The sequence below is a fragment of the Blastococcus sp. DSM 46786 genome, assembly GCF_900109665.1.
Classification (GTDB): Bacteria; Actinomycetota; Actinomycetes; order Mycobacteriales; family Geodermatophilaceae; genus Blastococcus; species Blastococcus carthaginiensis.
The window spans coordinates 255,098-367,969 of record NZ_FOAO01000001.1 but is presented as its reverse complement, the minus strand read 5'-3'; the positions used below and the strand labels follow the sequence as shown (position 1 = coordinate 367,969).

General features: G+C 74.8%; 109 protein-coding genes (1 of these 109 running past the window's edge). 75 read left to right on the top strand and 34 right to left on the bottom strand.

What is annotated here, in order from left to right:
- Nucleotides 1-229 carry the start of an NAD(P)H-binding protein gene (locus BMW62_RS01765; protein ID WP_091929086.1) on the bottom strand. 437 nt of this gene lie to the left of the window's left edge, so the window shows 229 of its 666 coding nt (coding positions 1-229); it begins with the start codon at nucleotides 227-229; its stop codon lies off the left edge, out of view.
- A 9-nt stretch (nucleotides 230-238) separates the two neighbouring features.
- Nucleotides 239-829 (bottom strand): molybdenum cofactor guanylyltransferase, encoded by a 591-nt coding sequence (locus BMW62_RS01760; protein WP_244523775.1) that lies wholly within the window; start codon nucleotides 827-829, stop codon nucleotides 239-241.
- A gap of 40 nt (nucleotides 830-869) precedes the next feature.
- Here BMW62_RS01760 and fdhD point away from each other — a divergent pair, with 40 nt between their 5' ends.
- From fdhD to BMW62_RS01745, 3 genes are all read left to right on the top strand, one after another.
- Nucleotides 870-1,700, top strand: coding sequence for a formate dehydrogenase accessory sulfurtransferase FdhD (gene fdhD, locus BMW62_RS01755; RefSeq protein WP_091929183.1), 831 nt, complete (start codon nucleotides 870-872; stop codon nucleotides 1,698-1,700).
- Nucleotides 1,701-1,769: 69 nt separating this feature from the next.
- Nucleotides 1,770-2,096 carry a PadR family transcriptional regulator gene (locus BMW62_RS01750; protein ID WP_091929084.1) on the top strand — a complete coding sequence of 109 codons (327 nt, stop codon included), beginning with the start codon at nucleotides 1,770-1,772 and terminating at the stop codon, nucleotides 2,094-2,096.
- Complete coding sequence (locus BMW62_RS01745; RefSeq protein ID WP_091929083.1) at nucleotides 2,093-3,106, top strand: hypothetical protein; 1,014 nt, start codon at nucleotides 2,093-2,095, stop codon at nucleotides 3,104-3,106. Before BMW62_RS01750 ends, BMW62_RS01745 begins: the two co-directional genes overlap by 4 nt.
- Nucleotides 3,107-3,118: 12 nt before the next feature.
- Here BMW62_RS01745 and BMW62_RS01740 read toward each other — a convergent pair whose 3' ends face one another.
- The 3 genes from BMW62_RS01740 to glp are packed head-to-tail and all read right to left on the bottom strand — an operon-like array spanning nucleotide 3,119 to nucleotide 5,297.
- Nucleotides 3,119-3,619, bottom strand: coding sequence for a MogA/MoaB family molybdenum cofactor biosynthesis protein (locus tag BMW62_RS01740; protein ID WP_211434932.1), 501 nt, complete (start codon nucleotides 3,617-3,619; stop codon nucleotides 3,119-3,121).
- Nucleotides 3,616-4,089: a cyclic pyranopterin monophosphate synthase MoaC gene (gene moaC / locus BMW62_RS01735; RefSeq protein WP_091929082.1), complete on the bottom strand. Its 474-nt coding sequence runs from the start codon at nucleotides 4,087-4,089 to the stop codon at nucleotides 3,616-3,618. The genes BMW62_RS01740 and moaC overlap by 4 nt, the downstream gene beginning before the upstream one ends.
- A complete protein-coding gene (gene glp / locus BMW62_RS01730; RefSeq protein ID WP_244523774.1) occupies nucleotides 4,086-5,297 on the bottom strand; it encodes a molybdopterin molybdotransferase MoeA in 1,212 nt (403 codons plus the stop codon). The genes moaC and glp overlap by 4 nt, the downstream gene beginning before the upstream one ends.
- A gap of 51 nt (nucleotides 5,298-5,348) precedes the next feature.
- Here glp and BMW62_RS01725 point away from each other — a divergent pair, with 51 nt between their 5' ends.
- The 17 genes from BMW62_RS01725 (at nucleotide 5,349) to tsaD (ending at nucleotide 19,928) form a co-directional block, all read left to right on the top strand.
- Nucleotides 5,349-6,359, top strand: coding sequence for a PfkB family carbohydrate kinase (locus BMW62_RS01725; RefSeq protein WP_091929080.1), 1,011 nt, complete (start codon nucleotides 5,349-5,351; stop codon nucleotides 6,357-6,359).
- Nucleotides 6,352-6,840, top strand: coding sequence for a beta-class carbonic anhydrase (locus BMW62_RS01720; protein WP_091929079.1), 489 nt, complete (start codon nucleotides 6,352-6,354; stop codon nucleotides 6,838-6,840). Before BMW62_RS01725 ends, BMW62_RS01720 begins: the two co-directional genes overlap by 8 nt.
- Before the next feature lie 144 nt (nucleotides 6,841-6,984).
- Nucleotides 6,985-7,428, top strand: coding sequence for a 50S ribosomal protein L13 (gene rplM, locus BMW62_RS01715; RefSeq protein WP_091929078.1), 444 nt, complete (start codon nucleotides 6,985-6,987; stop codon nucleotides 7,426-7,428).
- Nucleotides 7,425-7,844 carry a 30S ribosomal protein S9 gene (rpsI, locus tag BMW62_RS01710; protein ID WP_091929077.1) on the top strand — a complete coding sequence of 140 codons (420 nt, stop codon included), beginning with the start codon at nucleotides 7,425-7,427 and terminating at the stop codon, nucleotides 7,842-7,844. The genes rplM and rpsI overlap by 4 nt, the downstream gene beginning before the upstream one ends.
- 20 nt (nucleotides 7,845-7,864) lie before the next feature.
- Nucleotides 7,865-9,211: a phosphoglucosamine mutase gene (gene glmM, locus BMW62_RS01705; RefSeq protein WP_091929076.1), complete on the top strand. Its 1,347-nt coding sequence runs from the start codon at nucleotides 7,865-7,867 to the stop codon at nucleotides 9,209-9,211.
- 80 nt (nucleotides 9,212-9,291) lie between these two features.
- Nucleotides 9,292-11,169 carry a glutamine--fructose-6-phosphate transaminase (isomerizing) gene (glmS, locus tag BMW62_RS01700; RefSeq protein WP_091929075.1) on the top strand — a complete coding sequence of 626 codons (1,878 nt, stop codon included), beginning with the start codon at nucleotides 9,292-9,294 and terminating at the stop codon, nucleotides 11,167-11,169.
- Nucleotides 11,170-11,323: 154 nt separating this feature from the next.
- Entirely contained in the window at nucleotides 11,324-11,710 is a 387-nt protein-coding gene (locus BMW62_RS01695) for a holo-ACP synthase (protein WP_091929074.1), read from the top strand.
- Entirely contained in the window at nucleotides 11,707-13,173 is a 1,467-nt protein-coding gene (locus BMW62_RS01690) for an NAD(P)H-hydrate dehydratase (RefSeq protein WP_091929073.1), read from the top strand. The genes BMW62_RS01695 and BMW62_RS01690 overlap by 4 nt, the downstream gene beginning before the upstream one ends.
- Entirely contained in the window at nucleotides 13,170-14,306 is a 1,137-nt protein-coding gene (alr, locus tag BMW62_RS01685; RefSeq protein WP_091929072.1) for an alanine racemase, read from the top strand. The genes BMW62_RS01690 and alr overlap by 4 nt, the downstream gene beginning before the upstream one ends.
- Nucleotides 14,306-15,511, top strand: a complete 1,206-nt coding sequence (locus BMW62_RS01680) for an alpha/beta fold hydrolase (RefSeq protein ID WP_091929071.1) — start codon at nucleotides 14,306-14,308, stop codon at nucleotides 15,509-15,511. Before alr ends, BMW62_RS01680 begins: the two co-directional genes overlap by 1 nt.
- Nucleotides 15,512-15,555: 44 nt before the next feature.
- On the top strand, nucleotides 15,556-16,194 hold the full coding sequence (locus BMW62_RS01675) for a uracil-DNA glycosylase (protein WP_091929070.1): 639 nt from the start codon (nucleotides 15,556-15,558) through the stop codon (nucleotides 16,192-16,194).
- Nucleotides 16,191-16,643 carry a tRNA (adenosine(37)-N6)-threonylcarbamoyltransferase complex ATPase subunit type 1 TsaE gene (gene tsaE, locus BMW62_RS01670; RefSeq protein ID WP_091929069.1) on the top strand — a complete coding sequence of 151 codons (453 nt, stop codon included), beginning with the start codon at nucleotides 16,191-16,193 and terminating at the stop codon, nucleotides 16,641-16,643. The genes BMW62_RS01675 and tsaE overlap by 4 nt, the downstream gene beginning before the upstream one ends.
- A gap of 43 nt (nucleotides 16,644-16,686) precedes the next feature.
- Nucleotides 16,687-17,133: a GNAT family N-acetyltransferase gene (locus tag BMW62_RS01665; RefSeq protein ID WP_211434931.1), complete on the top strand. Its 447-nt coding sequence runs from the start codon at nucleotides 16,687-16,689 to the stop codon at nucleotides 17,131-17,133.
- Nucleotides 17,130-17,663, top strand: a complete 534-nt coding sequence (locus BMW62_RS01660; protein WP_211434930.1) for a GNAT family N-acetyltransferase — start codon at nucleotides 17,130-17,132, stop codon at nucleotides 17,661-17,663. Before BMW62_RS01665 ends, BMW62_RS01660 begins: the two co-directional genes overlap by 4 nt.
- A 6-nt stretch (nucleotides 17,664-17,669) precedes the next feature.
- Nucleotides 17,670-18,302 carry a tRNA (adenosine(37)-N6)-threonylcarbamoyltransferase complex dimerization subunit type 1 TsaB gene (gene tsaB / locus BMW62_RS01655; RefSeq protein ID WP_091929068.1) on the top strand — a complete coding sequence of 211 codons (633 nt, stop codon included), beginning with the start codon at nucleotides 17,670-17,672 and terminating at the stop codon, nucleotides 18,300-18,302.
- Between the two features lie 14 nt (nucleotides 18,303-18,316).
- The gene (rimI, locus tag BMW62_RS01650; protein WP_091929179.1) at nucleotides 18,317-18,751 is read left to right on the top strand and encodes a ribosomal protein S18-alanine N-acetyltransferase; all 435 of its coding nucleotides are present in this window, start codon (nucleotides 18,317-18,319) and stop codon (nucleotides 18,749-18,751) included.
- Nucleotides 18,752-18,893: 142 nt separating this feature from the next.
- Nucleotides 18,894-19,928 carry a tRNA (adenosine(37)-N6)-threonylcarbamoyltransferase complex transferase subunit TsaD gene (tsaD, locus tag BMW62_RS01645; protein WP_244523773.1) on the top strand — a complete coding sequence of 345 codons (1,035 nt, stop codon included), beginning with the start codon at nucleotides 18,894-18,896 and terminating at the stop codon, nucleotides 19,926-19,928.
- Here tsaD and BMW62_RS01640 read toward each other — a convergent pair.
- From BMW62_RS01640 to BMW62_RS01630, 3 genes are read right to left on the bottom strand one after another with little or no spacing between them, the layout of a single operon-like run.
- Nucleotides 19,918-20,397 carry a Clp protease N-terminal domain-containing protein gene (locus BMW62_RS01640; protein ID WP_091929066.1) on the bottom strand — a complete coding sequence of 160 codons (480 nt, stop codon included), beginning with the start codon at nucleotides 20,395-20,397 and terminating at the stop codon, nucleotides 19,918-19,920. The genes tsaD and BMW62_RS01640 overlap by 11 nt on opposite strands.
- A gap of 16 nt (nucleotides 20,398-20,413) precedes the next feature.
- Nucleotides 20,414-20,632: a hypothetical protein gene (locus BMW62_RS01635; protein ID WP_091929065.1), complete on the bottom strand. Its 219-nt coding sequence runs from the start codon at nucleotides 20,630-20,632 to the stop codon at nucleotides 20,414-20,416.
- Between the two features lie 32 nt (nucleotides 20,633-20,664).
- Nucleotides 20,665-21,906 (bottom strand): class I SAM-dependent methyltransferase, encoded by a 1,242-nt coding sequence (locus BMW62_RS01630; RefSeq protein ID WP_211434929.1) that lies wholly within the window; start codon nucleotides 21,904-21,906, stop codon nucleotides 20,665-20,667.
- 195 nt (nucleotides 21,907-22,101) lie between these two features.
- On the opposite strand from BMW62_RS01630, the gene groES reads away from it, so the two are divergent.
- Nucleotides 22,102-22,410, top strand: a complete 309-nt coding sequence (gene groES / locus BMW62_RS01625; RefSeq protein ID WP_014377938.1) for a co-chaperone GroES — start codon at nucleotides 22,102-22,104, stop codon at nucleotides 22,408-22,410.
- A gap of 172 nt (nucleotides 22,411-22,582) precedes the next feature.
- Nucleotides 22,583-24,226: a chaperonin GroEL gene (gene groL, locus BMW62_RS01620; RefSeq protein WP_091929064.1), complete on the top strand. Its 1,644-nt coding sequence runs from the start codon at nucleotides 22,583-22,585 to the stop codon at nucleotides 24,224-24,226.
- A 165-nt stretch (nucleotides 24,227-24,391) separates the two neighbouring features.
- On the opposite strand, the gene BMW62_RS01615 is transcribed toward groL, so the two are convergent.
- Nucleotides 24,392-24,691, bottom strand: coding sequence for a WhiB family transcriptional regulator (locus tag BMW62_RS01615; protein ID WP_091929063.1), 300 nt, complete (start codon nucleotides 24,689-24,691; stop codon nucleotides 24,392-24,394).
- A 379-nt stretch (nucleotides 24,692-25,070) separates the two neighbouring features.
- On the opposite strand from BMW62_RS01615, the gene BMW62_RS01610 reads away from it, so the two are divergent.
- Nucleotides 25,071-25,766, top strand: a complete 696-nt coding sequence (locus BMW62_RS01610; protein WP_170852169.1) for a LuxR C-terminal-related transcriptional regulator — start codon at nucleotides 25,071-25,073, stop codon at nucleotides 25,764-25,766.
- Between the two features lie 415 nt (nucleotides 25,767-26,181).
- On the opposite strand, the gene BMW62_RS01605 is transcribed toward BMW62_RS01610, so the two are convergent.
- Entirely contained in the window at nucleotides 26,182-26,580 is a 399-nt protein-coding gene (locus BMW62_RS01605; protein WP_091929177.1) for a DUF5319 family protein, read from the bottom strand.
- Nucleotides 26,581-26,716: 136 nt separating this feature from the next.
- Between BMW62_RS01605 and guaB the strand changes: the two genes are divergently transcribed.
- Genes guaB through guaA form a run of 3 tightly spaced genes read left to right on the top strand, consistent with a single transcriptional unit; the run spans nucleotide 26,717 to nucleotide 30,973 of the window.
- Nucleotides 26,717-28,231 carry an IMP dehydrogenase gene (gene guaB / locus BMW62_RS01600; protein WP_091929176.1) on the top strand — a complete coding sequence of 505 codons (1,515 nt, stop codon included), beginning with the start codon at nucleotides 26,717-26,719 and terminating at the stop codon, nucleotides 28,229-28,231.
- Nucleotides 28,232-28,233: 2 nt separating this feature from the next.
- Nucleotides 28,234-29,406, top strand: coding sequence for a GuaB3 family IMP dehydrogenase-related protein (locus tag BMW62_RS01595; protein ID WP_091929061.1), 1,173 nt, complete (start codon nucleotides 28,234-28,236; stop codon nucleotides 29,404-29,406).
- A gap of 4 nt (nucleotides 29,407-29,410) precedes the next feature.
- Nucleotides 29,411-30,973: a glutamine-hydrolyzing GMP synthase gene (guaA, locus tag BMW62_RS01590; protein WP_091929060.1), complete on the top strand. Its 1,563-nt coding sequence runs from the start codon at nucleotides 29,411-29,413 to the stop codon at nucleotides 30,971-30,973.
- 184 nt (nucleotides 30,974-31,157) lie between these two features.
- Here the strand turns inward: guaA and BMW62_RS01585 are convergent, their stop codons facing one another.
- Entirely contained in the window at nucleotides 31,158-31,856 is a 699-nt protein-coding gene (locus BMW62_RS01585) for a helix-turn-helix transcriptional regulator (protein ID WP_091929059.1), read from the bottom strand.
- Between the two features lie 62 nt (nucleotides 31,857-31,918).
- Here BMW62_RS01585 and BMW62_RS01580 point away from each other — a divergent pair, with 62 nt between their 5' ends.
- A complete protein-coding gene (locus BMW62_RS01580; RefSeq protein WP_091929058.1) occupies nucleotides 31,919-32,503 on the top strand; it encodes a dienelactone hydrolase family protein in 585 nt (194 codons plus the stop codon).
- 106 nt (nucleotides 32,504-32,609) lie between these two features.
- A complete protein-coding gene (locus BMW62_RS01575; RefSeq protein WP_244523772.1) occupies nucleotides 32,610-33,656 on the top strand; it encodes a sodium:calcium antiporter in 1,047 nt (348 codons plus the stop codon).
- Nucleotides 33,657-33,723: 67 nt separating this feature from the next.
- Here the strand turns inward: BMW62_RS01575 and BMW62_RS01570 are convergent, their stop codons facing one another.
- Complete coding sequence (locus BMW62_RS01570) at nucleotides 33,724-34,017, bottom strand: hypothetical protein (RefSeq protein WP_091929057.1); 294 nt, start codon at nucleotides 34,015-34,017, stop codon at nucleotides 33,724-33,726.
- Nucleotides 34,010-34,945 (bottom strand): PspC domain-containing protein, encoded by a 936-nt coding sequence (locus tag BMW62_RS01565; protein ID WP_091929056.1) that lies wholly within the window; start codon nucleotides 34,943-34,945, stop codon nucleotides 34,010-34,012. Before BMW62_RS01565 ends, BMW62_RS01570 begins: the two co-directional genes overlap by 8 nt.
- Nucleotides 34,946-35,069: 124 nt before the next feature.
- On the opposite strand from BMW62_RS01565, the gene BMW62_RS01560 reads away from it, so the two are divergent.
- Nucleotides 35,070-36,248, top strand: coding sequence for an ATP-binding protein (locus BMW62_RS01560; protein WP_091929174.1), 1,179 nt, complete (start codon nucleotides 35,070-35,072; stop codon nucleotides 36,246-36,248).
- Entirely contained in the window at nucleotides 36,245-36,928 is a 684-nt protein-coding gene (locus BMW62_RS01555) for a response regulator transcription factor (RefSeq protein ID WP_280138593.1), read from the top strand. Before BMW62_RS01560 ends, BMW62_RS01555 begins: the two co-directional genes overlap by 4 nt.
- Here BMW62_RS01555 and BMW62_RS01550 read toward each other — a convergent pair.
- The gene (locus BMW62_RS01550) at nucleotides 36,925-38,436 is read right to left on the bottom strand and encodes an RNA-guided endonuclease InsQ/TnpB family protein (protein WP_139206160.1); all 1,512 of its coding nucleotides are present in this window, start codon (nucleotides 38,434-38,436) and stop codon (nucleotides 36,925-36,927) included. The genes BMW62_RS01555 and BMW62_RS01550 overlap by 4 nt on opposite strands.
- A gap of 148 nt (nucleotides 38,437-38,584) precedes the next feature.
- Between BMW62_RS01550 and BMW62_RS01545 the strand changes: the two genes are divergently transcribed.
- Nucleotides 38,585-39,928: a short-chain fatty acid transporter gene (locus BMW62_RS01545; RefSeq protein WP_091929054.1), complete on the top strand. Its 1,344-nt coding sequence runs from the start codon at nucleotides 38,585-38,587 to the stop codon at nucleotides 39,926-39,928.
- 41 nt (nucleotides 39,929-39,969) lie between these two features.
- Here the strand turns inward: BMW62_RS01545 and BMW62_RS01540 are convergent, their stop codons facing one another.
- Genes BMW62_RS01540 through BMW62_RS01525 form a run of 4 tightly spaced genes read right to left on the bottom strand, consistent with a single transcriptional unit; the run spans nucleotide 39,970 to nucleotide 43,444 of the window.
- On the bottom strand, nucleotides 39,970-41,187 hold the full coding sequence (locus BMW62_RS01540; RefSeq protein ID WP_170852162.1) for a serine hydrolase domain-containing protein: 1,218 nt from the start codon (nucleotides 41,185-41,187) through the stop codon (nucleotides 39,970-39,972).
- A gap of 58 nt (nucleotides 41,188-41,245) precedes the next feature.
- On the bottom strand, nucleotides 41,246-41,986 hold the full coding sequence (locus tag BMW62_RS01535; RefSeq protein ID WP_091929052.1) for a PIG-L deacetylase family protein: 741 nt from the start codon (nucleotides 41,984-41,986) through the stop codon (nucleotides 41,246-41,248).
- A gap of 10 nt (nucleotides 41,987-41,996) precedes the next feature.
- Nucleotides 41,997-42,899, bottom strand: coding sequence for an RNA polymerase sigma factor SigJ (gene sigJ / locus BMW62_RS01530; RefSeq protein WP_244523771.1), 903 nt, complete (start codon nucleotides 42,897-42,899; stop codon nucleotides 41,997-41,999).
- Nucleotides 42,896-43,444, bottom strand: a complete 549-nt coding sequence (locus tag BMW62_RS01525) for a carboxymuconolactone decarboxylase family protein (RefSeq protein ID WP_091929050.1) — start codon at nucleotides 43,442-43,444, stop codon at nucleotides 42,896-42,898. Before BMW62_RS01525 ends, sigJ begins: the two co-directional genes overlap by 4 nt.
- Before the next feature lie 110 nt (nucleotides 43,445-43,554).
- On the opposite strand from BMW62_RS01525, the gene BMW62_RS01520 reads away from it, so the two are divergent.
- Nucleotides 43,555-43,848 carry a hypothetical protein gene (locus BMW62_RS01520; RefSeq protein WP_091929049.1) on the top strand — a complete coding sequence of 98 codons (294 nt, stop codon included), beginning with the start codon at nucleotides 43,555-43,557 and terminating at the stop codon, nucleotides 43,846-43,848.
- Between the two features lie 57 nt (nucleotides 43,849-43,905).
- Here the strand turns inward: BMW62_RS01520 and BMW62_RS01515 are convergent, their stop codons facing one another.
- Complete coding sequence (locus BMW62_RS01515; protein ID WP_091929048.1) at nucleotides 43,906-44,199, bottom strand: chorismate mutase; 294 nt, start codon at nucleotides 44,197-44,199, stop codon at nucleotides 43,906-43,908.
- 286 nt (nucleotides 44,200-44,485) lie between these two features.
- Here BMW62_RS01515 and pcrA point away from each other — a divergent pair, with 286 nt between their 5' ends.
- On the top strand, nucleotides 44,486-46,786 hold the full coding sequence (gene pcrA / locus BMW62_RS01510; RefSeq protein WP_091929047.1) for a DNA helicase PcrA: 2,301 nt from the start codon (nucleotides 44,486-44,488) through the stop codon (nucleotides 46,784-46,786).
- 216 nt (nucleotides 46,787-47,002) lie between these two features.
- On the opposite strand, the gene BMW62_RS01505 is transcribed toward pcrA, so the two are convergent.
- Nucleotides 47,003-47,821, bottom strand: a complete 819-nt coding sequence (locus BMW62_RS01505) for a M23 family metallopeptidase (RefSeq protein ID WP_091929046.1) — start codon at nucleotides 47,819-47,821, stop codon at nucleotides 47,003-47,005.
- Between the two features lie 222 nt (nucleotides 47,822-48,043).
- Nucleotides 48,044-48,937, bottom strand: a complete 894-nt coding sequence (locus BMW62_RS01500; RefSeq protein ID WP_091929045.1) for an esterase/lipase family protein — start codon at nucleotides 48,935-48,937, stop codon at nucleotides 48,044-48,046.
- Nucleotides 48,938-49,121: 184 nt separating this feature from the next.
- On the opposite strand from BMW62_RS01500, the gene BMW62_RS01495 reads away from it, so the two are divergent.
- From BMW62_RS01495 to BMW62_RS01455, 9 genes are all read left to right on the top strand, one after another.
- A complete protein-coding gene (locus BMW62_RS01495) occupies nucleotides 49,122-50,141 on the top strand; it encodes a hypothetical protein (protein WP_244523770.1) in 1,020 nt (339 codons plus the stop codon).
- A 45-nt stretch (nucleotides 50,142-50,186) separates the two neighbouring features.
- The gene (locus tag BMW62_RS01490; RefSeq protein WP_091929171.1) at nucleotides 50,187-50,594 is read left to right on the top strand and encodes a cobalamin B12-binding domain-containing protein; all 408 of its coding nucleotides are present in this window, start codon (nucleotides 50,187-50,189) and stop codon (nucleotides 50,592-50,594) included.
- A gap of 144 nt (nucleotides 50,595-50,738) precedes the next feature.
- Nucleotides 50,739-51,902 (top strand): ADP-forming succinate--CoA ligase subunit beta, encoded by a 1,164-nt coding sequence (sucC, locus tag BMW62_RS01485; protein ID WP_091929044.1) that lies wholly within the window; start codon nucleotides 50,739-50,741, stop codon nucleotides 51,900-51,902.
- Nucleotides 51,903-51,927: 25 nt separating this feature from the next.
- The gene (gene sucD, locus BMW62_RS01480) at nucleotides 51,928-52,803 is read left to right on the top strand and encodes a succinate--CoA ligase subunit alpha (protein WP_091929043.1); all 876 of its coding nucleotides are present in this window, start codon (nucleotides 51,928-51,930) and stop codon (nucleotides 52,801-52,803) included.
- Between the two features lie 163 nt (nucleotides 52,804-52,966).
- Complete coding sequence (locus tag BMW62_RS23380) at nucleotides 52,967-54,163, top strand: hypothetical protein (RefSeq protein ID WP_139206159.1); 1,197 nt, start codon at nucleotides 52,967-52,969, stop codon at nucleotides 54,161-54,163.
- 86 nt (nucleotides 54,164-54,249) lie between these two features.
- On the top strand, nucleotides 54,250-55,446 hold the full coding sequence (locus tag BMW62_RS01470) for a cell division protein PerM (protein ID WP_091929041.1): 1,197 nt from the start codon (nucleotides 54,250-54,252) through the stop codon (nucleotides 55,444-55,446).
- A 90-nt stretch (nucleotides 55,447-55,536) separates the two neighbouring features.
- Nucleotides 55,537-56,160, top strand: coding sequence for a phosphoribosylglycinamide formyltransferase (purN, locus tag BMW62_RS01465; RefSeq protein WP_091929040.1), 624 nt, complete (start codon nucleotides 55,537-55,539; stop codon nucleotides 56,158-56,160).
- A complete protein-coding gene (gene purH, locus BMW62_RS01460) occupies nucleotides 56,160-57,710 on the top strand; it encodes a bifunctional phosphoribosylaminoimidazolecarboxamide formyltransferase/IMP cyclohydrolase (protein ID WP_091929039.1) in 1,551 nt (516 codons plus the stop codon). Before purN ends, purH begins: the two co-directional genes overlap by 1 nt.
- An 81-nt stretch (nucleotides 57,711-57,791) precedes the next feature.
- Nucleotides 57,792-58,403, top strand: a complete 612-nt coding sequence (locus BMW62_RS01455; RefSeq protein WP_244523769.1) for a pentapeptide repeat-containing protein — start codon at nucleotides 57,792-57,794, stop codon at nucleotides 58,401-58,403.
- Nucleotides 58,404-58,598: 195 nt separating this feature from the next.
- Here BMW62_RS01455 and BMW62_RS01450 read toward each other — a convergent pair whose 3' ends face one another.
- The gene (locus BMW62_RS01450) at nucleotides 58,599-59,114 is read right to left on the bottom strand and encodes a hypothetical protein (RefSeq protein ID WP_091929037.1); all 516 of its coding nucleotides are present in this window, start codon (nucleotides 59,112-59,114) and stop codon (nucleotides 58,599-58,601) included.
- Nucleotides 59,115-59,211: 97 nt separating this feature from the next.
- Here BMW62_RS01450 and BMW62_RS01445 point away from each other — a divergent pair, with 97 nt between their 5' ends.
- The 5 genes from BMW62_RS01445 (at nucleotide 59,212) to BMW62_RS01425 (ending at nucleotide 63,769) form a co-directional block, all read left to right on the top strand.
- Nucleotides 59,212-60,081 (top strand): bifunctional methylenetetrahydrofolate dehydrogenase/methenyltetrahydrofolate cyclohydrolase, encoded by an 870-nt coding sequence (locus tag BMW62_RS01445; RefSeq protein ID WP_091929036.1) that lies wholly within the window; start codon nucleotides 59,212-59,214, stop codon nucleotides 60,079-60,081.
- A gap of 2 nt (nucleotides 60,082-60,083) precedes the next feature.
- Complete coding sequence (locus BMW62_RS01440; RefSeq protein WP_091929035.1) at nucleotides 60,084-60,383, top strand: DUF3017 domain-containing protein; 300 nt, start codon at nucleotides 60,084-60,086, stop codon at nucleotides 60,381-60,383.
- 48 nt (nucleotides 60,384-60,431) lie between these two features.
- A complete protein-coding gene (mdh, locus tag BMW62_RS01435) occupies nucleotides 60,432-61,385 on the top strand; it encodes a malate dehydrogenase (RefSeq protein ID WP_091929034.1) in 954 nt (317 codons plus the stop codon).
- Between the two features lie 85 nt (nucleotides 61,386-61,470).
- Nucleotides 61,471-62,685, top strand: coding sequence for an NADP-dependent isocitrate dehydrogenase (locus BMW62_RS01430; RefSeq protein ID WP_091929033.1), 1,215 nt, complete (start codon nucleotides 61,471-61,473; stop codon nucleotides 62,683-62,685).
- Nucleotides 62,686-62,869: 184 nt separating this feature from the next.
- Complete coding sequence (locus BMW62_RS01425) at nucleotides 62,870-63,769, top strand: PDDEXK family nuclease (protein ID WP_139206158.1); 900 nt, start codon at nucleotides 62,870-62,872, stop codon at nucleotides 63,767-63,769.
- Nucleotides 63,770-63,837: 68 nt separating this feature from the next.
- On the opposite strand, the gene BMW62_RS23375 is transcribed toward BMW62_RS01425, so the two are convergent.
- Entirely contained in the window at nucleotides 63,838-64,749 is a 912-nt protein-coding gene (locus BMW62_RS23375; RefSeq protein ID WP_280138592.1) for a CAP domain-containing protein, read from the bottom strand.
- A gap of 178 nt (nucleotides 64,750-64,927) precedes the next feature.
- Here BMW62_RS23375 and BMW62_RS01415 point away from each other — a divergent pair, with 178 nt between their 5' ends.
- A complete protein-coding gene (locus BMW62_RS01415) occupies nucleotides 64,928-66,256 on the top strand; it encodes a hemolysin family protein (protein ID WP_091929031.1) in 1,329 nt (442 codons plus the stop codon).
- A 176-nt stretch (nucleotides 66,257-66,432) separates the two neighbouring features.
- Here BMW62_RS01415 and galE read toward each other — a convergent pair whose 3' ends face one another.
- Nucleotides 66,433-67,392: a UDP-glucose 4-epimerase GalE gene (galE, locus tag BMW62_RS01410; RefSeq protein WP_091929030.1), complete on the bottom strand. Its 960-nt coding sequence runs from the start codon at nucleotides 67,390-67,392 to the stop codon at nucleotides 66,433-66,435.
- 45 nt (nucleotides 67,393-67,437) lie between these two features.
- On the opposite strand from galE, the gene hisC reads away from it, so the two are divergent.
- From hisC to BMW62_RS01335, 15 genes are all read left to right on the top strand, one after another.
- Nucleotides 67,438-68,547: a histidinol-phosphate transaminase gene (hisC, locus tag BMW62_RS01405; RefSeq protein ID WP_091929029.1), complete on the top strand. Its 1,110-nt coding sequence runs from the start codon at nucleotides 67,438-67,440 to the stop codon at nucleotides 68,545-68,547.
- An 83-nt stretch (nucleotides 68,548-68,630) separates the two neighbouring features.
- A complete protein-coding gene (gene trpS, locus BMW62_RS01400; RefSeq protein ID WP_091929028.1) occupies nucleotides 68,631-69,656 on the top strand; it encodes a tryptophan--tRNA ligase in 1,026 nt (341 codons plus the stop codon).
- On the top strand, nucleotides 69,653-70,219 hold the full coding sequence (locus BMW62_RS01395) for a 2'-5' RNA ligase family protein (RefSeq protein WP_091929027.1): 567 nt from the start codon (nucleotides 69,653-69,655) through the stop codon (nucleotides 70,217-70,219). The genes trpS and BMW62_RS01395 overlap by 4 nt, the downstream gene beginning before the upstream one ends.
- A gap of 42 nt (nucleotides 70,220-70,261) precedes the next feature.
- A complete protein-coding gene (locus tag BMW62_RS01390) occupies nucleotides 70,262-71,251 on the top strand; it encodes a YihY/virulence factor BrkB family protein (protein ID WP_091929026.1) in 990 nt (329 codons plus the stop codon).
- A 244-nt stretch (nucleotides 71,252-71,495) separates the two neighbouring features.
- Entirely contained in the window at nucleotides 71,496-72,554 is a 1,059-nt protein-coding gene (locus BMW62_RS01385; protein WP_091929025.1) for a BMP family lipoprotein, read from the top strand.
- A gap of 298 nt (nucleotides 72,555-72,852) precedes the next feature.
- The gene (locus BMW62_RS01380) at nucleotides 72,853-74,430 is read left to right on the top strand and encodes an ABC transporter ATP-binding protein (protein WP_091929024.1); all 1,578 of its coding nucleotides are present in this window, start codon (nucleotides 72,853-72,855) and stop codon (nucleotides 74,428-74,430) included.
- 73 nt (nucleotides 74,431-74,503) lie between these two features.
- The gene (locus tag BMW62_RS01375) at nucleotides 74,504-75,724 is read left to right on the top strand and encodes an ABC transporter permease (protein ID WP_091929023.1); all 1,221 of its coding nucleotides are present in this window, start codon (nucleotides 74,504-74,506) and stop codon (nucleotides 75,722-75,724) included.
- Between the two features lie 73 nt (nucleotides 75,725-75,797).
- A complete protein-coding gene (locus tag BMW62_RS01370; RefSeq protein ID WP_091929022.1) occupies nucleotides 75,798-77,084 on the top strand; it encodes an ABC transporter permease in 1,287 nt (428 codons plus the stop codon).
- On the top strand, nucleotides 77,084-77,497 hold the full coding sequence (locus BMW62_RS01365) for a cytidine deaminase (protein WP_091929021.1): 414 nt from the start codon (nucleotides 77,084-77,086) through the stop codon (nucleotides 77,495-77,497). The genes BMW62_RS01370 and BMW62_RS01365 overlap by 1 nt, the downstream gene beginning before the upstream one ends.
- Nucleotides 77,497-78,777 (top strand): thymidine phosphorylase, encoded by a 1,281-nt coding sequence (locus tag BMW62_RS01360; RefSeq protein ID WP_091929020.1) that lies wholly within the window; start codon nucleotides 77,497-77,499, stop codon nucleotides 78,775-78,777. The genes BMW62_RS01365 and BMW62_RS01360 overlap by 1 nt, the downstream gene beginning before the upstream one ends.
- Nucleotides 78,778-78,993: 216 nt before the next feature.
- Nucleotides 78,994-79,854, top strand: a complete 861-nt coding sequence (locus tag BMW62_RS01355) for an ABC transporter ATP-binding protein (RefSeq protein WP_211434927.1) — start codon at nucleotides 78,994-78,996, stop codon at nucleotides 79,852-79,854.
- Nucleotides 79,851-80,663 (top strand): ABC transporter permease, encoded by an 813-nt coding sequence (locus BMW62_RS01350; RefSeq protein WP_091929018.1) that lies wholly within the window; start codon nucleotides 79,851-79,853, stop codon nucleotides 80,661-80,663. Before BMW62_RS01355 ends, BMW62_RS01350 begins: the two co-directional genes overlap by 4 nt.
- Before the next feature lie 402 nt (nucleotides 80,664-81,065).
- Nucleotides 81,066-82,139 carry an adenosine deaminase gene (locus BMW62_RS01345; RefSeq protein ID WP_091929017.1) on the top strand — a complete coding sequence of 358 codons (1,074 nt, stop codon included), beginning with the start codon at nucleotides 81,066-81,068 and terminating at the stop codon, nucleotides 82,137-82,139.
- A 3-nt stretch (nucleotides 82,140-82,142) separates the two neighbouring features.
- The gene (locus tag BMW62_RS01340) at nucleotides 82,143-82,835 is read left to right on the top strand and encodes an MgtC/SapB family protein (protein ID WP_211434926.1); all 693 of its coding nucleotides are present in this window, start codon (nucleotides 82,143-82,145) and stop codon (nucleotides 82,833-82,835) included.
- Between the two features lie 243 nt (nucleotides 82,836-83,078).
- A complete protein-coding gene (locus tag BMW62_RS01335; RefSeq protein ID WP_091929016.1) occupies nucleotides 83,079-84,536 on the top strand; it encodes a DEAD/DEAH box helicase in 1,458 nt (485 codons plus the stop codon).
- 109 nt (nucleotides 84,537-84,645) lie between these two features.
- Here BMW62_RS01335 and BMW62_RS01330 read toward each other — a convergent pair whose 3' ends face one another.
- The 5 genes from BMW62_RS01330 to deoC all read right to left on the bottom strand — a co-directional run bounded on the left by BMW62_RS01330 (nucleotide 84,646) and on the right by deoC (nucleotide 90,908).
- Complete coding sequence (locus tag BMW62_RS01330; RefSeq protein ID WP_091929015.1) at nucleotides 84,646-85,995, bottom strand: hypothetical protein; 1,350 nt, start codon at nucleotides 85,993-85,995, stop codon at nucleotides 84,646-84,648.
- Between the two features lie 55 nt (nucleotides 85,996-86,050).
- Nucleotides 86,051-87,457: a dihydrolipoyl dehydrogenase gene (gene lpdA / locus BMW62_RS01325; protein ID WP_091929014.1), complete on the bottom strand. Its 1,407-nt coding sequence runs from the start codon at nucleotides 87,455-87,457 to the stop codon at nucleotides 86,051-86,053.
- Nucleotides 87,458-87,595: 138 nt separating this feature from the next.
- Nucleotides 87,596-88,468: an aldehyde dehydrogenase family protein gene (locus tag BMW62_RS01320; RefSeq protein ID WP_244523768.1), complete on the bottom strand. Its 873-nt coding sequence runs from the start codon at nucleotides 88,466-88,468 to the stop codon at nucleotides 87,596-87,598.
- Nucleotides 88,465-89,907 (bottom strand): aldehyde dehydrogenase family protein, encoded by a 1,443-nt coding sequence (locus BMW62_RS01315; RefSeq protein WP_211434925.1) that lies wholly within the window; start codon nucleotides 89,905-89,907, stop codon nucleotides 88,465-88,467. Before BMW62_RS01315 ends, BMW62_RS01320 begins: the two co-directional genes overlap by 4 nt.
- Nucleotides 89,908-89,912: 5 nt before the next feature.
- Nucleotides 89,913-90,908 carry a deoxyribose-phosphate aldolase gene (deoC, locus tag BMW62_RS01310; protein WP_091929013.1) on the bottom strand — a complete coding sequence of 332 codons (996 nt, stop codon included), beginning with the start codon at nucleotides 90,906-90,908 and terminating at the stop codon, nucleotides 89,913-89,915.
- 366 nt (nucleotides 90,909-91,274) lie between these two features.
- Between deoC and upp the strand changes: the two genes are divergently transcribed.
- Together upp and BMW62_RS01300 are read left to right on the top strand one after the other, a co-directional pair.
- Nucleotides 91,275-91,898 (top strand): uracil phosphoribosyltransferase, encoded by a 624-nt coding sequence (gene upp / locus BMW62_RS01305; protein WP_091929166.1) that lies wholly within the window; start codon nucleotides 91,275-91,277, stop codon nucleotides 91,896-91,898.
- 2 nt (nucleotides 91,899-91,900) lie between these two features.
- Nucleotides 91,901-92,791, top strand: coding sequence for a Gfo/Idh/MocA family protein (locus tag BMW62_RS01300; protein ID WP_091929012.1), 891 nt, complete (start codon nucleotides 91,901-91,903; stop codon nucleotides 92,789-92,791).
- A gap of 10 nt (nucleotides 92,792-92,801) precedes the next feature.
- On the opposite strand, the gene BMW62_RS01295 is transcribed toward BMW62_RS01300, so the two are convergent.
- The 4 genes from BMW62_RS01295 to BMW62_RS01280 form a co-directional block, all read right to left on the bottom strand.
- Complete coding sequence (locus BMW62_RS01295; protein WP_091929011.1) at nucleotides 92,802-93,368, bottom strand: dihydrofolate reductase family protein; 567 nt, start codon at nucleotides 93,366-93,368, stop codon at nucleotides 92,802-92,804.
- A 66-nt stretch (nucleotides 93,369-93,434) separates the two neighbouring features.
- A complete protein-coding gene (locus tag BMW62_RS01290; protein WP_091929010.1) occupies nucleotides 93,435-95,066 on the bottom strand; it encodes a phospho-sugar mutase in 1,632 nt (543 codons plus the stop codon).
- Nucleotides 95,063-95,881 (bottom strand): NAD-dependent epimerase/dehydratase family protein, encoded by an 819-nt coding sequence (locus tag BMW62_RS01285; RefSeq protein ID WP_091929009.1) that lies wholly within the window; start codon nucleotides 95,879-95,881, stop codon nucleotides 95,063-95,065. The genes BMW62_RS01290 and BMW62_RS01285 overlap by 4 nt, the downstream gene beginning before the upstream one ends.
- A gap of 77 nt (nucleotides 95,882-95,958) precedes the next feature.
- Nucleotides 95,959-96,768, bottom strand: coding sequence for a purine-nucleoside phosphorylase (locus BMW62_RS01280; RefSeq protein WP_091929008.1), 810 nt, complete (start codon nucleotides 96,766-96,768; stop codon nucleotides 95,959-95,961).
- A 123-nt stretch (nucleotides 96,769-96,891) separates the two neighbouring features.
- Here BMW62_RS01280 and BMW62_RS01275 point away from each other — a divergent pair, with 123 nt between their 5' ends.
- From BMW62_RS01275 to BMW62_RS01245, 7 genes are all read left to right on the top strand, one after another.
- Nucleotides 96,892-98,388: an insulinase family protein gene (locus BMW62_RS01275; RefSeq protein WP_139206157.1), complete on the top strand. Its 1,497-nt coding sequence runs from the start codon at nucleotides 96,892-96,894 to the stop codon at nucleotides 98,386-98,388.
- 47 nt (nucleotides 98,389-98,435) lie between these two features.
- Nucleotides 98,436-99,641, top strand: a complete 1,206-nt coding sequence (locus tag BMW62_RS01270; RefSeq protein ID WP_091929006.1) for a glutamate--cysteine ligase — start codon at nucleotides 98,436-98,438, stop codon at nucleotides 99,639-99,641.
- Complete coding sequence (locus BMW62_RS01265) at nucleotides 99,638-100,981, top strand: amidohydrolase (protein WP_091929165.1); 1,344 nt, start codon at nucleotides 99,638-99,640, stop codon at nucleotides 100,979-100,981. Before BMW62_RS01270 ends, BMW62_RS01265 begins: the two co-directional genes overlap by 4 nt.
- Nucleotides 100,929-102,866 carry a methylmalonyl-CoA mutase subunit beta gene (locus tag BMW62_RS01260; protein ID WP_091929005.1) on the top strand — a complete coding sequence of 646 codons (1,938 nt, stop codon included), beginning with the start codon at nucleotides 100,929-100,931 and terminating at the stop codon, nucleotides 102,864-102,866. Before BMW62_RS01265 ends, BMW62_RS01260 begins: the two co-directional genes overlap by 53 nt.
- Nucleotides 102,863-105,070: a methylmalonyl-CoA mutase gene (scpA, locus tag BMW62_RS01255; RefSeq protein ID WP_091929004.1), complete on the top strand. Its 2,208-nt coding sequence runs from the start codon at nucleotides 102,863-102,865 to the stop codon at nucleotides 105,068-105,070. The genes BMW62_RS01260 and scpA overlap by 4 nt, the downstream gene beginning before the upstream one ends.
- The gene (gene meaB / locus BMW62_RS01250; protein ID WP_091929003.1) at nucleotides 105,070-106,056 is read left to right on the top strand and encodes a methylmalonyl Co-A mutase-associated GTPase MeaB; all 987 of its coding nucleotides are present in this window, start codon (nucleotides 105,070-105,072) and stop codon (nucleotides 106,054-106,056) included. Before scpA ends, meaB begins: the two co-directional genes overlap by 1 nt.
- Before the next feature lie 168 nt (nucleotides 106,057-106,224).
- Nucleotides 106,225-107,151: an endonuclease domain-containing protein gene (locus BMW62_RS01245; protein WP_091929002.1), complete on the top strand. Its 927-nt coding sequence runs from the start codon at nucleotides 106,225-106,227 to the stop codon at nucleotides 107,149-107,151.
- Between the two features lie 57 nt (nucleotides 107,152-107,208).
- Here BMW62_RS01245 and BMW62_RS01240 read toward each other — a convergent pair whose 3' ends face one another.
- Nucleotides 107,209-107,703, bottom strand: a complete 495-nt coding sequence (locus BMW62_RS01240; RefSeq protein WP_091929001.1) for a gamma-glutamylcyclotransferase family protein — start codon at nucleotides 107,701-107,703, stop codon at nucleotides 107,209-107,211.
- A 114-nt stretch (nucleotides 107,704-107,817) separates the two neighbouring features.
- Between BMW62_RS01240 and BMW62_RS01235 the strand changes: the two genes are divergently transcribed.
- From BMW62_RS01235 to BMW62_RS22405, 3 genes are all read left to right on the top strand, one after another.
- Nucleotides 107,818-109,221, top strand: coding sequence for an NAD(P)H-quinone dehydrogenase (locus BMW62_RS01235; protein ID WP_091929000.1), 1,404 nt, complete (start codon nucleotides 107,818-107,820; stop codon nucleotides 109,219-109,221).
- Between the two features lie 109 nt (nucleotides 109,222-109,330).
- Nucleotides 109,331-111,049, top strand: a complete 1,719-nt coding sequence (locus tag BMW62_RS01230) for a reprolysin-like metallopeptidase (RefSeq protein ID WP_091928999.1) — start codon at nucleotides 109,331-109,333, stop codon at nucleotides 111,047-111,049.
- A 174-nt stretch (nucleotides 111,050-111,223) separates the two neighbouring features.
- Nucleotides 111,224-112,872 (top strand): M12 family metallo-peptidase (locus tag BMW62_RS22405; protein ID WP_244523767.1); only part of this gene is annotated, 1,649 nt, incomplete at its 3' end.

Below are 112,872 nucleotides of genomic sequence, written 5' to 3'. Positions count from 1 at the left end.
CGGCGCCCGCGGCGAAGACGACGGCGTCGGCGCCTCGCACCACCTCGGCGACGTCGTCGACCGAGGCGGATTCGAGGTCGATCACCGCCGGCGTGGTGCCGTCGGCCTCCAGGTCGGCCCGGTGGTCGGGGTTGCGGACGAGGCCGACGACGGTGTCGCCGCGGCTGGACAGCAGACGGCCGAGGCGGCGGGCGACCTGCCCGTGGGCCCCGGCGATGACGATGCGCATTCCCGGGCCCTACCCGGGAGGCATCCCCCCTACCGCCCGAGCCCGCGCCAGCTCTTCCGGGGTGTCGCAGTCCAGCCACGGAGCGGGCCGCCCTGGCTCGACGGGCGGGGACCAGCGGTCGACGTCGAGCCCGGACACCACCCGGTGCAGCGCCCGGGGGCCGGCCGGGTCCGCCACGGCCGCGCGTAGCGCCGCGGTGCGCCAGGCGCCGAGCAGGAACTGGTCGCGGCCGGTGTCGTCGACCACCAGCACCCCGTCGCGGCGCAGCCGCCGGCGCAGCGCTCCGACGAGGTCGGCGGTGAGGAACGGGAGGTCGGCGGCGAGGACGACGACGGTGGCGGTGTCCACGTGCTCCAGACCGGCGCGCAGCGCAGTCACCGGCCCCCCGCCGGGCGGCGTCTCGCGCATCAGGAGGACGCCGGCGGGGACCTCCTGCGCGGGTCCGACCACGACCCGCCGCCGGGCATCGGCCACCGCGTCGAGGACGGTGCCGAGCAGCGTCCGGCCGCCGACGCGCAGCTGGGGCTTGGCCTGCCCGCCGAGCCGTTCGGCCCGGCCACCGGCCAGGACCACGGCCGAGTAGAGGGTCAGCGGGTCCACACCGTCACCGTAGGCGCGCGGCATGGGTACCGTCGCCCGCGTGGGACGAGTCACCAGCCGCACCCCGGTGCTGCGAATCCGCGGTCCGCAGCACACCACCCGGCCCGACACGGTCGCCGCGGAAGAGCCGCTGGAGATCCGGCTGGGCGGCACCGCCCTCGCGATCACGATGCGCACGCCCGGCGACGACTTCGACCTGGTGCACGGGTTCCTGGCGACCGAGGGCGTGATCCGCGGGGCCGACGACGTCGCCGGTCTGCGCTACTGCGACTCCGTGGACGCCGACGGCCGCAACACCTACAACATCGTGGACGTCGACCTCGCGCCCGGCGTGCCGGTGCCCGACACCGGCCTGGAGCGGAACTTCTACACCTCCAGCTCCTGTGGCGTGTGCGGCAAGGCGAGCATCGACGCCATCCGCACCAAGACCTCCTTCGACGTCGCCGCCGACGCGGTGGAGCTGCCGCTGGAGGTGCTGCTGGCGCTGCCCGACCGGCTGCGCGCCGCGCAGCAGGTCTTCGACAAGACCGGCGGGCTGCACGCGGCCGGGCTGTTCACCGCCGACGGGGAGCTGCGCGCCCTGCGGGAGGACGTCGGCCGGCACAACGCCGTGGACAAGGTGATCGGCGACGGCGTCCGCGAGGGCCGGCTGCCGCTGGCCGGGCAGGTGCTGATGGTGAGCGGCCGGGCCAGCTTCGAGCTGACCCAGAAGGCGGCCATGGCGGGCATCCCGGTGCTGGCCGCGGTCTCGGCACCGTCGTCCCTGGCGGTGGAGCTGGCGCGCGAGGTGGGCATCACCCTGGTCGGCTTCCTGCGCGGCGACGGCTGCAACGTCTACACCCGCACCGAGCGGATCGAGCTGCCCGCATAGGCGTACCGCTCGACAGCACCCGCCTGCCGATGCATCGCCAGACGATGCATGAGGCGCTAGCCTGGGGCGGTGACCGCACGGCCGCTCACCGAGCCCGCCTTCCTCGTGCTGGCGGCGCTCGCCGACCGGCCCCGGCACGGCTACGGCGTGATCGGCGAGGTGGAGGAGCTCTCCGGCGGCCGGGTGAGGCTGCGGGTCGGCACCCTGTACGGGGTGCTCGACCGGCTGGTGGCAGAGGGGGCCATCGAGCCGGAGCGCGAGGAGGTGCACGCCGGGCGGGTGCGCCGGTACTACCGGCTCACCGGCGCGGGCCGGCAGGTGCTGGAGGCCGAGGTGGCGCGCCTGGAGGCCAACGCCCGCGCTGTCCGGGGGCGGCTGGCGGTGCGCCCGGCATGAGCCCCCTCGAGGAGCGGTACCGGCGGCTGCTGCGCCTCCTCCCGGAGCCCGCCCGCTCCCGGTGGGCCGACGACATGGTCGGGACGTACCTGGCGGCCACCACCCGGGACGATCCGGAGTACGCCGAGTTCGGCAGCCCCACGCCGGCCGACCGCCTCGACGTCCTGCGGCTGGCGCTTCGACTGCACCTGGGGGCGCCGGGAGCGACGATCCGCGCCGTCGCAGCCGGGCGGACGGTGCGCCTGGTCGCACTGACGGGCAGCGTCGCGCTGGCGACGCAGGGCCTGGTCGGCCTGGCCATGGCGGCGTGGGTCCACGGCCTCGTGCCGGGTGTGCCCGCCCCGCAGCTCCCCGGGCCGCTGCTCCTCCGTCCGGAGGCGGCCCTCGGGCATGTCGTGGACGTCCTCCTCGTGGCCCTGGCGGTGTGCCTGGTCCGCGGTGCGTCGACCGCCCGGCCGCTCGCCGTCGCAGCCCTCCTCGGCCTGGTGCTCGCCACGTCGCTGCGGCTCGGCGGGCCGACGACGCTGCCGGCGGTGCTGTCGCTGGTCACGTGGGCGGTGCCGCTGCTCGCGGCCGTGCTCGTGCCCGCCGAGCCGGCGCCCCGGAGGGCCCGGTGGCAGGTCGTCGTCCCGGCCCTCGTCACCCTCCTGGGGCCGGTCGTCGCGACGGCCGGGTGGGCCGCCTCGAGGCCGGAGCGCGAGCCGGGGGCGTGGTTGCTGGCGCTGGGCCAGCCGGTCGGCTGGTGGGTGGTGGCGCTCGTCGCTGCCGGGGCGGCCGTGCTGTCCCGCCCATCGGCGACGGCGGTGGGGCGGCTGGGCGTCGCCGCACTGGGCGTCGCGCTGCTCCCGTCGTTGGCGGGCCAGCTGACCTACGGCGGCGTGGCCGGCTACCGGGCCGTCGTCGTCACCGGGCTGGTCCTCCTCGCCGGAACGGTCCTGGTCACCGGGGCGTCCGGTGTCCGGCACGTGCGCGCGCTGCCGGCCGGGGCCACCGGCGACCGGAGCCGCTGATCCCCGCGGCGGTCAGCTGTGGTCGCCGCCGCGCAGCTGGCTGACCACGTGCGGGAGCAGCGGCGCCAGGACGGCGAGCCCGTCCTTCACCCCGCCGGTCGAGCCGGGCAGGTTGACGATCAGGGTGCGCCCCGCCGTCCCGGCCAGGCCGCGGGAGAGGACCGCCGTCGGCACCCCGCGCTCGGCCCCGTAGCGGCGGACCGCCTCGGCGATGCCCGGCGCCTCCCGCTCCAGCACCGCGCGGGTGGCCTCGGGGGTGACGTCGGTGGGGGAGAGCCCCGTGCCGCCGGTGGTGAGGACGACGTCGAACCCGGCGTCGACCGCGTTGCGGAGCACGGCCTCCAGTTCGGTCGCGTCGTCCGGTCGCACGTGCGGCCCCTCCACGTCGAACCCGAGCTCTCGCAGGCCCGCGGCGAGGGCCTTGCCGCTGCGGTCGTCGTAGACGCCGGCGTAGGCGCGGTTGGAGGCCGTGAGCACCATCGCGCGGGCGTCCGGCGGCAGCGGGGCGGTCACCGACTCCACTCGCCGCTCTTGCCGCCGGACTTGCGCAGCAACCGGACGTCGGTGATGGCCGCCCGCGGGTCGACCGCCTTCACCATGTCGATCATGGTCAGCCCGGCCACGGTGACCGCCGTGAGCGCCTCCATCTCCACCCCGGTGCGGTCGGCGGTGCGGGCGGTCGCGGTGATCTCGACGGCGTCGTCGGCGACCTCGAGGTCGACGGTGACCCCGTGCAGCGCGATCGGGTGGCACAGCGGCACGAGGTCCGGCGTCCGCTTGGCCCCGGCGATGCCGGCGATCCGCGCCACGGCCACGGCGTCGCCCTTGGGCACCCCCTCGCCGCGCAGCAGGCCCACGACCTCCGGGCTGACCAGCACCCGGCCGGCGGCGGTGGCCTCGCGGGCGGTCACGGTCTTCGCGGAGACGTCGACCATCCGGGCGGCGCCGGACTCGTCGACGTGGGTGAGACGCGGCTCGCTCACTGGAGTGCTCCCTCGATCAGCACGACGTCCACGGAGGCGCCGGCGGGTAGTTCGGTGACGTCCTCGGGCACGACGACCAGGCAGTTGGCCCGGGCCAGGTGCGCGACCAGGTGCGAGCCGGGCCCGCCGACCTGGGAGACCTCGCCGCCGTCGTAGCGGCCGCGCAGGAACTGGCGGCGGCCCGCGGGGGAGCGCAGCGGCCCGGACAGCCGCGCCGGCGCCCGCAGGCGGTCGGGTGCGGTGTGCCCGAGGGCGCGGCGCAGCGCCGGGCGGACGAACACCTCGAAGGAGACGAAGGCGCTGACCGGGTTGCCGGGCAGGGTGACCACGGGGACGCCGTCGACGGTGCCGGCACCCTGCGGGCCGCCGGGCTGCATCGCGACCTTGCCGAACTCCACCGTGCCGAGCGTGCGGAAGGCGTCCTTCACGACCTCGTAGGCGCCGGCGCTGACGCCGCCGCTGGTGATCAGCAGGTCCGCCGTGGCCAGCTCGGCGCGCACGGTCGCGAGGAACTGGTCGACGTCGTCGGGGACGAAGTGCAGCCGCCGCGGCACGCCCCCGGCCTCCTCCACCGCGGCGGCCAGCAGTGCGGAGTTCGACTCGTAGATCTGGCCGCGCGAGAGTGGCTGCCCCGGCGCGACCAGCTCGCTGCCGGTGGAGAGGACCAGCACCCGCGGCCGGCGCCGCACGACGAGCTCCGAGACGCCCACCGCCGCGGCCAGGCCCAGCTGGGCGGCGCCGAGCGGGGCGCCGGCGCAGAGCGCGACGGTGCCGGCGGCGATGTCCTCACCGGCGCCCCGCAGGTGGCTCCCTGCCGCGGGCCGGTCGCGGATCTCCACGACGTCCGTGCCGCCGTCGGTGAGCTCCACGGGGACGACGACGTCCGCGCCCGGGGGCAGCGGGGCCCCGGTCATGATGCGGTGGACGGTGCCCGGCGCCAGCGGGACGACGTCGGTGCGCCCGGCGGGGATGTCCTCGGCCACCGGCAGCCGCACCGGGCCACCGTCCGCGCCGGCGAGCTCGGCCCACCGGCCCGCGTAACCGTCCATCGCCGAGTTGTCGAAGCCGGGCAGCGGCACCTCGGCGACGACGTCGCGCGCAAGCACCCGGCCGTGCGCCTCGGCCAGGGGCACGGTCTCCTCGGGCAGGGCGCGCAGCAGGGCGTCCACCGCTGCCTGGTGTTCCTCGACCGTCCGCACGGGGCACATCCTCGCCCATCGCCGCGCACCCGACAGCGGCGGTGGGCGGGAGGTGCGTGCATGGCAGCGGTCGTCGTGCTGGGGCAGGTCGGCCGCGACCTGGTGCTGCGGCTCCCGGCGGTGCCGGAGGCCGGCGGCTCGGCCCCCGCCACGGGCCGTGCGGAGCTGCTCGGCGGGAAGGGGGCCAACCAGGCGGTCGCTCTCGTGCAGCTCGGTGTCCCGGTGGCGCTGGTCGGCGTCGTCGGGGACGACGCCGCGGGGCGGGACGTGCTGGCGCAGGCGGCAGCCGACGGCATCGACGTCTCCTGCGTCGTTCCCCGGCCGGGCACGCCGACCGCGCTCCTGCTGGACCTGGTCGAGGACGGCGGCCGGCGGCGGCTGGTCGAGGACGTCCCGCCCGGTGCGCTGCTCACCCCCGCCGACGTGGCCACCGCCGGCGGGACGGTCGCGGGCTGCCAGGTGCTGAGCCTCCAGCTGCAGCAACCGGGTGCGGCCGTGCGCGCGGCGCTGGAGCGGGTGCCCCGGACGGCGCTCGTCGTGGCCGACGGGGCACCGGAGGACGCGGCGACCCGGGACGCGGTGCTCGGGCGCGCGGACGTCGTCCGGGCCGACGCCGCCGAGGCCGAGCTCCTGGTGGGCCGGCGGCTGTCCGGGCTGGACGACGCGCGGGACGCCGCCGCGCGGCTGCTCGCGGCGGGCCCCCGGCTGGTGGCGCTGGCGGTCGGCGAGCAGGGCGACCTGGTGGCGTGGCGCGCAGGCCCCGCGCCCGGTGCGGCAGCGGGGATCGGGGAGGTCGACCCGGCGTGGACCGACGGCGAGCTGCTCGTGCCGCGGCTGGGCGGCCCACCGGTCGACCCCACCGGTGCCGGGGACGTCTGGGTGGCCGCCCTCGTCGCGGCGCTGCACGGCCGGGGCGGTCCGGAGGAGGCAGCGTGGCTCGGCGCCGCGGCGGCGGCCTCCACGGTGGCGCACGCGGGAGGCCGGCCGGCGCTGGACCCGGCGGCGCTGGCCGAGGTGATCGACCGGGAGCGCGACCGGCACGGCGCCCGGTTATCGTCCGGTCGTGGCTGAGATCGACCGGATGCTCGAGACGAACGCGGCCTGGGCGGAGCAGGCCCCCGGGCTCGGTGGGCCGGCACGCCCCTCCCGGGGCACGGCCGTGGTGGCGTGCATGGACGCCCGGATGGACGTCTACCGGCTGCTGGGGCTGGTGCCGGGTGAGGCGCACGTCATCCGCAACGCCGGCGGTGTGGTGACCGACGACGTGCTGCGCTCGCTCGCCATCTCCCAGCACGTGCTCGGCACCCGCGAGGTGGTGCTGGTGCACCACACCCGTTGCGGCCTGGCCGGGGCCGACGAGGCCGCCTTCGCCGACCAGGTCGAGCAGGCGGCCGGGCAGCGCCCGCCGTGGCCGATGCGCGCCTTCGCCGACGTCGACGACGACGTCCGGGAGTCGGTGCGGCTGGTGCGCGAGTCCCCGTACCTGCTCGCCGCCGAGGTGCGGGGAACGGTCTACGACGTCGACAGCGGTCGGCTGCGCACCGTCGTGTGAGCGCGGGCGGAAGACCGCTCCGACCCTGCTGGTATCGTGCCCGGTTGGCGCGCGTGCCGGCTGGTGCCGCGCGTGCAGATCCGTCTCCCGTGCTCGGCGAGGCGATCCCACCAGCCATCCCGACGACGACGGAGGACGCGCGCCGTGCGCACGTACACCCCCAAGCCCGGCGAGGTCGCCCGGGCCTGGCACGTCATCGACGCCACCGATGTGGTGCTCGGTCGACTGGCCAGCCAGACCGCGCAGCTCCTGCGCGGCAAGCACAAGCCCCAGTACGCCCCGCACGTGGACGTCGGCGACTTCGTCGTCATCGTCAACGCCGGCAAGGTCGCCCTGACCGGGTCCAAGCGGGACGACAAGCTCGCCTACCGGCACTCCGGTCACCCGGGTGGTCTCAAGACCATCAACGTGGGTGACCAGCTGCGCACGCACCCCGACCGCGTCATCGAGCGCGCCATCAAGGGCATGCTCCCGCACAACACGCTGGGTCGGCAGATGCTGAAGAAGCTCAAGGTCTACGCCGGCCCGGAGCACCCGCACGCCGCGCAGCAGCCCCAGACCTACGAGATCAAGCAGGTGGCCCAGTGACCAGCGCACTGACCGTGACCGACGCCGAGGGGCGTCCGGTGCAGACCGTCGGCCGTCGCAAGGAGGCCGTCGTCCGCGTGCGGCTGCTCCCCGGCACCGGCCAGTTCACGCTCAACGGCCGCTCCCTCGAGGAGTACTTCCCGAACAAGGTGCACCAGCAGCTCATCCGTGAGCCGTTCGTGACCCTCGAGAAGGCCGAGCAGTACGACGTCGTCGGCATCCTCAAGGGTGGCGGCGTCACCGGGCAGGCCGGCGCGCTGCGCCTGGCCATCGCCCGCGCCCTCATCGAGGTCGAGGCCGAGGACCGCCCGGCCCTCAAGAAGGCCGGCTTCCTCACCCGTGACCCGCGGGTCAAGGAGCGCAAGAAGTACGGGCTCAAGAAGGCCCGCAAGGCGCCTCAGTACTCCAAGCGCTGACCGGTACGGCGGCGTCGTCCATGGGGGGGAGACTCTTCGGGACCGACGGCGTCCGGGGTCGGGCCAACTCCGACCTCACGCCGGAGCTGGCCCTCTCGGTGGCACGTGCCGCCGCAGGCGTGCTCGCCGACCGCGACGGGACCTCGCGTCCCGTCGCGGTCGTCGGCCGCGACCCCCGTGCCAGCGGGGAGATGCTCGAGGCCGCGGTCGTCGCGGGTCTCGCGAGCGCGGGAGCCGAGGTGCTCCTCGCCGGGGTCGTGCCGACCCCGGCGCTGGCCTGGCTGACCGGCCGCAGCGGCGCCGACCTCGGCGTCATGATCTCGGCCAGCCACAACCCGATGCCCGACAACGGCATCAAGTTGTTCAGCCGCGGTGGGCACAAGCTGCCCGACGCTCTCGAGGCCGCCATCGAGCGGACCGTCACCTCCGGCTCCTCCGACGGGCACCGCCCCACCGGGAGCTCCATCGGCCGCGTCAGCGCGCTCGCCGACGGCACCGACGCCTACGTCGAGCACCTGCTCTCGACCGTCGACCGCCCGCTGAGCGGAGTCTCGGTCGTCGTGGACGCCGCGCACGGCGCGGCTGCGGCCGCCGCCCCCGAGGTCTACCGGCGCGCGGGGGCCACGGTGCACGCCATCGGCTGCGAGCCCGACGGCTGGAACATCAACGACGGCGTGGGGTCCACGCACCTCGGGCCGCTGGTCGAGGCCGTCCGGGCGCGCGGCGCCGACATCGGGCTGGCCCACGACGGGGACGCCGACCGGTGCCTGGCCGTGACCGCCGACGGCGAGGTCGTCGACGGCGACGCCATCCTCGCGATCTGCGCGCTCGACCTGCACGAGCGCGGGGCGCTGAAGTCGGACACCGTCGTCGCCACGGTGATGAGCAACCTCGGCTTCCACCACACGATGCGCGACGCCGGCATCTCGGTGAGCACGACGGCGGTCGGTGACCGCTACGTGCTGGAGGCCCTGCGCGCGCACGACCTGAGCCTCGGCGGTGAGCAGAGCGGGCACCTGGTCTTCCTGGAGCACGCCACCACCGGCGACGGCCTGCTCACCGGGCTGGCCCTGCTCTCCCGGATGGCCGGCACCGGCGCCTCGCTGGCGGAGCTCGCCTCCGTGGTGCAGCGGCTGCCGCAGGTCCTGGTGAACGTGCCCGTCTCCGACCGCCTCGCGGTGTCCGCGAGCGACGAGGTCGCCGCCGCGGTCAACGCGGTGGAGGCCGAGCTCGGCGGCACCGGGCGGGTCCTGCTCCGGCCGTCGGGCACGGAGCAGCTGGTCCGCGTCATGGTGGAGGCGCCCACGCAGGAGCAGGCCGACGCCGTCGCGCAGCGGCTCGCGGCCGTCGTCGCCGCGGTCGGCTGACCCCCACCGCCCTCACCCTTCGGGGCCGTGCCTCCGCGCGCGGGGACGGACGGGGCGCGGTCCCCGGTACCCTCGGACCAATGTGCGGCATCGTGGGATACGTCGGCCCGCAGGACGCCCGGGACGTCGTCCTGGAAGGACTGCGGCGATTGGAGTACCGGGGGTACGACTCGGCCGGCATCGCCGTCGTGGCCGACGGTGAGCTGAGGTGGGCCAAGAAGGCGGGCAAGCTCGCCAACCTGGAGAAGCTGCTCGCCGACCAGCCGCTCCCGGCGGCGACGATCGGCATCGGGCACACGCGCTGGGCCACCCACGGCGGCCCAACCGACCGGAACGCCCACCCGCACGTCTCCGCCGACGCCACGGTCGCGGTGATCCACAACGGGATCATCGAGAACTTCGCCGCGCTGCGGGCCGAGTGCGAGGCCACCGGCGTGGAGTTCAGCTCGGAGACCGACACCGAGGTCGTCGCCCACCTGCTGGCCGCCGTCTACGGGTCGACGCCGGAGGGGCCCGGCCGGCTGGCCGAGGCGATGCGCGCGGTCTGCCGGCGGCTGGAGGGAGCGTTCACCCTCGTCGCCACGCACGTCGCCGAGCCCGACACGCTCGTCGCCGCCCGGCGCAGCAGCCCGCTGGTGGTCGGCATCGGGGAGACGGCCGAGGGCACCGCCGAGTACTTCCTGGGGTCCGACGTCGCCGCGTTCATCGGGCACACCAAGCAGGCGCGCGAGCTCGGCCAGGACCAGGTGGTCGAGATCCACCGCACCCGGGGGCTCGCGGTGACCGGCTTCGACGGCACACCGGCCGAGCCCACCGCCTACACCGTCGACTGGGACGCCGCCGCCGCCGAGAAGGGCGGCTACGACTGGTTCATGCTCAAGGAGATCGCCGAGCAGCCGCAGGCGATCGCCGACACGCTGCTCGGCCGGCTGAGCGAGGACGGCGAGCTCGTCCTCGACGAGGTCCGGCTGTCGGACCAGGAGCTCCGCGACATCGACAAGATCTTCGTCGTCTCCTGCGGCACCAGCTACCACGCCGGCCTGATCGCCAAGTACGCCATCGAGCACTGGACCCGGATCCCGGTCGAGGTGGAGGTCGCCAGCGAGTTCCGCTACCGCGACCCGGTGCTGGACCGGTCCACGCTCGTCGTCGTCATCAGCCAGTCGGGCGAGACGATGGACACTTTGATGGCGCTGCGCCACGCCAAGGACCAGAAGGCCCGCGTGCTGGCGATCTGCAACGCCAACGGCTCGACCATCCCGCGCGAGTCCGACGCCGTCCTCTACACCCACGCCGGCCCCGAGATCGCGGTCGCCTCGACCAAGGCGTTCCTCGCCCAGATCGTGGCCTGCTACCTCGTCGGGCTGTTCCTGGCCCAGGTGCGCGGCGTGAAGTACGAGGACGAGATCGCCGCGATCGTCGAGGACCTGCGGCAGCTGCCCGACGCCGTGGAGCGGGTGCTCGAGCAGATGGAGCCGGTGCGCGCGCTGGGCCGGTCGCTGGCCGACGCGAACACGATTCTCTTCCTGGGCCGGCATGTCGGCTTCCCGGTGGCGCTCGAGGGGGCGCTGAAGCTGAAAGAACTCGCCTACATCCACGCGGAGGGCTTCGCGGCCGGCGAGCTGAAGCACGGCCCGATCGCCGTCATCGACCAGGGGACCCCGGTCGTCGTGATCGTGCCCTCGCCGCGCAGCCGCAACTCGGTGCACGGCAAGGTCGTCTCCAACATCCAGGAGGTGCGGGCCCGCGGGGCGCGCACGATCGTGATCGCCGAGGAGGGGGACGAGGACGTCGTCCCCTTCGCCGACGAGCTGATCCGGGTGCCCCGCACGCCGACGCTCATGGCCCCGGTGGTGACGACGGTGCCGCTGCAGGTGCTGTCCTGCGAGATCGCCGACACCCGCGGCTACGACGTCGACCAGCCGCGCAACCTCGCCAAGAGCGTCACCGTCGAGTAGCGGCCGCCCGCCGCGATGATCAGGTGAGCTGATCCTGGCGTGTCCTCCCGCACGGCAGACGGTGGGGGAGGACGCGTTGCGGTGGGGGAGGACGGCGCCGGGCGGGCTGGACGGCGCCGGGCGCCCCGGACGTCGGCGCGGCAGACTGGGCGGCGTGATCATCGGGGTGGGGATCGATGTCGTGCCGGTCGACCGCTTCGCGCGGTCGCTGACCCGGACGCCGGGGCTGCGCGATCGGCTGTTCACCCCCGACGAGCAGCGCACGCCGTCGGGCGCCCCGCGGACCGGGGAGTCGCTGGCCGCGCGGTTCGCCGCCAAGGAGGCCCTCGCAAAGGCACTCGGCGCCCCGGGTGACCTGCACTGGCACGACGCCGAGGTGACCGTCGGCGCCCACGGGCGGCCGCACCTGGCCGTGCGCGGATCGGTGGCCGGGCGGGCCGCCCAGCTCGGCGTCACCTCGTGGCACGTCTCGCTGAGCCACGACGGCGGCATCGCCTCCGCGGTGGTCGTCGCCGAGGGTCTGACCCGGGAGGCGACATGATCGAGCTGCACACGGCCGCCGACGTCCGCGCGGCCGAGGCCCCGCTGCTGGCCGCCCTGCCCGACGGCGCGCTCATGCAGCGCGCGGCCGCCGGCCTGGCCACCGTGTGCCTGCGGCTGCTGGGCCGCCCCTACGGCGCCCGGGTCACCGTCCTGGCGGGTGCGGGGGACAACGGGGGCGACGCGCTCTTCGCCGGCGCGCGGCTCGCCGCCCGGGGGGCGCGCGCGACCGCCGTCCTGCTCGCCCCCGACCGCGCCCACCCGGCGGCGCTCGCCGCCTTCCGCCGCGCCGGTGGCCGCACCGTCGAGGCGGCGGCGGCCGGACCGGTGCTCGACCGGTCGGACCTCGTGCTCGACGGGATCGTCGGCCTCGGGGGCTCCGGCGGGCTCCGCGAACCGGCCGCCGCGCTGGTCGATCGGGCCGCGGCAGGCCCCGCACTGATGGTCGCCGTCGACCTGCCCAGCGGGGTGGACGCCGACACCGGCGCCGTGCCCGGCGCCGCCTTCCCGGCGATGCACACGGTCACCTTCGGAGCGGTCAAGCCGGGTCTGGTCGTCGGGGCCGGGCGCGGTCACGCCGGGCAGGTGCACCTGGTCGACATCGGGCTGGGGCCGCACCTGCCGGCGCCGTCGGCCCGGCAGCTGACCGACGCCGACGCCGCCGCCCGCCTGCCGCTCCCGGATGCCGACGACGACAAGTACTCGCAGGGGGTCGTCGGCGTCGTCGCCGGCTCGGCCACCTACCCGGGGGCCGGCGTCCTCTGCACCGGGGCGGCGCTGCGCACCCGGCCCGGGCTGGTGCGCTACGCCGGGACGGCCGCCGACGGGGTCCGGGCCGCGTGGCCGGAGGCGATCGTCACCGACGGCCGGCCGGGGGACGCCGGCCGTGTGCAGGCGTGGGTGATCGGACCGGGTCTGGGCACCGGGGACGACGCCCGCAGCGTGCTGGCCGAGGTGCTCGCCACCGACCTGCCCGTGCTCGTCGACGCAGACGGGCTGACCCTGCTGGCCGCCGAGCCGGAGCTGGTGCGCCGCCGGTCGGCACCGACCGTGCTCACCCCGCACGACCGGGAGTTCGCCCGCTTCGGCACCGAGCCCGGCGACGACCGGATCGGGGCCACCCGCCGGCTGGCCGCGGACCTGGGGGCCGTCGTCCTGCTGAAGGGCGACGCGACCGTGGTCGCCGACCCGGACGGGACCGCCTTCGTCAACGGCACCGGCACCCCGTGGCTGGCCACCGCCGGCACGGGGGACGTGCTCTCGGGGATCGCCGGTGCGCTGCTCGCCGCGGACCTGCCCGCGGTCGAGGCGGCGGCGGTGGCCGCGCACGTGCACGGCCGGGCCGGGCAGGTCGCCGCGGCGCACGGACCGTTCATCGCCGGCGACGTCGTCCGACACCTGCCGGAGGCGGTCGCGCGGGTGCGCGGTACCCCGTCGGCCGGCCTGCCAGACTCGGGGGCGTGACGAACGGGACCGGTGCCGAGGTGGTCGTCGACCTCGACGCGATCGCGGCGAACACCGCGGTGCTGCGCGAGCGGGTCGGCCGGCCGCTGATGGCGGTCGTCAAGGCCGACGGGTACGGGCACGGCCTGGTGCCCGCGGCGCGGGCCGCGCTCGTCGGCGGCGCCGACCAGCTCGGCGTCGCCGTCGTGAGCGAGGCGCTGGCCCTGCGGGCCGCCGGCGTCACGGCACCGGTGCTGGCCTGGCTGAACGGCCCGGGTGCGGACGTCGCCGCTGCGCTCGCCGCCGACGTCGAGGTGTCGGTCAACGCCACCTGGGGCCTGGCCGAGGTGGTGGCCGCGGCCCGGGCGACCGGCCGGACCGCCCGGCTGCACCTGTTCGTCGACACCGGGCTCTCCCGGGAAGGTGCCCCCGTCGCCGAGTGGCCCGCGCTCGTCGCCGCGGCGGCCCGGGCGGAGGCCGACGGGGATGTCGTGGTCACCGGGCTGTGGAGCCACCTCGCCTACGCCGACGCCCCGGACCACCCGACCATCGGCGCGCAGGTGCGGGTGTTCGAGGAGGCGGTCGCGGTCGCCCGGGCGGCCGGGCTCACCGACTTCCGCCGGCACCTGGCCAACTCGGCGGCGACGGTCGCGCTGCCCGGCACCTGGTACGACATGGTGCGCCCCGGCGTCGCCGTCTACGGGCTGGACCCGCTCGGCGGCGACGCCGCCGACCACGGGCTGCGGCCGGCGATGACGGTGCGCGCCCGCGTCGCGCTGACCAAGCGGGTCCCCGCCCGCGCGGGGGTCTCCTATGGCCACACCTACGCGACCGCGGCCGAGACCACGCTGGCCCTGGTGCCCGCCGGCTACGCCGACGGGGTGCCGCGGGCCGGGGGCAACACCGCGCCCGTCCTCGCGGCGGGGAAGCAGCGGACCATCGCCGGGCGGGTGTGCATGGACCAGTTCGTCCTCGACGTCGGGGACGACCCGATCGCCGCCGGCGACGAGGTGGTCCTCTGGGGGCCGGGGGACGCGGGGGAGCCCACCGCCCAGCAGTGGGCGGACGCCGTCGGCACCATCCACTACGAGCTGGTCACCCGGATCGGCGGCCGGTTCGCCCGCCGCTACGTCGGGTCGGCGGGGGCGGTCTGATGGCCCGCAGGCGCCCGCAGCCGCCCCGGCGCGCGGCCGAGCACCCGAAGGGGCGCGCCGCCGGTGTGGTCGGTGCCGCCGTCGGGCTGGCCGCCGCGGGCACCGCCGCCGGCGTCGCCCTCAGCCGCGTCGCGGCCCGCCGGGTGCGCGCCGCCGAGCTGGGCCCGGCGGCGGAGGTGACGTCGGCGCTGGCCGAGAGCCGGCTCCGGCAGGTCGACCCCCTCGGCGCCGAGGCGCGGCCGGCCGACCGCACCGCGCTGGTGCAGGCCGACGACGGCGTGCTCCTCTCGGTCGAGGAGATCGGCCCCCGCGACGCGCCGCTGACCGTCGTCTTCGTGCACGGCTACACGCTGTCGATGGCGTCGTGGGCGTTCCAGCGCCGCACGCTCGGCGCGGAGCTCGCGACCGGGAACGGGCACCGCCCGCAGGCCCGCCTGGTCTTCTTCGACCAGCGGGGTCACGGCTCGTCCGGCCGCGGTGCACCGGAGCACTCCACCATCGACCAGCTGGCTCGCGACCTGCTCGCGGTCCTGGACGCCCGCGCACCCCGGGGCCCGGTGCTCCTGGTGGGGCACTCGATGGGCGGCATGACGATCATGGGGCTCGCCGCGCTGCGGCCCGAGCTGTTCGGCACGCGGGTGCGGGGTGCCGCGCTGCTCTCCACCTCCAGCGGGAATCTCGCCGACCTGAGCTTCGGGCTGCCCGAGATGCTCACCCGCGTGCGTGCCGCGGTGCTGCCGGTCGCCGCGTGGACCATGCGGCACCGGCCCTCGTTCGCCGAGCGCACCCGCCGGGTGGCGGCCGACCTGGTGTCGGCGGCGACCAAGGCGCTCTCGTTCGGCTCGTCCGACGTGGACCCGGCCCTGGTGCGCTACGTCGACGCGATGATCGCGGGCACGCCGGTCGACGTCATCGCCGAGTTCTACCCGGCGCTGGCCGGCCTCGACGAGACCGGGCGCCTGGAGCCGCTGCGCCGGGTCCCCACCCTCGTGCTGACAGGTGACCGGGACACGATGATCCCGCAGGAGCACAGCGAGCTCATCGTCGAGCGGCTCACGCAGACCGGGGAGAACGCCGTCGAGTACGTGGTCGTGCCCGGCGCCGGGCACATGGTGCTCCTGGAGCAGCCCGGCGAGGTGAGCCGGGCGATCGCGGGACTGCTCCGCCGGGTGGCGGCCGGGGCGGACGTCGGCGCGACGAGCTGACCCGGCCGCCCGGGCGGGTCAGCCGCCGCGGCTAGGGTGCGGGGGTGGCCGCTCCCCGCCCGCCCCGGCTCGACGCCGCCGCCGACGAGGTGGCCCGCATCGCGGCGGCCGCGCCCGGCTGGGCGGCCCTCGCGGAGACCGCCCGCTCCTGCGTGGCCTGCCCCGAGCTGGCCGCGGCCCGGCAGCACGTGGTCGTCGGGGACGTGCCGCGCACCGGCCGCCCGCGCTTCGTGCTGGTGGGCGAGGCGCCGGGTGCGACCGAGGACGAGACCGGCCGGCCGTTCGTCGGGAAGTCGGGTGCGCTGCTGGACCAGCTCCTCGCCGAGGCCGGCCTCGACCGCGGGCAGGCGGCGGTGCTCAACGTGGTCAAGTGCCGGCCCCCCGGCAACCGCACCCCGAAGGCGCCGGAGGTGGCGCGGTGCAGCGGCTGGCTGCGCCGCCAGCTGGAGCTGCTCGGCAGCCCCGTCGTCGTCGCGCTGGGGCTCTCCTCGGCCAAGTGGTTCCTCGGCCCGCGCACCGTCCTGGCCGCCGTCCGCGGCCGCCCGCACGAGGTCGACGGCCGCGCCGTCTGGGCGACCTACCACCCGTCGGCCGCCATCCGGTTCGGCCCGAAGGGCGCCCCGCGCGCCGGGCTGCTGGCCGACCTGACCGCCGTCGCCGGCTCGCTGGAGGAGCACGCGTGAAACGCGAGCACGTGCTGCCCGATCCGGCCGACACCCACGCCCTGGGCGAGGCGCTGGCGGCCCTCTCCCGCCCCGGTGACCTGCTGGTGCTGGTCGGCCCGCTCGGTGCGGGCAAGACCGCCCTCGCCCAGGGCATCGGCGCGGGTCTCGGCGTCCGGGAGCCGGTCACCTCGCCCACGTTCGTCATCGCCCGGGTGCACCGCGGCGGTCGCCTCCCGCTGGTGCACGTCGACGCCTACCGGCTCGGCGGGCACGCCGACGTCGACGACCTCGACCTCGATGCCTCGACCGACGAGTCGGTGACCGTCGTCGAATGGGGGCAGGGGCTGGTCGAGCAGCTGGCCGACGAGCACCTGGAGGTGCGGCTGGACCGGCGGGACGACGACGTCCGCACGGCCCTGCTGGTGCCGCACGGTCCGGGGTGGGCCGACCGGCTCGACGGGGGCTGACACGGGCGGCGCCGCACCGGGGCGGGTGGCAGGATCCGCGACCGTGACCCCTCCTGGCGCGCTGCCGGCGCCGTACCGCACGGTCGTGGCCGGCGGGCTGCCGGAGCTGGACCAGCGGCTCTCCCGCGAGCTCGACGCGTTCAACGCCGCCGCGACCGACGGCGTGGCGCCGGCGCGGGAGCTGACCGTGCAGGTCCTCGACGCCTCGGGGGAGCTCGCCGCCGGCCTGAGCGGCTGGACGTGGGGTGTGGCCGCGGGCATCGGCATGACGTGGGTGCGCGAGGACTCCCGCGGCGACGGCCTGGGCGCCGGCCTGCTGGCGGGCTTCGAGGACGAGGCGCGGGCACGCGGGTGCACCCACGTGTTCGTCACCTCGTTCACCTTCCAGGCGCCGGGCTTCTACGAGCGGCGCGGCTACCGCGAGATCTTCCGGTGGGAGGGCGTGCCCACACCGGGCGCCGCCGACGTGCACCTCCGGAAGGAGCTGTGAGCCCGGGCCTGCCCGTCGTGGAGCTGGTCGTGCTGGGCCCGGCGGCGTTACGCGCGCTCGCCGACGGCGACCTCGTCGCGGCCGAGGCGGCGGCGCCGGTGCCGCTGAGCCCGTACCTCGCCGGGCCGGAGTGCCGCTGGGTGTGGGGAGTCCGCGCCGAGCAGGTGGTCGCCGACCCGGCCAGCGCGCGGTGGATCACCCGGGTGGTGCGCGACCGCGAACGGGGCCTGACGGTGGGCCGGGCGGGCTTCCACGGGCCGCCCGATGCCGCCGGCATGGTCGAGGTCGGCTACTCCACCGACCCTCTGCACCGGCGGCAGGGGTACGCCCGGGCGGCGCTGCGCGCCCTGCTGGCGTGGGCGGCCGAGGAGCCGGCGGTCACCACCGTGCGCGCGTCGGTGGCACCGTCGAACACCGCCTCCCGCGACCTCGTGCTCGCCGAGGGCTTCGTCGCCGTGGGGGAGCAGGTCGACGAGGAGGACGGTCTGGAGATCGTCTACGAGGTGGCCGTCGGCGTTCGCCTACGCTGATCGGTCGTGCTGGTCCTCGCGCTCGACACCGCCACCCCGACGCTCGTCGCGGGGCTCGCGCGGTGGACCCCCGACGGCGGCGCGGAGGTGCTCGCCGAGCGCGCCGTCCCCTCGGGCACGAAGCACGCCGAGCTGCTCACCCCGGCGATCCAGGGTGCGGTCGCCGACGCGGGGCTAGCGCTGGGCGACGTCGAGGCCGTCGTCACCGGGCTGGGCCCCGGACCGTTCACCGGGCTGCGGGTGGGTGTGGTCACCGCCGCCGCGATCGCCGACGCCCGGGGGCTGCCGGTGGTCGGCGTCTGCTCCCTCGACGCGATCGGGAGCGGGGCGCGCACGGTGGTGACCGACGCCCGCCGCAAGGAGGTCTACTGGGCTGCGTACGACGACGCCGGCCGGCGGGTCGAGGGCCCGGGGGTGGTGCGGCCCGAGGAGTTCGGCCGGGGCGGCCCGTTCGTCGGCGACCCGGCGTTCGCCGAGCGGCTCGGGAGCGCGGTGGCGCCGGCGGAGGTGACCACCGCGGGCCTGCTCCGCGCGGCGGGCGCGCAGCTCGCCGACCCGGTAGGGGCGCCGCTGGTGCCGCTGTACCTGCGCCGGCCCGACGCGGTGCCGCCGACGTCGATCAAGGCCGTGACGCGGTGACCCGGCTGCGGCCGATGACGCTCGCCGACCTGCCCGCCGTCATGGGCTTGGAGGAGGAGCTTTTCGCCCCCGACACGTGGACGGCGGCGATGTACCGCGACGAGCTGGCCCGCCCCGACACCCGCCACTACCTGGTGGCCGAGGGCGAGGCCGGGGTCGTCGGGTACGCCGGGCTGATCGCCTACGACGACGAGGCGCACGTGGCCACCATCGGGGTGACCGGCGCGCGGCAGGGCGAGGGCATCGGCGCCCGGCTGCTCGACGCGCTGCTCGCCGAGGCCGACCGGCGCGCCGTTCCGGTGGTGCTGCTGGAGGTGCGGGCGGACAACGAGACGGCGCAGGAGCTCTACCGCCGGCGCGGATTCGCCGAGATCGGCCGGCGGCGCGGCTACTACCAACCGAGCGGCACGGACGCCGTGGTCATGAGGCGGGAGCGGACAGGGGCGTGAGCATCGCAGCGAGGCGGTCGTCGACAGTGAGTGAGCATCGCAGCGAGGAACGAGCGAGGAGCGGAGCGACCGCGGAGACGGCCTGGGCATGGGAGCGAGGAGCGGAGCGCCCGGCGGGAGCGACTTGTGGCGGAGGGACGCCGTGAGCGAGCCGCTGGTCATCGGGTTCGAGACCTCCTGCGACGAGACCGGCGTGGGCATCGTCCGCGGGCACACGCTGCTGGCGGACGCCCTGGCCACCTCGATGGCGGAGCACGAGCGGTTCGGCGGCGTCGTCCCCGAGATCGCTTCCCGCGCGCACCTGGAGGCGATGGTGCCCACGGTGCACCGGGCACTGGCCGAGGCCGGTGTCCGCGCCGCCGACGTCGACGCGGTGGCGGTGACCAGCGGCCCCGGCCTGACCGGCGCGCTGCTGGTCGGCGTCGCGGCCGCCAAGGCCTACGCCCTGGCGCTGGGCAAGCCGCTCTACGGCGTCAACCACCTCGCCGCTCACGTCGCCGTCGACGAGCTGCAGCACGGGCCGCTGGCCGAGCCGTCGATCGCGATGCTGGTCTCCGGCGGGCACAGCTCGCTGCTGCTGGTGCCCGACCTCGCGCAGGAGGTGCAGTCGCTGGGCCGCACCATCGACGACGCGGCGGGCGAGGCGTTCGACAAGGTCGCGCGCGTGCTCGGGTTGCCGTTTCCCGGGGGCCCGCCGATCGACCGGGCGGCCCGCGCGGGCGATCCGCACGCCATCGCCTTCCCGCGCGGGCTCACCGGCCCTCGCGACCCCGCCTACGACTTCTCCTTCTCCGGCCTGAAGACCGCCGTCGCCCGGTGGATCGAGGCCCGGGAGCGGGCGGGTGAGCCGGTGCCGGTGGCCGACGTCGCGGCCTCGTTCCAGGAGGCGGTCGCCGACGTCCTCACCGCCAAGGCCGTGCGCGCCTGCCGTGACCACGGCGTCGACCACCTGGTGCTCGGCGGAGGAGTGGCGGCCAACTCTCGGCTGCGCGCGCTGGCCGAGGAGCGCTGCGCGAAGGCCGGCATCGTGCTGCGGGTGCCCAGCCCCAAGCTCTGCACCGACAACGGGGCGATGGTGGCGGCGCTGGGATCGCGGCTGGTCGCCGCGGGCGTCGCGCCGTCGGCCCCGGACCTCGGCGCGGACAGCTCCCTGCCGATCGACGTCGTCAGCCGCTGAGGGCGGCCGCGCGCAGCTCCTCGCGGTCGACGCCGAGCGCCGCCAGGGCGCGGGCGGTCGCGCCGTGCTCCAGGTCGCAGACCGCCACGACGACGTGGGTGCCCCGCAGCGGGGACCGGGCCGCCCTGGCCGCCGCCACCGCCTGCCGGAAGACCCGCTGGGCCTGCGGCGTCGACCGCATCGGCCCGGTCGCCGGTCCCTGGAGCCCCCCGCCGTCGGCGTCGGCGGCCACGCCCACCGAGGCGAGCGCGGCGGCGTGCGCGGCCTCGATCGCGGTGCGCAGCTGCGCGGCGTCCACGCCGACGCGGGCGAGGGCCGCAGCCGCCGTGCCGTCCGGCAGTGCGGTGGCGGCGAGCAGCAGGTGCTCCGGTCCCGGCACCGGCTCCCCGGCGCTGCGCGACTCGGCCTCGGCGCCGGTCAGCAGCGCCCGTACCGTCCGCAGGTCCCGCAGCGCGGTCACGATCCCCATCCCGTCTCCTCCTCGATCAGCGGCCGCGACGAGCGCGGACCTCGGCGGCGAACTTCTTGTGGGCGGCCTGGGCGCTGATCCCGAGGGCCTCGCCGACCTGGGCCCACGTCCAGCCCTGGCCGACGGCCTCGACCACGGCATCCACCTCCAGACGGCCGGCCAGCCGGCGCAGGGCGACCACGGCCGCCAACGCCGCTTCCGGGTCCTCCGGTGCCGGGAGGGGTTCGACGACCACGCCATCAACTTAGGTTGATGTCGCGGTAGTCGTCAACCCTGGTTGATGAGGTCGCAGACGAGGGCGGTCGGGGCGCCGGCGACCCGGGTGACGACGACCGTCGCCGCCCCGCTGCCGGGGCCGCGGAGCTGCCGGGCCAGGGTCTCCGGCTCGATCGCCGAGCCGCGCTTCTTGACCACGACCCGGCCGACGCCGCGCTCGCGCAGCAGCGCCTTGAGCTTCTTGAGGTTGAACGGCAGCACCTCGTCGACCCGGTAGGAGCTCACCCACGGGCCCCCGGCCGCGCCATCGGAGGTGAGGTAGGCGATCGTCGGGTCGACGAGGGTCGCGCCGAGGTCGGCGGCGACGAGGGAGACCAGGCCCGAGCGGATGACCGCGGGGTCGGGCTCGTGCAGCCACGCCCGCACCGGCCCGGCCGGCGCCGGCCCCGGATCGGCGTCGGCGGTGAGCTCGTGGGCGGTGCCGTCGCGGACGACGGTCGCCCGGCGCCAGGTCGCCGACACCGCGCCGCCCCACAGCAGCGCCTCGACGATCGAGCCGCCGACCGAGACCCACTCCGCCTCGACGCCGTCGGGCACCCGGTCGTGGTCCAGCCCGGGGGCCACCTTCACCACCGACGTCGGCACCTTGGTGAGGAGCTCCGCGACGGTCGACCACGGCGGCGACCAGCGGTCGGGATCGAGCAGCCGCCGCCCGCCGGCCCGCCGGGCGGGGTCCAGGACGGCGGCGCCGCACCCGGCCACCTCGCCGCCGCGCGCGGCGGCCACCAGCTCCACGGCGTCGCCGGCCGCCACCCAGACGTCGTCGGCGACGCCCAGCGCCTCGGCGTTGGCGGCGGTCAGCTCCCGGGCCACCGGGTCGACGTCGACGGCGAGCACCCGGGCGCCCGCGCGGGCCAGCGCGATCGTGTCGGTGCCCGCGGCGCAGCCGAGGTCGGCGACGGAGTCGGCGCCCCCGGCGAGCAGCCGGGCCGCGCGCCGGGCGGCCAGTTCGGGGCGCCCGGCCTGCTCGAGGGTGTCGCCGGTGAACAGCATCCGGTCGGCGTCGGCCCCGAACGTCGCCCGTGCCTTCAGCCGCTGCCGGGCGATGCCCCACGCCGGCCCGGCGAGGTCGGTGCCCACCTCGGCGCGCAGCCGCGTGAGCGCGGTGACCGCATCGACCCCCTCGGCCAGCAGCGCCGCCGCGCGCGCCAGCGCCGCCGCACCCTCCGGGGTCGTCAGCGCGCGCACCTGGCGCACCGTCTCGGCGGTCTGCTCCTCGGATGGCCGGTCCACCGGCACAGCGTGGCGCACGGGCTGGACCGGCCCGACGTCACCCACCCCGGCGACCGGGTTGAGCGGCTGGCACTCTCCTGGGTAGAGTGCCAAGCGACACGGGCTGGCGCCCGACCCCCGCGACGGCGGGTGCCCGACCTCGTGCCACAGCATCGAACATCCCTGCCGTCCGACACCGAAGGGGGCGTCACCGACGTGACGACCGCTACCAAGGTCAGCATCAAGCCGCTGGAGGACCGGGTCGTGGTCCAGGCCAACGAGGCCGAGACCACCACCGCCTCCGGTCTGGTCATCCCGGACACCGCCAAGGAGAAGCCCCAGGAGGGCACCGTCGTCGCCGTCGGCCCCGGCCGCATCGACGACAACGGCAACCGCGTGCCGCTCGACGTGAACGTCGGCGACGTGGTCATCTACTCCAAGTACGGCGGCACCGAGGTCAAGTACGCCGGCGAGGAGTACCTGGTGCTCTCCGCCCGCGACCTGCTCGCCGTCGTGGAGAAGTAAGAGGACCCCGCTCCTCCCCACCCCTCGCGGGCTCGGGGCGGGCCCCTGGACCGGGGCCGTTTCCAGCGCCTGCGAGGGGGCCGTTCCAGCACGTCACGACCGCCCCGGGCGACCCGAACTCGGGTCCCGGGGCGGTCGTCTTTCGCCCTGCACTGACTGATCGGAAGGGCCCATGGCCAAGATCATCAAGTTCAACGAGGACGCCCGCCGAGCCCTGGAGCGCGGCGTCGACAAGCTCGCCGACGCGGTCAAGGTGACGATCGGCCCGCGCGGCCGCAACGTCGTCATCGACAAGAAGTTCGGCGCCCCCACCATCACCAACGACGGCGTCACCATCGCCCGCGAGGTCGAGCTCGAGGACCCGTACGAGAACCTCGGCGCCCAGCTGGCCAAGAACGTCGCCACCAAGACCAACGACGTCGCCGGTGACGGCACCACGACGGCGACCGTGCTCGCCCAGGCGCTGGTGCACGAGGGCATGCGCAACGTCGCCGCCGGTGCCAACCCCATGGCGCTGGGTCGCGGCATGCGCGCCGCCGTCGACGCGGTGCACGCCGCGCTCGACGCCGCCGCCATCCCGGTGGAGAAGCGCGAGGCCATCGCCGAGGTCGCCACCATCTCCGCGCAGGACGCCGAGGTCGGCGAGCTGATCGGCGAGGCGATGGAGCGCGTCGGCAAGGACGGCGTCATCACCGTCGAGGAGAGCAACACTCTCTCCACCGAGCTCGACGTCACCGAGGGCGTCCAGTTCGACAAGGGCTACCTCTCGCCGTACTTCGTCACCGACCCCGAGGCCATGGAGGCCGTCCTCGAGGACGCCCTCGTGCTGCTGGTCAGCGGCAAGATCAGCGCGCTGGCCGACCTGCTGCCGCTGCTGGAGAAGGTGCTCTCGACCGGTGGCCGCCCCCTGCTGATCGTCGCCGAGGACGTCGAGGGCGAGGCGCTGTCCACCCTGGTCGTCAACTCCATCCGCAAGACCGTCAAGGTCGTCGCGGTGAAGTCGCCCTTCTTCGGGGACCGGCGCAAGGCGTTCATGACCGACCTCGCCGTCGTCACCGGCGGCCAGGTGGTCAGCGAGGACGTCGGCCTCAAGCTCGACCAGGTCGGCCTCGAGGTGCTCGGCACCGCGCGGCGGGTCACCGTCACCAAGGACGAGACCACCATCGTCGATGGCGGCGGCACCACGCAGGCCATCGGCGACCGCGTGGCGCAGATCCGCCGCGAGATCGACGCGACCGACTCCGACTGGGACCGCGAGAAGCTGCAGGAGCGGCTGGCCAAGCTGGCCGGCGGCATCGGCGTCATCCGGGTCGGCGCGGCCACCGAGGTCGAGCTCAAGGAGCGCAAGCACCGCATCGAGGACGCCATCGCCGCCACCCGCGCGGCGGTGGAGGAGGGCGTGATCCCCGGCGGTGGGTCGGCCCTGGTGCACGCCGCGAGCGCGCTGGAGTCGCTGTCGCTGGAGGGCGACGAGCTCACCGGCGCCCGTGCGGTGCGCACGGCGCTGGACGCCCCGCTGGTGCAGATCGCCGAGAACGCGGGCTTCGAGGGTCGCGTCGTCGTCGCCAAGGTGCGCGAGGCCGATGCCGGTCAGGGCTTCAACGCCGCGACCGGCGAGTACGGCGACCTCGCCGCGCAGGGCGTCATCGACCCGGTGAAGGTCACCAAGGCCGCGCTGGGCAACGCCGTCTCGATCGCGGCGATGGTCCTGACCACCGACTCCGCCGTCGTCGAGGCGCCGGAGGAGGAGCACGACCACGGCGCCGGTGGGCACCACACCCACGGTCACTCGCACGGGCACGGGCACTCTCACTGAGCCGAGCCGCCGCTGATGATCAGGTGACCTGATCGCCGGGGGTCCTGGCTCACGATCGACGGTGAGCCAGGACCCCGCACGGTGAGCCAGGACGGCGCACCACGCACCCGAGAGGGCCCGGTCCAGGAATTCCTGGACCGGGCCCTCTCGCGTGCTCGTGGGGAGTTACACCCCGGCGGCGACGGCGGCCGGTTCGGCGGCGATCAGCCGGGCCCGCTCCTCCTCGCTCATGCCGCCCCAGACGCCGTAGGGCTCGCGGACGGCGAGCGCGTGCTTCAGGCATGCGTCGACGACCGGGCAACGCGAGCAGACGGCCTTGGCCGCGGACTGCCGCCGCGCCCGGGCCGGCCCGCGCTCTCCGTCGGGGTGGAAGAAGAGGGACGTGTTCTCGCCACGGCAGGCGCCGTGGAGCTGCCAGTCCCAGACCTCGGCCACGGGCGTCGGGAGTCTGCGGATGTCGGCCATGTCTCCTCCAGGACTCGGTAGAGCCGGAGGGGGCTGTCCGGCTGCAAGGGGCCCGGTGCCCTCGCCGTCCCACGTCCAAACACAGCCGATTCGCAACTTTTGCCCTGTGTGCGGTGCGTCACCTGATCCCCGGGCCGCTCACCCCCCGGGGTGAGGGCGTCTGTTCCGCCGCCGGGGAGTCGATCACTGTGGCTCCAGGTCGGGCTGACGTCCGGGATGGGGGAGCTACCCGGACCGGCTGCGCGACCCGCGCGGAGGTGGAGGGCCCACGAGGGCCCTCCACCCGAGCGACACCCGGCCGGGTGCCTTCCCGGCCGGTGGGGGGACCCGTCCGCCGAGCGGCCGGGAGGAGCGAGGAGCTGGCGTGATCGACGACAGGATGCGCGCACCCGTGCACGGCGCGACCGTGTGGGTGTACGACGAGCGACGGCGGGTCCGGGACGACGTCGCCTCACGGCTGGTCGCCCTGCCCTTCGTCGGCCGGGTCGAGGTGGTCGGTGACGCGCAGTCGCTGATGGCCCGTCTGGCCACCCGCACGCCCGACGTCCTGGTCGTCGGCACGCAGCGGGCCGTCGACACCGGGCTGTCCGCCGCCACGCAGGCGCTCCGGTCGCACCCGGGGCTGCCGGTGCTGGTTCTCGGCGCACCCGACGACGCCGACAGCGTCCGGGCCGCCGTGGCCTTCGGCGCCCGCGGCTACCTGCGGTGGGACGCGACCGCCATCGAGATGGGCCTCGGCCTCTCCCGGGCCGGGCTGCGGGCCGACGGCCGGATCCCGCAGCAGGCGATCGCGCCGGCGCCCGCGTGGAGCGGTGCGGCCCCGCTGGCGGGCTCCGCGCCCACCACGGTGCGCTCGACCGTGCGCGACGCCGCCCCGGTCGTGGCGCTGTCCATGCGCGAGATGCAGGTGCTCACCGGGATGAGCCAGGGCAAGAGCAACGCCCAGATCGGCCGGGAGCTCTACCTGTCCGAGGACACCATCAAGACCCACGCCCGCCGGCTGTTCCGCAAGCTGGGCGCCAAGGACCGCGCCGAGGCCGTCGCGACGGGCTTCCGCCGCGGCATCATGAGCTGAGCGGTCACCCGACCGACCGACGCTCCCCGAGGGCCGTCTCCCGCACCGGGAGGCGGCCCTCGGTGCGTCCTCGTCCGCCTGCGGGCCGTGCCGGATGACCGACTTCCGGGAAATCGGGCCCCGAACACTGCCCCGGAGCCCTGTCTCCCGGATCTCGGCGTCAGGTGCGGCGCAAGGCGGCAGGGGAACGGCACCTGGCGGCGTCGTGCAGGGTCGGTCCGAGTGGGGCCCGGAGGGGTCCGCGTAGGCGCGACGGAAGGGCTCAGCGAGACCGGGGAACGGCACGTGGCGGCGTCGTGCAGGGTCGGCCCGAGTGGGGCCCGGAGGGTTCCGCGCAGGGACGACGAAGGGGCTCAGCGAGACCGGGGAACGGCACGTGGCCGCGGTGCGCTCCGGAGGAGCGCAGTGTCACAGCTCAGTCGTCGCGGGCGTGCCGGCCGGTGCGCCCGCCGCTGGGCTCGTCCCGCTCGGCCAGCGCCGCGATGCCGTCGGCGTACCCGCTGGCGTAGTCCCAGCTGACGTAGTCGTCCGGGTTCGGGTCGAAGGGCGGCTCGTGCCGGCCGGTCTGCCCCTCGTCGAGCAGCTGGCGCAGGTTGGCCTGCATCAGCGCCCAGTCGACGTGGTGCTCCTCCTCGCAGTCGGGGCAGTCGACCACGATGCCCTTGATGCCGGTCGGCTCGAGCAGGGTGCGGAAGACCTCGAGCTCGGCCAGGTCGTCGAGCACCCCGGCGCGCTCCTCCATCGTGAGCGGCGGAGGGGCGGGGCCGTCGGCCGGGCCGAAGTCGGGCCCGGAGGCGTCGTCGAACGGAGACACGGTCACACGGTAGCCGTCGAGCGGGCGGAGCACCGCCCCCTCCGTGCCGCCGCCTACGATCAGGCCAGGTCCCGCGCGCCCGCGAGGTGTGTCGACCGGTGTCCGACCCGAACCGCGCCGAAGGGTGGCCGCGCACATGCAGCCCGACTCCGTGCCCGAGCTGCCGGCGAAGTTCGCCCGGCTCGGGCTCACCTACGACGACGTCCTGCTCGTGCCCGGGGCGTCCGACGTCGTCCCGGCCGAGGTGGACACCAGCAGCCGGGTGACCCGGCGGATCACCCTGGCGGTGCCGCTGCTGTCCAGCGCGATGGACACCGTGACCGAGGCGCGCATGGCGATCGCCATGGCCCGCGTCGGCGGCATGGGCGTGCTGCACCGCAACCTCTCCGCGGAGGAGCAGGCCGGCCAGGTCGACCTGGTCAAGCGGTCGGAGGCCGGCATGGTCACCAACCCGGTCACCTGCTCGCCGGAGAACACGCTCGCCGAGGTCGACGCGCTCTCGGCCCGCTACCGCATCTCGGGGGCGCCGGTCGTCGACGCCGACGGGGTCCTGCTCGGCATCGTCACCAACCGCGACATGCGGTTCGAGACCGACATGAACCGGCTCGTGCGCGACGTCATGACGCCGATGCCGCTGGTCACCGCCCCGGTGGGCGTCGACCCGGAGACCGCCCTCGGCCTGCTCTCCCAGCACAAGATCGAGAAGCTGCCGCTGGTCGACGAGTCCGGCCGGCTGCGCGGGCTGATCACGGTCAAGGACTTCGTGAAGCGCGACCAGTTCCCGCTCTCCACGAAGGACGCCGACGGGCGCCTGGTCGTCGGCGCCGCCCTGGGCGTCGGCGAGGACGCCTACAAGCGCGCCGGGCTGCTGGTCGAAGCCGGTGTCGACGTGCTCGTGGTCGACACCGCGCACGGCCACCAGCGGGCGGTGCTGGAGATGGTCGCGCGGGTGAAGAAGGACTTCGGTGGCGACGGCGGGCTGGAGGTCGTCGGCGGCAACGTCGCGACCCGCGCCGGCGCGCAGGCCCTGATCGACGCCGGGGTGGACGCGGTGAAGGTCGGCGTGGGCCCCGGGTCCATCTGCACGACCCGCGTGGTCGCCGGTGTGGGCGTGCCGCAGATCAGCGCCATCTACGAGGCCTGGCTCGCGGCCGGCCCGGCCGGGGTCCCGGTCATCGCCGACGGCGGGCTGCAGTACTCCGGTGACATCGCCAAGGCGCTCGTCGCCGGGGCCGACACCGTGATGATCGGTGGGCTCTTCGCGGGGGTCGAGGAGGCCCCGGGCGAGCTGGTCTTCATGAACGGGAAGCAGTACAAGACCTACCGCGGCATGGGCTCCCTGGGCGCCATGCAGAAGCGCGGCAACCAGTCGTTCAGCCGCGACCGCTACTTCGCCGACGACGTCCTCTCCGACGACAAGCTCGTCCCCGAGGGCATCGAGGGCCAGGTGCCCTACCGGGGCCTCCTGTCCGGCGTGGCGCACCAGTTGGTCGGAGGGCTGCGCGCCTCCATGGGCTACGCCGGTGCCGGCACCGTCGCCGAGCTCAAGGAGCGCGGGCAGCTGACCCGGATCACCTCGGCGGGCCTGGTGGAGAGCCACCCCCACGACATCCAGATGACCGTCGAGGCACCGAACTACCGGGGGCGTTGAGCATGAACGCGCGTGACACGGTCGACATCGGCCTCAACCGCTTCGCCCGCCGGGGCTACGACCTCGACGAGGTCTCCATCGTGCCCTCGCGGCGGACCCGGGACGTCGACGACGTCTCGACCGCCTGGCAGATCGACGCCTTCCGGTTCGACATCCCGCTGGTGACCAGCCCCAGCGACGCCGTCGTCAGCCCGGCGACGGCGATCGCCGTCGGGCGGGCCGGTGGCCTCGGCGTCCTCAACGGCGAGGGTCTGTGGACCCGCTACGACGACCCGTCGGACGTGTACCGCCGGATCGCCGCGGCGGCCGCGGCCGGCGCCCCGCCCGTGGCGTTGCTGCAGGAGGTCTACGCCGAGCCGGTGAAGACCGACCTCATCACCGCCCGCATCAAGGAGATGGGCGAGGCCGGCGTCACCACGGCGATCCGCATCTCTCCGCAGCACACCGAGCAGCTGGCGCCCGCGGCGCTCTCGGCCGGGGTGGACCTGCTGGTCATCCAGGGCACGATCGTCTCCGCCGAGCACGTGACCAGCCAGGGTGACGCGCTCAACCTCAAGGAGTTCATCGCCGACCTCGACGTCCCGGTCATCGTGGGCGGTGCGGCGAACTACACCACCGCCCTGCACCTCATGCGCACCGGCGCGGCCGGCGTGATCGTCGGCGTCGGCGCCGACACCTACTCGACGACCGACGCCGTCATGGGCATCCGCGTCCCGCTGGCGAGCGCGATCGCCGACGCCGCCGCCGCCCGCCGCGACTACCTGGACGAGACCGGCGGCCGGTACGTGCACGTGATCGCCAACGGCCGGATCGAGACCAGCGGCGCGATCGCCCGCGCGCTGGCCTGCGGTGCCGACGCCGTCCAGCTGGGGGAGCCGCTACGCGCCGCGGCGGAGGCACCCGGTGGCGGGGTGTGGTGGGACTCGGTGGCCGCGCACCCGCGGCTGCCGCGCGGCGGCACGTCCGCGCGGATCGAGCCGGCCGGTTCGCTGGCCGACGTGCTGCTCGGCGAGGCCCGCGAGGCGGACGGGCGCACCAACCTGTTCGGTGCGCTGGCCCGAACGATGGCCAAGACCGGGTACTCCGACCTCAAGGAGTTCCAGCGCGTCGACCTGGTCATCGGGGGAGGGACCCCCCGGGAGGGGGCCCCCGGGCAGCAGAGCATCGGGGGCTGACCGCGTGGACTTCCCGACCGTCCTCGTCGTCGACTTCGGTGCCCAGTACGCCCAGCTGATCGCCCGGCGCATCCGCGAGGCCGGCGTCTACTCGGAGATCGTCTCCTCGGAGGTGCCGGCCGAGGAGATCGTCGCCCGCAAGCCCGCCGCGATCGTGCTCTCCGGCGGCCCCTCCAGCGTCTACGCGCCCGAGGCCCCGCAGGTCGACCCGACGTTGTTCGAGTCCGGGGTCCCCGCGTTCGGCATCTGCTACGGCTTCCAGGCGATGGCCGCCTCCCTCGGCGGCACCGTCGCCCGCACCGGCGACCGGGAGTACGGCGGCACCCCGCTGACCGTCACCACGCAGGCGCGGCTGTTCGGCGACCTGCCGGTCGAGCAGAACGTGTGGATGAGCCACGGCGACGCCGTCTCCGCCGCGCCGCCCGGGTTCACCGTCACCGCCACCTCCACCGGCGCCCCGGTCGCCGCGTTCGAGGACGTCGACCGCCGGCTCGCCGGTGTCCAGTTCCACCCCGAGGTGCGGCACACCGCCCACGGGCAGACGGTGCTCGAGCACTTCCTGTTCGACATCGCCGGGCTGGAGCCGACCTGGACGATGAGCAACGTCGTCGACGACCAGGTCGCGGCGATCCGCGAGCGGATCGGCGACCGGCGGGCGCTGTGCGCGCTGTCCGGCGGGGTCGACTCCGCCGTCGCCGCGGCGCTCGTGCAGCAGGCGATCGGCGACAAGCTCACCTGCGTCTACGTCGACCACGGGCTGATGCGGGCCGGCGAGACCGAGCAGATCGAGCGCGACTTCGCCGCCACCACCGGCGCCGACCTGCGCGTGGTGGACGCCGGCGAGCAGTTCCTCGCCGCGCTCGCCGGGGTCAGCGACCCGGAGGAGAAGCGGAAGATCATCGGCCGCGAGTTCATCCGGGTGTTCGAGCAGGCGGCCACCGACGTCGTCGCCGACGCCCAGGCGCACGGCGAGACGGTCGACTTCCTGGTGCAGGGCACGCTCTACCCCGACGTCGTCGAGTCCGGCGGCGGTGCCGGAACGGCCAACATCAAGAGCCACCACAACGTGGGCGGGCTGCCCGAGGACCTCACCTTCGACCTGGTCGAGCCGCTGCGAACCCTGTTCAAGGACGAGGTGCGCGAGGTCGGCCGGCAGCTCGGCCTCCCCGACCGGCTGGTGCAGCGCCAGCCGTTCCCCGGCCCGGGGCTCGGCATCCGTATCGTCGGCGAGGTCACCCGCGAGCGGCTCGACGTGCTGCGCAAGGCCGACGCCATCGCCCGGGAGGAACTCTCCGCGGCGAAGCTGGACGACGAGATCTGGCAGTGCCCGGTGGTGCTGCTGGCCGACGTCCGCTCGGTCGGGGTCCAGGGTGACGGGCGCACCTACGGCCACCCGGTCGTGCTGCGCCCGGTGTCCAGCGAGGACGCGATGACCGCCGACTGGACCCGGCTGCCCTACGACGTGCTGGCGAGGATCTCCACCCGGATCACCAACGAGGTGGAGGAGATCAACCGGGTCACCCTCGACGTGACCAGCAAGCCGCCCGGCACCATCGAGTGGGAGTGAGGACCCCGTCCTCCTCACCACTCGTTCCGCTCGCGGCGAGGCTCTGGACGGGGCCGTTCCAGCACGTCACCTGACGCTTGGGTCGGGTTCCTGCAAGAGGGCCGTTCCAGTACGTCACCCGGGACTGTTCCAGCACGTCACCTGACGCTCGGTGCGGGCTTCCGCGACGGCGACGTTGCAGACGTCACGGGCAGGTGGGGACGCGTACGGCGTGCGCGTCGGGCGGTGGCGTCCCGAACGCCGCGGGATCGCGTGCGGGCGCCGCCTCGGCCGTGAGGTCCGCAGCCTCGATGCGGTCCCAGCGGAACCACCGCGGGGCGTCGCGCAGCCGGCACCAGCCGACCAGGTACCAGCGGTCGCCGGTGCGGGCCAGCAGATGCGGCTCCACGCGCCGGCGGGACACGGTCCCGGCGTCGTCCCGGTAGCGGATGGCGACCACGCGCCGCCGGAGGAGCGCTTCCTCGACGACGGAAGCCGGACCTGGCCGCCGCGCGCCGCCGCGCACCCAGACCCGGCCACCGAGGTCCCGGGCGGTCTCCCGGGCACCGGGCCCCATGACGTCGAGGAGCTTTTCCAGAGCGGCCCGGCCATCCGCGGCGAAGGGAGCCTCCGATGCCCCGGCCAGCGCGACGGCCAGCGCCACCGCCTGCGCAGGCGTCAGGTTGACCGGCGGCAGCGTCGCCGCGGCGTCGAGCACGTAGCCGCCCCCGGGCCCGGCGGTCGCCCAGATCGGCAGCCCTGCCTGCTGCAGCGCGGCCACGTCCCGCTTGATCGTGCGGGGGGAGACCTCCAGCCAGTCGGCCAGCCGCTGGGCCGTCCGCCCACGCGTTCCGGCGCGGCGCAGCTCCTCGGAGACGGCGTGCATGCGGTCGGTCCGGTTCATGCCGGGATCGTCGCAGGATCGGTGACAGGACGGTGTCACCAGGCGCACGGCACGGTGGCCCCATGGCTCCCATCGCGATCTTCCACTCCGTGCTCGGCGTGCGGCCGGGCATCACCGACGCCGCGGACCGTCTGCGCGCGGCCGGGCACGAGGTGCTCGTCGTCGACCAGTACGACGGGCGGGTCTTCGACGACTACGGCGAAGCGGGTGCGCACGTGGAGCGCATCGGCTTCCCCGCGCTCATGGCCCGGGCGGTCGAGGCGGTCCGGGACCTGCCCGACGGCTTCCTCGCCGCAGGCTTCTCCAACGGCGCCGGGATGGCCGAGCACGTGGCCACGCTGCGGCGTTGCGGCGGGCTGCTGCTGTTCTCCGGTGCGCTGCCGCTGGCGGTGCTGGGAGCGGAACGCTGGCCTGACCGTGTCCCCGCCCAGATCCACTACACCGAGGGCGATCCGTTCCGTCAGCAGGAGTGGGTGGACTCGGTGGTCGCCGACGCCCGCCGCGCGGGCGCCGAGATCGAGGTTCACGACTACCCGGGCAAGGGGCACCTGTTCACCGACCCGGGTCTGCCCGCGGAGCACGATGCGGCGGCCACCGAGCTGCTCTGGGAGCGGGCGCTCGGCTTCTGCGCCCGCGTGTCTGGCTGATCCGCTCGCGGCGCCAGCGCGGCCCGTCCCCGCACTCGAGGGGCGGGATCCGCCTGGTCGTGATCAAGTGGACGACGGCCGTTGACGTCGAGGACCCGGAGGACGAGTGATCTCGTCGGCGTGGCCGCTCCTGCCGAGCCTGGGCGTGCTGGCCGCGATGGCCGTCGTCATCGTGGTGGTGGGCGTCCGCCTCACCCGGGTCGCGGACACGCTCGCCGAACGCACCGGCCTCGGTGACGCGATCGGCGGGGCGCTGCTCCTCGGTGCCGTCACCTCGCTGCCGGGCAACGTCACCGTCCTGACCGGCGCGCTGGAGGGGGACCCGGGGTTCGCGCTGGCCAACCCGGTCGGCGGCATCGCGCTGCAGACGGTGTGGCTGGCGATCGCCGACCTGCTCTACCGGCGGGTCAACCTGGAGCACGCGGCGGCGTCGCTGCAGAACGTCCTCCAGTCGGTCCTGCTCATCGCGATGCTGGCGATCCCGGTCATCGCCTACGCCACCCCGGACCTGCGGCTGGGGTGGATCCACCCCCTGACCCTGCTGATCCCCGCCCTCTACGGCTACGGGCTGGTGCTGCTGCGGCGGATGCAGCACGAGCCCATGTGGCAGCCCAAGCGCACCGACCAGACCGCGGACGGCGACGGCGACGCGGCGGAGGACGACGGCGACGGCGACGGCGACGGCGACGAACGCTCCACCGCGCGGCTGTGGGGTCTGCTCGCGGCGCTCGGGCTGGTCACCGGTGTGGCCGGCTGGCTGGTCGGCCGGGCGGGCCTGAGCGTCATCGCCCGGACAGGCTTCGACAGCGGCGTCCTCGGCTTCACCCTGACCACGGCGATCAGCTCGCTGCCCGAACTCGTCGTCCTGCTCACCGCGGTGCGCATGGGCCAGCTGACCCTCGGCGTCGGCAACATCGTCGGCGGCAACGTCTACGACATCCTGATGATCGCCGTGGCCGACGTCGGCTACCTGGAGGGGTCGATCTACCGGGACGCCGGCCCCACCAGCCTGATCCTCGTCGGCGGCACCCTGCTCATGACGGCCGTGCTCGCCGCCGGGCTGCTCATGCGCGACCGGAAGTGGATCGGCTTCGAGGGCATCTCGATCCCGCTGATCTACGTGGGGACGGTCGTCCTCGCCGTCGCGGGCTGACCGCTGCACGCAGCGAGGGCCCGGGAGCGGTCGCTCCCGAGCCCTCGTCGTCCGCCCCTCCCGCCGGTCAGCCCCGGCTGCGCGGCTTCCGCAGCTCCCGGGCCAGCAGGGCCACCCCGGCCCCGACCAGGAGGATCCAGAGGAGGGTGCCGTCCTCGAAGAGGGTGAAGGGCAGGTCGACCCCCACCATCGCCGACAGCGCCAGCACGATGAACAGCACTCCCGGGACGAGGGCGACCAGGTCGACCTTGCGGCGGGGCTCCGGCGCGGGCCGGTCCTCGGTCTCCAGGGGCTGGACCATCTGCCACTGCTGCTCCTGCCACGCCGTCGGCGTGGTCGGGAACTCGCTGTAGTCAGCCACGGGACACCTCCACCTGTCCGATACCGCTGTGGATCTCGAGCTCGATGTCGGCCTCGCCGTCGTCGGTCCACCGGGCCGAGCCGCTGCCGGCGTGGTATCCGCTGCCGGTGCTGCTGGTGCCGAAGACGTCGAGCTCACCGATGCCCTGGTCCGCGGAGACCCGCACGTCGGCGGAGCGGGGCACGACCACCTCGACGTCGCCGACACCGTGATCGACCCGGACCTCGAGGGTCTCGTCGAGGTCGTCGAGGGGCACCTCGGAGAGGTCGACGACCAGGTCGCCGATGCCCCCGCTGTAGACCTCCCGGACGTCGTCGACGGTCTGCGGGGCGTACGTGCGGTCGCCGATGCCGTTGCCGCCGGACGGCGTGGCCGTGGCGGTCACCAGCCCGAGGGACAGGAGCACCCCGAGGGTGATCAGCCCACCGCGCGCGGTGCGGCCACCGGTGACGGCGCCGACGACCAGGCCGGCGCCGACGACGAGCAGCGCCGTGCCGAGAAAGGCCGGCGGGCCGGGGTCCCAGCCGGTGAACCGGGACAGCAGCGCCAGCAGGCCCATGAGGATGAGCAGCCCGGCGATGGTGACGCCCGGGACCGGCGACCGCGGGCCGACGGGGCCACGGACGCGGGTCCGCGTCGCGGGCCGGACGGACGCGGAGGGCTCGGCGCCGTCGGCGGCGACCGGCATGAGCAGCCAGAGCAGCAGGTACACCAGCACACCGGTGCCGCCGGCGAGGGCGAGGGCGACGAAGCCGACCCGCCACAGGAGCGCGTCGATGCCGCTGTACTCGGCGAGGCCGCCGCTGACGCCGCCGATCACCTTGTCGCCGCGGCTGCGGCGCAACTGGGCGCGGTCGGGCGGACCGGGCGGCGGCGACCACGGGGGTGGCTCGACCGCGGGGGGAGCGGGAGGGGGGACGGAGGTCATGGCGGCAAGCCTGCCGACCGGCGGGGCCGGTGACCATCAGGGAACCCCCCGAACCGACCCTGGTTCCTCTCCCCGGGTGATCACCGGTGTCGGCGGGCCGGTCGCCGGTGCGACGATCGGTGGCGTGACCTCCACCGTCGGCGTACCGCCGCGTCCGCCGCTCGCGCGCCCGCGCGAGGGCCGGCTCGTCGCCGGTGTCGCGGCCGGCACCGCCGCGCACCTGCGCCAGGACCCGCTCGTGGTGCGGGTGGCGTTCGTGCTGCTGGCGACGACGGGGCTGGGCATCATCGCCTACGCGCTGCTGTGGCTGACCATGCCGGTCGCGGCGCCGGGAGAGTCCGCCGCGGTGGTCGAAGGCTGGCGCCCGGCCGGTGCCCGGCAGTGGATCGCGCTCGTCGTGCTCGGGCTGATCGCCGTCAGCCTGCTGGGACAGCTGAGCCAGTGGACCAGCACCGACGTCGTGCTGCCGCTGATCCTGCTGGCCGGCGGCCTCACCGTGATCTGGCGGCAGCTGGACACCGACCGGACGCTGGCCGTCGCCGGCGTCCGGTGGGCCCTGGCCGGCGGGGTCGCCGTCCTGGGCGTCGGGCTGTTCCTGCTGCTGGCGACCACCGGTCAGCTGGCCAACGCGCGCAACGGGTTCGCCGCCACCCTGCTCATCCTCACCGGTGTCGTCCTGGCGACCGCTCCGCTGTGGCGGCGGCTGCTGGACTCCCGGGCCGAGGAGCGTGCCGCCCGCATCCGGTCGGAGGAGCGTGCCGCCGTCGCCGCGCACCTGCACGACTCGGTGCTGCAGACGCTGGCCCTCATCCAGCGCAATGCCGAGGAGCCGCAGGCGGTGAGCCGGCTGGCGCGCAGCCAGGAGCGGGAGCTCCGGGCCTGGCTGTACGACCCGGTGGCGGTGCGGGAGGGCGGCACCTGGGCCGGGCTGGTGGCGGGCATGGTCGCGGACGTGGAGGCCGACCACGCGCTGACGGTCGACCCCGTCGTGGTCGGGGACGCCCCCGTCGACGAGGAGCTGGCCGCCCTCGGCGCCGCGACCCGCGAGGCGCTGGTCAACGCGGCCAAGCACTCCGGCGAGCCCTCCGCCGACCTCTACACCGAGGTGACCGCCGACCAGGTGTCGGTGTTCGTCCGGGACCGCGGCAAGGGGTTCGACCCCGGCACGGTGCCGGACGACCGGCGCGGCCTGCGCGACTCCGTGCACGGCCGGCTCGCCCGGCTGGGAGGCTCGGCGCTGGTCCGGTCGACCCCGGGGGAGGGGACCGAGGTGGAGCTGGTCCTGCCGAGGAAGAACACGTGACGTCGATCGAGGAGCGCAGCATGGGCCCGCGGGTGTTCGTGGTCGACGACCACGCGATGGTGCGCACCGGCGTGCGCGCCGAGCTCGGCGCGGACGTGACCGTCGTCGGGGAGGCGGCCGACGTCGGCACCGCGATCGAGGGCATCCGCGGCGCGCGGCCCGACGTCGTGCTGCTGGACGTGCACATGCCCGGCGGTGGCGGGCGGGCGGTGCTGGAGGCGCTCCGCGGTGAGCTGCCGGAGGTGAAGTGGCTCGCCCTGTCGGTGTCCGACGCCGCGGAGGACGTGATCGCCGTGATCCGGGCCGGCGCACGGGGCTACGTCACCAAGACCATCTCCGGGCCCGACCTGGTCGACGCCGTCCGCCGGGTGGCCGACGGCGACGTCGTCTTCAGCCCCCGGCTGGCCGGCTTCGTGCTGGACGCCTTCGCCGCCGGGGGAGCGGTGGCCCAGGAGCCCGCGGCCGAGGAGGTCAGCGATCCGGGGCTGGACCTGCTGAGCGCCCGGGAGCGGGAGGTGATGCAGCTGCTGGCCCGCGGCTACACCTACCGGGAGATCGGGTCCCGGCTGTTCATCTCGGTGAAGACCGTGGAGTCGCACGCCTCCAACGTGCTGCGCAAGCTGCAGCTCTCCAACCGCAACGAGCTCACCCGCTGGGCGGCGACCAACCGGTTGCTCTAGTGCCGTGTCAGGCAAGGTTCGCCCCGGTGGGGCGGTGCCTGATCCTCGCGGCGGGTGCCGGCGAGCGACTCCCCGGAACCGGGACCGGTTCCGGGGCGGGCCACGGCGGGCCAGATGGACCCGCCACCGCGGACCACCGGATCGGTGGGGATCGGCCGGCCCGGGGGCCGGCTGATCAATCCGCGGCGGGGATCACGCCGGGACCGGCCGGCACCGGGCAGGTGCCGACCGGCTCGACGGTGCGTGGTCACCGGCGGTGACCCGGTGACGACGGAGCCACCGCTCGCGGCCCCGGCCGAAGCCGAGGCGCGGGCGGCGATGTTGGCAGCACCGACAAGATCGCGGTGCCCGGTGAACCGGCAACGCCGGCAGTGAAAGACCCGCCCCCGCGGCTTGGCCACGCGGGCTGCGCACGCCGGGCAGGTGGAGGAGGTGCCCCGTTCGTCGACCATCTCGACGACGATGCCGGACTGTTCGGCCTTGTCGGCCAGCGCCCGCAGCAGATCGCCGACCGCCCAGTCGCGGACGGCCTTGTTCTGCCGCCGGCCGGCATCACGGCCCAGCACCCCGCGCGGGTCGCCGACGGCCAGGGTGCCGATCCGCTGGGCCACGGCCCAGGACACGACCGCTTTCGCGGCTTCGTGCCGGGCCTGTGCCAGCCGCCGGCGGTGCCGGCCTTCGAGGGCTCGGGTGCGCCGGCGGAACTGCTTCCACCGCCGGGACCCGCGCCGCCCAGGTGCCGGGGCGCGGCGGGCGGCGGCGCGGGTGCGGGCCTTGGCCTCGGCCAGGTGCAGCCGGTGCTCGGCGCGCAACGCCCGCCCCGACACCAGCAGCGCCGCATCCCGGCCGCCCTCACCACCGCGGGGTGCCAGCGCGGCGTAGGGATGGATGATGCCCAGATCCACGCCGGCGACCCGGGCCGGATCCGGGCCCGCCCCGGCCGGGTGGACGGTGACCGGAACCTCGGCGGTGACTTCCAGGAACAGCCGCCGCCCCGCACACGTCAGCCGTACCGAGCGCACCTGCCCGTCCGGATAGGGCAGCGGGCGGGCCAGCCGCACCCACAACGGCGGGCGGCCGCGGGCCACCGGCAGCCGCACCCGCCCACCGTCCACGGTGAAGGTTCCGGCGTAGAAGCGGACCGGCACCAGCCCCCGCCGCCGCCGCGGAAAGCGCGCCGTCTCGTCGCCGGCCCGGCGGCGTCGGGCCGCGCTCATCCACGCATCGGAGTAAGCCCGCAGCACCGACCGGGCACCCACCGTGGAGAGCTCACCGAAGGTGCCCTCCCCAGCGGCGGCCAGCTCCCGGCACAGCTCCTGATAGCCGACCAGCGGCCGGTCACCGCGTTGCCGGCGCCAGCGGTTGAGCAGCAGCACCGCCGCCCACACATCCCCACCCGACCGCAGCAACCCGAACAGCCGCCGCCGCTGCCCGCCTGTAGCCCGCAGCCCCACCCGCGCCGTCCGGTACACCACCGGCGGTGCGGACGACTCCCGACGACGAGGCACACCCGCACCCTGCCCCACACCACCGACACAACGACGAGGCGAACGTTGCCGGCTGCGGTACCAGCTGCGACTGGCCGCCCCCGCTCACCTCCGCTAAGCATGGGCGAGGTCGGCCTGCCCAGCGGGCCCGGGGGAGAGGAAGGCCGCCATGCTACGAACCCTGTCGCGCCCGCTGGTCGCCGGCGTGGAGCGCTACCTGCCGGGGGCATTCGTCTTCGCGGTGGTGCTCACCGTGATCGTCGCGGTGCTCGCCCTGGTCTTCGGCGACATCGGGCCCGCCGAGCTGACACGGGCCTGGGGTGACGGCCTGGCCGGGCTGCTGGCGTTCATGACGCAGGTGGCCCTCGTGCTGCTGCTCGGCTACACGCTGGCGCTCACCCGGCCGGTCAAGGCCGGGCTGACCCGCATCGCCGAGGTGCCCAAGAGCCCTCGCGCGGCCTACGCGTTCGTCGCCCTCGTCTCGGCGATCGCCTCGCTCATCAGTTTCGGGCTGGGGCTGGTGGTGGGCGGCGTGATCGCCCTCGAGGTGGGCCGGGCCGCGCGCCGCCGCGGGACGAAGCTGCACTACCCGCTGCTGGTCGCCAGCGCCTACTCGGGCTTCGCCGTCTGGCACATGGGCTACAGCGCCACCGGCCCGCTGGCCGCCGCGACGCCCGGCAGCTTCGTCGAGGAGGCGATCGGCCGGACCATCCCGATCAGCGAGACCGTGTACTCGCCCTGGAACCTCATCGCGATCGTCGTGGCGGTCGCGGCGATCATCGGCACCGTCGTCCTGCTCGCCCCCAAGGGGAAGGACCGGATCGTCGAGCTCCCCGAGCGGATGGGGAGCGAGGAGCCCGACGTCGCGTTGAAGACGCCGGGGACCCCCGCCGAGCGCATGGAGGCCTCGCGGCTGGTCACGCTGATCCCCGGCCTCGCGCTGCTGGGCTACCTGGGCGTGTACTTCGCGCAGGAGGGCTTCGACCTCACCCTCGACATCGTCAACTGGTCGTTCCTCGCCGCGATCCTGCTCATCGTGCGCAGCCCGGCCGAGCTGGCCGAGCTCGTCGGCGGGGCGGTGCGCACCGTCGGGGAGGTGCTGCTCCAGTACCCGCTCTACGCCGGCATCATCGGGATGATGACCGCCTCGGGGCTGGCGGCGCAGCTGAGCGGGTGGTTCTCCGACATCGCCAGCCCCGGCAGCCTGGGGTTGCTGGCGTTCCTCTCGGCCGGCCTGCTCAACCTGTTCGTGCCCAGCGGCGGCGGGCAGTTCGCCGTCCAGGCGCCGATCTTCCTCGACGCCGCCGACTCCCTGGGTGTCGATCCCGCCGTCATCACCATGGCGATCGCCTACGGCGACCAGTGGACGAACATGATCCAGCCGTTCTGGGCCCTGCCGCTGCTCGCGGTCGCCGGGCTGGGAGTCCGCGACATCTTCGGGTTCACCGCGATCACCTGCCTGATCACCGGCATCGTCTTCGCCGGGACCCTGCTGGTGCTCGGCGCCGGCTGAGCGGAGGCCCGCGGGCCGTGTCGGTCCGCGGGTGGGCGTCGTCAGCGGACGTGGCTGCGTGGCGCCGGCGGCCTCCCGTCCCAGGAGCTGGTCCCGCCCGCCGGCGCGCCCCCGAAGGCGGCGCGCCGGAACGCGGCGAACAACGGCGGTGGTTCCGGGGAGGCCCACATCTGGTTGGTCAGCAGGACGGCCGTCGTGCCCGTGACCGGATCGGTCCACCAGGTGCTGCCCAGGCCGCCGTCCCAGCCGTAGGAGCCGGCGTGCCGGCCGCCCGGCTCGTCGGTGCGGCGGACGCCGATGCCCAGCCCCCACCCACCGCCCTCGTCGTCCACCGGGCCGACCTGCTCGGTGGTCATGGCCCGGACCGCGGCCTCGCTCAGCACCCGGGTGCCGTCGGCGGCGCACCCCTGCGACTCGAGCACCCGGGCGAAGGCGGCCAGGTCGCCGACCGTGGAGACCAGGCCGTCGCCGCCGTCGGGGAACGCGGGCGCCGACGACCACTGGCCGTCCGCCGCGTCGTAGAGCTCGCGTGCGCCGTCGGGCCCCGGCGGCGTCCAGTGCGGTCCCAGCCGGTCCCGGGCCGCCGGCGGCACCCCGAAGCCGGTGCTGCGCATCCCCGCCGGCCGGAGGACCCGCTCGTCCAGCACCGCCGGGAGGGGGCGCCCCGCGGCGCGCGACACCAGGACGCCGAGCACGCTGGCGCCCACGTGGTAGAGCCAGCGGCTGCCCGGCTGGTAGGCCAGCGGCACCGCGCCGAGCCGGCGCATCCACTCGTCCGGCTCCGGTGCCGCCTGCGGGGCCGGCGGGCCGACGGGCAGCCCGGCCGCGGCGAGCGCGGCCAGCACCGGGGACGGCCAGGGGGCGGTGAAGTCCAGGCCGAGCCCCAGCCGGAGGGTGAGGACGTCGCGGACGGTGATCGGTCGCTCCGCCGGCACCGTCCCCGCCTCCGGGTCGGCGGGGTCGGCGAGGACCCGCCGGTCGGCGAGCTCCGGGAGGAACCTGTCGGCGGGGTCGTCGAGGGCGAGGAGTCCCTCGTCGACGAGGGACATCGCCGCGGCGGCGACGACCGGCTTGGTCGTCGAGGCGATGCGGAACACGGTGTCCGGCCGCACGGCGTCGCCGGTGCCGGGTGCGTGCACACCGGTCGCGCCGGTGGAGACGGGCCGGCCGCGCCGGCCGACCCACCAGGCGGCGCCCGGGACCTCTCCGGCGGCGACCGCTCCTGCCACCGCCGCCTCGACCCGCTCCGCCCGCGCCACGTCACCTCTGCGACCGTCCACGGGGGGATGACCCGGAGGCCGGCCGGAACTCATCGCCTCATGCGGTGTGGACGACGTGGAAGGCCTCGGCGAGGCGGCCCGCGGGGAGGCCGAGCCGCTGCGCGGTCTGCCGCATCCAGCCGGTCACGAAGGCCTCGAGGTCTGGCACGTGGCTCACCTGGGTGACGTGGGACTTCAGCGCGGCGAACTTGCGGTCGGCGACGTCGGTGATGTCGACGGCGTGGTCGGCGCGCGGGCTGGCGCCGAGCCAGACCTCGTCGACGGTCCACGCGTCCAGCCCCTCGTCGGCGAGCAGTTCGGGGAAGGCGAAGGGGTTGCGGGCGTCGGGGTAGACCGCCCGCAGCGTCGATTCACCGACGGTCATGTGATCGGGGTGGCTGGCCCCGATCCGCTCCCAGAAACGCTCCGGGGAACTGGTCAGCACCCGCTGCGGGCGCACCTGCCGGATGACCCGGCTGATGTCCCGGCGCAGATCGAGGGTCAGCTCCAGCCGGCCGTCGGGGTAGCCGAGGAAGCGCACGTCGGTGACGCCGACCTCCGCGGCCGCCGCGATCTGCTCGGCCCGGCGCAGCGGCCCCATCTGCTCGCGGGGGGTGTCGTCGAAGCCGCCCGCGTCGCCGTCGGTGACGATCAGGTACGTCACCTCGGTGCCGGCCGCCGTCCAGGTCGCGACGGTGCCGGCGCTGCCGAAGTCGACGTCGTCGGGGTGGGCCAGGACGCACAGCGCGCGCTCGACGTGCTCGGCGGGACCGGACGGGCGCTGGAACGGGGAGCTCACCCGGCGGAGCCTAGGAGGTGCCCCGGAGACCGGCGAGCTTGTCCGGGTTGCGCACGAGGAGGACCTGCTCGATGCGCCCGTCGGCGACGACGAGCGACATGGCCAGCAGCGGGTCACCCCCGGCCCAGGCCACGATCCCCGGCCCGCCGTTGACCTCGGCCACCTCGATGCGCACGTCCGCGAGCTCCAGGCCCTGGGCGGCGACCCCGAGCGCGAAGCGGGCGACCTTGTCGGCCCCCGTGATCGGCCGCAGGGCCGCCGTCACCTTGCCCCCGCCGTCGCTGACGAGGACGACGTCGGGAGCGAGCACGGCCAGCAACTCCCCGACGTCGCCACCGGCGCACGCGGCGAAGAAGCGCTCGGTGACCTCGAACTGGGCCCGGCGATCGGTGTCGAACCGGGGCCGGCGGGCCTGGACGTGCTCGCGCGCCCGGTGGGCCATCTGCCGCACGGCGGACTCGCTGCGCCCCAGCGTCGTGGCCACCTCCGCCGTCGCGAGCCCGAACACCTCGCGGAGCACGAACACGGCCCGCTCGGCGGGGGAGAGGGTCTCCAGCACCACGAGCAGGGCCAGCGACACCTGCTCGCCCACCTCGGCGGCGGCGACCGGGTCCGCCGGTGCGGGCGCCGTGGCGACCGGGTCGGTGCCGGTCAGCAGCGGCTCGGGGAGCCACGGCCCGACGTAGCTCTCCCGGCGAGCACGTGCCGAGCCGAGCCGGTCCAGGGCGAGGTGGGTGGCGATGCGCACCAGGTAGGCGCGCGCGTCGGCGACCTCCCCCCGGTCGGCCGCCGACCAGCGCAGCCAGGTGTCCTGCACGACGTCCTCGGCGTCGGCGACGCTGCCCAGCATCTGGTAGGCCACGGAGAACAGCAGCCCGCGGTGGCGGTCGAACGGGGCGAGGGCCTCGGTCACGCCGGGAGCTCGCAGCGGTCCCGGAATCCCTGGCTGGTCAGGCCGAGCGCGCTGTTGAAGCGCGACCGCGAGTTCTCCACGGCGATCATCATCGTGAGCTCGACGAGGGCGTCGTCGTCCAGGTGGTCGCGGAGCCCGGCCACCATCTCGTCGGTGACCTGCGGGGGCGTCGTCGTCATCGCCTCGGCGTAGGCCATGACCTGCCGCTCGAGGTCGGAGTACACCCCGCTACCACGCCACCGGGGCACGTCGCGGAGCTTGGCCGGGTCGACGCCGTCCTGGCTGCTGACCCAGTGGCCGAAGTCGAGGCACCAGGAGCAGCCGATCGTGGCGGCCGAGGACATCACGGCGAGCGCCTTGAGGGTGGGGTCCAGGCGGTTCCAGCGGGCCACGGACTGCTCGTGCCGGACGTAGGTGCGCAGCACCGGGGCGTGGTGCGCCATCGCCGCGCCCGGGTCCAGGACGGCGCCGAAGCGCCGGCGGGAGTACCACTCGGTGAGCCGGACGAACGCGGTGCGGGGTGGGTCGAGCGGGATGCGGGCCATGGCGGGAGTCCTCTCGGTGGTCGGTGTTCGACCACTGGGACGACGCAGCCCGGCCAGGTGTGACACGGGCCGGCGGTGGAGCCGGGATCGCGGTCGCGCAGACTCCTGAGGTGCCCTCGTTCACCCTCTCCGTCGCGCTCCGGTCCTCCGCCCCGCTGGACGACGACGCCGTCGACGCCCTCCGCGCGGTGCTGCGGCCCGGTGACCCCGAGCTGCGGCTGTGGCGGGAGCCCGACCGCGCGGTGCTGCGCGTGAGCACCGAGTGCGAGGCCGAGGACCTCGATGCCGCCCTGGTGCTCGGCATGCAGCTGGCCGACGAGGTGGGCGAGGCCCGCCCCGGCCGGGTGTTCGAGGTGGCCGCGATGGGTGACGACGACTCGCAGGTCTGGCGCAGCGGCCCTTAGGCCCCGTCCGGAGGCTCGCCCTGAGCGTGCGAAGGGTGAGGAGGACGGGGTCCTTCTTCAGAGGCGGCCGCGGCCCTGGCGGAGCAGCATCATCCCGAGGGCGGCGCCGTCCGGGCCCAGCGCGGTGCGGAAGCGCGAGAGCACCTGCTGCTCGCGGGACAGCGAGAGCCGCGTCCCGCCGGACGCGGCGCGCAGCGCGCCGATCTGCTGGCTGATCTCCAGCCGGCGGCGCACCAGCTCGATGATCTCGGCGTCGCAGGCGTCGATCGCGCCGCGGAGCGCGCCGATCCGGTCGGCGGGGTCCTCGGGGGCGGTCGGGCCGGCCACGGTGGCGGCGGTGGAGGTGCTCATCGGGTTCCTCGGTGGTGTGGGGGCCGAGAGGTCCGAGAACGAGAAACGCCCCGGGCTCCTCGGGCCCGGGGCGTCTGTTGCGGCGTGTGCTCAGCCAGCGGTGACGGACACCGGATCCCGGTGGCCGTAGGCAAACTCGATCCTGACGAGGCTGACGGTGGCGAGCACGGTCCGGAGTCTGCCACAGCCCGGCCGCGGGGCACCACGGCCCGGACGTGGGACGGGTGGGGCGAGCGGTTCCGGGGCCGCGGGGACCGTCACCCGTCCGGCTTACAGTGGCACGGTCATGAGCAGCAGCCTCCAGCAGTCCCTCCCCGGCACCGCCGCCCTGCAGCGCTCCGCACCCGGATCGGTGGGGCGGGAGCTGGACCGGATGCTCGCCGGCCTCAACGGCCCGCAGCGCGACGCCGTCGTCCACGAGGGCAGCCCGCTGCTCATCGTCGCGGGCGCCGGGTCGGGCAAGACCCGCGTGCTCACCCACCGGATCGCCTACCTGCTGGGCGCCCGCGGGGTGCAGCCGGGGGAGATCCTGGCGATCACCTTCACCAACAAGGCCGCCGGCGAGATGAAGGAGCGGGTGGCCGCGCTCGTCGGCCCCCGGGCGCGGTCGATGTGGGTCTCGACCTTCCACTCGATGTGCGTGCGCATCCTGCGGGCCGAGGCCGCCAAGCTGGGCATGAAGTCGTCGTTCACGATCTACGACCAGGGCGACTCGATCCGGCTGATGACGATGGTCGCCCGCGACCTGGACCTCGACGCGAAGCGCTATCCCGGGCGCAGCCTGTCCAACCAGGTGTCCAACCTCAAGAACGAGCTCGTCGACGAGGAGTCGTTCAGCCCCCAGACGGCGCCGGAGAAGGTGCTCAAGGAGGCGTACACGCTCTACCAGCGGCGGCTGCGCGAGGCGCACGCCATGGACTTCGACGACCTGATCATGACGACGGTCCACCTGCTGCAGGCCTTTCCCGACGTCGCCGAGCACTACCGCCGCCGGTTCCGGCACGTGCTGGTCGACGAGTACCAGGACACCAACCACGCCCAGTACATGCTGGTGCGCGAGCTCGTCGGCGACGGCTCGGGGCCGGTGCCGATGGCCGAGCTGTGCGTCGTCGGCGACGCCGACCAGTCGATCTACGCGTTCCGGGGCGCGACCATCCGCAACATCGACGAGTTCGAGCGCGACTACCCGCAGGCCACCACGATCCTGCTGGAGCAGAACTACCGCTCCACCCAGCGCATCCTCAAGGCCGCGAACACGGTCATCGCCAAGAACACCGGCCGGCGGCCGAAGAACCTCTGGACCGACTCGGGCGACGGCGAGCTGATCGAGGGCTACGTCGCCGACAACGAGCACGACGAGGCCGCCTGGGTCGCCGAGCAGATCGACGCGCTGGTCGACGAGGGGAAGGCGCGACCGGCCGACATCGCGGTCTTCTACCGCACCAACAACGCCTCGCGCGTCTTCGAAGAGGTCTTCATCCGCGTCGGCATGCCGTACAAGGTCGTCGGCGGGGTGCGGTTCTACGAGCGCAAGGAGGTCCGCGATGCGCTGGCCTACCTGAAGCTGGTGGCGAACCCGGCCGACGTCGTGAGCCTGCGCCGGATCATCAACGTGCCCAAGCGCGGGATCGGCGACAAGGCCGAGTCGTGCATCGAGTCCTTCGCCGACCGGGAGCGCATCGCGTTCGGCTCCGCGCTGCGGCGGTGCTCGGAGATCGGTGAGCTGGCGACCCGCTCGCTCAAGGCGGTGCAGGAGTTCGTCGCGCTGCTCGAGGAGTTCGAGCAACTGGTCGAGACCGGCTCCGGTCCGGCGGCGCTGCTGGAGAGCATCCTCGACCGCACCGGCTACCTCGCCGAGCTGCAGGCCAGCACCGACCCCCAGGACGAGGGCCGGGTCGACAACCTCAACGAGCTCATCTCGGTGGCCGCCGAGTTCGAGGCGGCCAACCCCGGCGGCTCGGTCACCGACTTCCTGGAGCAGGTCTCGCTGGTCGCCGACGCCGACCAGATCCCGGTGTCGGGCGACGACGCCGGCGTGGTCACGCTGATGACCCTGCACACCGCCAAGGGGCTGGAGTTCCCGGTCGTCTTCCTCACCGGCATGGAGGACGGCGTCTTCCCGCACCTGCGGGCGCTGGGCGACCCGCGCGAGCTGGAGGAGGAGCGGCGGCTGGCCTACGTGGGCATCACGCGGGCGCGCCAGCGGCTGTTCATCTCGCGGGCGACGGTGCGCACCAGCTGGGGCCAGCCTGCCTACAACCCGCCGTCGCGGTTCCTCGACGAGATCCCCGCCGAGACGATCCACTGGGAGCGCACCGACCCGGTGCCCGCCCCCTCGACCGGGTACCGGTCGGCCCAGACGCGGGTGGCGGCGACCGGGCTGTCCACCGGCGGCCTGCGCGGCGGTGCCGGCAACCGGCAGATCATCTCCGTGGAGGTCGGCGACCGGGTCAGCCACGACGCCTTCGGGCTCGGCACCGTCGTCGAGGTCACCGGCGTGGCCGACAAGGCCCAGGCGACGGTCGACTTCGGCTCCGGTGGCACCAAGCGCCTCGTCCTCCGCTACGCCCCCCTCGTGAAGCTGTAGGGGGTCAGCCCTGTCCTGAGGAGTGGGGGCCGGAGGCCTCCGCGACCGAAGGACGAAGCGGCTCCGTCAGTCAGGGGACGGCACCTGGTCGCGGTGTCGTCCGGAGGACGACGGTGTCACGGATCCGGAGGATCCCCCGACGACCGGCAGGAAAGGGCTCAGCGCCCCAGGGGGACGGCACCTGGCCGCGGTGCGGCCCGGAGGGCCGCAGAGCAACTACACACCCACCCCGCGCTCGGCCAGCCAGGCCCGCGGGTCGATCGGGCGGCCGTCCATCCCGCCGCGGTGGATCTCGTAGTGCAGGTGGGGGCCGGTGGACTGGCCCTCGTTGCCGATCTTGGCGATCTGGTCGCCCGCGGTGACGAGGTCCCCGGCGGAGACGCTGTAGTAGCGCATGTGCCCGTAGATGTGCACGTTGCCGTCGGCGTCCTGGATGTAGACGGCGTTGCCGTAGCCCGAAGCGCGCCCGGCCCGGACGACGACGCCGTCGGTCGCGGCGAGGATGGGGGTGCCCAGCGGCGCGGCCAGGTCCAGGCCGTAGTGCATGGTGCCCCAGCGCCGGCAGAAGCAGGTGGTGAGCGTGCCCTGCGTCGGGGCCACGATCTTGGGCTGCCGGGCTGCGCGCGAGGCGGCGAGCTCGCTCAGCCGTGCCTGGGCCTCGGCCTCGGTGATGCCGCGGCGCGCGTCGGCGCCCTCGAGCCCGCCGGCGAAGCTGATCTCGGTGCTGACGCCGAGCCCGTAGTCGGAGGCTGAGCCGGAGACGTCCGCACGGTCGCCGGTGACGGCCGGGATGCCGGCGAGCACGGCACCGGCGACGAGCGCAGCGAGCCAGAGGTGGGCGCGGCGGCCCGGCGGGTGCGGCAGCCGGCGCCGCGCGCGGGGCTCGTCGGCGGTCGCAGGCTCGTCGGGGACGACGGTGGGGGCGGGTGCCGGGAGGGGGGCGCGGACCGGGCCCTCGACGGCGGCGCGGGGCCGGGGCACCACGACGACGTCGGACGGTGGTCCCTCCAGCACCTGGGCGCTGCTGCGAGTCACGGCGGACCTTCCCGGACGACTGGCCGGCGAGCGCCCGGAGGCGTCCGTCGGGGGGAGCGACGACGGCGAGGACGCCGGGAGTGGCGTCCGCCGGTCGTCCCGGCGCCGTGATCGGACCGTAACGATCCGTCATGGGTCGGCCAAGCACCCGACGCTGCGTGTCGTGACGTGTACGAGTCGTCACGTCGATGTGTCGACCCGGCGTGCGGGCGGCGCGGGTGATCAGGCGACGGCGGCGACCGGAGTGGTCATCGTGCCGGGTTCGCAGACGCCGGCGAGGGTGGCCGCCACCTCGTCGAGCACCCCGCGGTGCATCGGCAGCGACATGTGCCCGACGCCGCGGTAGAGCACGTTGCGCGCACGGAGGTCGGGGTGGTCGCACCGGCCCGAGCGGGTGGGGAGCACCATCTGGTCGAGATCGCTGTACAGGGCGGTGATGCGGGTCCGGCAGCCCGGCGCGGGCTCCTCCAGCTCCGCCAGCACCGGCGACCCGGGGCGCAGCTGACGGATGAGCGGCGTGGGCCCGATGTGGGCGAGGAGCGAACCCCGGTGCGGGGTGCCGAGGGTCACCAGCGTGTCGATCCGGCGGTCACCGCCCTGCCGCTGCACGTGGTAGCGCGCGATCAGCCCGCCGAGGCTGTGCCCGACGACGTGCACACGGTCGTGGCCGGTCTGCTCGCAGATCCGCTCGATGTGCTTCCCCAGGTCGGCGGCGCCGCGGGCGACGTCGGCGAGCAGCGGGCTGTAGTTCCAGGAGCAGACGGCGGCGAACCCGCGCCGGCGCAGGCTCCGCCGCATGACCGCGAAGACCGAGCGGTTGTCGACGAGCCCGTGCACCAGCAGCACGGGGGTGCGCGCCGCCAGCGGGTCGACGGCGAAGAGCGCCCGGGCCACCGGTGGCTGCTCGCCGGCGCGCTTGCCGGGGTAGGGGCGCAGCTGCTCCATGCGTGCACCCAGCGGGTACATGAGGACGTGCGCCCCGAGCCAGGCGAGCTCGGTCAGGCCACCGGTGAGCGCGGTCGGCGAACAGAGCGCGCGCAGGCCGCCTGGCGCGACCTCGGCATCGGCGGTCGTGTGCCACCCTGGAGCAGAGTCGAGCTCGCTCGATCGGCGCATGGCCGTTCTCCCCGTCTGGAGCCGTCCAGCGGGACCACGGGTTCGGGTCGTTCCGCCGGTGCATTGCTCCCGTGTGTGCTCCGTTCACCCGACGGTAAAGCCCCGATGTGTCGGGCGTCACACGATCGTCATCGTCGGCCGTCGATCGAGTCCTGTTCGTGACCACGCTGCCCAAGGGGGAACCGTGTCCACCCGCGACGACCGCGCCCGTACCGTCCGCACCGGGTCGACCGCCCGCAGAGGGACCGGCGCGTCGGCGCCCGACGCCTCGGCGGCGGGTGCGGAGGACCGGGTCGTCATCGGCACCGTGCCCCCCGCGGTGCGGCTCTGCGGCCTGCTGCTCGTGCTCGCCGGGCTGGCCGGCGTGCTCGCGGCCGTCCCCACCTACCTGGTGGTCGGCGGGGAGGAGCTGCGCCAGGTGCGCGGCGTCGGCGGGGCGCTCGCGACCCTGCTCGGACCCGCGGTCCATCTCGCGGTCGGTGCGACACTGCTGCGCCGGGCCGTGCCGAAGTTCGGCCTGGCCTACGCCGCCGTGGCCGGGGCGCTGGCCGTCGGCGAGCTGCTCATCGAGCTCTACCGGGGCAGCAGCTCGACCGCGCGGCCGGGGGTGGAGGTGCTCGCCGGTGAGCGGGTGCTGACCAGCAGCGTGCAGCTCGGGGCAGGCTGGGTGCTCGGGGTCGTCGCCCTGGTGCTCACCGTGCTGGCCGGCGTCGTCGGCGCGGCGGCGTGGGGGCGGACGGTGATGGAGGACCGCGGCCCCCTGGACCCGATCCGCTCGGTGCTGGCCGGCGCCGCGGTGCTGCTCGGGGTGGTCGCCGTCCTCAGCCTCGCGCTGCCGGCCGCCGACGTCCCTGAGCAGCTGCGCATCGACCCCGCCACCGGCATGCGCGTCGTCGTCATGCAGGAGGGGCCGCAGGCGCTGCTCGAGCGGCCGGGGCTCGCCCTGCTCGGCGGGCTGCTGCTGGCCGGCACCCTGCTGCTCTGCGCGGTCCTCGCGCCGTCGCTGCGCCCACGGCTGGCAGCGGTCGGCGGGCTGCTCGCCGTCGCCGTCACCGTGCTCCGCGCGGGGCTGGCGGGGGTGCGGGACGCCGCCTCGTCCGACGAGCTGGTCTGGACCGTCCCGGGTGCCGGCCTGGTCCTCGCAGGCCTCGGACTGCTGGGCCTGACGGCCGTCGCCTGGCGGGCGCGTCGCACCGCGGCGTGACCCGCGCCACTCCCGGGGGTCGTCGGCCCTAAGCTGCCAGCCGTGGTGGACGAACGCATCCGGGTGGTCATCGCCAAGCCGGGACTCGACGGGCACGACCGCGGCGCGAAGGTGGTCGCGCGTGCGCTGCGCGACGCCGGGATGGAGGTGGTCTACACCGGCCTGCACCAGACGCCGGAGCAGATCGTCGAGACGGTGGTGCAGGAGGACGCCGACGCCGTCGGGCTCTCGGTGCTCTCCGGCGCGCACATGACGCTGTTCGCGCGGCTCACCGAGCTGCTGCGGGAGCGCGGCGTCGACGACGTCGTCGTCTTCGGTGGCGGGATCATCCCGGAGGAGGACGTCCCCGAGCTCCGGCGCATCGGCGTCACCGGCATCTTCACCCCCGGTGCCACCACCACCGAGATCGTCGAGTGGGTGCGCGAGCACGTGGGCGAGCCCGCCGGTACCTGAGCCGGCAGGTCCCTTCCCGGCCCCCTGAGCGGGGCGTTCCCTGCTGCGGACGGGTGAGGTGCCGTGTGACGCACCCCACGCCCCGGCCCCGTCGGGAACGCCCGGGGCAGCGGTCCGGTTCCGGGCGGTCTACGGTGCCTGTTCGTGGATCTCTTCGAGTACCAGGCCCGTGACCTGTTGGCCTCGCACGGTGTCCCCGTGCTCCCCGGCGGCGTCGCCGAGACCCCCGAGCAGGCGGAGGCGATCGCCCGTGAGATCGGGCAGACCGTCGTCGTCAAGGCTCAGGTGAAGACCGGCGGCCGCGGCAAGGCCGGTGGCGTCAAGCTCGCCGACAACGCCGAGGACGCCAAGGCGCGCGCCCAGGACATCCTCGGGCTGGACATCAAGGGCCACATCACGCACCGCGTGATGGTCGCCCAGGCCAGCGACATCGCCGAGGAGTACTACTTCTCCTACCTGCTCGACCGGTCCAACCGCACCTTCCTGGCGATGGCCTCGAAGGAGGGCGGCGTGGAGATCGAGCAGCTCGCCGTCGAGCGCCCCGAGGCCCTCGCCCGCATCCCGATCGACGCGACCGTCGGCGTCGACAACCAGAAGGCCGCCGAGATCGTCGACGCCGCCGGGTTCCCCGCCGAGGTGCGGGACCAGGTCATCGCGATCGCCGTCCAGCTGTGGGACACCTTCGCCAAGGAGGACGCCACGCTGGTCGAGGTGAACCCGCTCGCCAAGGCCCCCGACGGCACGGTGCTCGCGCTGGACGCCAAGGTGACGCTCGACGAGAACGCCGGCTTCCGCCACGCCGAGCACGCCGCGCTCGAGGACGCCGCCTCCGCCGACCCGCTCGAGGCGCGGGCCAAGGAGAAGGACCTCAACTACGTCAAGCTCGAGGGCGAGGTCGGGATCATCGGCAACGGCGCCGGCCTGGTCATGAGCACCCTGGACGTCGTCGCCTACGCCGGTGAGGAGTTCGGCGGCGTCAAGCCGGCCAACTTCCTCGACATCGGCGGCGGCGCCTCGGCCGAGGTGATGGCCAACGGCCTGGAGATCATCCTTTCCGACCCCGCCGTCAAGAGCGTGTTCGTCAACGTCTTCGGGGGCATCACGGCCTGCGACGCAGTGGCGAACGGCATCGTCTCCGCGCTGAGCATCCTCGGTGACGAGGCCACCAAGCCGCTCGTCGTCCGCCTCGACGGCAACAACGTCGAGGAGGGCCGGCGGATCCTCGCCGAGGCCAACCACCCGCTGGTCACCCTGGTCGACACGATGGACGGCGCCGCGCGCCGGGCCGCCGAGCTCGCCGCCGCCTGAACGCCCCGCAGACAGGACTGAAGAGATGTCGATCTTCCTCAACGAGAACAGCAAGGTCATCGTCCAGGGCATGACCGGCTCCGAGGGCATGAAGCACACGCAGCGCATGCTCGCCTCGGGCACCGCGATCGTCGGTGGCGTCAACCCGCGCAAGGCCGGCCAGTCCGTCGACTTCGACGGCACGAGCGTGCCGGTGTTCGGCGGCGTCGCCGAGGCCATGAAGGAGACCGGCGCCGACGTCAGCGTCATCTTCGTGCCGCCGCCGTTCGCAAAGGCCGCCGTCATCGAGGCCGTGGATGCCCAGGTCGGGCTCGCCGTGGTCATCACCGAGGGCATCCCGGTGCACGACTCGACCTACTTCTGGGCGCACGCCCAGGGTGGCTCGACCCGGATCATCGGCCCCAACTGCCCCGGCCTGATCAGCCCCGGGCGCAGCAACGCCGGCATCATCCCGGCCAACATCACCAAGCAGGGCAAGATCGGCCTGGTGTCGAAGTCGGGCACGCTGACCTACCAGATGATGTACGAGCTGCGGGACATCGGCTTCTCCACGGCGATCGGCATCGGTGGCGACCCGGTCATCGGCACCACGCACATCGACGCGCTCCAGGCGTTCCAGGAGGACCCGGAGACCGAGGCGATCGTGATGATCGGCGAGATCGGTGGCGACGCCGAGGAGCGGGCCGCCGACTTCGTCAAGGCCAACGTCAGCAAGCCGGTCGTCGGCTACGTCGCCGGCTTCACCGCGCCCGAGGGCAAGACGATGGGCCACGCCGGCGCCATCGTCTCCGGCTCGGCCGGCACCGCCCAGGCGAAGAAGGAGGCCCTCGAGGCCGCCGGTGTGCGCGTGGGCAAGACGCCGTCGGAGACGGCGCAGCTCATGCGCGAGATCGTCGGCTAGCGGGTTCCGCACCCCTGACCGACCCGCTGCCCGGTGACCGTCCTGGTCGCCGGGCAGCGGTGCGTCCGGGGTGTGGGAGGTGTGGGCACCGGCGCGCCGTTGCGCGCATCTCGCCCCGACCGCCACGATCGATGCGCACCCGTTCCGTCCGGAGGAGATCACCGTGACCGCGAGCCAGCCCCCGCAGCCGCCCGAGGGTGGCCGACCTCCCGCGGGTGCCCAGCCGCCCGAGGGGCAGGCGCACGAGGCCCCGCGGGCGGCGGAGCCGGGGGAGCAGCAGCACGGCCGGTCACCGCAGGAGCAGCCCGGGTACGGCCAGGGGGAGCCCGCGTACGGCCAGGACCGGTTCGCGCAGCCGGGGTACGGGCAGCCGCCGTCCGGTCAGCCGCCCTACGGTCACCCCCCGTACGGGCAGCAGCCCTACGGCCAGCCCGGGTACGGCCAGCCCGGGTACGGCCAGCCCCAGTACGGGCAACCGCCGTACGGGCAGCAGCCCGGGTACGGCCAGCCCGCGTACGGGCAGCCGCCGTTCGGGCAGCCCCCGTACGGCCCGCCGGGCTACGGCGGCTACGGGCAGCCGCCCTCCGCGGGGCCCGCGCAGGGCTACGGGCAGCAGCCCTACGGTCCGCCGGCCCCCGTTCCACCCGGTTACGGGCCGCCGGCGTACGGCCCCGGGTACCCCGCCGGGCGGCCGCCGGGTGGCGCGGAGTTCTCCTTCGAGCCCAGGCGGCTCGCCTGGCCCGACCTCGCCGTCGCAGGGGGCACGCTGCTGTTCCTGCTCGTCGGGTTCCTGCCCTGGTGGCGGTTCGGCGACGCGACGTTCGGCGTGACGTTCAGCGGCTTCGAGGACGGCATGGTCGTGGCCGCCTTCACCCTCTTCCTGCTGGCGACGGCGTGGGCGGTCCTCCCGGCGTTCGTGCGGACGACGCCGAGCTTCCCGCGCTCCGGGCTGACCGCCGGCCTGGCCGGTCTCGGGCTGGTCCTCACGCTGTTCTCCTGGCTGGACACCCTGCGGTACGCCTTCTCCTTCTGGGCCCTGCTGGGCTTCCTCACCGCCGTCGGCATCACCGTGGTCGCGGTGCTCGCCCTGCGCCGGGAGCTACGGGAGCGCCCCGCGCGACCGGCCGGCCCGCAGCACGGCGGGCCGTGGCCGGGCCAGCCCTACCCCTGGCCCCCGGCCGGCCAGCCCTGGACGCCGGGGCAGCAGCCCTACCCGCAGCAGCAGGCTTGGCCGCAGCAGCCGGCTCGACCCGGGTCCGAGGAGCCACCGGGACCGGGCACCGGCGGAACCGGTGGCGCCACCGCCTCCGGCGAGGGCCCGGACACCACGCAGAGCGATCGTCCCGGCACGGACACCTGATCGGCGTCCCGGCGCGGCTGCTCCAGGACGGACCGCTCCGGCGCGTGCGCCGGACATCGGCCGCGCCGGCTTGGGACAGTGGGGAGGTGGTCCCGCTGCTCGCACGCCTGCCCTTCCGGCGGGACGACGGGCCGGCGGCCCGATCCGCACCGCCCGCCGTCCTGGCGGCCCTCGCCGCGGCCGCCGTCACCGTGGCCGGCCTCGCCGGCCTGTGGCTGGCGCTGGTGGTCGTGCAGACCCTCGACCCGGGCGGCGGCATGTCGGCCGGGAGCTCGGCGGCCCTGGGCACCCGGCTGTGGCTGCTCGCGCACGGGGCCGAGCTCCGGCCGGCCTCGGGCTCCCTGGCGCTGGCTCCGCTGCTGCTGACCCTGCTCGCGGCCCGCGGTCTGTCGTGGGCCGGGCGGGTCGCCGTCCGGGTCCTGGACGACGGGGCACCGGGCGGGGTCGTGCTGCGCGCGGGGGCCACCGTCGTGGTCGTGCACCTGGCGCTCACCTGGCTGCTGGCCCTCCTGGTCGACGACGTGACGGCGGGCACCGGCTGGCCGCGCACGCTGCTGGTCCCCGCCGGCCTGGTGCTGCTCGCCGTGGGGTGGGGCGCCGGCCGCGAGTCCGGGTTCGCCGACGCCGCGTTGGACCGGCTGCCCGGCGCCGCCCGCCCGGTGCTCCGCGGGGTCCTCGCCGGGCTGCTGACCGCGCTGGCCCTGGCCTTCGTCGTCGTCGCGGTGGCCCTGGCCGGCGACGCCTCGGGGTACGCGGCGCTGTCGGGCGCACTCGGCGGGGCGGGGGCGGGCGCCCTCGGGCTGCTCGGCCTCAGCGCGCTCTACCTGCCCAATGCGGCGGTCGCGGTGCTCGGGCTGGCCGCCGGCCCGGGCTTCTCCGTGGGCACCGGCACGCTGGTGTCGGTGCACGGCGTCACCCTCGGCAGCGTGCCGGCGCTGCCGCTGCTCGCGGCGCTGCCGGACACGCAGGCGGTGCCGCTGGTCGCCTTCGTCTCGCAGGTCGTCCCCGCCGTGGCCGGGCTGGTGGCCGGCGTGACCGTGGGCCGGTGGTTCACCGACCGGGACGGCGGCTCGGTCGTCGCCGGGCTCGCGGGGGTGCTGGCCGGGGCGCTGCTCGGCCTGCTCGCCGGGCTGCTCGCCTGGGCCGCGGGAGGTGCCCTCGGCGACGGAGCGCTGGCCCAGGTCGGCGCCCCACCGGTGGCCACCGGCATCGCGTTCGCGGCGCAGGCGGCGATCGCCGCGGCGCTGGCCGCCGCCACCACCCGGTGGCGGGCGCTGGGCTGAAAGAGGACCCCCTCGCCCCCCACCGCTCGCACGCTCGCGGCGGGCCCCTGCGCGGGGGCCGAGCGCGGGGGTCCTTATAGGGTCGGCACCGTGCCCGCCGCCGAGCCTGCCGCCCGGGCGAGGACCGTCGTCCTGCTGTCGGGAACCGGGTCGCTGTGCGCCGCCCTCCTCGAGGCTGCCGACGACCGCGGGTACCCGGCCGAGGTGGTCGCCGTCGGCGCCGACCGCCAGGCCCCGGGGCTCGAGCACGCCCGCCGGCGCGGGCTCCCCACGTTCGTCTGCGCGCTCGGCGACCACCCCGACCGGGCGGCCTGGGACCGCGCGCTGGCCGACCGGATCGCCGCGTTCGCCCCCGGCCTCGTCGTCTCGGCCGGCTTCATGAAGATCGTCGGGCCGGCGGTGCTGGACGCGTTCGAGGGCCGGCTGCTCAACACCCACCCGGCGCTGCTCCCGGCGTTCCCCGGCGCGCACGCGGTCCGCGACGCCCTGGCGGCCGGCGCGACGGTGACCGGCTCCACCGTGCACCTGGTCGACGCCGGCGTCGACACCGGCCCGGTGCTCGCGCAGCGCGAGGTGCCCGTGCTGCCCGGGGACGACGAGGCGACGCTGCACGAACGGATCAAGCACGTGGAGCGCCAGCTCCTGGTGGAGACGGTGGCGGCGTTCGCCGCCGCACCCCCGACCACCCCGCCCCGGACGAGGAAGAGCACCTGATGAGCGACCGCACCCCGATCCGCCGCGCCCTGCTGGGCGTCTACGACAAGTCCGGCGTCGAGGAGCTGGCCCGCGGGCTGGCCGCCGCCGGCGTGGAGCTGGTCAGCACCGGTGCCACCGCGCGCCGGATCGCCGACGCCGGCGTGCCGGTCACGCCCGTCGAGCAGGTCACCGGCTTCCCCGAGTGCCTGGACGGCCGGGTCAAGACGCTGCACCCGGCCGTGCACGCGGGCATCCTGGCCGACCGGCGCAAGGACGAGCACGTCGCACAGCTCGCGGAGCTCGGCATCGCCCCGTTCGACCTGGTGGTCGTCAACCTCTACCCCTTCACCGAGACCGTCGCCTCCGGCGCCGCCTCCGACGAGTGCGTGGAGCAGATCGACATCGGCGGCCCGGCGATGGTGCGCGCCGCGGCCAAGAACCACCCGTCGGTCGCCGTCGTCGTCGACCCGGCCCGGTACGACGACGTCCTCGCCGCGGTGACCGCCGGCGGGTTCACCCTGGCCGAGCGGCAGCGGCTGGCCGCCGCCGCGTTCCGGCACACCGCCTCCTACGACGTCGCCGTCGCCTCGTGGATGGGCAGCGTGCTCGCCCCCGACGACGAGAGCGGCTTCCCCGCCTGGGCCGGGGGGACCTGGGAGCGGGCCGACGTCCTCCGCTACGGGGAGAACCCGCACCAGGCGGCCGCGCTGTACCGCTCCGACCGGCCGGGCCTCGCGCACGCCGAGCAGCTGCACGGCAAGCAGATGTCCTACAACAACTACGTCGACACCGACGCCGCCTGGCGGGCCGCGCACGACCACGACGAGCCGTGCGTGGCGATCATCAAGCACGCCAACCCGTGCGGCATCGCCGTCGGCGCGGACGTCGCCGCGGCCCACCGCAAGGCGCACGCCTGCGACCCGGTGTCGGCGTTCGGCGGCGTCATCGCGACCAACCGCGAGGTCGACCTGACCATGGCCGAGCAGGTGGCCGAGGTGTTCACCGAGGTGGTGGTGGCCCCCGGCTTCACCGACGACGCGGTCGCCGTGCTGACGGGGAAGAAGAACATCCGGCTGCTGCGGCTGCCGCACCTGCCGGAGACCGGCGTGGAGCAGCGCCCGATCAGCGGCGGGCTGCTGCTGCAGACGCGGGACCGCATCGACGCCACCGGCGACGACCCCACCACCTGGACCCTCGCCACCGGTGAGCCGCTGGACGCCGCGGGCCTCGACGACCTCGTCTTCGCCTGGCGGGCGGTGCGCGCGGTGAAGAGCAACGCGATCCTGCTGGCCCACGACCGGGCCACCGTCGGCGTCGGCATGGGGCAGGTCAACCGGGTCGACTCGGCGCGGCTCGCGGTCGCGCGGGCGGGGGAGCGGGCCGCCGGGGCGGTCGCCGCCTCCGACGCGTTCTTCCCCTTCGCCGACGGGCTCCAGGTGCTGCTCGACGCCGGCGTGCGCGCCGTCGTCCAGCCCGGCGGGTCGGTGCGCGACGAGGAGGTCGTGGCCGCGGCGGCCGCCGCGGGTGTGCCGCTCTACCTGACCGGCACCCGGCACTTCGCCCACTGAAAGGACCCCGTGCCCCCCACACCTCGCAGGCTCGGCGCGGGTCCCCACACGGGGCCGCGGACGTTCTCGTCGCGCCCGCACGTGCGCCCACCGGAGCCGGGGGCGCACGTGGTCGGGGCCGATTTCGCCCGGGTGGACTGGTGGGGCGTGGAGCTCGACGGCGTCACCTTCACCCGGTGCCGCTTCGACGACGCCGGCCTCGAGGAGCTGGTCACCCGCCGGTGCGTGTTCGAGGAGTGCGTGCTCACCGGGGTGCGCATGGGCGGTTCGCGGCACCTCGGGACGGCGTTCCTCTCCTGCCGCTTCGACCGGGCGCGGCTGTTCGACACCACCCTCGACGGCTGCAAGCTCACCGGGTCGCAGTTCCTCGGCGCGCAGCTGCGGCCGCTCACGGCCGTCGACTGCGACTGGTCGTGGACGTCGCTGCGCGGGGTCGACCTCTCGGCGCTGCAGCTCGCCGGGCAGCGGTTCCGGGAGGCCGACCTCACCGACGCCGACCTGCGCGGCACCGACCTCAGCTCGGCCGACCTGGACCGTGCGCGGCTGCAGAACGCCAAGCTGCGGGGGGCCGATCTGCGCGGCGCCTCCACCGACGAGGTGAACTGGCGCTCCTTCGAGCTGACCGACGTCCGGATCGACGCCGCGCAGGCGGTGCAGTTCGCCCACGCCCACGGCGCCGTCGTGGCCGACTGAGGAGATCGCGAACACCGGCAGGTGTGGACCGGTCGCGGGGCCCGGAGGGTTCCCGACCGGGACACGGGCAACGGCTCCGCGCAGCAGGGGGACGGCTCGTGGCCGCGGTGCGGTCCGGAGGACCGCGGTGTCATCGCGGTGCGGTCCGGAGGACCGCGATGTCATGGCGGTGTCATCCGGAGGATGACGACGTGCTCAGTACCGCGGGCCGGTCAGCACGGCCTTGAGCGCGCCGAGCAGGCCGAGGACGGCGACGGCGATCCCGCACCAGAAACCGGGGCCGAAGAAGCCGAGGTCCCAGCCGGCGTCGACCAGCGGCACGAGCACCGCGGCCGTGACGACGCCGCTGACCACCAGCGCCAGCAGCCCCACGAACCGGTGGCTGCGGGCGGGCAGCCACAGCGCGATGCCGAGGAGGAGCAGCACGCCGCCGCCGAGCACGATGGCCAGCGGCTGCCACCCGCCGTCGTCGAGCACCTGCCCGAGGTCGTCGAACGCGTCGCGCACCAGCGCCCAGCCGCTGCCGTCGCGGTCGCGCAGCCAGTCCAGCGGCAGGCTGACGGCGGCGGCGATCCCCGCGAGGATGAGCAGCAGCCCGCCCAGGCTCTCCGGTCCGCGGAAGGCCACCGGGCGGTCGGAGTACGCGGGGTCGGTCGCCGCCGGGCCGGTGCCGGACGACGCGGATGCGCCGGCCGGGGTGTGGTCGCTCATCGCGCACCTCCGCGGATCGCCGGGGCCGGGCGCCCCGTGGTCTTCGACCCTAGGGCCGCGCCGACACCGGCGGGACCCGTTCGGGCAGACTGTCGGCGTGCCCGCGACGATCCTGGACGGCAAGGCCACCGCTGCGGCGATCCGCGCCGAGCTGACCGAACGCGTGGCAGCTCTCGCCGCGGCCGGTCACCGGCCCGGTCTCGGCACCCTGCTGGTGGGGGACGACCCCGGCAGCCGGTGGTACGTCAACGCCAAGCACTCGGACTGCGCCGAGGTGGGCATCGCCAGCATCCAGCGCGAGCTGCCGGCCACCGCCACCGAGGCCGACGTGCTGGCCATCGTGGCCGAGCTCAACGCCGACCCCGACTGCACCGGCTACATCGTGCAGCTGCCGCTGCCGGCGGGCATCGAGGAGAGCCGGGTCCTGGAGGCCATGGACCCGGCCAAGGACGCCGACGGCCTGCACCCGGTCAACCTCGGCCGCCTCGTCCTCAACGTGCCCGGGCCGCTGCCGTGCACGCCGGTGGGCATCGTGGAGCTGCTGCGCCGCTACGGGGTGCCGATCGCCGGCGCCGAGGTGGTCGTCATCGGCCGCGGCATCACGGTCGGCCGGCCGCTGGGCCTGCTGCTCACCCGGCGGACCGAGAACGCGACGGTGACCCTCTGCCACACCGGCACCCGCGACCTCGCGGCCCACGTGCGCTCGGCGGACGTCGTGGTCGCCGCCGCCGGGGTACCCGGGCTGATCACCGCCGGCATGGTCAAGCCCGGCGCCGCCGTCCTGGACGTGGGCGTGAGCCGGGTCGACGGGAAGATCGCCGGGGACGTCGCCAAGGACGTCGTCGACGTCGCCGGCCACGTGGCGCCCAACCCCGGCGGGGTGGGGCCGATGACGCGGGCGATGCTGCTGCAGAACGTGGTGCTCGCCGCCGAGCGGGCCGCCGCGCTCGAGGCCCTCTCGGCCTGACCGTGAGCCGCCCGCCGCTCTACGTCCGCCGGCCCTTCCTCGCCGGGCTCCTGCGGCAGCTGCCGCTGCTGGCGGTGCTGGTCGTGGTGGCGATCGGGCTGCTGCTCGTCACCTTCGAGCACTGGCGCTGGGGCCTGGTGGTTCTCGGGACGTCGCTGGTGGGCGCCGCGCTGCTGCGGCTGCTGCTGCCGGTGCGGCGGGTCGGCTTCCTCGCCGTCCGCAGCCGCGCGGTCGACGTCGTCCTGCTCGCCGGGGCGGGGATCACCCTCGCCGCCGTCGCGCTGGCCATCCCGGCGACGTGAGCGCACCCGGGGCGGCGCGGCACGCCGGGCAGGGCTAGGTTGGCGACCATGGCGAAGCAGCCCAGGAACGGCAAGGTCACCGTGGTCGGTGCCGGTTTCTACGGCTCCACCACCGCACTCCGCCTGGCCGAGTACGACGTCTTCGAGACCGTCGTCCTCACCGACATCGTGGAGGGCAAGCCCGAGGGGCTGGCGCTGGACATGAACCAGTCCCGGCCGATCGAGGGCTTCGAGACGGAGGTCGTCGGCATCGGCGGCGGCTCCTACGAGGGCACCGAGGGCTCCGACGTCGTCGTGGTCACCGCCGGCCTGCCGCGCAAGCCCGGCATGAGCCGCATGGACCTGATCGAGACCAACGCCGGCATCGTCCGGCAGGTGGCGGAGAACATCGCGCGCACCTCGCCCGACGCCGTCGTCATCGTCGTCTCCAACCCGCTCGACGAGATGACCGCGCTGGCGCAGCTGGCCAGCGGCTTCCCGAAGCAGCGGGTCATGGGACAGGCCGGGATGCTCGACACCGCGCGCTTCACCGACAACGTCGCCGAGGAGCTGGGTGTCCCGGTCTCCTCGGTGCGCACCCTGACGCTGGGCTCGCACGGCGACACCATGGTCCCGGTGCCGTCCCGGTGCACGGTCGACGGCAAGCCGCTGTCCGAGGTGATGGCCCCCGACCGCGTCGAGCACCTCGTCCAGCGCACCCGCAACGGCGGCGCGGAGGTGGTGGCCCTGCTGAAGACCGGGTCGGCCTACTACGCTCCCTCCGCCGCTGCCGCCCGCATGGCCCGCGCGGTCATGGAGGACTCCGGCACCGTCATGCCGGTGTGCGCCTGGGTCGACGGCGAGTACGGCATCTCCGGGGTGTACCTGGGGGTGGAGGCCGAGATCGGCCGGGAAGGCGTCCGGCGGGTCGTAGAGAGCGACCTGGCGGAGAGCGAAGTGGCGGGTCTGCGCGAGGCCGCCGAGGCAGTGCGCGCGAAGCAGGCCGACGTAGCCGACCTCTGAAGAAGTAGAAGGACCCCGTCCTCCTCACCCCTCGCAAGCTCGGGGCGAGCCTCGGGACGGGGCCGTGACCGCACAAGGAGAACGCGTGAGCAAGATCAAGGTCGAGGGCACCGTCGTCGAGCTCGACGGCGACGAGATGACCCGGATCATCTGGCAGTTCATCAAGGACCAGCTGATCCTCCCGTACCTCGACGTCAACCTGGAGTACTACGACCTGGGCATCGAGGCGCGGGACGCGACCGACGACCAGATCACCGTCGACTCCGCGAACGCCATCAAGAAGCACGGCGTCGGGGTCAAGTGCGCGACGATCACGCCGGACGAGGCGCGGGTCGAGGAGTTCGGCCTCAAGCGCATGTACCGCTCGCCCAACGGCACGATCCGCAACATCCTCGGCGGCGTCATCTTCCGCGAGCCGATCATCATGGAGAACGTGCCGCGGCTGGTGCCGGGCTGGACCAAGCCGATCGTCGTCGGCCGCCACGCCTTCGGTGACCAGTACCGCGCCACCGACTTCAAGTTCCCCGGCGAGGGCACGCTGACGATCACCTTCCAGCCGGCCGACGGCTCCGCGCCGATCGAGCACGAGGTCTTCCAGTCGCCCGGCGGCGGCGTCGCGATGGCGATGTACAACCTCGACGACTCGATCCGCGACTTCGCGCGCGCCTCGATGAACTACGGCCTGCAGCGGCAGTACCCGGTCTACCTCTCGACCAAGAACACGATCCTCAAGGCCTACGACGGCCGGTTCAAGGACCTGTTCGAGGAGGTCTTCCAGGCCGAGTTCAAGGAGAAGTTCGACGCGGCCGGCATCACCTACGAGCACCGGCTGATCGACGACATGGTCGCCGCCTCGCTCAAGTGGGAGGGCGGCTACGTCTGGGCCTGCAAGAACTACGACGGCGACGTGCAGTCCGACACCGTGGCGCAGGGCTTCGGCTCGCTGGGCCTGATGACGTCGGTGCTGATGAGCCCCGACGGCCGCACGGTCGAGGCCGAGGCCGCCCACGGCACGGTGACCCGTCACTTCCGCCAGCACCAGCAGGGCAAGGAGACGTCGACCAACCCGATCGCGTCGATCTTCGCCTGGACCCGGGGCCTGGCCCACCGCGGCAAGCTGGACGGCACCCCCGAGGTGACCCGCTTCGCGGAGACGCTGGAGAAGGTCTGCATCGACACCGTCGAGGGCGGTCAGATGACCAAGGACCTCGCGCTGCTGATCAGCAAGGACCAGCCGTGGCTGACCACCCAGGACTTCCTGGCGGCCATCGACAGCAACCTCAAGAAGGCCATGGCCTGAGGTCTCCCTGACGCACAGCGGCCCCCGCACCCGCTTCGGGTGCGGGGGCCGCTGCGCGTCGCGGGCCGGTCGCGAGATGCGTCAGATCGGGGCCTGCAGAGAGCGTGGATGCCCGATCCAGCGCATCTCGTCCGGCCTGTGGACAGAGCCGACCGCGCGCAGCCCTTCAGGGCAGGCTCCCGACGTGCCCAGAGCTCGTCGTCCGGAGGTCCTGCAGGGTGCCGTGTTCCGCGGGCGTGACGTCGTCGCCGACGGCGTGCTGACCCGGGACGAGCTGCGCAGCTCTGCGTGGCGGCGGCTGTTCCACGGTGTCTACGCCGATGCCAGGCTGCCGGAGTCGTTCGGGCTGCGGGTGCGCGGTGCTCGGCTGCTCGCGCCGTCCTGCGCGGTCTTCTGCGGCCGCACGGCTGCCTACCTGCACGGCGTGACGGGCGTGGTCGATGCGGACAGCCCCGTGGAGTTGGTCGTGCCGACGTCATCGCGCGCCGCCGCCGCGGCTGGTCTGGTCGTCCGGCGAGCGGCGATCGAGCCCTCCGACCTGACGCAGAGCGGCCCTTTCCGGTTCACGACCGGCCTGCGCACGGCCGTGGACATCGCCCGGGTCGAACCGCTGCTCGATGCCGTCCCGGCGCTCGATGCGCTCGTCGCTGCGCGAGTCGTGGGGCTGGTGCCGCTGGCGGGGGCGGCCGCCGGGCTGCACGGTGTGAGAGGCGCGCACCGCTGCCGCCGGGCTGTGTCGCTGGTCGACCCGCGAGCGGAGTCGCCGCAGGAGTCACGGCTGCGCGTGGTCCTCGCGCTTGCCGGGTTGCCGGCGGTGCCGCAGCACGTCGTCCGGGACGCCGACGGTTTCGTCGCCCGGGTCGACCTGGCCTTCCCGGAGCTCCGCATCGCGATCGAGTACGACGGCGCCTGGCACGGCGCACCTGCCCAACTGCGCCGCGACCGCCGAAGGCTCAACCGGCTGGTGGCGGCGGGGTGGACGGTGCTGCACGTGACGGCCGCGGACCTCCAGCGGCCCGAGGGGTTGCTCGCACAGCTGCGATCGCTCGTAGTCGCTGCCGAGAGACGCCGGATCGGGGGCTGACCGGCGCCCGTAGGCCCGTCATGACGCATCTCGTCAGCGCGGGAGTCGGACCCAGCGCGGGAGGCGGCTCAGCCGAAGAGCTGGGTCCACCAGGGGCCGCCGGAGCCGGTCGCCACGCCGACGCCGAGCCGGGTCAGGCCGCAGTCCAGGATGTTGGCCCGGTGGCCGGGGCTGTTCATCCAGGAGGTCATGACGGCGGCCGCGTCGGCCTGGCCGCGGGCGATGTTCTCCGCCCGGGCCGAGACGCCCGCCCGGTCGGCGCGGTCGAACGGACCGAGCCCGTCGGGGTCCACGTGGTCGAAGAAGCCGCGGTCGCGCATGCCGGCGCTGTGCGCCCGGGCGACCGCGGCGAGCCCGGCGTCGGCCGCGACCGGGCCGCACCCGGCCTGGGCGCGCTGGGCGTTGACCAGGGCCAGGACCTCGCCCTCGACGCCCGTCGCGGCCGGTGCGGCGGGTGCCGGCGGGGGTGGTGCAGGCGCCGCGGCAGCGGGGGCCGGGACGTGGCTGGTCGGGCCGGGTGCCGGCGGGGCGGCGGGGGCGGGTGGCCGGCCGGACGGCGGCGGAGGCGGCGGTGTCCCCCCGGCGCCGGGGGTCTCGGCGGGGGCGGGGGCCTCGGCGGGGCCCGGTGCCGGCTCGGGCACGGCCGCCGCGGGCTGCTCCGCACCGGCGTCCGGCACGGCGGAGGTGTGGGCCGGTGCCGCGGGCGCCGCGGGCACCGCGCCGGGGAACACCGAGGTGGAGGAGTCGGGAGCGGACCCGGCGGAGGACGACGCGTCGAGCGGGCCCGGCACCTCCGGCCCCGAGACCACCGGGGCGGTGAGCACGACGGCGGTGGCCGCGAACGTCAGCGCGACCGCGAGGCCGACCCTGGGGAACCGGCGCGGCGAGCAGGGCGCGTCATCCCGGGCGGCGGTGCGGCGGTGGGCGCGGGGCGGGGGACCGGACGGCCGGTGGTGCATGCGGTTCCTCAGAAAGATCACGATCCGTTATCGGAGGAAGACTATCCGTGTGCACGCTGCCGGGGAAGACCGGCGCCGTGGGTACGGTCACCCCATCCGGCAGAGCCCCCCGGGCGTGCGCGGACCAGCGCGCGGGCAGCATGGACCCGGCACCATGGAACGGTCCGCCCCACCCCGAACCCCGAGGAGCACGCCGCCGGTGAGCGACGTATGGCTCAACATCGTCATGGTCGTCGTCTTCGTGCTGGTCGGCGGTGCCTTCGCCGGCGCCGAGATCGCCCTGGTCTCGCTGCGCGAGGGACAGGTGCGCGCCATGGCCGAGCAGGGGCGCCGCGGGCAGGCGGTGCAGAAGCTGCTCAAGGACCCCAACCAGTTCCTCGCCGCCGTGCAGGTCGGCGTCACCCTGGCCGGGTTCTTCTCCGCGGCCTTCGGTGCGAGCACGCTGTCGGCCCCCCTGGCCGACTGGCTGGAGACCCGCGGCCTCGGGGAGGGGCTCGCCGGCACCCTGGCGCTGGTCCTGGTCACCGTCGCGATCAGCTACGTGTCCCTCGTCGTCGGCGAGCTCACGCCGAAGCGGCTGGCGCTGCAGCGGGCCGAGGGCTTCTCGCTCATGGTGGCCGCCCCGCTCAACGCCATCGCCAAGGCGTCGCGGCCGATCATCTGGTTGCTGTCGAAGTCGACCAATGGTCTCGTGCGGCTGGTCGGCGGCGACCCGAAGGCCAGCGGTGAGTCGATCAGCCAGGAGGAGCTCCGCGACCTCGTGGCCGCGCACGAGTCGCTCAGCAGCGACGAGCGCCGGCTCATCGACGAGGTCTTCCGCGCGGGCGAGCGCGAGGTGCGCGAGGTCATGACGCCCCGCACCGAGGTCCAGTTCCTCGAGGCCTCGACGACCGCGAGCCGCGCGGCGAAGCTGGTCGCGGAGTCGAACTGGTCGCGCTTCCCCGTGGTCGGCCGAGACCAGGACGACGTCGTCGGCTTCGTGCACGTGCGCGACCTGTTCCTGCCCACCCACCCGGCGGGGCGGGCGGCGACCGTCGGCGACCTCGCCCGCGAGGTCACCCGGCTGCCCGGCACCGCCGCGGTCCTGACGGTGCTCAGCGAGATGCGCCGGGACAACCAGCACCTGGCGATCGTCGTCGACGAGTACGGCGGGACCGACGGCATCGTCACGCTCGAGGACCTCATCGAGGAGGTCATCGGCGAGATCTACGACGAGTACGACGAGGAGGTCGCGCCCGAGGACCGGCCGGCGCCGGACGCACCGCGCGACGTCGACGGCCTGCTCAACCTCGACGACTTCGCCGACGCGACGAGCCTGCGGCTCCCCGAGGGGCCGTACGAGACGGCCGCCGGGTTCGTCCTCGCCGAGCTCGGCCGGCTGCCCGACGTCGGGGACGCCGTGGAGGTCGAGGGGCGGCGCATCGAGGTGCTGGAGCTCGACGGCCGGCGGATCGCCCGCCTGCGCGTCGGCCCGCCGCCGGCGTCCGAGGAGCCCGAGGACGCCCCGGATGCGACCGCGACGAGCTAGCCGCGGCGCGCAACCTTCGACTGGTTCGAGCTGGGCCGGCTAGCGCTTCGCGTCAGGACAGTGTGCGCAGACGCGCGATTCCCGTGCCGAGAACTGACCATCTGCGCACTCCGTCGCCATCAGCGGCGGTCTCGGGAAGACAGCCGCCAGGCAGGCGCACGTTGACGGCCGCGGCACTAGCCGCGGCGCGCCTCGGCGACGTCCCAGGCGTCGCGGACGATGCCGACCAGGTCGGTGTGCTTCGGCGTCCAGCCCAGGTCGGCGCGGATCCGGTCGCTGGAGGCGACCAGCTGGGCCGGGTCGCCGGCTCGCCGCTCGCCGATCGTCACCGGGATCGGGTGGCCGGTCACCTCGCGGGCCGCCTCGACGACCTGCTGCACCGAGAAGCCGGTGCCGTTGCCGAGGTTGTAGACGCGGTGCTCGCCGGCCGCCGGGGCGGGAAGGGCGAGCAGGTGCGCGTCGGAGAGGTCCTCGACGTGCACGTAGTCGCGGATGCAGGTGCCGTCGGGCGTCGGGTAGTCCTGGCCGTAGACGGTGAGGGAGTCGCGCTGCCCGGAGGCGACCTGCAGGGCGAGGGGGATCAGATGGGTCTCCGTGGCGTGCCGCTCGCCCAGCCCGTACGCGGCGCCCGCGACGTTGAAGTACCGCAGGCTCACCGCGGCGAAGCCGTGCGCGACGGCGTAGGAGGTCAGCATGTGGTCGACGGCGAGCTTGGAGGCCCCGTAGGTGTTGGTCGGCCGGGTCGGCGCGTCCTCGCGGATCGGCACCTGGTCGGGCTCGCCGTAGGTGGCGGCGGTGGAGGAGAAGACGATCCGCCGGCAGCCGGCCGCCCGCATCGCCTCCAGCAGCGCGAAGGAGCCGCCGACGTTGGTGTGCCAGTAGTCCTCGGGCTGCTGCTGGGAGACGCCGACCAGCGACTTGGCCGCGAAGTGCAGCACCGCCTCGGGGCGGACCTCGGCCAGCACGGGCGCGGAGGCGTGCAGCGACACCTCCGCCAGCGCCGCCCCCTCGGGGACGGCGTCCGCGTGCCCGGTGGAGAGGTCGTCGAGGACGGTGACCTCGTGCCCCCCGGCGAGCAGAGCCGCGGTCACTACGCTGCCGATGTAGCCGGCGCCGCCGGCGACGAGTACGCGCATGGGGCACACCCTAGAAGGGCGGGCCCGCGGGAGGTGGAGGATCTGGTGGTCAGTGCCCGACCGGCGGTGCAGTCGCTCCCCGCGTACCGGCCCGGTCGCAACCCGGCCGACCTCGCCCGCGAGATCGGCGTCGAGCGGGCGGTGAAGCTGGCCAGCAACGAGGTGGCGTTCCCGCCGCTGCCCGCCGTCGTCGAGGCGGTGACCACCGCGGTCGCCGGCACCAACCGGTACCCCGACAACGGCGCCGTCGTCCTCACCGGTGCGCTGGCCGAGCGCTACGACGTCGACCCCGCGCAGGTCGCCACCGGGTGCGGCGCGGTGGCCATCTGCCAGGAGCTCGCGCAGGCCTACAACGACCCCGGCACGAGCATCGCCTTCGCCTGGCGCTCGTTCGAGATGTACCCGCTGCTGGCCCGCGTCGCCGGTGCCCGGGCGGTGCAGGTGCCGCTGACCCCCGGCCGCCCCGGCGGGTCCGCCGACACCCACGACCTGGCGGCGCTGGCCGCGGCGCTGGACGACAGCACCCGCCTGGTCTTCGTCTGCAACCCGAACAACCCCACCGGCACCGCCGTGCACCGCGCGGAGCTGGAGCGCTTCCTCGACGCGGTGCCCGCCGAGACGCTGGTCGTCCTCGACGAGGCCTACCGCGAGTTCGTCACCGATCCACGGGTGCCCGACGGCGTGGAGCTGATGCGCGGCCGGTCCAACGTGGCCGTGCTGCGCACGTTCTCCAAGGCGTGGGGGCTGGCCGGGCTGCGCGTCGGCTACCTCCTGGCCGAGGACCCGGCCGTCGCCGAGGCGGTGCGCAAGACCCACCTGCCGTTCAGCGTCGGCATGGTCGCCCAGGCGGCGGCGGTCGCGGCGCTGGCCAGCGAGGACGAGGTGCGGGCCCGGTGCGCCGCCGTCGTCACCGAGCGCGAGCGACTGACCGCCGCGCTGCGCGACCGGGGCCTGGAGGTCGCGGACAGCCAGGCCAACTTCGTCTGGCTGCCGACGGGGGAGCGGACGGCGGAGCTGGCCGCCGCGCTGGAGTCCCGCGCGGTCATCACCCGGCCCTTCGCCGGGGAGGGCATCCGGGTCACCGTGGGCACGCCCGAGGAGGACGACGTCTTCCTGGCCGCGCTCGACGACGCGCTGGGCGCCGCGGTCCGCTGACCAGCCCCGACCGGGTGACCTCGGCGGCCGGGGCCGCGGTGGGACGGGGGAGCCCGGAACGGACGCCGCTCCCGGCTGGTTTGATGGCCGACGTGGCTCCTCCCCGAGTGCTGTCCGGCATCCAGCCGACCGCGGACTCCTTCCACCTCGGCAACTACGTCGGCGCCCTCCGGCAGTGGGTGAGCATGCAGGAGGACCACGACGCCTTCTACTGCGTCGTCGACCTGCACGCGATCACCCTCGAGCAGCCCGACCCCGCCGTGCTGCGGCAGCGCACCCTCGTGTCGGCCGCGCAGCTGATCGCCCTGGGCGTGGACCCCGCCCGCAGCACCCTGTTCGTGCAGAGCCAGGTGCCCGAGCACGCCCAGCTGGCCTGGGTGCTGCAGTGCCTCACCGGCTTCGGGGAAGCCAGCCGGATGACCCAGTTCAAGGACAAGAGCACCCGCGAGGGTGCCGGCCCGACGTCCGTGGGGCTGTTCACCTACCCGGTGCTGCAGGCGGCGGACATCCTGCTGTACCAGGCGCACCGGGTGCCGGTCGGGGAGGACCAGCGGCAGCACCTGGAGCTCACCCGCGACCTGGCCGGGCGCTTCAACGGCCGCTACGGCGAGACCTTCACCGTCCCCGAGGCCTACATCCCGGCCGGAGCCGCGAAGATCCTCGACCTCCAGTCGCCGGACAAGAAGATGAGCAAGAGCCTGCCGCCGGCGGGCTGCGTCAACCTCCTGGACGACCCGAAGGTGACCGCGAAGAAGATCCGCTCCGCCGTCACCGACACCGGGCGGGAGGTCGTCGCGGACCCCGAGGGCAAGCCGGGCGTCACCAACCTGCTCACCATCCACTCCGCCTTCTCGGGGCAGAGCACCGCCCAGCTCGAGGAGCACTTCGCCGGTCGCGGGTACGGCGACCTGAAGAAGGAGCTCGCCGAGGTCGTCACCGAGGCCCTCGCCCCGGTGCAGCAGCGCACCACCGAGCTGCTGGCCGACCCCGCCGAACTCGAGCGCCTGCTCGCCGGGGGTGCGGCGCGGGCCCGCGAGGTGGCCGGCCGCACGCTCGCCGCGGTCTACGAGCGGGTCGGTTTCCTCCCACCCGCGGGGCCGGCGGCATGAACGACGACACCTTCGTCGGCCGGCTGGGCACGCCGCCGGAGACGGCGCTGCTCGGGGTGATCGTGCCCATCCCCGAGCCGTGGGCGGCCCTGCTCGTCGACTGGCGGTGCAAGGTCGGCGACCCGCAGGCGACGCTGGTGCCCCCGCACGTGACGCTGCTCCCGCCGACGGAGGTGCCGGTCGCCGACCGTGACGCCATCACCGCGCACCTGGCCGGCGTCGCCGCCGCGCACCCGCCGTTCGACATGCACCTCGCGGGCACCGGCACGTTCACGCCGGTCTCCGACGTCGTCTTCGTGGCCGTGGCGCGGGGGATCGGCAACTGCGAGCTGCTGGCCCACGACGTCCGCCAGGGCCCCCTCGACCGCTCGCTGTCCTTCCCGTACCACCCGCACGTGACCGTCGCGCACGACGTGCCGGGCGACATGCTCGACCTGGCCTACTGCGGGCTGCAGGACCTCTCCGCCGAGTTCCGGGTGGAGCACTTCACCGAGTTCGAGCAGACGGCGGCCGGTGTCTGGGAGATCGCCCGCGAGTACCCGCTGACCGGCCCGGAGCGCTGAGCGGACGCTGCGCGGGGGCCGGGCAGGCCCCAGACTCGGGCGGTGAGCTCCACCCCCACCCGCGAGGCCCCCGACGCGGAGGCCCCCGCCCGGAAGGGGTGGCCGGCGCGGGCGTGGGACCGCGTCGAGAGCACGATCGGCACCGCCCGGCGGCGTTCCCCCTGGTTCGACCACCTGGCCCGGGCCGGCGGCCGTTACCAGCGGCTGCAGGGCGATCTCATGGCCGCGGGGGTCACCTACTTCGCCTTCCTGGGGCTGTTCCCCGTCCTGCTCCTGGTGGCCTCGGTCATCGGCCTGGTGCTGGCCGGGGACGAACTGCTCCAGCGCGAGCTCTACGAGGCGATCCGGGCGGCCTTCCCGGGCAGCACCGGGCAGGACATCGTCGCCGACCTGCGCGGCGCGGTCGGCTCCGCGGAGGTGGTCGGCGCGATCGGGCTGGTCGGTTTCGTCTACGCCGGCCTGCGTGCGATGGACAAGTTGCGCATCGGCATGGAGCGCACCTGGAAGGGCAACGCCGAGGAGCCGGAGTTCCTGCGGGACAACGTCCAGGACCTGCTGGCCCTGGTGCTGCTCGGGGCGGTCGGCCTGGCGAGCCTCGGGCTGACCGGCGTCGCGACGACGGCGACGTCCTGGTTGCTCGGCGTGCTCCGGCTCGAGGACGTGGCCGGTCTCGCGGTGCTCACCACCGTGGTGACCCTGGCGCTGGCCTTCCTCGGCGACGTCGTCGTCTTCCTGTGGCTGCTGAAGGTGGTCCCCGCCACGCCGCACCCGGTGCGCCGGCTGCTGCCGGGGGCGCTGTTCGGCGCGGTCGGCTTCGAGGCGCTGAAGCTGATCGGGAACCTCTACCTCGCGCTCATCTCCGGCAGCGTGACCGCCTCGGCGTTCGGCGGCGCCGTCGGCATCCTGGTCTGGATCAACGTCGTCTTCCGGTTCGCCTTCTTCACCGCCGCCTGGACCGCCACCCTGCCGGCCGTGGAGTCCGTCGCCCGGCCGGCGGAGGAGGAGCCCGCGGCCGGCGCACCGGCGCGCTGACCCCGGTTGCCGTGTCGTGAGGTGGGACACGGCAACCAGGGCGGCGCGACCCGATCGGAGGAGGGTTCGCAACGATCGGGTCTCAGTACGTGCGAGAGGTTGTGGGGGGCTCGGTCCGCGCGGTTAGCGTCCGGGGTCGTGCTCCCTTGTGAGCCGCTCTCCGGGGTGGTTCGGGTGCACGCGCAACCCACCACCGGGAGCCCCGCCACGAGGCGGGGACCTCCCCACAGCAAAGGAGATCGTCTTGCGCCGAGCGCGGATGACGAAGGCCGCGGCGCTGCTGCTGGCCGGCAGCCTGGCCCTGGCGGCCTGTGCCAGTGACGAGGAGCCCACGGCCGGCGGCGACAGCGGCGGCGGCAGCGGTTCGGACGGCCTCCAGGTCGGCCTCGCGTACGACGTCGGCGGCCGCGGCGACCAGTCCTTCAACGACTCGGCCTACGCCGGCGTCGAGGCGGCCATCGCGGAGCTGGGCGGCGAGGTCCAGGAGTTCAGCCCGAACGACGACGGCTCCGACCGCGTCGAGGGCCTGGCCAACCTGGCGGAGGCCGGCTACGACCCGGTCATCGGCGTCGGCTTCGCCTACGCCGAGACGATCGCCGAGGTCGCCGAGGAGTTCCCCGACACGACCTTCGCCGTCGTCGACTCGTCCGTGGCCGACAGCGGCCTCGAGAACGCGACCGGCCTGCTGTTCGCCGAGGAGCAGGGCTCCTTCCTCGCCGGCGTGGCCGCCGCGCTGAAGAGCGAGACCAACCACGTCGGCTTCGTCGGTGGCGTCGAGATGCCGCTGATCCAGAAGTTCGAGGCCGGCTTCGTGGCCGGTGCCCAGGCGGTCGACCCGGACATCCAGGTCGACGTCGAGTACATCTCCCCGGCCGGTGACTTCTCCGGCTTCGGCGACCCGGCCCGCGGCCAGATCCTGGCCCGCAGCATGTACGACGCCGGCGCGGACATCGTCTTCCACGCGGCGGGCGGCTCGGGCAGCGGCGTCTTCCAGGCGGCCGCCGAGACCGGCAACCGGGCGATCGGTGTCGACTCCGACCAGTACCAGACCGTCGACGACCCGGCGCTGCAGGCGGTCATCATGACCTCGATGCTCAAGCGGGTCGACAACGCGGTCGAGGCGTTCATCAACGACTACGCCGAGGGCAACGTCCAGGGCGGCATCGACATCCTCAACGACCTGGAGAGCGACGGCGTCGGCCTGGCCACCTCGGGTGGGCAGATCGACGACATCCAGCAGCAGATCGAGGACTACCGCCAGCAGATCATCTCGGGCGAGATCACGGTCCCGACGACCCCGTGAGGCGTGGTGCGCCGGCCGGGACCTCCGGCCGGCGCACCGGAGCGACCCTCCGACGGCGGGTCCGGGCGTGCTGCCCGGGCCCGCCGTCGTGGTGATCGGGGGTCTTACCCGGAGCGGGGGGCGCGCTCCCCGTCGCCGCGGGGGTGCGACATCATGCGCAGGGCGGGTGGCCGTACCCCGGTCGCCCGCCCGGCCACCGGCATCCCCGGGGGGCGACGACCGGACCGGCGTCGTCCCCGGTGTGCCGGATCGAGACCAGTGCCGCCCGCGCGGCGCACCGTGAGAGAGAGGCCCACCCATGGCCCAGGCTCCAGCAGCCGGTGCCGAGCAGCCCGACGGCGGGGCGGCGCGGTCGCCGTACGCGGTCGAGCTGCACGGCATCACCAAGCGCTTCCCCGGCGTCGTCGCGAACAAGGACATCGAGCTGGCGGTCCGGCGCGGCCAGGTGCACGCGATCGTCGGTGAGAACGGCGCGGGCAAGTCCACGCTGATGAAGACCCTGTACGGCGAGCACCGGCCGGACGAGGGCACGATCCTCGTCGACGGCCGCCCCGTGCAGTTCCGCAGCCCGGCCGACGCGATCGCGGCGGGCATCGGCATGGTGCACCAGCACTTCATGCTGGCCGACAACTTCACGGTGCTCGAGAACGTGGTGCTGGGCAGCGAGCCCAGGAAGGGCGGGCGCCTGGACCGCGACAGCGCCCGCCGCCGGATCGAGGAGATCTCCGAGCGCTACGGCCTCGGGCTGCGCCCGGACGACCTGGTCGAGGACCTCGGCGTCGGCGACCGGCAGCGGGTCGAGATCGCCAAGGTGCTGTACCGGAACGCCCGGATCCTCATCCTCGACGAGCCGACCGCCGTGCTGGTGCCGCAGGAGGTCGACGAGCTCTTCGGCAACCTCGCCGAGCTCAAGCGCGAGGGCCTCACCGTCATCTTCATCTCGCACAAGCTCGACGAGGTCCGGAAGGTCGCCGACGCGATCACCGTGATCCGCCGGGGCACCACCGTCGGCGAGGCCGACCCCCGCACGACCACGGCCAAGCAGCTCGCCGAGATGATGGTCGGCGCCGAATTGCCGACGCCGGAGCTGCGCAGCTCCACCGTGCGCGAGACCCCGGTGCTCCGCCTCGCGGGTGTCACCGTCGCCTCGGACGCGGGGCGGCCGCTGATCGATACCGTCGACCTCACCGTCCGCGAGGGCGAGGTCGTGGGCATCGCCGGGGTCGAGGGCAACGGGCAGGCCGAGCTCGTCGACGCAGTCATGGGCCTGCGCTCGCTGGCCGCCGGCACCGTGTGGCTGGGCGACGAGGACATCAGCGGGTGGGCCACCCGCGCCCGCCGCGAGGCCGGGGTCGGCTTCATCCCCGAGGACCGCCACCGGCAGGGGATGCTGCTGGGCGCCCCTCTCTGGGAGAACCGCATCCTCGGCCACCAGACCCGGCCGCCGGCCGCGAAGGGCCCGTTCATCGACCGCAAGGGCGCCCGCGCCGACACCGAGCGGATCATGCGCGAGTACGACGTCCGGGCCCCCGGCCCCGACACGCTGGCGGTGGCGCTCTCCGGCGGCAACCAGCAGAAGCTGATCGTCGGCCGCGAGATGAGCGCCACCCCCCGGCTGCTGATCGCCGCCCACCCCACCCGCGGGGTCGACGTCGGCGCGCAGTCGGTCATCTGGGAACTGCTGAAGGACGCCCGCGGCGAAGGGATGGGCATCGTGCTGGTCTCGGCCGACCTCGACGAGCTGATCGGGCTCTCCGACACGCTGCACGTCATGTTCCGCGGCCGCCTGGTGGCCACCGTGGACCCGCGCCAGGTGACCCCCGAGGAGCTCGGCGGCTACATGACCGGCGCCCGGACCGCGGCAGGTGCGGCATGAGCGAGCGTGCGAGCTCCAGGAGCAGAGCCCGGTGGCGGTTCATGGTGGCGACGAGCGCTAGCGAGGAGACCTCATGAACCGTCTCCGCAGCACGGGCCTGGCCCTGCTGGGTCCGGCGCTCGCCGTCCTCGTCGCGCTGGTGATCTCGGCCGTGGTCATCGCGCTCATCGGCGAGAACCCGCTGCGGGCGCTGCAGGTCATGACCGACCTCGGTGACGCGCCCTCCCAGCAGGTGCAGTCGATCGTGGTGATCCTCAACCGCGCCGTCCCGCTCTTCCTGGCGGGGCTCGCGGTGTCGGTCGCCTTCCGCATGGGGCTGTTCAACATCGGCGTGGAGGGCCAGTACAGGATCGCCACCGTCGTCGCCGCCGCGGTCGGTGCGGCCGTGGCGCTGCCCGGCCCGCTGCACGTCCTGCTCGTCATCGTCGTCGCGATGGCGGTCGGCGCCCTGTGGGCCGGCATCGTGGGCGTGCTCAAGGTGACCCGCGGCGTGAGCGAGGTCATCAGCTCGATCATGCTGAACTTCATCGCGCTCGGGCTGGCGTCCTACCTGCTCACCGGCCCGTTCCGGGGCAGCCCGGAGGGCGCCTCGATCATCACCACGACGCCGCTGCCGGAGTCGGCCTGGCTCCCGGGGCTCAACGGCGTGCTGGGCGCCTTCGGGCTGGCCGAGCCGCGCACGGAGCTGTTCGGCTTCCTGATCGTCGCCGTCGTCGTGGGCATCGCGATCGCGGTGCTCATCCAGCGCACCCGCTTCGGCTTCGACCTGCGGGCCACCGGCATCTCGGCCTCGGCGGCCACCGCCAGCGGTGTCGACGCCCGCCGCATGGTGGTCACCACGATGCTGCTCTCCGGCGCGGTCGCGGGCCTGATCGGGCTGCCCGACCTGCTCGGCGACGCGCGCGCCTTCGGCACCGAGTTCACCGCCGGGTTGGGCTTCCTCGGCATCGCCGTGGCGCTGCTCGGCCGCAACAACGTCCTGGGGATCGCGCTGGCGGCGCTGCTGTTCGCGTTCCTCGACCGCGCCGCCCTGCCGCTGCAGTTCGCGGACATCCCGGCCTCGGTGGTCACGATCATCCAGGGCACGATCGTGCTCGCCGTCGTGATCGCCAACGAGATCGCGCGCCGGCTGGCGCTGCGCTCGGCCGAGCGCTCCGGCGCCGAGGCGACCGGCGCGCCCCCGGACCCCGGTGGCAGCGCGGACCCGGGCGGCCCCGGCCCCGGTACCGGTCCCGACGGCGGGCACCGGGTCCGCACCGGCGTTACCGGCTCTTCCGAGGAGGCGCGCGCATGAGCGAGCTTGCGAGCTCGAGAAAGGCAGAGCCACCCGTGGGCATGCGGTCACCGAGCGTCAGCGAGGTGGGCGCATGACCACCGCGACCCCGGCCGGCGGCAGCACCGCGACCCGGCCCAGCCGCGGCCCGCTCACCGACCGGCTCACCGGCGGGGGCCGGGGCACCCGGATCGTGTGGCTGGTCCTCGGCCTGCTGTTCGTCTTCTCCGTCACCCGGGCGATCTCCGGCGAGGAGGCGCTGACGTCGTCGTCGACGATGCGGGCGGCGCTGCTGCTGGCGGTGCCGATCGGCCTCGCCGCGCTGGGCGGGCTCTACGCCGAGCGCGCCGGCGTGGTCAACATCGGCCTCGAGGGGATGCTCATCCTCGGCACCTGGGGCGCCGGCTGGGCCGGCTGGCAGTGGGGCTGGGTCGGCGCGATCATCGGCGGCACCGTGCTCGGGGCCATCGGCGGCCTGCTGCACGCGATCGCGACGGTGACCTTCGGCGTCGACCACGTCATCTCCGGCGTGGCGATCAACATCCTCGCCGCCGGCGTCGTCCGCTTCCTGTCCGAGCTGGTCTACACCGAGGGAACCGGTGGCGGGCCGACGCAGTCGCCGTCGGTGGGCGGCGACCCGCCGAGCTTCTCCGTCCCGGTGCTCTCCTCCGGGCCCGACCTGCTCGGCGACCTGGAGAACTCCGGCTGGTTCCTGCTCAGCGACCTCGCCGGCGTGCTGCGCGGGCTGACCAGCGGGCTGGGCGTGGTCACGCTGCTGGCGATCCTGCTGATCCCGATCTCCTACGTCGTCCTCTGGCGGACGGCGTTCGGGCTGCGGCTGCGCTCCTGCGGCGAGAACCCGGCGGCCGCCGACTCGCTGGGCGTGCCGGTGTACCGGATGAAGTACATCGCGGTGATCATCTCCGGCGCGCTGGCCGGGCTCGGCGGTGTCTTCCTGGTCTTCGTCGCGGGCATCTACCGCGAGGGGCAGACCGGCGGCCGCGGCTTCATCGGCCTCGCCGCGCTCATCTTCGGCAACTGGCGCCCGGGCGGGCTGGCCGCCGGCGCCGGGCTGTTCGGCTTCTCCGACGCCCTGCAGCTGCGCAGCCGGACGGCGGTGGTCGCGCTGCTGCTGCTGGTCGCGCTCCTGCTGGTCGGCGTCGCGGTCTACCAGGCCGTGCGGCGCCGCTGGGTGCCGGCGGTGCTCGCCGTCGTGGTCGCGGCGCTCGCCCTCGCCGGGTTCCTCACCGTCGACGAGCTGCCCGACGGCATCGTCTTCTTCACCCCGCACCTGACCACGCTGCTGGTCCTCTCGCTGGCCTCCCAACGGTTGCGGATGCCCAAGGCCGACGGACTGGTCTACCGACGAGGGGAACACTGATGGAGCCGGACTGGGACGCCCTGCGGGCCGCGGCCCGCGAGGCCATGACCCACGCCTACGCGCCCTACTCGGCGTTCCCCGTCGGCGTCGCCGGCCTGGTGGACGACGGCCGCGTGGTCACCGGGTGCAACGTGGAGAACGCCTCGTACGGCCTGGGGTTGTGCGCCGAGTGCGGCATGGTGAGCGACCTGGCCCGCACCGGGGGCGGCCGGCTGGTCGCCGTGGCGTGCGTGGGCGGGGACGGGCAGCCGCTCATGCCCTGCGGCCGCTGCCGCCAGCTGCTGTGGGAGCACGGCGGCGCCGACATGCTCATCGAGACGGTGTCGCTCGGCATCGTGCCGATGCGGGAGGTGCTGCCCGACGCGTTCGGCCCCGACGACCTGGTCGCGGCGACGGAGCGGGGGCAGGGCTGATGGCCGGCCACGACGCGATCGACGTCATCCGCGCCAAGCGGGACGGCGTCCCGCTGACCGCCGAGCAGATCCGCTGGGTGATCGGCGCCTACACCGCCGGGCAGGTCCCGGACGAGCAGATGAGCGCGCTGCTCATGGCGGTGTTCTTCCGCGGGATGAGCGCCGACGAGCTCGCCGCCTGGACGCAGGCGATGATCGACTCCGGCGAGCGGAAGGACCTGTCCGCGCTCGGCCGGCCCACCGCCGACAAGCACTCCACCGGCGGGGTCGGCGACAAGATCACGCTGCCGCTGGCGCCGCTCGTCGCCGCCTGCGGCGTCGCCGTCCCGCAGCTCTCCGGCCGGGGCCTCGGCCACACCGGGGGCACGCTGGACAAGCTGGAGGCGGTCCCCGGCTGGCGGGCGGACGTGCACGAGGAGGCCTACCTCGCGCAGCTCCGCGACGTCGGCGCGGTCATCTGCGCGGCCGGCCACGACCTCGCCCCGGCCGACAAGCTGCTCTACGCGCTCCGCGATGTCACGGGCACCGTCGAGTCGATCCCGCTCATCGCCAGCTCGATCATGAGCAAGAAGATCGCCGAGGGCGCCGACGCGCTGGTGCTCGACGTCAAGACCGGCTCGGGCGCCTTCATGAAGAACCCCGACGACGCCCGGACGCTGGCCCGCACGATGGTCGGGCTCGGGGAGGCCGCCGGGGTGCGCACGGTGGCGCTGGTGACCGCGATGGACCGGCCGCTGGGCCGCGCCGCGGGCAATGCCGTCGAGGTCGCGGAGTCGGTGGAGGTGCTCGCCGGCGGCGGGCCCGCCGACGTCGTCGAGCTGACCCTCGCCCTGGCCCGGGAGATGCTCGCCGGGGCCGGCCGGGACGACGTCGACCCCGCCGATGCGCTGCGCGAGGGCCGGGCCATGGACGTGTGGCGGCGCATGATCGGCGCCCAGGGCGGCGACCCCGACGCCCCGCTGCCGCAGCCCGCGGAGCGGCACGTGGTGACCGCCTCGGCCACCGGCACCCTGACCCGCCTGGACGCCTACGCCCTGGGCGTCGCCGCCTGGCGGCTGGGCGCCGGCCGGGCGCGCAAGGAGGACCCGGTGCAGGCTGCCGCGGGGATCACCTGGACCGCCGGCGTGGGGGAGCGGGTGACCGCGGGCCAGCCGCTGCTGGAGCTGCAGACCGACGACGCCGACCGGATCCCGCGGGCGCTCGAGGCGCTCGAGGGCGCCATCGGGGTGGACACGGGCGAGCAGCCGCTGCCGCTGGTGCTCGACCGCATCACCGCCTGAACCCCGTCGCGATCATGGCGCCGTGACCACCCCCGGACCCGGATCCGCGGTCCCGGCGCCGTGATCGCGGGGGGAGGGGCGCGGGCGGTCGCAGCCGAAGGGGGAGACTGTTCCCTCGTGCAGAAGGACTCCCTCCTCCCCACCCAGGAAGGACCCCGTCCTCCCCACCCGCCGCAGGCCCAGGCCGGGACCCGGGGCGGGGCGGCGGCGGGACCCGTGAGGGAGCCGGTGGACCCCGAGGCGGCCATCTCCATCCGCGGGCTGGTCAAGCGCTACGGGGACCGGGCGGCCGTCGACGGGCTGGACCTCGACATCCGCCGCGGGGAGATCTTCGCGCTCCTGGGGCCCAACGGGGCCGGGAAGACGACGACGGTCGAGATCTGCGAGGGCTACCGCGACCGGGACGCCGGCGAGGTGCGCGTGCTCGGGGTCGACCCGGCGCGGGGCGGTCGCCGCTGGAAGGCGGAGCTCGGCATCGTGCTGCAGTCCGGCGCCGGGGACAGCCAGCTCTCGGTGCGCGAGCTGCTGTCCGCGCAGGCCTCCTACTACGCCGACCCCCGCGACCCCGACGAGGTGCTGGAGCTGGTGGGCTTGACCGAGAAGGCCGGGGCCCGCGGTCGCACGCTCTCGGGCGGGCAGCGGCGCCGGCTGGACGTGGCGCTGGGCATCGTCGGGCGGCCCCGGCTTCTGTTCCTCGACGAGCCGACCACCGGCTTCGACCCGGAGGCGCGCCGCCAGTTCTGGTCGCTGATCCGGTCGCTGCGCGAGCTGGGCACCACCATGCTGCTCACGACCCACTATCTCGACGAGGCCGAGGAGCTGGCCGACCGGGTCGGCGTCCTCGCCCACGGCCAGCTCGCCGAGGTCGCCGTCCCGACCGCGATCGGCGGCCGCGGCACCGCGCCCGCCGTCGTCAGCTGGACCGAGGACGGCGCCCGCCGCACCGCCGAGACCGCCACGCCCACCGCGTTCGTCGCCGAGCTCGCCGCCCGCTTCCCCGGCGAGGTGCCCGACCTCGCGGTCAGCCGGCCCACCCTCGAGGACGTCTACCTCAAGATGATCGGGGACCGCTCGTGAGCACCACCGCACCGGAGCGGGCCGCCCTGCCCTCGGTCACCCGGGTCTCCCGCACGCGGGCGGGGGTGGAGCTCAAGGAGTTCTTCCGCCAGCGCGAGTCGGTCGTCTTCACCCTCGTCTTCCCGGTCATCCTGCTGCTCGGGCTGGGCGCGGTCCTGGACTACGACCTGGGCTCCGGCGTGGACTTCCCGCAGTACTTCATGGCGGGGGTCATCGCTGCCGGCATCGTGGGCGCGAGCCTGCAGAACATGGCGATCCACATCGCCGGTGAGCGCTCCGACGGCACGCTCAAGGCGCTGGCCGGCAGCCCGATGCCCAAGACCGCCTACTTCGTCGGCAAGGTCGCCCAGGTCGTCGCGGTGACGATCGCGACGATCGTGCTCCTGCTGGTCGTCGGCGTGCTCGTGTTCGGCATCGACCTGCCCACGGGTGCGGACTGGCTGACCTTCGCCTGGGTGACCGTGCTGGGGGCGGCGGCCTGCACTCTGCTCGGCATCGCGGTCTCCTCCCTGGCCCGCAACTCCCGGTCGGCCTCGGCGACGATCACGCCGATCGCGCTCGTGCTCGAGTTCATCTCCGGCGTCTTCATGCCCTTCGACCAGGTGCCCGGGTGGTTGCAGGACGTCGCCGCGGTCTTCCCGGTGAAGTGGCTGGCCCAGGGCCTGCGCTCGGTGTTCCTGCCCGACTCGCTCGCCGCCCGCGAGCCGGCGGGCTCCTGGGAGCTCGGCACGGTGGCGGTCGTGCTCGGCGTCTGGTGCGTGCTGGGCCTGCTGCTCTGCGTCCGCACCTTCCGCTGGCAGGAGAGATGACAGATGACATCGTCGGTGCCGTCCCGGCCGCGGTGAGCCGCTGAGTCGCGCCTGCGCGGAGGCCTTCGGCCCACCTCCGGCCCCCACTCGGCACGACACCGCGGCCAACGGGCCATCCCCCCAGTACGGCAACAGGTGGGCGGACCGGTTGCCCTCACCGACCAACGGAGTGCGCTGACTTCCAGTTCTGGCCTCGAAAGTGGGCGTCATCGCACATCGTCCCGTGCCCGATCTCATGAGGAGGCGCACAGGTCAGACGGCTGGTTCGAGCGTCGGCTCGGTCCGGATGTCCCACATCCACGTGTTGCCGCTCAGGCCCCCGCGCTGCTCCACGTCGTTCCTCGGGGGACCTCCGGACCCCGCTCGGCACGACGCCGATCGGTGGGTCGGTAGCTTTCCCATGTGCCCGCACCGCTGAACACCGAGAACGTCCGTCGCGCCCCGAAGGTCCTGCTGCACGACCACCTGGACGGCGGGCTGCGGCCGCAGACGGTGCTCGACCTGGCCGACGAGGCCGGCTACCGGGACCTTCCGGCGTCGGACGCCGCGTCGCTCGGGCGCTGGTTCCGCGAGGCGGCGGACTCCGGCTCCCTCGTGCAGTACCTGGAGACGTTCGCGCACACCGTCGCCGTGATGCAGACCCCTGACGCCGTCGCACGCGTGGCCCGGGAGTGCGCGCTCGACCTCGCCGCCGACGGCGTCGTGTACGCCGAGGTGCGCATGGCCCCCGAGCTGCTCACCGGCGGGATGCCGATGGAGGCGGCGGTCGAGGCGATGCTCGACGGCTACGCGCAGGGCAGCCGGGACGCCGCCGCCTCGGGCACCCCCATCCGCATCGGCACGCTGCTGTGCGCCATGCGGCAGGAGGACCGCTGGGAGGAGGTCGCCGACCTCGTGGTCCGCTACCGCGACGCCGGCGTCGTCGGCTTCGACCTGGCCGGCCCGGAGGACGGGTTCCCGCCGGACCGCATCCCCGCCGCGCTCGCCCTGCTGGACCGCGCGAGGGCGCACCGGACCGTGCACGCGGGGGAGGCAGCCGGCATCGCCAGCATCGTGGCCGCGCTCGACGGCGCCGGAGCCGAGCGGCTCGGCCACGGCGTGCGGATCGCCGACGAGGTCGCCGCGGACGGCACGCTCGGCCCGGTCGCGCAGCGGGTCCGCGACGCCCAGGTCACCCTCGAGGTGGCGCCGTCGTCCAACGTGCAGACCGGCGCCTACTCCTCGCTCGCCGAGCACCCGGTGGACCGCCTGCACCGGCTCGGCTTCGCCGTCACGCTCAACACCGACAACCGGCTGATGAGCGGGGTGTCGGTGACCAGCGAGGTCACCGACGTCGCGACGACCTTCGGCTGGACGTGGGACGACGTGCAGACGGTCACCGAGCACGCGCTCGCCGGCGCGTTCCTGACGGACGACGGACGCCGGCGGCTGCTGGACGACGTCGTCCGCCCCGGGTACGCCGTGCTGCGGGGCTGACCCGTGGAGGTCCTGCTCGCCGAGGCGACCGGGCAGTCCTGGGACCGGCTGGCCGACCTCGGGGTGGCCTTCGCGCTCTCCGCGCTCATCGGGTTCGAGCGCGAGCTGCGGCACAAGGCGGCCGGTCTGCGCACGCTCACCATCGTGGGGTTCGCGGCGGCGCTGTTCATGGTGATCAGCCGTGCGGAGTTCGGCGACTCCCGCATCGCCGCCCAGGTGGTGTCCGGGCTGGGCTTCATCGGTGGCGGCCTGATCTTCGTGCGGCGGGATGCCGTCCGCGGGCTGACCACCGCGGCCGTCGTCTGGCTCACCGCGGCCGTCGGGATGGCCGCGGGGGCCGGGCTGTGGGCGTACGCCGCCGTCGCCACCGCCGGCCACCTGCTGATCGCCTACGCCTTCACCCCGCTGGCCCGGCGGCTCTCGGGGCGCGCGGCGCACGCGTACCCGCTGGTGCTGACCTACCGGGACGGGGAGGGCGTGCTGCGCCGGGCCCTCGCCGAGTGCACGCAGCAGGACTTCACGGTGCGGGACCTGGCGACCTCCCTCGAGGCCGAGCAGCGCAGCGGTGTCCCGCAGGCCACCGTGCGGCTGACGCTGGAGGGGACGGGCCCGGTCACGGCGCTCGCCGCCCGGCTCGCCGACCTCGAGGGGGTGCTGGCGGTCTCGGCCGGGCAGCAGGACGAGGACGCCGACTGACGCTGCCTCGGGTGGGAGCCGTCACGCCCGTTCGCGGGAATGGCCCCGTGATCTCCGCTGCTACGGTAGAGGCACCGGCACAAGGCCGGTCATCCTCCCGGACGGTCGGTCCGGGAACGAGCGCATCCGTGCAGATCCCGCGCCCCTCGGGCGCAGCTGATCGCCAAGTAGGACGCCGGCTCCCGCCGGGGCTCCTCCTCTTCCACGGGACGCGCTCCGAGCAGTATCGGAGCCCCACCCCGCATGACGTTGATCCACCCTGCCCCGATCGAGTCGAACGAGGCCGAGACCACCCCCGTCCAGGCGCCCGAGGCGCCGGCCGGCCCCACCTTCGGCCAGCTAGGGCTGCCCCAGCAGCTGGTGACCGCGCTCGAACGGCGCGACATCCGCCGTCCCTTCGCCATCCAGACCTCGGCCCTGCCCGACGCGCTCGCCGGGCGCGACGTGCTCGGCAAGGCCGCCACCGGCTCGGGCAAGACCCTGGCCTTCGGGCTGCCGCTGCTCGCGCGCCTCGGCGCCGAGGTGAAGCACGGCCGCCGCGCCCCGCGCGGGCTGGTCCTCGTGCCCACGCGCGAGCTCGCCCAGCAGGTGCACGACAACCTGGCCCCCCTCGGCCAGGCGACCGGCGTGCAGCTCGCCACCGTCTACGGTGGCGCGCCCATGTACCGCCAGATCCAGCAGCTCCGCCGCGGCGTGGACGTCATCATCGCCACCCCCGGCCGGCTGCAGGACCTGATCAGCCAGGGCGAGGCCACCCTCGCCGAGGTCGTCATCACCGTCCTCGACGAGGCCGACTTCATGGCCGACCTGGGCTTCCTCCCGGTCGTCAAGGAGCTGCTCGACCAGACCGCGGCCGACGCCCAGCGCCTGCTGTTCTCCGCGACGCTGGACGGCGAGGTCGACGCCCTGGTGCGCCGCTACCTCAAGGACCCGGCGCGGCACGAGGTCAAGCGCCCCGGGGACGACGCCCCGCCGGCCGAGCACCGCGCGTACACGCTGGCCTTCCGCGACAAGGTCGGGCTGACCAAGGAGCTGGCCCGCCGGCCGGGCCGGACGCTGATCTTCGTCCGCACCCAGCTGGGCGCCGACCGGCTCACCGAGCACCTGCTCGAGGCGGGCGTCGAGGCGGCGGCCATCCACGGCGGTCTCCCGCAGTCGGCCCGCAAGCGGGCGCTGGAGGCCTTCACCGACGCCCGGTCGCCGGTGCTGGTGGCCACCGACGTGGCCGCCCGCGGCATCCACGTCGACGACGTCTCGCTGGTCGTGCACTACGACCCGCCGGCGGACTCGAAGACCTACCTGCACCGGTCGGGCCGCACCGCCCGCGCCGGTGCCGCCGGTGTGGTCGTGTCGCTGCTGCTGCCCGACCAGGTCGGCCAGTCCAAGCGGCGCTTCCGCCAGGCCAAGGTCGACCCGGCTCTGCGCCGGGTGACCCCGGGCGACCAGGAGATCGCCGAGCTCGTCGCCAGCGGCGTGCACGTCGAGCCGGTCGAGCGCCCGGTCCGCGACTCGCGTCGCGCCGGTGGCCCCGGCGGCCGTCCGCGTCGCGAGGGCGACCGGCCCGGTGGCGGCCACCGCGGTGGCCCGCGCCGCTCCTACGGCGACCGCAACCGCTCCGGCGGTGAGCGGTCCGGCCGACCCGGCGGCAGCGACCGCCGGTTCGGCGGCGAGCGCTCGGCCCGCCCCCCGCGCCAGGGCTGACGCGCTCGCGCCGTCCTGGCTCAGCTCACGGGGTCCTGGCTCACTGTCGATCGTGAGCCAGGACCCTTGTTGATCAGGCGACCTGATCAACAAGGCGGAGGTGGCGGGTTCAGTCGCGGTGGACCAGCGCGCCGCCGACCGCCGCCACGACCTCGTCCCAGTCGGCGCGCAGCTGACCGGCCCCGGCGGCGTCCAGCGGCTCATCGGGCTGCCGCTCCGCGCGGGTCAGCGCCCGGCCGAGCGGCGCCGTCGGGGCGAGCAGCTCCTCGACCCGGGTCAGCCCCGCGTACTCGGCGAGGTCGCGCACGCCCTCGGCCGGCTGCACGAGGGCGCGGTGGGGCACCAGCCCGGCGGCGCCGTCGGCGACCTCGGCCAGCACCTCGGAGACCTCGGTGAGGTCGTAGCGGTCCTGCTCGGCGGGCAGCGGCAGCGTGTCGGTGTCGGCGACCTCGGGCCAGGAGGCGATCTCGACCAGGTCGTGCCGCTCGTTGCCGGCGCAGAAGCGCGCCAGGTCGGCGGGGGTGTCGAAGAGGAACACCTCGCCGTCGCGGCCGAGGAAGCGGGCGACGTCGTCGACGTAGCAGCGGAGGGTCACCCCCGAGCCCTCGGGGACGACGATCTCCACCGGCAGGATGCCGACGGCCTCCCAGAACTCCGCGGCGGCGGCGACCGCGGCAGGGGAGGCGGTCACCCGGCTGCCGCGCGCGATGGTGCTGACGCCCGGGCCGCCGGACACCGACGCGGCGGTCGCACCGGCGGGCTCGGCGTCGGCGACGTCGACCCGCCCGGCCGGCTCGTCGTCGGCGGCCATCTCGTCGTCGCCGGCCTCGGAGGCCGACGGGTACTCCACGACCGTGGCCGTCCCACCACCGGTCCAGTCGAAGTGGTCGGAGAGCTCCTCGACCACGTCTTCCCACAGCTCGTCGAAGACGCTGCCGACACCGATCCAGGCGTCCTCGCCGGAGCGCCCGGCGAAGGCCTCCACGCCCAGGCCCAGCGAGCCGATCTCCGGCTTGGCGGCGAACTCGGCGACGGCCTCGAACTGCTCCTCGTCGTCGTCCTCGTCGGTGGTGTCCAGGCACTCGGCCAGCCGGCTGACGATGTCGACGGTCGCGGCGAGCTCCTCCACCGCCCACCGGTCGGGGTTCTCGGCGGCGATGTCGTACACCCCGTCGAGGTCGTAGCGGTGGTCCTCGTCCGGGGTCAGGTCGGCCGCCGCCAGCCCCGCGACGACCGGCCACACCGGGTGGTCGGCGAGGTCGTGGTCGGTGCGCGTGCGGCAGAAGGCGGCGAGCTTCGCCGGCGTCGGGAAGAGGTGGACGGTCGCCGTGTCGTCCTCGGTGGTCCCGAGGAACGCCTGCCACTCCTCGCCGTCCTCCTCCCACGGCGGAGCCCACAGGGTGTACCCCGTGCGGTCGTCGAGGGTCAGTGCGATGGGGACGATGCTGGGCCTGGCCACCCGCCCATCCTGCCCTGTCGGCCCGGAGACGCACCTCCGGGCCGTGCCGCGGTCCTCAAAGGTTGATCATGTGGCCCGCGAGGCCGTGGATCGCCTCCTGCAGCCCCTCGCTGAGCGTGGGGTGGGCGTGCACGTTGCGGGCGAGCTCGGTGGCGGTGAGGTCCCACTTCTGCGCGAGCGTCAGCTCCGGGAGCAGCTCGGTGACCTCGGGGCCGACCAGGTGCCCGCCGAGCAGCTCGCCGTAGGTCTCGTCGGCGATCAGCTTGACGAAGCCCCCCGGCTCGGCGAGGCCCTGGGCCTTGCCGTTGGCGGTGAACGGGAACTGGGCGACCTTGATCTTCCAGCCTCGCTCGTCGGCCAGCTCGCGGGCCTGGGCCTCGGTGTAGCCGAAGCTGGCGACCTGCGGCGAGCAGAAGGTGGCCCGCGGCATCATCACGTAGTCCAGCTCCATCGTCTCCGCGCCGGCGATGGTCTCCGCGGCGACGACGCCCTGGGCCTCGGCCACGTGGGCGAGCATGAGCTTGGCGGTGACGTCGCCGATGGCGTAGACGTGCGGCACGTTGGTCCGCATCCGGTCGTCGATGGCGATCGCGCGGACGCGGTCGGTCAGCTCGACGCCCAGCTTCTCCAGGCCGTAGCCCTCGACGCGGGGGGTGAACCCGATCGCCTGCATGACCTTGTCCGCGTGCAGCTCGCGGGTGCCCTTGGCGTCGGAGACGGTGACCGTCACCTGGTCGCCCGTGTCGTCGATCCGCTCGACCTTGGTGGAGGTGAGCACCTCGACGCCGAGCTTGCGGTAGGCCTTGGCCAGCTCTTTGGAGACGGCGGCGTCCTCCAGCGGCAGCACCCGGTCGGCGTACTCGACGAGGGTGACCTGGACGCCGTAGTTGCGGAGCACGAAGGCGAACTCGACGCCGATCGCGCCGGCGCCGGCGATGACGATGCTGCGCGGCAGGTCGCGGCTGAGGATCTGCTCCTCGTAGGTGACGACCCGCTCGGAGAGCTCCGTGCCCGGCAGGAACCGGGTGTGCGCGCCGGTCGCGATGATCACGTTCTCGAAGGTGACGGTCTCCTCGCCACCGGCGTTCAGCGCGACCTGCAGGGTGTGCGGGTCGGTGAAGGTGCCCCGGCCGTCGAACTCGGTGATCCCGTTCTTCTTCATCAGGAAGTGCACGCCCTTGACCCGGCCGTCGGCCACCGTGCGGCTGCGGTCGAAGGCGGCGCCGAAGTCGAAGGAGACGTCGCCGGAGATGCCGAAGGTCTTCGCCTCGTCGCGCACCAGGTGGGCCAGCTCGGCGTTGCGCAGCAGCGCCTTGGAGGGGATGCAGCCCACGTTCAGGCAGACCCCGCCCCAGTACTGCGACTCGACCACCGCCACGCTCTTGCCGAGCTGGGCGGAGCGGATGGCGGCGACGTACCCACCAGGGCCGGCACCGAGGACGACGACGTCGAAATGAGGCACGGGCAGAGGGTAGTGCGACCTCGGCCGGTGCTCCCCGCGGAGGGCACCGGCCGCCGATCAGACGCCCATCGGGTGCCAGGAGAAGGACCCCGTCCCTCTCACCGCTCGCAGGCTCGCGGCGAGCCTCCGGACGGGGCCTCACACGCCCATCGGATGCCAGACTGTTTTGGTCTCGAGGAACGGTGTCATGCGGGACAGGCCGGGGTCGGCGGTCCAGTCCGGCTCGGTGACCGGCGGCCGGACGACCCGCTTGATGGTGCCGGCGGCCTCCCGCTCGAACTCCATCGCGCGGCCGGCCGGGGCGCCGGTGAGGTCGATGGCGTCGACGTCGGCGTGCTCGGCCAGCCACGGGCCCAGCTCCTCGGCGTCGCCGGTGAGCAGGTTGACCACGCCGCCGGGGACGTCGCTGGTCGCCAGCACCTCGCCGAGGGTGACGGCCGGGAGCGGCCGCTCCTGCGAGGTGACGACGACGGCGGTGCAGCCGGTGGCGAGCACCGGCGCGAGCACGCTGACCAGGCCCAGCAGGCTGGACTGCTGCGGCGCCAGGACGGCGACCACACCGGTCGGCTCGGGCAGGCTGAAGTCGAAGTACGGGCCGGCGACCGGGTTGGCCCCGCCGAGGACGGAGGCGAGCTTGTCGGTCCACCCGGCGTACCAGACCCAGCGGTCGATGGCGGCGTCGACGGCGGCCCGGGCCTTGCCCGACGACAGCCCCTCGCCGGCGGCGACCTCCTCGCAGAACTGGACGTGCCGGCCCTCCATCACCTCGGCCACCCGGTAGAGCACCTGGCCGCGGTTGTAGGCGGTGGCGCCCGACCACTTCGGGAAGGCGCCGCGCGCGGCCACCACGGCGTCGCGGGCGTCCTTGCGGGAGGCCCGGGAGGCATTGGCGAGGAAGTGGCCCTTGGCGTCGGTGACCGCGTAGGTGCGGCCGCTCTCCGAGCGCGGGAACGCGCCCCCCACGTAGAGCTTGTAGGTCTTCCGGACGGCGAGCCGGTCGTTGCCGATCACTGGTCAGCACCCTTCAGGTACGCGGCCAGCCCGTGCCGGCCGCCCTCGCGGCCGTAGCCGGACTGCTTGTAGCCGCCGAAGGGCGACGTCGGGTCGAACTTGTTGAAGGTGTTGGCCCACACCACGCCGGCGCGCAGCTGGTCGGCGATCTTGAGGATCCGCGAGCCCTTCTCGCTCCAGATCCCCGCCGACAGCCCGTAGGTGGAGTTGTTCGCCTTGGCGACCGCCTCGTCCGGCGTGCGGAAGGTGAGCACGCTGAGGACCGGACCGAACACCTCGTCGCGGGCGATGCGGTGGGCGGGGGAGACGTCGGTGAAGATCGTCGGCGGGAACCAGTAGCCGCGCTCGGGCAGCGCGCAGGCCGGCTGCCAGCGCTGGGCGCCCTCGGCCTCGCCGATGTCCGACAGCTCCCGGATGCGGGCGAGCTGCTCGGCCGAGTTGATCGCGCCGATGTCGGTGTTCTTGTCCAGCGGGTCGCCGACCCGCAGCGTGCCGATCCGGCGCTGCAGGGAGGCGATCACCTCGTCGTGGACCGACTCCTGCACGAGCAGGCGCGAGCCGGCGCAGCAGACGTGCCCCTGGTTGAAGAAGATGCCCTGGACGATCCCCTCGACGGCCTGGTCGATCGGGGCGTCGTCGAACACGATGTTCGCCGCCTTGCCGCCGAGCTCGAGGGTCAGCTTCTTGCGGGTACCCGCGACCGCGCGGGCGATGGAGCGGCCCACCTCGGTGGAGCCGGTGAACGCGACCTTGTCGACGTCGTCGTGCTCGACGACCGCCCGGCCGGTGTCCCCGGCGCCGGTGACGATGTTGACCACGCCGGCCGGGAGGTCGGCCTGGCGGCAGACCTCGGCGAACAGCAGCGCGGTGAGCGGGGTGGTCTCGGCCGGCTTGAGGACGACGGTGTTGCCGGTCGCCAGCGCCGGGGCGACCTTCCACGCCAGCATGAGCAGCGGGAAGTTCCACGGGATGACCTGGCCGGCCACGCCGAGCGGCTTGGGCGCCGGACCGAGGCCCGCGTGCTCGAGCTTGTCCGCCCAGCCCGCGTGGTAGAAGAAGTGCGCCGCCGCCAGGGGGACGTCGACGTCGCGGGACTCCCGGATCGGCTTGCCGTTGTCCAGCGACTCCAGGACGGCGAACTCCCGCGCCCGCTCCTGCAGCAGCCGGGCGATGCGGAAGAGGTACTTGCCACGGTCGGCGGGGCGCATCGGGCCCCAGGTCTTCTCGAAGGCCCTGCGGGCGGCGCGGACGGCGCGGTCGACGTCGGCCTCGCTCGCGGCGGAGACCTCGGTGAGGACCTCCTCGGTGGCCGGGTTGACCGTCTTGAAGGGCTCGCCGGTGCCGTCGACGAACTCGCCGTCGACGAACAGGCCGTAGGAGGGGGCGATGTTCACGATCGAGCGTGACTCGGGGGCGGGGGCGTACTCGAACACGGACATCGGGATCAGTCCACCGTGACGTAGTCGGGGCCGGAGTAGTGGCCGGTGCGCAGCTTCTGCCGCTGCAGCAGGAGGTCGTTGAGCAGGCTGGACGCGCCGAAGCGGAACCAGTCGGGGTCCAGCCAGTCGGGGCCGGCCGTCTCGTTGATCATCACGAGGTGCTTGACGGCGTCCTTCGTCGTCTTGATGCCTCCTGCGGGCTTGAAGCCGACCTGGCGGCCGGTGGCGATGCGGAAGTCGCGGACCGCCTCGAGCATCACCAGGCCCACCGGCAGCGTCGCCGCCGGGTTCACCTTGCCGGTGGAGGTCTTGATGAAGTCGCCGCCCGCGAGCATGGCGATCCAGGAGGCGCGGCGGACGTTGTCCAGCGTCTTGAGCTCGCCGGTCTCCAGGATGACCTTGAGGTGCGCGTCGCCGCAGGCCTCCTTGACCGCGACGATCTCCTCGTAGACGTCGAGGTAGCGGCCGCGGAGGAACGCGCCGCGGTCGATGACCATGTCGATCTCGTCGGCGCCGTTCTCCACGGCGTCCCGGACGTCGGCGAGCTTCACCGCACGGCTGGCCCGGCCGCTGGGGAAGGCGGTCGCGACGGCGGCGACGTGGATGCCGGTGCCCTCGAGCGCCTTCCGGGCTACGCCGGCGAGGTCGCCGTAGACGCAGACGGCCGCGACCCTCGGGCAGCTCGGGTCACCCGGGTCGGGCTGCTTGGCCTTCGCGGCCAGGCTGCGCACCTTCCCCGGGGTGTCGGCGCCCTCCAGGGTGGTCAGGTCGACCATCGAGATGGCGGTGTCGATCGCCCACGCCTTCGAGGTCGTCTTGATCGACCGGGTGCCCAACTGCGCCGCGCGCGCCTCGGCGCCGACCTGGTCCACGCCGGGGAGGCCGTGCAGGAAGGCGCGGAACGCCGCGTCGGAGCGGGTCACGTCGTCGTACGGCGGCAACGGCGCGTGCACCGCGGGGGTCGCCCCGGGCAGCGCGTCGGGGTCGAGCACGTGGGTCATGCGGCCATTCTCCACTGGCGGTGGCCCCCGCCCGACCCCGCTCACCCGCGGTGGGGGTGCGGCGGACCGGGCGTCGTCCCTCCGGCGGACATCCGGGGCGGCGGGATGTCCGCGTGGGGGACACCGCCTCCCGCCGTCGGGGGTGGGGGAGGGGCGCACCGCGGCCGCGCCGGGCGTCATCCCTCCGGCCGACATCCGGGGCGGTGGGATGTCCGCGTGGGGACACCGCTTCCCGCCGTCGGGGGTGGGGGAGGGGCGCACCGCGGCCGCGCCGGGGTGCATCCGCGCCGTCCGGAGCGTCGCGTCCGGGCGGCCGGTCCCGGCGGGAGCCCGTCCTGCCCCGCCGGTGCCGATACGGTGTCCGGCGTGCAGCTCACCGTCGTCGACCACCCGCTGGCCCGTGCCCGTCTGTCCCGGATGCGCGACGAGCGCACGGACAACGCCATGTTCCGCGCCGCGCTCCGCGAGCTGACGCAGATGCTGGTCTACGAGGCCACCCGCGACCTCGCCATCGCCGAGGAGCCGATCACCACCCCGGTCACCACGACCACCGGCTACCGGCTGGCTGCCCCGCCGCTCATCGTGCCCGTGCTCCGGGCCGGCCTCGGGATGGCGGACACCGCGCACGGGATGCTGCCGGAGTCGCAGATGGGCTTCGTCGGGCTCGCCCGCAACGAGGAGACCTTCCAGCCCGAGGCCTACATGGCCTCGCTGCCCGAGACCCTGGTCGGCCGCGACGTCTTCGTCCTCGACCCGATGCTCGCCACCGGCGGCTCGCTCGTGCACTGCTGCGAGCTGCTCACCGCCCGCGGCACGACGTCGATCACCGTGCTGTGCGCCCTCGCCGCGCCCGACGGGCTCCGCCGTCTCGAGGAGAGCGGCCTGCCGCTGCGGGTCTTCACCGCGAGCGTCGACGAGGGCCTCAACGACAAGGCCTACATCGTCCCGGGCCTCGGCGACGCCGGCGACCGCCAGTTCGGCGCGGTCTGACCGTGCGCTTCGGGGTCCTCGGCACCGGCCACTGGGCCAGGGCCGTGCACGCCACGGCGCTGGCCGCCCACCCGGCGGCGGAGCTGGCCGGGGTGTGGGGCCGCGACGCCGGGCGGGCGGAGGCGCTGGGAGCGGAGTTCGAGGTCCCCGGCTACGCGGACGTCGACGCGCTGCTGGCCGACGTCGACGCCGTCGCCGTCGCGCTGCCGCCGCACGTCCAGGCGCCGCTCGCGGTGCGTGCGGCCGAGGCGGGCAAGCACCTGCTCCTGGAGAAGCCGATCGCGCTGGACGTCGCCGCGGCCGACCGGGTGGTCGATGCGGTGCGCGCGGCCGGGATCGCCTCCGTCGTCTTCTTCACCTTCCGCTTCCAGACGGCGACCTCCACCTGGCTGACCCAGGCCGCGCGCACCCGCCTCGCCGGGGGAGCGGGTTCCTGGCTCTCCTCGCTCGCCGGCACCCCGTTCGCGGCCTCGCCCTGGCGCCAGGAGCACGGGGCGCTGTGGGACATCGGCCCGCACGCGCTGTCGGTGCTGGTGCCCGCGCTCGGGCCGGTCGTCTCCGTCCAGGCCGGGGCCGGGCTGCTCGACACCGTCCACCTGGTGCTCACCCACGAGTCGGGGACGGCCTCGACGCTGACGCTGTCGCACACGGTGGCGCCCATGTCGGCCGGCATCGAGTTCTACGTGCACGGCGACGCCGGCCGGCTGGTCCTGCTGCCCGACCTCGAGGCCCCGGTCGAGGCGTTCACCGTCGCCGTCGACGAGCTGACCGCCGCCGCCGTCGCCGGTGGCATCCACCCGTGCGACGTGGGCTTCGGCCGGGACGTCGTCGCCGTCCTCGCGACGGCCGCCCGCGCGCTGGACTCCGGCCGCCGCGAGCCCGTCGGCGCCTGACGGGTCGCCGTCAGCGGCGGGTCACCCCGTGGCGGAGCATGACGGTCCCGTTGCCGAACCGTCGCGTCTCGAGCAGCTCCAGGGCCGTGAGGGCGTCGGCCTCCCCGAAGAGCCGCCGGCCGCGGCCGAGCAGGACGGGCGCCACGAAGAGCCGGTACTCGTCGACGAGGTCCAGCCGGCGGAAGGTCGCGGCGAGGTCCGGCCCGCCGAGCACCATCTCGCCGCCGGGGAGCTCCTGGAGCGCCCGGATCTCGTCCGGGTCGACCTCGTGCCGCACCTCGGTGGCCCACGGCACCTCGTCGCGGGTGCGGGAGAACACGATCTTCGGCATGGCCCGCCAGATGCCGGCGAACTCCTTCTCCGGCGCCGAGGCTGCCGGGTCCTCGTCGGCCGTCGGCCAGTACGCGGCCATCAGCTCCTGGGTGACCCGGCCCTCGAGGAAGGCGCTCGCCGTCGCCAGTTGCGCGTTCATGTGGCTGTGCAGCTCCTCGTCGACGAGGTGCCAGCTGATGTCGTGGTCAGGGCCCTCGAAGAACCCGTCGAGGGACACCGACAGGTGGACGACGATCTTCCGCATGCTTCCTCCGCTCGTGGCCGGACCAGGCAGGGAGGAGACCGCCCACGGGGGCGGAACTCATCGGTGTCAAAGCCCGAGCGCCGCCGACATCTCCGCGCGCAGCTGGTCGAGCTCGTCGGCACCGCGGCCGCGGGCGGCGATCAGCCCGGCGTCGTCGTGCACGGGGACGACCGTCTCCAGGTAGGCCTTGAGCTTGGGCTCGGTGCCGCTGGGCCGGACGATCACCCGCACGCCGTCGCCCAGCAGCCGGACGGCGTCCACCGGCGGCGTCCCGAGCGCCAGGTCGGCGGACTCCACGGGGCGGCCGAGCAGCGTCGCCGGCGCCGCCGAGCGCAGCCGGGCCATCGCCCCGGAGATGACCGAGAGGTCCTCCACCCGCACCGACAGCTGCCCGGTGGCGAACAGCCCGTGCTCCCGGGCCAGCTCGTCCAGCCGGTCGAGCAGCGTGCGGCCGTCGGCCTGGAGCTCCGCGGCCAGCAGCGCGACGGCGGCTGCTGCGGAGATGCCGTCCTTGTCCCGCACCACCGACGGCGCCACCGAGTAGCCCAGCGCCTCCTCGTAGCCGTACACCAGCGGCGCCGCGTCCGAGCCGGCCCGCATGATCCACTTGAACCCGGTCGGGGTCTCCTCCGACGGCACCCCGTGCGACTCGGCGACGACGTGCATCAGCGAGCCGCTCACCAGCGACGACGCGTACGTCCCGCGCACCCCGCGGCGCAGCAGCCAGTCGGCCAGCAGCGCCCCCACCTCGTCGCCGGTCAGCTGCCGGCCACCGACGACCACCGAGCAGCGGTCGGCGTCGGGGTCCTGCGCGATCGCGACGTCGGCACCGGACCGCTCGGCCAGCGCGGTGAGCAGGTCCACCGCCCCGGGCTCCTCCGGGTTCGGGAAGGCGACCGTCGGGAACGCCGGGTCGGGGCGGTCCTGCTCGGGCACGCCGGTCGGCTCCGCGAAGCCCGCCGCGGCGAACACCAGCCGGGTCGTCGACGCGCCCACCCCGTGCATGGCGGTGTAGGCCACGCGCAGCGCGGCCCGGTCGGCGGCCGGCACCCTCTCCGGGTCGAGCGCCCGCACGACCGCGGCCACGTACCCGGTGAGGACGTCGTCGTCCAGGACCCCGTGCCCGCCGGCCAGCGGGATCTCCCGCGCCGGGCCGACGGCGGCGATCGCGGCCTCGATCTCCCGGTCGGCCGGTGGCACCAGCTGGGCGCCGCCGCCCAGGTAGAGCTTGTAGCCGTTGTCCTCGGGCGGGTTGTGGCTGGCGGTGACCATCACGCCGGCCACCGCGCCGAGGTGGCGGACGGCGAAGGCCAGCACCGGCGTGGGCAGCGGCCGCGGCATCAGCTGCACCCGGAAGCCCAGCGCCGAGAACACCTGGGCCGAGAGGGAGGCGAACTCGTCCGACCGCCGTCGGGCGTCGAAGCCGATCGCGACCGTCCCGCCCTCGGAACCGGTGTCCAGCAGGTACCGGCCCACCCCGGCCGCGGCGCGCAGCACCATGGCGGCGTTCATCCCGGCCGGCCCGGCCCGCAGCGGGCCGCGGAGCCCCGCCGTCCCGAAGGTCAGCGGACCGGCGAAGCGGCGGGCGAGCTCCGCGGTGTCCCCGGCGTCGACCAGCGCCAGGATCTCGGCGCGGTCGCCCTCGTGCGGGTCGGCTCCGGCCCAGGCGCGGGCGGTCTCGAGCAGGTCCTGCGTCATGCCGTGAAGTGCTCCGCGTCGAAGTCGGCGGTCGTGTACTCGCCGCCGACCCGGCGGTGCACCGGGTCGGCGAGGTCGGGCTCGCCGTGGGCGGCCACCAGCGCGGCGGCGTACCCCTCGGCGTCGTCGGTGGGCCGGTAGCCCAGCGCCTCGGCGGCGGAGAGATCCCACCAGCGGCGGGTGTTGTCCGACACCCCCCAGACCACGCGGAAGCCGGGCGACGGTGCCCGCAGTGCGGCGTCGACCAGCGCGACGGTGTCGGCGGGGGAGAGCCAGGTGGAGAGCTGGCGGGTGGTGGTCGGCTCGGCGAAGGCGCTGCCGATCCGCAGGCAGACGACGTCCAGGCCGTAGCGGTCGGCGTACAGCGAGCCCAGCGCCTCCATCGCGACCTTCGAGACCCCGTAGTAGGTGTCCGGGCGCGGGGGCGCGTCCTCCTCGCGGAGCAGGCCGCCGTCGGGACGCTCGGTCCAGCCCGACGCGTGGTTGCTGCTGGCCAGCACGACGCGCGGGACGCCGGCCCGCCGGGCGGCCTCCAGCGCGCAGTAGGTGCCCTCGATGTTGGCGTGCGAGATCGCCGCCCAGGTCGACTCCCCGGCGATCCCGGCGAGGTGGACGACGGCGGACGCGCCGCGGGCGGCGCCGGTCATCGCGGCCAGGTCGGTGGCGTCGGCGACCAGGTGCTCCTCGCCGGGCCGGGGCTCGGGCACCGCGACGACGTCGAGGCTGCGCACCGCCCAGCCGCGCTCGGGCAGCCCGCCGCGCAGGACCGTGCCGATCCGCCCGGCCGCGCCGGTGACCAGGACCGGACCGGTCACGGTGCCCCCTGGTCCGCTGCCGCGGACCGCTCCGCTCCTCGCTCGTTCCTCGCTGCGATGCTCACGGTCCTGTCCGCTCACGGCAGCCGCCCGATGAGCTCCACGAGGAACTGCCCGAGCCGTCCCGCGGCCGCCCGGCCGGCGGTGATGACCTCGTCGGCGTCCAGCTTCTCGCCGGTGACCCCCGCGGCGGCGTTGGTGACCAGCGAGAGGCCGAAGACCTCCAGGCCGGCGGCGTGCGCGGCGATCGCCTCCAGCGCGGTGGACATGCCGACCAGGTCCGCGCCGAGCGTGCGCAGCATCCGGATCTCGGCCGGCGTCTCGTAGTGCGGCCCGGGCAGCGCGGCGTAGACGCCCTCGGCCAGGCCCGGGTCGAGCTCCCTGGCGATCGCGCGCAGTCGCGAGGAGTAGAGGTCGGTGAGGTCGACGAAGTGCGCGCCCACGAGCGGGGAGCGGGCGGTCAGGTTGAGGTGGTCGGAGATGACGACCGCCTGGCCCACCCGGTGCTCGGGGGCCAGCCCGCCGGCGGCGTTGGTGAGGACGACCGTCTTCACGCCCGCGGCGGCCGCCGTCCGCACGCCGTGGACGACCGGCTCCACGCCGCGGCCCTCGTAGAAGTGGGTGCGGCCGAGGAAGAGCAGGACCTTGCGGTCGCCCACGCGCACCGAACGGACCTGGCCGCCGTGCCCGACCGCGGTGGGGGCGGCGAACCCGGGCAGGTCGCCGATCGCCACGGTGGCGGCCGCCTCGCCGAAGGCGTCGGCTGCGGGGGCCCAGCCGGAGCCCATGACGACGGCGACGTCGTGCGGGCCGCCGAGCGCGGTGGTCAGGGCGTCGGCCGCCTGCGCGGCCAGGGCGGTGGGGTCGGTTCCGGGGAGCTCGCTCACGCGGGGACGCTAGCGCAGCGGGCCCTGGGCCGCCGTGGCACTCGTGCCCCACCGGTCCCTGCCGGAGAGGGGCAGCCGCGTGTCGGTTCCTCGCCGCACCACCGGATCAGCAGCATGTCGCCCGTGCAGCGCATCGACATCGACGGCGTCCCCGTGTTCGCCGCGCCCGGGCCCCAGCGGGTGACGGCCGCCCTGGCCTTCGGGGTGGGCGTCCGCGACGAGACCTACGCGACCCTGGGCGTGACCCACCTGGTCGAGCACCTGGTGATGGGGTCGCTGCCCAAGTCGCACCTCGAGTGCAACGCGATGGTCGACACCGAGATGACCGTCTTCCACGCGACCGGGCGCCCGCACGCGGTGCTGGCCTTCCTCGCCGGTATCTGCGCCGCGCTCGCCGACCTCCCGGTGCACCGCATCGCCCAGGAGGTGGGCGTGCTGGAGGCCGAGAACTGCGCCGGCGCCCACCCGACGGCCGCCGCGCTCTGGGCGGCCCGCTTCCGGCTGACCGGCCCGGGGATCGCGCTCGCCGGCGGTGGCGTGCCGGTCGGGCTCGGCGAGGACGTCGTCCGGGCGCACGCCCGGCGCTGGTTCGTGCGCGGCAACGCCGCCCTGGTGTGGCACGGCGAGCTGCCGGCGGAGCTGCGGCTCCCGCTGCCCGAGGGCCCGCGGCCCCAGCGGCCGGAGCCGGTGCGGCGCGAGCAGGCGGGTCCGGTCTGGATGCGCGGTCCGGTCGCCGGGGTCGGGCTCCTGGTGACCGCCGGCGACCAGCGGGACGCCGCCGTCGGCGCCGGGCTGGACGTGCTCGTCCAGCGGCTGCGCGACGTCGCGCGGCACGAGCGCGGGCTGAGCTACCACGCCGACCTCGAGATCGCCGACGTCGCCCCCGGTCAGCGCGAGGTGGCCGTGCTCGTGGACGCCCGCGAGGGCGAGGAGGGCGCCGTGGCGCGGGTGCTCTGGGAGCAGTTCCTCGGCCTCGTCGACCACGGCCCGTCGGCGGCGGAGCTGGCGCACGCCGTCGAGGGGTACGCCGAGGACCTCGACAAGGGCGACGAGACGGTGCTGGGCGAGCTGACCCGGGCGGCCTTCTGCAGCCTCTTCGACCTGCCCTTCCGGTCCGGCGCCGACGGGCTCGCCGCCTGGCGCGAGGTCACGCGGCAGCAGGTGTCCGAGGCCCTGCGCCGCGCGGTGCCGACGGCGGTGCTCGTGCTGCCCGAAGGCGCGGATCCGGGCCCGCTCGCCGGGGGGATCGAGCCCCGCACCCTGTGCGACCACGTCCCGGAGCTCCCGAAGGGCACCACCTTCCGGCCCCCGCTGCTGGCCCGGGCGCTCACCAGGGAGGCGCGGCTGCGGCTGGTGGTCGGGGACGACTTCCTCGCGCACGGCGACTCCGGCGGCGACGGGCACGTCATCCCCTGGACGCAGGTGGAGGCGGCGGTGCCGGCGGCCGAGGGGGAGGGCGTGTTCGTCGTCGGGCGCAACCTCTGCGGGATCGACGTCCACGAGAACCTCTACGGCCGCAAGGCGGTCGACCTGGTCCGCGCCCGGCTGCCGCGCTCCGCGTGGGTCGTGCCGGCACCGCGGGCCGGTGAGCCCGGCAGCACCGTGCCCGCCGGGGGATGAGGGGCGCCGCCGGGTGGGGGAGCGTGGTCGTCCCTAGACTTCCGGAGGTGGAGATCCCCTTCCGTAGTTCGGGCCGCGCCAGCCTCGGCGTGGAGTGGGAGCTGCAGCTCGTCGACCGGGAGACCCGCGAGCTCGCCCCCGGCGCCGTCGAGATCCTCGAGGCCCTGCGCCCCGAGGGGGCCGAGGAGCACCCGAAGGCCAAGCACGAGCTCCTGCAGTCGACCATCGAGATCATCACCGGCGTCTGCACCACGGTGCGCGAGGCCAAGGCCGACCTCACGGGCACCCTCGCCGAGGTCGTCGCCCAGGCCGACCGGCGGGGGCTCGGGCTGCTCTGCGCGGGGACCCACCCGTTCACCGACTGGCAGACGCAGGAGATCTCGCCGAAGGAGCGCTACCAGGAGCTGGTGGAGCGCATGCAGTGGCTGGCCCGCCGCCTGCAGATCTTCGGGGTGCACGTGCACGTGGGCGTCCGCGCGCCGGAGAAGGTCATCCCGATCGTCAACGCGCTGTGCCAGTACGTGCCCCACCTGCTGGCGCTCTCCTCGTCCTCCCCGTTCTGGGTCGGCTGCGACACCGGCCTGGCGTCGGCCCGCACCAAGATCTTCGAGGGGATGCCGACCGCCGGGCTGCCCTTCCAGCTCGACGACTGGGGGGAGTTCGAGGAGTACATGGAGACGCTGATCTCCACCGGGAGCATCGAGAGCGTCCGCGAGGTCTGGTGGGACATCCGCCCGCACCCCGACTTCGGCACCGTCGAGCTGCGCATCTGCGACGGCCTGCCCACCCTCGACGAGATCGGCGCCGTCGCCGCCCTGGCCCAGTGCCTGGTCGAGCAGTTCGACACCCAGCTCGACCGCGGCTACACCCTGCCCCGCCCGGAGGAGTGGGTCGTGCGGGAGAACAAGTGGCGGGCGAGCCGCTACGGCCTGGACGCCGAGATCATCGTCGACGAGCACTACGCCGTCCGGCCGGTGCGCGAGGCGATCACCGAGCTGGTCGCGGAGCTGATGCCCACGGCCAAGCGGCTGGACTGCGAGGCCGAGCTCTCCGACGTGCTGCGGATCCTCGCGGTCGGCGCCTCCTACCAGCGGCAGCGGGCGGTGGCGCTGGAGCACGACGGCGAGCTGGCGCCGGTGGTGGACGGCCTGCTGGCCGAGCTGCGGGACGGCCTGCCCTCCTCGGGCCCCGCCGGCCGGCCCGACGGGCCGGTGCCCGGCCCGGCCGAGTGCGCGGGCGGGCACGCCGCATGACCCCGGTCGTCGAGAAGCTGGGCGCGGCCGTCGACGAGTGGGTCGGCGCCAACCGGTCGGCGCTGTCGGCCACCCGGCGGCACCTGCACGCCCACCCGGAGCTCGGCTACGCGGAGTTCGAGACGACGTCCTTCCTCGAGGAGCGGCTGCGGCACCACGGGCTCACGCCGCGCCGGTTGCCCACCGGAACCGGGCTCACCGTCGACGTCGGGACGGGCGAGGGGCCGGTGGTCGTCCTGCGGGCCGACATCGACGCGCTGCCGCTCAAGGACCTCAAGGACGTGCCGTACGCCTCCACCCGTGAGGGCCTGGCCCACGCCTGCGGTCACGACGTGCACACCACCGTGGTGCTCGGCGTGGCCGTCGCGCTCGCCGCGCTCGACGGGCTGCCCGGCACGGTCCGCTGCGTCTTCCAGCCGGCCGAGGAGACGGTGCCCGGCGGCGCCACCGAGGTGGTGGCCTCCGGCGTCCTCGACGGTGCATCCCGCGCCTTCGCCCTGCACTGCGACCCCTCCATCCCCGCCGGGACGATCGGGTTGCGGACGGGCGCCATCACCGCCGCCTGCGACCGGATGGACGTCACGCTCACCGGGCCCGGTGGGCACACCGCCCGGCCGCAGATGACCGTCGACCTCGTCGACGCGCTCGGGCGGATCATCACCGATCTGCCGGGGCTGCTCTCCCGCCAGGTCGACCCCCGCTCCGGGATGAGCCTGGTCTGGGGCGCGGTGAACGCCGGGGTCGCGGCCAACGCCATCCCGCAGCGGGGCACGCTGCGCGGCACGATCCGGGTGCTCGACCGGGACGCGTGGAAGGGGGCGGAGGAGCTGCTGCGCTCGCTGGTCGAGCGGGTCGTGGCCACCACCGGCGCGGAGGTCGACGTCGACTACATCCGCGGGGTCCCGCCGGTGATCAACGACCCCCGCGCCGTGGCGCTGCTGCGCTCGGCCGCGCTGGGCACGGTGGGTGCGGAGAACCTGGTGCTCTCGCCGCAGAGCATGGGCGGGGAGGACTTCGGCTGGTTCGCCGACGTCATGCCGATCGCGCTGGCCCGGCTGGGCACCCACGGCGGCGGCGCTCCCCTCGACCTGCACCGGGGCACCTTCGACGTCGACGAGCGCGCCATCGGCGTCGGCGTGCGGCTGCTCGCGCGCACCGCGCTGCTCGCGCTGGAGGCCGACGCCGAGCCCGCCGCGACCGGCGCCCAGGCACCCGCGCGCACGCGCCGACCCGCGCCCGGAGACACTTCTGCCCGACGAGCCCTGGACGAGAGGCGGGAACCAGAGGATGAGTTCCACCGACCACCGGACCAGCAGCGGTCCGGGGAGCGCACCGGCTGACGCCGACGTGCCGGCCGAGCACGCGGTCCCCGAGGACCTCGTGCTCGCGGGCGAGTTCGATGCGGTGACCCGCGACCAGTGGCGGGAGCTGGTCGCGGGCGTGCTGCGCAAGGCCGGGCGCGAGGAGCTCCCCGACCCGGCCGAGGACGCGCTGCGCCGGCCGGTGGCGCCGGGTGTGACGGTGGCCCCCCTCTACACCGCCGAGGACGCCGGCGACCTGCCCGCGGGCGTGGGCGTACCGGGCCTGCCGCCGTTCGTGCGCGGGGCGCGCCCGGCCGGTGGTCCGGCCGGCTCGGCCGAGGTGACCGCGTCCGGTGGCGCCGAGGGCGGTGCGTCCGGCGGGTGGGACATCCGTCAGCGGCACGCGCACCCCGACGTCGCCACCACCAGGGAGGCGATCGCCGCCGACCTGGAGAACGGCGTCACCTCGCTGTGGCTGGTGCTGGGCGAGGGCGCCATCCCGGTCGACGCGCTCGGTGAGGTGCTCGCCGACGTCTACCTCGACCTCGCGCCGGTGACCGTGCAGGGCGGCTTGGCGGCGGCCGAGGCGTTCCTCGCGCTGGTCGAGGGCCGCACCGACCTCGCACCCGGCGGCTCGCTCGGCCTGGACCCGCTGGGCGTCGAGGCGGCCTCCGGGGAGCGGCAGGACCTCTCCGGCCTCGCCGACGTCGCCCGCCGCGCGGCGGCCCACCCGGGTCTGCGCACCGTCGTCGTCGACGGCACGGTCTTCTCCGACGCGGGCGCCTCGGTGGTCGAGGAGCTGGGCTGCTCGCTCGCGGCGGGCGTCGCCTACCTGCGGGCGCTCACCGACGGCGGGCTGACCGTCGACGAGGCCGCCGCCCAGATCGAGTTCCGCTACGCCGCCTCGGCCGACCAGTTCACGACCATCGCCGCGCTGCGCGCCGCCCGCCGGCTGTGGGACCGCGTCGGCGAGGTCAGCGGCGCCTCGCCCGATGCCCGCGCCCAGCGGCAGCACGCCGTCACCTCGTCGGTGATGACGACGAAGCGCGACCCGTGGGTCAACATGCTGCGCACCACGGTGGCCTGCTTCGCCGCCGGCGTCGGCGGCGCGGACGCGGTGACCGTGCAGCCGTTCGACGCCGCGCTGGGCCTGCCGGACTCCTTCTCCCGCCGGATCGCCCGCAACACCCAGAACCTGCTGGTCGAGGAGGGGCACCTGGGCCGCGTGCTCGACCCCGCGGGCGGCTCCTGGTACGTGGAGTCGCTGACCGACGAGCTGGCCCGCGCCGCGTGGGAGTGGTTCACCGAGATCGAGCGGGCCGGCGGGCTCTCCGCGGCGCTGGCCTCCGGCCTCGTGCGCGACCGGATCGCGCAGGCCTGGGACGCCCGCGCGCAGCGGCTGGCCACCCGGGCCGACGCGATCACCGGCGTCAGCGAGTTCCCCAACCTCACCGAGAAGCTGCCCGCCCGACGGCCCGCGGCCGACGTGCTGCCGGCCACCGGCGGGCTGCCGCGGGTGCGCGCCGCCCAGGAGTTCGAGGCGCTGCGCGACGCCGCCGACGCCGCGGCCACCCGGCCCGCGGTGTACCTGGCGACCCTCGGCCCGGTCGCTCGGCACACCGCCCGGGCGACCTTCGCGGCCAACCTGTTCCAGGCCGGTGGCCTGGCCACACCGTCCGGCGACGGCGCGACGGGGCTGGCCGAGGCGGGCACGGCGGTGGCCTGCATCTGCGGCACCGACAAGGACTACGCCTCCGACGCCGCTGCGCTGGCCGGGGAACTGAAGCAGGCCGGTGCCACGCAGGTGTGGCTGGCCGGCAAGCCCGACCTCGCCGTCGAGGGTGTCGACGGGTACGTCTTCGCCGGCTGCGACGCGCTGGCGGCGCTGCGGCAGGCCCACGAGCAGCTGGGAGTGACGGCATGAGCGGGATCCCCGACTTCGGTTCCGTCGAGCTGGGCCGCCCGGCGGCGACGTACTCGGCCGACGAGTGGGCGAAGGCGTTCGAGGAGGCGACCGGGCGCGGCGTCGAGGAAGCGACCTGGGAGACCCCCGAGGGCATCGCCGTCCCGCCGCTTTACACCCCCGCCGACCTCCAGGGCCTGGACTTCCTCGAGACCCTCCCCGGGCTGCCGCCGTTCCTGCGCGGCCCCTACCCGACGATGTACACCACCCAGCCGTGGACGGTCCGCCAGTACGCGGGCTTCTCCACGGCAGCGGAGTCCAACGCCTTCTACCGGCGCAACCTCGCCGCCGGGCAGAAGGGCCTGTCGATCGCCTTCGACCTGCCCACCCACCGCGGCTACGACTCCGATCACCCCCGCGTGCCCGGCGACGTCGGCATGGCCGGTGTCGCGATCGACTCGATCCTGGACATGCGGCAGCTCTTCGACGGCATCCCGCTGGACCGGATGAGCGTGTCGATGACGATGAACGGCGCCGTGCTGCCGGTGCTCGCGCTCTACATCGTGGCGGCCGAGGAGCAGGGGGTGGAGCCGGGTCAGCTGACCGGCACCATCCAGAACGACATCCTCAAAGAGTTCATGGTGCGCAACACCTACATCTACCCGCCCAAGCCCTCGATGCAGATCATCAGCGACATCTTCGCGTTCACCTCGCAGCGGATGCCGAAGTTCAACTCGATCTCGATCTCGGGCTACCACATCCAGGAGGCCGGGGCGACGGCCGACCTGGAGCTGGCCTACACGCTCGCCGACGGCGTGGAGTACCTGAAGGCCGGGCAGGCCGCCGGCATGGACGTCGACGCGTTCGCGCCCCGGCTGTCGTTCTTCTGGGCCATCGGCATGAACTTCTTCATGGAGGTCGCGAAGCTGCGGGCCGGGCGGCTGCTGTGGGCGAAGCTGGTGAAGGAGGCGGGTGCTGCGAACCCGAAGTCGCTGTCGCTGCGCACCCACTCGCAGACCTCGGGCTGGTCGCTGACCGCCCAAGACGTCTACAACAACGTCGTCCGCACCTGCCTGGAGGCGATGGCCGCCACGCAGGGGCACACCCAGTCGCTGCACACCAACGCCCTGGACGAGGCGCTGGCGCTGCCGACGGACTTCTCCGCCCGCATCGCCCGCAACACCCAGCTGCTGCTGGCCCAGGAGTCGGGCACCACGCGCGTCGTCGACCCGTGGGGCGGCTCGGCCTACGTCGAGAAGCTCACCTACGACCTGGCCCGCCGGGCGTGGGCGCACATCGCCGAGGTCGCCGAGCACGGCGGCATGGCCCAAGCCATCGACGACGGCATCCCCAAGCTGCGCATCGAGGAGGCCGCGGCCCGCACCCAGGCCCGCATCGACTCCGGCCGCCAGCCGGTCATCGGGGTGAACAAGTACCGGGTCGACGCCGACGAGGCGATCGAGGTGCTCAAGGTCGACAACGCCGACGTGCTGGCCCAGCAGAAGGCCAAGCTCGAGCAGCTGCGCGCCGAGCGGGACGGCCGGGCCGTCACCGAGGCGCTCGGCCGGCTCACCGACGCCGCCCGCGCCGCCGCCGAGGGCACGCGCGGCAACGACCTGGACGCCAACCTGCTGAAGCTCGCCGTCGACGCCGCGCGGGCCAAGGCCACCGTCGGGGAGATCTCCGACGCGCTGGAGGCGGTCTACGGCCGGCACGCCGGCCAGGTGCGCACCATCTCCGGCGTCTACCGCGACGAGGCAGGAGCATCCGGGCCGATGGAGGAGACGCGCCGGCTGGCCGAGGAGTTCGCCGAGGCCGAGGGCCGCCGACCGCGCATCCTCGTGGCCAAGATGGGCCAGGACGGGCACGACCGCGGGCAGAAGGTCATCGCCACCGCGTTCGCCGACCTCGGCTTCGACGTCGACGTGGGCCCGCTGTTCCAGACCCCCGACGAGGTCGCGCGGCAGGCGGTCGAGGCCGACGTGCACGTCGTCGGCGTCTCCTCGCTCGCCGCCGGCCACCTCACGCTGGTGCCCGCGCTGCGCGACGCGCTGGCCGGGCTCGGTGCCGACGACGTGCTGATCGTCGTCGGCGGCGTCATCCCGCCCGACGACGTCCCGACGCTCAAGGAGATGGGGGCGGCGGCGGTCTTCCCGCCCGGCACGGTCATCGCCGAGGCGGCGCAGGAGCTGCTGCGGACGCTGTCCGGGCGTCTGGGGCACTGATGCCGCGGGACGTCGACGTCCCGGCGCTGGTCGAGGGGGTGCTCGCCGGGGACCGCCGGGTGGTGGCCCGCGCCATCACGCTGGTCGAGTCGCGGCGGGCCGACCACCGCGAGCGCGCCCAGGAGCTGCTGGTCGAGCTGCTGCCGCACGCCGGGGGAGCGCGGCGGATCGGCATCAGCGGCGTCCCCGGCGTCGGCAAGTCCACCTTCATCGACCAGCTCGGCGTGGACCTGACCGGTGCGGGTCACCGGGTCGCGGTGCTGGCCGTCGACCCGTCGTCGGCGCGGTCGGGTGGGTCGATCCTCGGCGACAAGACCCGCATGGCCCGGCTGGCGGTCGACGAGAACGCGTTCATCCGGCCCTCGCCGACCTCGGGCACCCTCGGTGGCGTCGCCCAGGCGACCCGCGAGTCGATGGTCGTGGTGGAGGCGGCCGGCCACGACGTGGTGCTGGTGGAGACCGTCGGCGTCGGGCAGTCGGAGATCACCGTCGCCGAGATGGTCGACTCGTTCCTCTTCCTGACCATCGCCCGCACCGGTGACCAGCTGCAGGGGATCAAGCGCGGCATCCTCGAGATCGCCGACGTCATCGCCGTCAACAAGGCCGACGGGCCGGCCGCCGTCGACGCCCGGAAGGCCGCGCGGGAGCTGTCGCAGGCGATCCGGCTGCTGCGTGGGCGCGGGAACGGGTGGGACGTCCCCGTGCTCACCTGCGCCGGGCTCACCGGCGAGGGCCTGGACGAGGTGTGGGCCAAGCTGGTCGAGCACCAGGAGCGGGCGAAGGTCTCGGGGGAGTTCGACGAGCGGCGCCGCGCCCAGCAGGTGCGCTGGACCTGGCAGCTCGTGCGCGACGGCCTGGAGCACCAGCTCCGGGCGCACCCCGGCGTGCGGGCCGCCGTCCCCGACCTGGAGAAGGCGGTGCTGGCCGGGGAGCTCACCCCCGCACTGGCCGCGCAGCAGATCCTCTCGACCTTCCGCGCCGGCTGACCCCTCGATCCCTCCGCGATCATGGCGCCGTGACCACTCCCGGGCCCCGCGAGGTGGTCACGGCGCCATGATCACCGGCGGGGGTTGCCTTCGTCCCCAGCCGCAGGCTCGTCCACAGATGCCGCACGGGACCCCTGCGCCTCGACCCGACCGGCCAGGGTCGGCCGCATGTCGCAGAGCTTCGTGCGCCTGGTGGCCCGCCAGGGTGGGGTCTTCACCCGCGACCAGGCGCTCGAGCGGCACCCCCCGGCGCGGATCCGGGCGGAGCTGCGCAGCGGTCGCTGGCGACGCACACCGTGGCGGGGGATCTACGTCGACGGCGAGCAGCCGGACGAGCTCCCGTCGCTGGTCCGGGCCGCCGCGCTCTGGCTCGGCGGCGACCTGGTCGCCTGTCACAGCACCGCAGCCCTCCTGTGGGGCTTCGACCTGCGGTCGGACACCGCGGCCGCCACCGATCGGCTGCACTTCCTGGGGCCGGCGGCGATGGACAACCGGCTGCTGCGGCAGCTCCAGGTGCACCCGTCGGTGCTCGACACCGAGGACGCGGTCCTCCGGAACGGGGTCTGGTGCACCCCGGGTGCACGCACGGCCTGCGACGTCGCGCGGCTCGGCGCGCCGATCGACACGCTGGCCACGCTCGACCGGGCCCTGCGCGCCGGCGCATGCACGCCTGAGCAGCTCGCCCACGAACGGGTGCGCCAACGCGGCCTGCGAGGGGTGCGGCGGCTCGACGAGCTGGTCCCCGTCGCCGACGCTCGGTCCGAGTCACCGATGGAGTCCCGGATGCGCTGGCGGTTCCTGGTCGCCCGCCTGCCGCCGCCGGCCGTCCAGCTCGAGGTGCGTGGCGCCGGTCGACGGCACCGGCTCGACGTCGGGTGGGAGGACCACCGCGTCGGCGCGGAGTTCGACGGGCTCGAGGCGCACATGACCCGGCAGCAGCTCGCCGCCGATCGCGACCGCCACAACTGGCTGAGCGAGCGCGACTGGAGGCTCCTGCACTTCACCGCGGTCGACGTCTACCGCCGTGCGGAGGCGATGGTCGAGCAGGTGCGCCGTCAGCTCACGGCCCGCCGCACCGTGATCATGGCGCCGTGACCACTTTAGGGCGGCCCGAGGTGGTCACGGCACCATGATCACGGGAAGGGGGGCGGCTCAGAAGGCGCTGCGGCAGTCGCGGGAGCGGAGCTCGCGCACGTAGTCGTCGGGAGCGCCGGCCGCCTCGGCGGCGTCGGCCATGGCACCCAGGTGCCGGGCCGAGGGCAGCCCGCCCTCGAAGGCGTCGAGCACGTAGACGTAGGCGACGACGTCGCCGCCCAGCAGGGCAGTCGCTCGCGTCCCGTCCCCCTGCGGAGCAGTGATGTGCACCCGCAGGTGCACCCGGCGGTAGAGGCCGGAGTCGGCGCCCTCCCAGGCGTCCAGAGCCCGCTCGTCCGCCTCGGTGAGGTCGTAGAGGGCGACGAACACACCAGGCGAGTCGTCCTCCGCCGGGACGAGCGTGGCCAGGGCGCCCTCCCAGCCCAGCTCCTCGCCCCCGAACGTCAGCCGCCAGCCGCGGATCCAGCCAGTGCCGGCGTGCGGGGACGACGGACACCGGCGCAGCATCTGAGCCGGGTCCATGTTCGACCCGTAGGCGGCGTAGAGGCCCATCCCGGCGAGCCTAACCACGCGGCCCGGCCGGCCGGGAACGGGCGGTGACGCCGATCCGGGCCGCGCCGGGGACAATGGCGGTTGACCGACCGCCCGGCAACGGAAGATGGAGCCATGACCCGCATCGTCATCATCGGTGGTGGCCCGGCCGGCTACGAGGCCGCGCTGGTCGCCGCGCAGCTCGGTGCGCAGGTCACCGTCATCGAGCGCGACGGCATCGGTGGTGCCAGCGTGCTCACCGACTGCGTGCCCTCCAAGGCCCTGATCGCGGCGGCCGGCGCCATGACGTCGGTGCGCGACTCCGCCGTCCTCGGCGTGCACGGGGCGGAGCTCGCCACCGTGAGCCTGGACCTGCCCGCCGCCAACCAGCGCGTGAAGAACCTGTCGATGGCGCAGTCGGCCGACATCCACGCGCGCCTGGACGCCGAGGGCGTGCGGATCGTCGCCGGGCGGGGGCGGCTGGCCGACGACGAGCCCGGTCTGGCCGCGCACGAGGTGGAGATCCTCGACGACGACGGCAACGTCCTCGAGGAGGTCGAGGGCGACGTCGTCCTCATCGCCACCGGCGCCGACCCGCGGGTGCTGCCCGGGGCCGAGCCCGACGGCGAGCGGATCCTCGACTGGCGCGACGTCTACGACCTGCAGGAGGCGCCGGAGCACCTCGTGGTCGTCGGCTCGGGCGTCACGGGCGCGGAGTTCGCCTCCGGCTACCTGGAAGCCGGCGTGCCGGTCACCCTCGTCTCCTCCCGCGACCGCGTGCTGCCGGGCGAGGACTCCGACGCCGCCGAGGTGCTCGAGCAGGTCTTCCAGTCCCGCGGTGGCCGTCTGGAGCGCGGCCGGGCCGCCGGCGTCAAGCGCACCGAGAAGGGGATCGCCGTCGAGCTCACCGACGGGCGCTGCGTCGAGGGTTCCCATGCCCTGATGACCGTCGGCACCGTGCCCAACACCGCCGGGCTCAACCTGGAGGAGCACGGGGTGCAGGTCACCGAGTCGGGGCACGTCGTCGTCGACCGGGTCTCCCGCACCTCGGTCCCGGGCATCTACGCCGCCGGCGACGTCACCGGCGTCTTCCAGCTCGCCTCCGTGGCCGCGATGCAGGGCCGGATCGCCATGTGGCACGCCCTCGGCGAGGCGGTGGCGCCGATCAAGCTCAAGACGGTGGCCGCCAACGTCTTCACCCACCCCGAGATCGCGACCGTCGGCGTGCAGGAGAAGTCGCTCGCCGAGAACGCCGACGTCGAGGCGGTGCGGCTGCCGTTGGCGACCAACGCCCGCGCCAAGATGAGCGACCTGCACGACGGCTTCGTGAAGCTGTTCGCCCGGCGGTCCACCGGCGTCATCGTGGGCGGCGTCGTCGTCTCCCCGGGGGCCTCGGAGCTCGTGCTGCCGATCGCGCTCGCCGTCACCAAGGGGCTGACGGTCGACGACCTGGCGCAGACCTTCGCCATCTACCCGTCGCTGTCGGGGTCGATCACCGAGGCGGGGCGACGCCTGATGGGTGCCGACGACCTGGCTTGAGGTGATGCCCCGGGGAGGTCCGGGGCGGCTGCGGCGGGTGTGACGGGAGTTCGGCTCAACATCGCCGATCCGGTGCCGACGGAGGGCGGGGCCGCCGATCCAGGAGTTGATGTCTCCTGACCACGACCTCCGTCGTCCCCGCGGCCGCCGTCGTCCCGCCCGCCCGCTCGGGCTGGCCGGTGCGGTCCTGGCCGCCGCTCTCGGCGTCGTCGCGGTGCCCGCCGTGGCCGCCGCCGACGGCGGGACGGCGACGGTCCGGGGCGAGCTCGTGCACGTCTGGGCGGAGGGCTCCGAGGGGCACCACGCCGAGGGGAGCGACGACACCACCCGGCTGAGCTGGGTGGCCACGGCCGACGGCGCGGTGCGCGTCCCGGCCGAGCAGGTCGCCGACGTCCCGGCCGGTGCCACGGTGGAGCTCACCGTCGGGCGGGCGGTCGAGGACGAGGCGAGCGCCGACGGGCACGACCCCGCCCGCACGGTGTTGGAGAGCGACGTCCTCTCCCCGCCGCCGGACACCTCGCCGGAGCCGCTGCCCGCGCCGCGGGGCGGCCTGACCAACGAGGTCACCGTCGTCCTGGTGGCGCCGGCGGGGACGGAGCCGGACGGCACGCGGCTGCGCGACGTCGTCACGACCGTCGACGGGGCGGTCGCCCGGTTCTGGTCCGAGCAGACCGGTGGCGCCGTCGCCCTCGGCGTCACCGGCCGGCACGACTGGGTGCGGACGACGGCCGGCTGCGCGGACCCGCAGGCGCTCTGGGACGAGGTCGCCGCCGAGGTCGGGTTCGCCGCCGGCCCCGGCAAGCACCTGATGCTCCGGCTGAGCGGCGAGAGCGCCGGCCAGCCGGCCTGCTCCTACGCGCTGGCCCAGGTCGGCGCCTCACCGGCGTCCGGCGGGCGTCTCTACGTGCGCGACGGCGGCGCCACCGTGATCGCCCACGAGCTCGGCCACAACTTCGGCCTCGGCCACTCCTCGGGGGAGCAGTGCGACGGCGCGGTCGAGGGCGGCTCCTGCCGCACCGCGGGCTACCGCGACTACTACGACGTGATGGGTGCCTCCTGGGCCCAGCTCGGCTCGCTCAACGCCGTCCAGGCCGCCGCGCTCGGCGTCCTCCCCGGCGACGCGCAGCGGACCGTCTCGGTGGGGGAGGGCGCCACGAGCGTCACCCTGGCGCCGCTGGCCGGCGGCACGGGTCTGCGGGCGCTCCGGCTCGTGGACGCCGAAGGGGTCGCCTACTGGCTCGAGTTCCGCTCCGCCACTGGGCGCGACGCCTGGCTCGGCACGCGGGACAACGTCTACCGCCTCGACGCCGGGGTGCTGCTGCGGCGGACGGGGCAGTTCCCCGACACCTCGCTGCTGCTGGACGGCACGCCCGGCCCGGCCGGTCGCTGGGAGGCCGATCTCCAGTTCGCCCTGCCGACCGGGGTCGCGGTCCCGCTGTCCGGGGGCGATTTCACCCTCACGGTGCGCGGCGTCGACGGCGGCGGGGCGGTGGTGGAGGTGGTCCCGGCGACCCGACCCGCGACCGCGGCCGCCGCGGTGCCGGCACAGCCGGCGCAGGGCAGCAGTGCCGGGCGCGGTACGGCCACCCCGGCCGGGGATGCAGGGCCGGTCGTGGGGACCGCACCCGGGGGAACGGCGCAGGCGCCGCTGGCGTGGGCCCCGGCGGTCGAGCTAGCGGTGCCGCGGGCGAGCATCCCGCTCGAGCCGGTCGGCGACAGCTCCAGCTCCTCCGGAGGCGTGCTGCTGCCCGTCGCCGGCTCGGTGCTCGGCGGCTCGGTGCTGCTGCTGGTGCAGGTGCTGCGCCGGCACCGCCTGCGTCAGGGCTGAGGCAGCGGCGGTCGACGCCTCAACGGCTGTCGCCGAGTTCCACCGGCCGGCACGGTTCAGTTGTGCCCCGCACATGCCGATACAGGCAGAGTCCCTTCGTCCTGGAGTCCTGCCGTGCGCGCTGCCCTTGGGGCCTGGTCCATGCGACCGCTAGTAGTCATCACCGTCGGGACCGTGCTGCTCGGTGCGGCAGGCGTCCCGTCGTCGCGGGCGGAGGAGCAGCCGACGGCGGCCGGCGACGTCGTGGTCGGGGAGTTGATTCAGGCCTGGGCCGACCCCGAGCACGACGGCCCCGCTGCGGAGCAGCACGCCGAGCACCCCGATGACGGACTGCTGAGCTGGATCGACGTCGCCGGCGGCGACACGGTCCGCGTCTCCACCGGCGATGTCGACGACATCGAGGTGGGCGCGACGGTCGAGGTGACGGTCGGGGCCGAGGTCCGTGACGAGGCCACGGTGGAGCACGGCCTGGAGCCCGCGCGCGAGGTCGTGACCGCAGAGGTGGTGGCTCCGGCGGAACCCGCCGCCGCCACGGCCCCGCACACCAACGGCGTGACGGTGGTGATGGTGCAGCCCGGCGGCGCGCCGCGCGACGGCAAGCAGCTGTCCGACGTCGTCACCGCGGTCGACGGTGCCGTCCGGCAGTTCTGGCACGAGCAGAGCGACGGTGCCATCACCGTGGCGGTCACCGGGAGCCACGACTGGCTCAGCACGACGGCCGGCTGCAGCACGCCGTTCCAGCTGTGGGACGAGGTCGCAACCGCGATCAGCTGGACCGGTGGACCGGGGCGCCACCTGCTGCTCTACGTCCCCTACGGCACCCCCGGCTGCTCGTACGGGCTCGGCACGATCGGCTCGGGCGTCGGCAGCGGCGGCCAGGTCTACGTGCAGGACACGGCCACGTCGGTGCTCGCCCACGAGCTGGGTCACAACTTCGGGCTCGGTCACTCCTCGGCGGTCCAGTGCGATGCCACGCCCGAGACGGCGCCCTGCCGGACGGTGTCGTACCGGGACATGTACGACGTCATGGGCATCTCCTGGGACCAGGTCGGCTCGCTCAACGCCCCGCACGCCGCCCGGCTCGGCTTCCTGCCGTCGGCTGCGCAGCGGTCGGTGTCCTCGACCGGCACCGGTGGCACCTACACGCTGAGCCCGATGGGGAGCCGCAGCGGGCTACGGGTGCTCGCGCTGACCGCGGGGACCACGCGCTACTGGGTGGAGTACCGCGCCGCCACCGGCCGCGACACCTGGCTGTCGGATCCTGCCGCCGCGAGCTACGGGTTGCAGCCCGGCGTCCTCGTCCGTCGTGGCGGTCCCGGACCCACCAGCGACACCTCGCTGCTGCTCGACGGCACCCCGGCAGGCCAGGCGGCCTGGGACCAGGATCAGCAGACCGTCCTGCCTGCCGGGAACCGGATGCTGCTCGAGCAGGGGCTCACCGTCAGCGTCGTCAGCACCTCGTCGACCGGGGCGACGGTGAACGTGCGCACGGCGGCGGACGGACCCGTGGACGACAGCCCGATCGCACGTCTCTACTCGTCGCTGGGCGGCAGCAACGGCCCGCTCGGGGCACCTCTGGCCGCTGAGCGGTGCGGACTGCGCGACGGCGGGTGCCAGCAGTCGTTCGAGCGCGGGGCGATCTACTGGTCCCCGGCAACGGGTGCCAGGACGCTCACCGGCGCGCTGGGTGCCCGCTGGGCGGAGCTCGGTGCCGAGACCAGCTGGCTGGGCTACCCCACGGGGGGCGCCGTCTGCGGGCTGCGGAACGGTGGCTGCCTCCAGCTCTTCCAGGGGGGTGGCCTGTACTGGTCGCCGGCGACCGG

What these genes read in the sequence shown, in the direction of transcription:
- glmM (WP_091929076.1), top strand. Translation starts at nt 7,865, where the DNA reads ATGGGGGGGAGACTCTTCGGGACCGACGGCGTCCGGGGTCGGGCCAAC.
- BMW62_RS01380 (WP_091929024.1), top strand. Translation starts at nt 72,853, where the DNA reads ATGGCCCAGGCTCCAGCAGCCGGTGCCGAGCAGCCCGACGGCGGGGCG.
- BMW62_RS01595 (WP_091929061.1), top strand. Translation starts at nt 28,234, where the DNA reads ATGAACGCGCGTGACACGGTCGACATCGGCCTCAACCGCTTCGCCCGC.
- BMW62_RS01375 (WP_091929023.1), top strand. Translation starts at nt 74,504, where the DNA reads ATGAACCGTCTCCGCAGCACGGGCCTGGCCCTGCTGGGTCCGGCGCTC.
- sucD (WP_091929043.1), top strand. Translation starts at nt 51,928, where the DNA reads ATGTCGATCTTCCTCAACGAGAACAGCAAGGTCATCGTCCAGGGCATG.
- BMW62_RS01290 (WP_091929010.1), bottom strand. Translation starts at nt 95,066, where the DNA reads ATGACGCAGGACCTGCTCGAGACCGCCCGCGCCTGGGCCGGAGCCGAC.
- BMW62_RS01395 (WP_091929027.1), top strand. Translation starts at nt 69,653, where the DNA reads ATGAACGACGACACCTTCGTCGGCCGGCTGGGCACGCCGCCGGAGACG.
- BMW62_RS01565 (WP_091929056.1), bottom strand. Translation starts at nt 34,945, where the DNA reads ATGACCTCCGTCCCCCCTCCCGCTCCCCCCGCGGTCGAGCCACCCCCG.
- BMW62_RS01745 (WP_091929083.1), top strand. Translation starts at nt 2,093, where the DNA reads ATGAGCCCCCTCGAGGAGCGGTACCGGCGGCTGCTGCGCCTCCTCCCG.
- BMW62_RS01315 (WP_211434925.1), bottom strand. Translation starts at nt 89,907, where the DNA reads ATGTCCGTGTTCGAGTACGCCCCCGCCCCCGAGTCACGCTCGATCGTG.
- glmS (WP_091929075.1), top strand. Translation starts at nt 9,292, where the DNA reads ATGTGCGGCATCGTGGGATACGTCGGCCCGCAGGACGCCCGGGACGTC.
- BMW62_RS01230 (WP_091928999.1), top strand. Translation starts at nt 109,331, where the DNA reads ATGTCTCCTGACCACGACCTCCGTCGTCCCCGCGGCCGCCGTCGTCCC.
- rimI (WP_091929179.1), top strand. Translation starts at nt 18,317, where the DNA reads ATGACGCTCGCCGACCTGCCCGCCGTCATGGGCTTGGAGGAGGAGCTT.
- pcrA (WP_091929047.1), top strand. Translation starts at nt 44,486, where the DNA reads ATGAGCAGCAGCCTCCAGCAGTCCCTCCCCGGCACCGCCGCCCTGCAG.
- BMW62_RS01360 (WP_091929020.1), top strand. Translation starts at nt 77,497, where the DNA reads ATGGCCGGCCACGACGCGATCGACGTCATCCGCGCCAAGCGGGACGGC.
- BMW62_RS01245 (WP_091929002.1), top strand. Translation starts at nt 106,225, where the DNA reads ATGTCGCAGAGCTTCGTGCGCCTGGTGGCCCGCCAGGGTGGGGTCTTC.
- BMW62_RS01525 (WP_091929050.1), bottom strand. Translation starts at nt 43,444, where the DNA reads ATGGCCCGCATCCCGCTCGACCCACCCCGCACCGCGTTCGTCCGGCTC.
- deoC (WP_091929013.1), bottom strand. Translation starts at nt 90,908, where the DNA reads ATGACCCACGTGCTCGACCCCGACGCGCTGCCCGGGGCGACCCCCGCG.
- BMW62_RS01265 (WP_091929165.1), top strand. Translation starts at nt 99,638, where the DNA reads ATGACCCCGGTCGTCGAGAAGCTGGGCGCGGCCGTCGACGAGTGGGTC.
- BMW62_RS01515 (WP_091929048.1), bottom strand. Translation starts at nt 44,199, where the DNA reads ATGAGCACCTCCACCGCCGCCACCGTGGCCGGCCCGACCGCCCCCGAG.
- BMW62_RS01500 (WP_091929045.1), bottom strand. Translation starts at nt 48,937, where the DNA reads ATGCGCCGATCGAGCGAGCTCGACTCTGCTCCAGGGTGGCACACGACC.
- BMW62_RS01610 (WP_170852169.1), top strand. Translation starts at nt 25,071, where the DNA reads ATGCGCGCACCCGTGCACGGCGCGACCGTGTGGGTGTACGACGAGCGA.
- scpA (WP_091929004.1), top strand. Translation starts at nt 102,863, where the DNA reads ATGAGCGGGATCCCCGACTTCGGTTCCGTCGAGCTGGGCCGCCCGGCG.
- BMW62_RS01680 (WP_091929071.1), top strand. Translation starts at nt 14,306, where the DNA reads ATGGCCCGCAGGCGCCCGCAGCCGCCCCGGCGCGCGGCCGAGCACCCG.
- BMW62_RS01450 (WP_091929037.1), bottom strand. Translation starts at nt 59,114, where the DNA reads ATGAGCGACCACACCCCGGCCGGCGCATCCGCGTCGTCCGGCACCGGC.
- BMW62_RS01365 (WP_091929021.1), top strand. Translation starts at nt 77,084, where the DNA reads ATGGAGCCGGACTGGGACGCCCTGCGGGCCGCGGCCCGCGAGGCCATG.
- BMW62_RS01580 (WP_091929058.1), top strand. Translation starts at nt 31,919, where the DNA reads ATGGCTCCCATCGCGATCTTCCACTCCGTGCTCGGCGTGCGGCCGGGC.
- glp (WP_244523774.1), bottom strand. Translation starts at nt 5,297, where the DNA reads ATGTGCCCCGTGCGGACGGTCGAGGAACACCAGGCAGCGGTGGACGCC.
- BMW62_RS01295 (WP_091929011.1), bottom strand. Translation starts at nt 93,368, where the DNA reads ATGCGGAAGATCGTCGTCCACCTGTCGGTGTCCCTCGACGGGTTCTTC.
- BMW62_RS01335 (WP_091929016.1), top strand. Translation starts at nt 83,079, where the DNA reads ATGACGTTGATCCACCCTGCCCCGATCGAGTCGAACGAGGCCGAGACC.
- mdh (WP_091929034.1), top strand. Translation starts at nt 60,432, where the DNA reads ATGGCGAAGCAGCCCAGGAACGGCAAGGTCACCGTGGTCGGTGCCGGT.
- meaB (WP_091929003.1), top strand. Translation starts at nt 105,070, where the DNA reads ATGCCGCGGGACGTCGACGTCCCGGCGCTGGTCGAGGGGGTGCTCGCC.
- BMW62_RS01585 (WP_091929059.1), bottom strand. Translation starts at nt 31,856, where the DNA reads ATGAACCGGACCGACCGCATGCACGCCGTCTCCGAGGAGCTGCGCCGC.
- guaB (WP_091929176.1), top strand. Translation starts at nt 26,717, where the DNA reads ATGCAGCCCGACTCCGTGCCCGAGCTGCCGGCGAAGTTCGCCCGGCTC.
- purH (WP_091929039.1), top strand. Translation starts at nt 56,160, where the DNA reads ATGAGCGACCGCACCCCGATCCGCCGCGCCCTGCTGGGCGTCTACGAC.
- trpS (WP_091929028.1), top strand. Translation starts at nt 68,631, where the DNA reads ATGGCCGACGTGGCTCCTCCCCGAGTGCTGTCCGGCATCCAGCCGACC.
- BMW62_RS01545 (WP_091929054.1), top strand. Translation starts at nt 38,585, where the DNA reads ATGCTACGAACCCTGTCGCGCCCGCTGGTCGCCGGCGTGGAGCGCTAC.
- BMW62_RS01615 (WP_091929063.1), bottom strand. Translation starts at nt 24,691, where the DNA reads ATGGCCGACATCCGCAGACTCCCGACGCCCGTGGCCGAGGTCTGGGAC.
- galE (WP_091929030.1), bottom strand. Translation starts at nt 67,392, where the DNA reads ATGCGCGTACTCGTCGCCGGCGGCGCCGGCTACATCGGCAGCGTAGTG.
- BMW62_RS01690 (WP_091929073.1), top strand. Translation starts at nt 11,707, where the DNA reads ATGATCGAGCTGCACACGGCCGCCGACGTCCGCGCGGCCGAGGCCCCG.
- groL (WP_091929064.1), top strand. Translation starts at nt 22,583, where the DNA reads ATGGCCAAGATCATCAAGTTCAACGAGGACGCCCGCCGAGCCCTGGAG.
- BMW62_RS01235 (WP_091929000.1), top strand. Translation starts at nt 107,818, where the DNA reads ATGACCCGCATCGTCATCATCGGTGGTGGCCCGGCCGGCTACGAGGCC.
- BMW62_RS01370 (WP_091929022.1), top strand. Translation starts at nt 75,798, where the DNA reads ATGACCACCGCGACCCCGGCCGGCGGCAGCACCGCGACCCGGCCCAGC.
- BMW62_RS01260 (WP_091929005.1), top strand. Translation starts at nt 100,929, where the DNA reads ATGAGTTCCACCGACCACCGGACCAGCAGCGGTCCGGGGAGCGCACCG.
- BMW62_RS01240 (WP_091929001.1), bottom strand. Translation starts at nt 107,703, where the DNA reads ATGGGCCTCTACGCCGCCTACGGGTCGAACATGGACCCGGCTCAGATG.
- BMW62_RS01725 (WP_091929080.1), top strand. Translation starts at nt 5,349, where the DNA reads ATGGCAGCGGTCGTCGTGCTGGGGCAGGTCGGCCGCGACCTGGTGCTG.
- BMW62_RS01640 (WP_091929066.1), bottom strand. Translation starts at nt 20,397, where the DNA reads ATGGGGATCGTGACCGCGCTGCGGGACCTGCGGACGGTACGGGCGCTG.